This window comes from Segatella copri (genome assembly GCF_026015295.1).
Classification (GTDB): domain Bacteria; phylum Bacteroidota; class Bacteroidia; order Bacteroidales; family Bacteroidaceae; genus Prevotella; species Prevotella copri_C.
Genome location: NZ_JAPDUW010000001.1, coordinates 1,785,695 through 1,901,037 on the forward strand (window position 1 = coordinate 1,785,695; position 115,343 = coordinate 1,901,037).

The following is a 115,343-nucleotide window of genomic DNA, read 5'->3' on the forward strand; positions in this document are numbered from 1 at the left end:
ACCTCGATGGTAGGTTTCAGACCAAGTTCCAGGAATATATTGAAATCATCCCCATAGCTGCTGTCATTGAACACACTGGCAGGCACAATCGCGTCTGTAACAACTGAGCCATCCTTCTTGCGTTTTCTTGATTCTATGACGCTGAGGAAATCAGCAAAATACTCCTCTACAGGCGCAAGATTCATCTCATCAAGACAGACAAAGAAAGGAACTTTCGGATGGTGTTTTGCCTTTACCAGAAAACGCATGAAATCTGTTACATAATAGTTTCTGTTCACAGACGAACGGAATCCGGTAATATCAGTTGCATCATGCCAATTAGGCTTTACGCTGACAAGGAGATAATTACCAGGCGAAGTTTCAGAGGTGTTCAAAACGCCGTCACACGGACATGTTGCAAAGGCCAGGCTCTTGACAAGCAAACTCTTTCCCGTTCCTGAGAAACCGCCCAAGATAAGGAATGGCTTGGTCTTAATGGCAGCCATGTAGGCGTAATCTCGGGCATCAAGCTCAACGTCGTCAAATGATGGCTCTACAGAAGATGCACTCTTAGATGGTCCAGATGCCACATTCGAATCTTCTATCTGCGGCAGGTTTCTCATTTGATTTTGCAGGTCCTGTACATCCTTACCAATTAAAGCCGTAAAGTGCAATTCCTCCTGTCCTGCTATATCAATGTCATAGATAACCCAAGGTGTAGAAGATGAGATTCCTAACTTTTTCTCTGCTTCCTTAAAGAAATCTTCGTTCGATATATTTCCATATTTCAACTTTGGTGTATACTTAATCTGCAATCTGCCGCTATGAGCCTCGGCCCTATCACGTATGATTGCCAACACAAAAGATGCAGGAATCTGAATCTTGTTTATGAACACTTTGTCGAACACAGAGACCAACATCGGTTCAGATGTTGCGCCATCAAAACCGGTGTTACCATAGTAAATCTTTGATCCTTTACCAATAGGCAAGGAAAAATCATGAGTATTTATGGTAACACACTTATGCATCATACCGATAACAATGTTAGAAGCCACATCTTTTTTAATGAGATGTAACTTCTTTGTGTCCTGATTAACAATAGCAGTACCCCAAGATGGGCAGCCAGAACAATTAAAAGCTAAAGAAAAATCATCTATTCTCATAATCCAGACTATTTATCAATTAAAGATAACCATTTCTCTTTTCTCTCGGCAGAATCATGATAAGATTCACTATACTCTTTATTCACTATTACAGCTTTAAAGTGAAGTTCGTCGAGATTACATACATTCATTTCATATATGAACCAGCATGATTCCCAATTCAATCCTAATTTCTTTCTGGCAATGCGGAAGAACTCGGCATTTGACAGCTTCTCGCCATCAAAATTATACGTTATCTTATCAGAATACTTTATTGAGCGCCTTCCAGAATGACTTGCGCTTAACTCCTTTATAAGTACCATGATAAAAGGATAATCAATGCTTATTCCGTTAATATAAACCTTCCTAAACACGCCAGCAAGATGACACTCTTCAAAGTTTGAAGCAATATCTATATGTCCACCTTTACCTAAAGGCAGGCATACGTGATGAAGATTGACTGAATTATATAGCATACCAACCAATATTTCCTCACATCCTTCAACAGTAAATTTGTAGTCAGGCTTAGACTGGCCTAGTTCGGTTCCCCAAGATGGTGTTCCACCACCTTTATCTATATAGGAACCAAAGGATAAAGTACTTAAATTTAACTTCATAACTGTTTGAATATATGCGTTAACAATCTACCAACCAAATTCACGTCCCAACCATTGCCAGCACGTTTTGACAATTGGGTGTACGACTGTCCGTCAAAATTAATCTCACACTCTTTCAGGTCGCGGGAAATCCGGAATCCCATAAGCCTGAACTGTTCATGTACAGACATCTTGCGTACTATCTCCTTGCCATCTTTAGGAACCTCAACAACTCGTAAGCTGTTGTGCTCTGGCTGGGTAATCGTTATACAGTAACCATCCAGCTTGATTTTCTTATTATATACATCAAAGCATAAAGGCGCTTGAACTTTAAAGGAATCAATGTTATGTTTAACCTTAAGATGGGCAATCTGAGCGTCACTCAGGTATAGTTTTTTCTCTGGATGGATATCCAGGAAATCAGCCATTTTTTTGTCAGACTCCACCTTTTCAGGTTCCATACTGAAATTCTCTGGCAAACCACCCAATCGGGCAAACATCCAAAGTCTTTCTCTATTCTGCGGAATACCATAATCTTTAGAATTCAGAACCGCTTTTGACAAAGGATTTTCACCATATCCCATTTCTCTCAAATCCTTGACCAACTGGTCATGTATAGGCTGGAACTTACCATGTGTAAAACCTTTAACGTTTTCGAGAAACAGATATTTCGGCTTCTTCACCTTACAGATGCGGATAATATGTCCTAGCATAGCGCCACGCCCATATGGATCTTCAGTTCCCATCTGCATACCAGCAGAAGAGAAAGGCTGGCATGGGAAACCACCCATAAACATATCGAAGTCAGGTAAATCTTCAGGATTTATCTTCGTTATATCTCCCCAATTTTTTAATGGGTTCCCATTTTTGTCTTTATGGTTTGCATCAAATAAAGCAGCAGCATATTTGTCAAACTCCGAGTATCCGACTACTTCATAGTCTATATTCGGGATGTTTTCTTTCAAACGTTTCAAACCATATGATGCACCACCATATCCGGCAAAGCCTTCAAATACTCTAATCTTCATGTCTATAATATATTAAACCACATCGTGGCAAAAATGTTCGTAATGTTGAGCCAACAAGTCTCGATTAGGCAAGAATCTTCTTGGCAAAACTATCTTTTTATGATTAAACCCTAAGATGTATTCCCTAGTTTCCTCAGGAACCCCTCCAGGTCTTTCTCCGAAAAACTTATCGGATATCAATATCTCGTAATCAGGTGAAATCCCTATCAGATTTTCATCATAGGCTTTATGGAATAAAGAATTCAGACAAAGTCCGTTTTCCGGATTTGTACGATTTGCTTCATCTTGTTTCCATCCTACGATATGACTAGCCTGCAACAACAGGGGATTTTTCAAGCCTGTTATGCAGCAACTTTGATTATATGACGCCAGAACAGTTTCTCTAAAGAAATCCTGATTTATGCGTCTTTTAATTTCTTGTATTCGTTCCTCACCAGCAGGCAAGTCATGCAAATCTATTGAAAGAGATTCCTCTAGTCCTTTATTCCTAAGGGAAGCTAAAATAAGTTCAGCATCATAGGCCAATTTTTCCCAATTGCCATAATACTTCTTCCATACAACCTCATCTAACTTAGCCGTATGAGCTAGGCCTCCCACGCCTCTACTTTTCATTTTAGGGTCAAAACTGGCCAAATTACCGACTTTTCTTACTACTGCATCAGCAGTTCTTCCTATTAAGGCACCGAGTTCTTTCACAAAATCTTTTTTGGCAGAAAATTGCCCAAATGGTTTGCGGCAATATTCATAAAGTACTAACGTTATCTGCTCTTCCGTCCAATTGTTTCTTCCTGCCATAATTATCACTCATTGAAAAGTTCGTTATTATTTTGTATTTCTTCACGAGTAAACTTCTGTGAGATAACATCTATGCGCTTATTCAGCTCATTTTTAAAGAAGTCTTTATCCATAAACTCCAGTCGCTTTGTTCCGCCTATAAAGCTGAACAGTTTGCGTATGTATTGAGCTCGCATATTCATACCATCTTCCAAGAGATAAGGATGCTCTTCCAGAAATTCCAGAATACCTTTCATAGCCTCCCGATGCCTTATCAAAGATAAAGGACCAAAACTATTTGTTCTCAACTCTTGGTTTTTGAAAAGAATCTCAGTCAATTCAAAAGGATTTTCACGCTCATTATCTACGGAAAGATAAACACTCCACCATGCACTCGGCAATGCCATACGGAAAACGCTAACATCATTTTCGAACCAGTGATTAACGATATACTTTTCGGTTACATCGTCTTTCAGTACATCCGAATGTCGTTGCTGAACATATGGAAACAAATCCACATGCGCCAAATACACCCACAAATCAGGTAGAGATGCCAATAGAGGCGTAACTGTATCGTATGCCTTATACAGTTCCACTGCTGTCGTAAAATCGTCATCAGGGTCTAATCTGTCAAGCAGTCCTTCTGGCTTATACACGTTCGCTAAAGCCTTCACTTTAGAAGGGTCAAACGGGAATGTTTCTCCCTGGTAATCTGAGATTTGTATATTACGTCTCAGATCCTCCATATATGACTTTTTAAATACTTTCTGTAGTTCCATCATTAATCCTCCTGATCTTCGTTTTGAGAATTTGCTATTCTTTCCAAGCTATCCAACATTCGTTTGTATGGATCCTGTAAAAGTAAGTCGGCTGCTTTATAAGCTAGAGACATATCACTCTTCAACTCTTCCGGTAAAATATGCAGTTCCTGTAGTCTTATGATAAGACTGTCTGCCCACAATTTCCCTGAATCCTGATTCTCATACAGATTAGTCAAAGCATAGACCAATGCATTATGGACTAAAGATGAATGAATTACTTCAGGAAAGCTGTTACCAATTCGCTGATACTGAACAAACAGGTCATGAGGGAGTTCTATCAGAATTCTGTCATCAGAAAGATTGAAGGTTGTCCTTTCTGCTCCGTCAGCCGCTTCAGTAATTTGCATGAAGGAACCGGCTGCATACAGTTTATCAAACTTCACGTTAGTATTCCACCACGCCAAAGGAAATACAGCAAGCATGTCACCTACCTCCAGATCAAAAGTGAACCCATGATAATCCTCATTAAAATCACTGTTGTTATAATTAGGAATAGGCTCGCTAACAGCGATGAAGCACTGAAACTCTATACGTCCGTTCACCTCTGTTCTACCCAAACTGATTTCAAAATGGGGAGTTGAAGATTTATAACATCTGCGAAGGAAAGTACTCCTGCAAGTTACCTCACAGGCATACTCTGCCTTACCTTCAGAAACCAACTGTGTTATATCCTTATTCTGCTGATGCAAATCGATGCAAAACATATAGTCTGTGGCCGTTTTTACAGGATCAGCCATCTGTATGCAATCGTCAGTCAAAAGCGGATATACATCGTCATATATGCCGAGTACCGGATAAGGCAATGATACGTTTTTATACTTCATATAATTCCTCCGCTGCTAATTTTATAGAATGTTTCATATTGTCCGTAAAACGTACTCTCAGGCGTAATCGACCCTCTGGCAGATGTACATCACGAACTATATTGCCACTCACGTTACCAATGTTAGATTCTTCAACTTGTAATTCTTCATCACTTTCCTCTCCAACCGCATAGAAATGAAGGCGTACATTGCCAACCTCTTCTCTTGGGTGGAGAACAACATAGTGATAAATCTTGCCACCTTCCACTTGCGAGAACGTACGATAAGGAATATTTATCGGTGTGGCAAACAAGCCTTTCTCGCCCTTTTCATCCTCTGTTCTGGTTTCTGAAGCATTACCCGGTTTCTGGATACCTTGGCTGTCCGGCTTTTTCTCGGCTTCACCATGTCCGGCCAGAAGCTTACCACCTGTTTCGTTTGTTGCATTGGTACTCTTATTGATAAGTACATGTCCTGTCGAAGGCGGATTCGGCTTTGGCATAACAGTTGGATTATCCTCACTCTTTGGAATATCAGTTGTGTATGAAGACCCATCATCCTGAAGAAATCCTGTAGGTTTTCCTTCTACACTCTCAGGCATATCTTCCATCTCCAATTCGTCATCGTCAAACGAAGTTGGTATATACAGGAAATCTTCTAACCCCTTGATATCAAGAGCGATTTTATCCTTCAATGAGAAAACCTTATTCAGACATTCATTGATAAATTCATCTAATTCTCTCAAGACCTGGCGTCCCATTCCATTTTGGCGGCCTCTACTTCTCCAATTGGTGGCTTTCCACTCTGTATGTGCAGGATTCTCCATATTACGCAGCAGGTCATTTCCTTCTTCACTATCACAATAGAATACGCCATACATGCCATAATTCGTCTTATTCTTTTGTGAATAGACTAGCATTTGCGGTGCTCTCATATATGCGATTTTGTCTACTGCACCTTTGCACTTGAAAACATAAAAGCATACATGCCCAAGCAAAGGAAGTTTATCTTCTATTAACCGATATTTGGAAGATGTATTGGCAAATCGCACTGCATCAAAATATGGTCGAGGATTATAATAACCAGCCTTACGAGTGTTGTCTTCTATTCCCTCAAAATACTCTTCCATCAAGTCAGCAATCGTATTTTTGGTTATATTGACAACATCATTCACGTTGACCTCTAATTTGCCTTCATATATTGCAAACCAAAAGTTACGAAGAACAGCCTCAATCATCTCTTTGACTGCCTCGTCTTTATATTCCATTTTAAAACCAAGAATATTGATATCAGTACCTGGTTCTGCCCTACGGAAATGTGCAGGAATATCGGCTTCAATAGATATCGGCTTTCCATCCTGGTCGTCATAATAGCCAAAAGCTACTTTCTTCTTGCCCCGATAGGTATGAGTACAAAGGGAACTGGCTCCTTCAAAGAACCTATCACCATTTTTGGTACAGGTACTTACCATTATTGTACTGATAGGAGACAACAGGTAATAAGCAGCCTTACCAAAGCCGAAAGAACCACCTGCTGAAGTATCGTCTTTAGCACTTACTCCTGCGGACCGGACAAAAGCATAGAAAGGACTGTCAGTTTTGTCTTTTTCGTAAGACATTCCCTTCGTGTTATAATCACTTACCCGAATGTATCCCAAATGATCATGATGAGTGTTATCGGCAAAAAACTTCATCATAGGTTCATAAATCGCCTTTGCATTATAGTTATTCGAATAATAATCCAAACACCCCATTATATGTTCCTTCAGGCTAAAGAATTCAGGATAATCGCATCCATTCATCTCCCTGAAAGAGAAAACTACCTGTACAGGTTCCGACTTGTCGTCGACGGCATCCAAAGAGTTCTGGATGCTTTCTCTTACAAGCGCAGCATAAGGATGATTTTTAAAACTTTGTTCCATGGCATTATTTGGGCCCACTTCCTGTACGTTAGGTTGGTCCGCAAAATACCATTTACAATTCTTTTCTCTTCCAGCCATCTTAGTTCTTTGTTTTTATCAGTTTCTACGAGTATCTAGCCTCTATCAACTTTTTAGCTTATTTTAATCATTCACTTTTCTTCCTTGCTCAGTATATCCCTTTCGACTTCGGCAACAAAGTCTACGAATGAGATACCCAGAACTTGGCAAATCTGTCGAAGCTCTATAAGATCCAAGCGGCGGTCGCAAGTCTCAATCTTGCTGATAAAGTTTTGGTTAACCCCCAATTTATCAGCAAGTTGCGCTTGTGTTACACCTTTACCTTCACGCTTACTTCGCAAGCGTCCGATAACCTGATGATATAAATGTGAATGTATACTCTTGTCCATATTCGTTTTAATTTGACGCACAAATATATATTCTTTTATCGGATATACCAAAATGGTATATTTTTGGCACATGCGACAGAACCCCATAGCCAGTTCGAGGATGGAGTGAGGAGCAAAGCCTGAGGTTCGGTCGCCATACAAAGCTTTTGCCCCTACTATTATATTTGCACTTGGAAAAATAAAGAGGTGAAAATCTTTATATCTGCAAACTTTTGTTAACTTTGCAGAAAATTAGATAAGTACAATAAAAAAAGAAGAATACTCCATATCCAGCGTTAACCCTGTGCCCCTTCTAGCATAGTAAAGGCTTAGCCCTGTTTGGGGAACTGGATATTTTCTGAGCAGAAGCTTGAGAGTAAATTAGCCTGCTTGTGTAGAACAAGACAGGACTCGTAGTATAGTTGTAGCCGCTCAGAACGGAGCACCCTTCTTATTAAAAACTTTATTCAAAATGCAAATATACGGAATAGATTTGGCAAAAGAGAAATTTGACGTAAGTTTTTTCGACTTGACATCAAAAAAAGTATCAAACCAACCTTCACATAAGGTTGTAACGAACAATTTAAAGGGTATTGGAAAGTTTTTTAAAGGCCTTCCTAGCGATGCTGTATTGGTTGCTGAGCATACCGGAGTTTATGGTGATACCCTCTTGAAGTGCTGCATGGATAGCAATGTAAAGATTGCCTTTGTGGGTGGATATGTCATCCATAGATATAGAGCTACCCCTGACCGTGCCAAGACGGATGTCCTGGATTGTGCACTGCTCAGAGATTTTGGAGAGAGATATCCTGATAAGCTGAAATACAAGACGTTTCCAGAAGAGGCTCTATATGAGCTTCGTCAATTGGCACGCCACCGAGAAATGCTTGTAGAACAGCGTAAGCAGCTAATAACAGCCGACAGGAGCGAGGATTGTCGTCCTATCAGAAGTCTTGCCGTCAAGCGAAGCATGGACCGTATCAAAGAGATGTTGGACACGGAAATTGCAGAGACGGAAAAAGAAATGTTGAAAGTCATAAATGGACATGAGAGCATTCGCCACAACTATGAGCTTGTTAAAAGTGTCGATGGAGTTGGGCTGATTACCGCAGTAGAACTATTGGTAAAAACAGAGAATTTCACAAAAATAACTACAGCGCGCCAATATGCTGCTTATGCAGGAACTGCGCCATACGAAAAATCATCGGGGAAAATGGACAAGGGAGCACATATATCCAAGATTGGTAATAGATGGTCAAAGACCTTGTTGTACATCTGCGCAGAAAGCGCCAGATTGCACAACAAGGAGATTAAACTGTATTACGAGAGACGTACTTTAATAGATAAAAAGCCGCGTCATTATGTACTAAATGCCATAGCAAACAAGTTGCTAAGGATCATATTCACCCTCGTGGAAAAAGGTGAATACTATGACGCAAACTTCATCAGGCAAGACCCAAGGGTCGTTAAATATAATTAACGTTAAAAAATACGCTCAAAGCTTGCTCAATTAGAGTAAAACAGGGCGCCAGGCGTGCGGACATGAATACCCAGGGCGGATGCCCTGGGCTAGGAGCTTCTGCCCCTTCTATTATATTTGCACTTGGAAAAATAAAGAGGTGAAAATCTTTATATCTGCAAACTTTTGTTAACTTTGCAGAAAATTAGATAAGTACAATAAAAAAAGAAGAATACTCCATATCCAGCGTTAACCCTGTGCCCCTTCTAGCATAGTAAAGGCTTAGCCCTGTTTGGGGAACTGGATATTTTCTGAGCAGAAGCTTGAGAGTAAATTAGCCTGCTTGTGTAGAACAAGACAGGACTCGTAGTATAGTTGTAGCCGCTCAGAACGGAGCACCCTTCTTATTAAAAACTTTATTCAAAATGCAAATATACGGAATAGATTTGGCAAAAGAGAAATTTGACGTAAGTTTTTTCGACTTGACATCAAAAAAAGTATCAAACCAACCTTCACATAAGGTTGTAACGAACAATTTAAAGGGTATTGGAAAGTTTTTTAAAGGCCTTCCTAGCGATGCTGTATTGGTTGCTGAGCATACCGGAGTTTATGGTGATACCCTCTTGAAGTGCTGCATGGATAGCAATGTAAAGATTGCCTTTGTGGGTGGATATGTCATCCATAGATATAGAGCTACCCCTGACCGTGCCAAGACGGATGTCCTGGATTGTGCACTGCTCAGAGATTTTGGAGAGAGATATCCTGATAAGCTGAAATACAAGACGTTTCCAGAAGAGGCTCTATATGAGCTTCGTCAATTGGCACGCCACCGAGAAATGCTTGTAGAACAGCGTAAGCAGCTAATAACAGCCGACAGGAGCGAGGATTGTCGTCCTATCAGAAGTCTTGCCGTCAAGCGAAGCATGGACCGTATCAAAGAGATGTTGGACACGGAAATTGCAGAGACGGAAAAAGAAATGTTGAAAGTCATAAATGGACATGAGAGCATTCGCCACAACTATGAGCTTGTTAAAAGTGTCGATGGAGTTGGGCTGATTACCGCAGTAGAACTATTGGTAAAAACAGAGAATTTCACAAAAATAACTACAGCGCGCCAATATGCTGCTTATGCAGGAACTGCGCCATACGAAAAATCATCGGGGAAAATGGACAAGGGAGCACATATATCCAAGATTGGTAATAGATGGTCAAAGACCTTGTTGTACATCTGCGCAGAAAGCGCCAGATTGCACAACAAGGAGATTAAACTGTATTACGAGAGACGTACTTTAATAGATAAAAAGCCGCGTCATTATGTACTAAATGCCATAGCAAACAAGTTGCTAAGGATCATATTCACCCTCGTGGAAAAAGGTGAATACTATGACGCAAACTTCATCAGGCAAGACCCAAGGGTCGTTAAATATAATTAACGTTAAAAAATACGCTCAAAGCTTGCTCAATTAGAGTAAAACAGGGCGTGAGGGGAATAGCAGGGGGCGTGAGGGGAATGGCAGGGATGCGTGAAGGGAATGGCAGGGAGGCGTGAGGAAAATGGCCTTACCTTTTAAAAAAGCTCTTTTTGCGTATATTTTCCAGATATAATTTGGCGTTTTCAGAGAAAAAGTGTAATTTTGTGGGAGATATTTAATTAAAGGAGAAGATTATGGCAACATTAACAGATGTAGATACAGAAGCAATGAGACAGAGATTGGTGATGAAGGAAAGCCTGACACAGGCTTTTAAAGAACTCCGTGCGGCAGAAGCTTCAGGAGCCGAACTTCCTGATGCCCGAAAAATATTCAAATAACGGAGGATACATTTATAAGTTATGAATGTTAAGGAACATATTTTGGCTGCTATCCGTGAATGCCTGGCGAAGAACTTGCCGGCTAGCGGGAAGGCGATACTTTTTGGCTCGCAAGCCAGAGGTACCGCCAGGGAGGATAGTGACTGGGATATCCTTATCATATTGGATAAGAAGAAACTCATGGCTGCCGATTATGACAACATCACCTATCCACTGACCGAACTCGGATGGGAACTGGGCGAGGAAATCAACCCCGTGATGTATACCGCCCAGGAATGGGAAAAGTATAGGAATACCCCCTTCGTCAGGAACGTAGAAAAGGAAGGGGTCAGAATAGCATAAAATGGACTATTATGCGTTTTATTCGCATTATTTAGCCTTTAGTCTGTTAAAGATTATAAATAATTCCCCGTTTTTAGTTAAAAACCGGAAGTCATAAGTACGTCCATAGCCATTTGGTGGTATGATTTATTCATTTTACCTTTGTAGGAAATTCGTTTCAGATGAAAGGTAAAATATACATCACCACAGAAGACCTTGCCTATATAAGGACAGGGGAGACAGTAAGCTTAGGAGATTTCTTAAGCGAGCTGAAGCGTTCCAAATTGATTAGCTCTACCCACATTGAAAAGAAGTTCGGAATGGGGCATAATACATTTAATCGGTTATGCGACAAAGAAACGTCCATAACTGCTGATACGAAGGATAAGTTGGGGTTGTATATTGCTTATTATCTCAATAAATTTGAAGAAAATTATGAAGATAATCTGGAAGCTCTTGAAAAAGATGATGAGATGGATAAGACCCTGAAAAAAAAGAAGATTGAGGACCTGAAAAACAAGAAAGTGAAATGCTCAGAATCCATAGAAAATTTTAAAAAGGTTTTCGGTTCAAAAGCAGAATATTGTTTTAAAAGAGTCAGAGAAGATGATAAATTCAAGTCATAACGACAATAAACAACTAGCAGATAATGGTTAAGATGCTAACATCTGAAGCCAAGTATTAACATTAAATAATCAACAAAAAGAATGCAAACATAACCTTACCCGCCCCCACACCTTACGATAGTAGGCGCTCGGCAGTCTCCAGCGGCTTACGCTAAAAACGTTAGCGCAAACACACGTCCTCTACTAAAATGAGGCGGAAACAGTTAAAAACAATCTAAACAAAAAGCAAAATGAAAATTTTATTTTGGGGGAAGTTTCTTCGCCTCATAATCAAGCACTTCACCATCGTTATCAACAATACCATACAGATGAATGGCGGTCAGTATATCGAACACATGAACAACTATCAGGGAAAGGAGGATGAGAAATGTCTGGACAAAGAATGATCATCATGAACGCTGGTAGCTCGTACTTCGAGCATGTGGAGAATTATTATGGCAGCAATGCCTGTGAGCAAAACTCATGCAGAAATGCTGTGATGCCGGAAGAGCTGAAAACGGAAAAGGCTCAGAGGATAAAGAACAACCTGATAGAGATAGGCTTGGTAACCGAAAATTTCATGCCCTCAGGACTGTCTTCATCCGAAGCTGCCGTCCTTGCCAATCAGATAGGTACAGAGTTGAAAATCGATAATATATGGAGCGTATTCGGCAATTATTGGGGTCCTAATCCGAACTCGATGAGAGCCGCCTACAACCGAGGAATGGATCAGAAGAAAACGATTCCCTTCCTCGAAAAAGTGATGCCTGCTATCAGAGGCTAATCTGGCAGGTAGTACTAGTACGCGTACATAGTACGTACTAGGTAGAAGCGAGAAATTTGCCTTACCTTTGCCCCCGGAATTCAGAACCAATGCGGTCTGAGTTTCGGGGGCTTTTGTGTATCTGCACATCAACCGTGGTGGGAGCCTCCAATCTTCTAAATTATTTAAAATGATGGAAGTGAAAGCGTATGTGTTCAGTCCTCCTCCTTACAGACGGCTGAGAGTGGTGAAAACGGAAGAGGGGATTACCCCACAAACCAATCTTTTATTAACGAAATAACATGACAGAAACACAACATGTAATTGCACTGAACCCTTATCGCAAGGGCAATAAGGGGAAGGTATTTTCCAACAGTATGGCGGTGTATGACAAGGTGATTGCATCGCCGGAAATCAGGAAGATGATTCAGCAGATTAGGGGCGAACTGCCTATCCCGAAGGTGAATGCCAACGACGAGAAGGCGGTGAAGAAGGCGCAGGACAGGCTGAAGAGCGAACTGCCTTTCTTCTGTCCCCACTACGGCATCTTCAAGAACAATGTGCGCAGACAGGAGAATGCCCAGCCCGAGAGCTTCATGTTCCAGACTATCATCGACGTGGATGACAGGGAGTATGTAGACAAGGCTATCGAGAAGGCAAGGGAACTGAACTGCTCTGACAGCATCTGGAACGGCTCGCTGCTGCACCTCTGCTACAGTGCCCGGAAGAAGCTGCACATCGGTATCAGACTGCCGGTGGGAATGACCATCGAGGAGACGCAGAAGGCGTATTGCGAGGCGCTGGGGGTGCCGTATGACGAGAGCTGCATCACACCCGAGAGAATGATTTATCTCACCGATAAGGACTCGGAAATCTACAGGTCGAAGATGTGGTGCGCCGTACTGAGCGAGAAGGAGATTCTGATGCGAAGGCAGGCGTATCTGGACCGCGGACTGACCGTGGACGGAAGAGGGAAAGTTAATAGTCCTCATCAAGTTAATAGTTTACAGTTTAAAGTTAATAGCAATGGTAAGAATAATGAAAATAATAGACTATCGGGCAACGACGGCAATACTGCTGTTTCTGCTGGCTCTGCTGTTCAGCCTGCCCAACCTGGTGATAGCCATGGTGCTGATGCTCCTCATATCGGGGATTCTGGAGGCAATCAGGATGCTGGCAGACTGGGAGCCAGGGAGAAGAACCTGATTGCGTTTGACCTCTTTACGCAGGCTGCCGGACTCGGGGGTATGGAGATTGATACCGTGGGGTCGAGACACTCTTCGCTGCTGGCTATCATGAGCGCCGGTGCTTCGAGGGTGATGGAGGAAGAGGAACTGATGAAGGTGGTGAGGGTGAAAATGCCGAGCTACTATCAGGAGAACGACTGCCATCAGCTGATTCACGACTTCTATGCGAAATATGCTGACAATACGAAGCCGATGTCGAGGGAAGTGATGAGGGTGAATGCGCTGGCGGAGCAGAAGGCGAATGAAGTGAAGAGTGAAGAACGAAGAGTGAATAATTCGAATGCTGTGACTAATTATACTGTTCAAAGTTCAAATCTCAAAGTTCAAAGTACCGGGGAGGATTATCCTGATCCGCCGGAGATGCCGAAGAAACTGCCGAAGCTGGTGGAGCTGCTGATATCGAGGACGCCGGAAATTTATAAGCCGGCTGTGGCGCACGCTATCTTCCCGCCGCTGGCTACGCATCTCTGGAAGACGAGGTTCCGGTATATTGACAACGTGGAGCACGAGGCGAGACTGATGACGCTGCTGCTTGCGGGTACCGGAGCGGGTAAGAGCAGCGTGAACAGGCCTATCGATTTCATTATGGAGGATATCAGGCTGAGGGATGCTGAAAACCTGAAGCGCGAAAAGGCGTGGAAGGATGAGATGCTGCGCAAGGGTGCCAACAAGGATAAGCGCAAGAGACCTGAAAACCTGATTATCCAGGAGATTGATGCGGATATGACAAACCCGGCTTTCGTGATGAGAACGGCTGAAGCGCAGGAACATTTCCTCTATACTTCGCTCAATGAGCTAGACCAGTTTGATGCGCTCAAGGGTAGCGGAAGCCAGCAGTTCCGTATCATGTGTCTGGCAGCAGACCCGGGTAATAAATATGGACAAACTCGCGTAGGAACAATGAGTGTCACGGAGCGTGTTACCATCCGGTTCAACTGGAATGCATCTACCACCATCCAGAAGGGTCAGCGTTACTTCTCTAAGGTTCTTACCGATGGTCCTATCAGCCGTATCAACTTCTGTACCATCCCCGAAAGGGAAATCGGCGAAGATATGCCTGTTTACGGAACTTATGATGAATCGTACCGTGAGGCGCTGCGGCCTTACATCGAAAATCTGAACAAAGTAACGGGTCTGATTGAGTGTAAGGAGGCGTTTCAGCTTGCCCTCAAACTGAAGGATGAGAATGCTGAGTTTGCCCGGCTGTCGCAGGACAGGACGTTTGAGAATCTCTCGTTCCGTGCCAACGTCATCGCTTACCTGAAGGCGTGTGTGCTGTATGTAGCCAATGGTTGCAAGTGGGAGCCGGAGATTGACGAGTTTATCCGCTGGAGCGAGCAGTATGACCTGTACTGCAAGATGCGGTTCTTCGGCGACATGATTGCGAAGGAGAACTATACGGCGCAGAGGAGTTCGAAGCGTGGGCCTCAGAATCTTTTACAGATTCTGCCCGATAGCTTTACGGCTGCGCAGTTGCTTGCCATCCGGCTGGAGCATGGACTGGATGCGAAGGGTACCGATATGATGATCAGGCAGTGGCTGCACCGGAATTACATCAGGCGGGCGTATCAGTATACGGGCAAGCGTGACAGTTGTGACAGTTGTGACAGTTTTGAGAAGCTGAAGTACCGCCACGACGGTATGATTATTGAATCTTAAATTTATTTTTACTTATGCAGATAGTTTTAAAACGTATAGCGAAGAAGAAGACCTACACGATAGGTCGCCTTTACATCCTGAAGGATGAGGATGTGAAGAAGCGCACGATTGAGAGTGTGAACAAGTGCAGGGGGCTGAAGACGGTGTGTGAGGTGCCTGCGGAGAAGCTGAATGCGGACTCGTATTTCTGTGATACGCTGGAGCCATGCTGGCGCAACCTTCTGGGTGTGGAGCTAAGTCCTGCCGAGGAGAATGTGCGGTTGGGGCGTGTATCGGGCAAGAAGGCGCAGAAGATGAAGGGCAAGACGGCGATACCTGAGGGCACTTATCCGGTGGTGATCAGCAAGTCGCCGAGTTTTAAGATGTGGTTGCCGCTGCTGCTGGGTGTCCCCAATTTTGAGGGCATCCGCATCCATGCCGGCAATTATCCCGATGATACGCAGGGCTGCATTCTGGTGGGTGAGAACCGTGTAAAAGGCATGGTTGTGAACTCCCGCATCTGGCTCCACCGCCTCATCAATGCCATCACCGCTGCGAGAGACAGGGATGAGAGCATTTGGGGAACGATTTTGTAATGTTGAATGTTGAGTGTTGAATGTTGAATTAGGCTAGCGCCCTTGAGTCCGTTAGGCAAAAAATCAACATTCAACATTCAACACTCAACACTAATAATTCAACATTCAACACTCAACACTAATAATTCAACATTCAACATTCAACACTCAACATTCAATTTAACATTTTTATATCATGAAAAAAAATTATAAAACAAAAAAGGAAGAAATGAAGAATGAAAAGACAGCGGGGAATGCTGTCGTGTTTGAAAACCCTGAATTCGGTAAGATTCTTACTCAGACCGATGAAAACGGGGAGCCTTTGTTCTGCGCGAAAGATGTCTGCAATGCGCTGGGGTATAAGAACCTGTGGGCTGCCATTCAGCGACATGTTGATGACCCATACATCGCGAAACGCGATGTATGGGTAGTGACTGGCAAAAAGAAGGATGGAGTTGCTGCAAAACGACTACAGCAGATGACTTTCGTCAACGAGAGCGGATTCTATGCTTTGGTTCTCGGCTCCAAGCTTCCAACGGCGGTGAAGTTCAAAAACTGGGTTACTTCCGAGGTGCTGCCACAGATTCGCAAGACGGGCGGTTATATTCCGGTAAAGCAGGGCGAGAGTGATGAGGAGACGATTCGGCATGCTGAAGAGATTCTCAGAGCTACACTCAAGGAGAAGGAGAATCTGCTGAAAAACCAGCAGGTGCAGATTGATCAGCAGAAGAAACTCATCGGAGAACAGGATACGGAGATTCGCCGGCTGAACGGTGTGGTAGACAAACAGGTGGTTTGCATCGCCAAGAACGGTGAGAACATCATCCAGTTGGAGAATCAGGTGGATCATCTTCTGCCGAAGGCGCTCTACACCGACAATGTGCTCAACTCTGTTTCCTGCTATACCACCACGCAGATAGCGAAGGAGCTGGGTATCACGGCACAGGAGTTGAACCGCCAGCTCTGTGCCCTTCATATCCAGTACTACCAGAGCGGCCAGTATCTGCTCTATGCTGATTATGCCCACATGGGCCTGGCGAAGAGCCGCACCCGCTACTCTACCCTCCCCGACCCTCACTGCGATGGGGCACAGGAGAAGCTGGGCACCGCCTACACCCACACCTACCTCGTATGGACAGAAAGAGGAAGGAAGTTCATACATTTAAAGGTAAAAGGGTAAAAAAGTAAAAAGGTAAAAAGGCTGGGGACCAGCGATTCCATCGCTGGTCCTCTAAAAAAAAGGGGAGAAAAATTTGGTAATTAGTGAATAAAGCCGTAACTTTGCATGCTCTTAAGCAGAATAAAGGAAATAGATTAGTAATTAAAAGCAAATATGAATAATCATACGACATCAATAACGACGAACAAGAAACATCACTACCGGGAACTGCTGGCTATCGGCATTCCTATCATCATAGGACAGCTGGGTACCATCATCCTGGGATTTGCTGATACGCTGATGATTGGCCATCACAGTACACCCGAACTGGCGGCTGCCGGACTGGTGAACAATATCTTCGGTCTCGTTTTCGTATCCTATATGGGATTCACCTACGGACTCACTCCTATCATCGGACGGCTCTACGGCGAGGAACGGACCGACTGCATCGGACAGAAAGTGCGCAATGCCTTCTGTGCCAACATGCTGACGGGCATCATCTTCACCCTCGCACTCGTTGTGCTCTACCTGAATCTGGGGCGCATCGGACAGCCTGAAGAGCTGCTCTCGCTCATCCGTCCTTACTTTCTGGTAAACCTCGCCTCGGTGCTCTTCATGGGCATCTTCTTCACGATGAAGCAATTTCTTGACGGACTCGGACAGACCAAGGTGGCGATGTGGGCGATGATTGGCGGCAACGTAATCAATATTCTGGGCAACTGGGTACTGATTTACGGTGTGGCGGGCTTCCCGGAACTGGGTTTGCTGGGAGCCGGTATTTCGACGCTGGTGAGCCGTATTCTGATGGCGCTGGCAATGGTGGGCATGCTGATGACGGGCAAGAATTTCGGGGAATACAGACGCGATATTCTGCACAGTTCTCTGACCAAGGCAGACTTCAGGGAGATGAACCGGTTGGGCTGGCCTGTGGCGCTGCAGCTGGGCATGGAGTCGGCTGCCTTCACGCTGAGTTGTGTGATGGTGGGCTGGCTGGGAACCATTCCGCTGGCGGCTCATCAGGTGATGATTACCCTCTCGCAGCTCTTCTATCTCGTGCTTTCGGGCATGGCGGCAGCGCTGGCTATCCGCGTGAGCCATTTTATGGGTCAGAAGGACTACGGGGCAGTTCGCCGCAATGCCTACGACGGGTTCCGGCTGAACCTGCTGTTCTCGCTGTGTATGGGTTTGCCGGTGTTCCTGCTTCGCCATCAGATAGGTGGCTGGTTTAATGATAATGTGGAGGTGCAGGCGTATGTGGCTACGCTGATTATCCTGTTGATGGTATATCAGTTTGGCGACGGACTGCAGTATACCTTTGCCAATGCGCTGCGTGGCATCGCCTGTGTGAAGCCGATGGTGCTCTATGCCTTCATCGCCTATTTCGTCATCTCCCTGCCGCTGGGCTACACCCTAGGTTTCCCTTGCGGCTTGGGCATTCTGGGCATCTGGTTAGCCTTCCCCTTCGGTCTGACCATAGCGGGAGAAATGTATCGCAGAAGATTTGAGAAGGAATTGAAAAAGATTGAAAAAGAAAAGTAAAAAAAGAAAAGTATAAAAAGAAAGAAAAGAGAGAAAGAAGATTGAAAAAGAAATAAATGTACGAAAAAGGCTCCTGCAAGTGTTGCAGGAGCCTTTTTTATTGTTATATGCTAACTCTGATAAATGATTCTTATTCAGCAGTTTGCTCAGCACGATCATCTACGTTCTCACCCTCTGTAGGAGCGAGGGTAGCCTTGAAATCGGTGATGCCGTACTTAGCGAGAATGTTGTACCACTGGAGGAGCTTCTTGATATCGCTGTCGTGAACACGGTCGCGATCGTAGTTAGGAAGAACCTCAGCAAAATAAGCGTGGAGCTCAGCAACAGGCGCCTTCTTGTAGTTGAAAGTGCTAGGCTTGCCCTCTTCCTTCTTGCTTACGCTGTCGAGCACTTCCCAGAGTGGCACCTCATCAGCGTCTGTATACATAGCGATGTCACCAAGGCTTGTTACGCGGTCGGTAGCGAAAGCTGGGATACGCTTGTGAGTCTCATCGAGTGTTTCTACGATGAGGTTTCTGTTACCTCTTGATACCAATTTATAAAGGCCTGGTTTGCCTGCAATTGAAAGGATTGTTTCCATTGTCTTTTCTATTATTCTTTATTATTAATGATATCCAATAATTTCCTTACCTGTGCTTCGATATCCTGCTCGCCATCGTTCACGATTTCGAAATCGGAGCGGGCTGCAAGTTCTTCCTGCGGCATGACGGCATCTATCCACTGCTGCGCCTTCTCTGCCGGGATATGGTCGCGCTGCATGATGCGCTGGATGCGGACCGGTACGGGAGCCGTTACGCAGACCACGAAATCGAGGTGGATACGGCGGTAGAAACCGCTATCGAAGAGGATGGCACTCTCCATCCACTCATAGCTGCTCTGCTCGAAATCGCGCGCCACAGCCGGATGAACCACATCGTTGACAGCCTGCTTGTTAGCCTCGCCAGCCAGCAGAAACTGAGCCAGCACGGGCTTCTGCAAAACGCCCTCTGCGCTGTAAACCTGCTCGCCCACCAACTTCTTCAAGCTAGCCTGCAAGCGGGCATCGGTACGCATGAGCCGCTTAGCCTCAGCATCGCAGTCGTAAACCCGGATGCCCTGTTTCTCCAATATCCGGCACACATAGCTCTTTCCGCTACCTATACCGCCCGTTATCGCTATCTTCATCATAGTAGAAAACTATCAACTATAAACTATCAATTATCAACTATCATTGCTGTTCCAGCAGATAATCTACCGTTTCCAGGTCGAGATGCGCCTTGCTCACCGAGCGCGGCACGCTGCGCAACTGGAGTTTGCACTTGTCAGAAGGGTTGTTAGCCAGATCGTTATAATCTACTACCACCTTAAACTGGCTCGGCTTGATGGTTCTGAAGAGGCTGGCTCCGATGGTGAATCTTACCGCCACTTTAGAAGGGAAGGTACGGAGCACCATGTTATCAGGCATGTTGATGGCCGTAACAGGCACATCGACCGACTCTTCGGTAAGCACATCAGGATATACCGCCAGACGCACCATCTGAGGCACAATCTTCATGCCACGTATCTTCTTGATAGGTACGTTGCGATGAATGGTATCCTGCAGGTTGCGCATGTTGAACGGCTCGATTTCTACCGATTCCAACTCATCGAGCTGCTTCTTGTTGGCATAAACCGTAACCGTAGACGGCAGGAATTCGGTATGTGCCAGATAATAGCTCTTGCTGGTTGTAATCTTACCTCTGAACACCACAGGCACTCGCTTGGAAGAGCCGTAGGTGAAGAAGAAATCGTATTTTGCCGGCTTGATGGAGATCAGTTTGGTAGAGCCATAGAGCTGGGATGCCACCTGTTTCTGCACATCAGCCATCGGAATCTGTCCCGTTCCCGTTTCCTCGTCGGCATAATTGGCAAACCGGAATGTGAGCGGATGAATCTTGCCTCCGTAAGCATAGGTAACGAGTGTGAATCCCTTATCGCGCACCGTAATATGCACGGTATCAGGGAGTTCGCCGGTTATCACCGCATTGCGGGGCACGCCCGTTAACTGCACAGGAATATTGAATTCTCTCTCGGTAGTCTCATTGAGCGTCATCATCAGCCAGAAGATGCCGCTGAGAGCGAGAAAGAACAAAAAAATCAGAAACTCCTTATTCAGACCACTGAACAGGAAGTTTCTGACAGCTTTTAATATGCTCTTGATACTATGCATTAGGTGTCTGACTAGCTGCATCAGCAAACACGTAGCCCTTAGCTACAGTGATTACCACGCCACGAGCTATCTCAACATCAACGGTATTAGCCTCGAGGTCAACACGCTTAACAGTGCCATAAACACCGCCGCCTGTAACCACCTTGGTACCCTCTGCCAAAGCATTCTGGAACTTGCGGATTTCCTTCTGCTTCTTCTGCTGAGGACGGATCATAAAGAACCACATGATAGCGAAAATAGCTACCATCATGATGAGAAAAGTCATGCTGCTACCACCGGCAGCTGCTTGCAATACTAAATTTGTCATGTCGTTAAAGTATTATCTATTATTATTTTATGTTCTATTATATAAATAAGGTGTGGCCTGTAAGAAAGGCCTCCGTTATTTACTCACCCTCGCCCGGAGCGCGGTGAATGCGCGGACGACGGCCGGCTGGGTGCTGGTTGTCTGGGCGCTGTTTGCCGGCATGTTCGCCGTGCTGTGCATGCTGATGCTGCTTGCGCTCAGGCATCTCCTTCTGGATGAGGTTGCGGCTGATGAGCTCGCGGCAGATGCTGTCGAGCATACCGTTAACATAACCGCCGCTTCGAGGAGTGCTGTATGCCTTGGCAAGTTCTACATACTCGTTGATAGTGACGGTAGCCGGGATGCCAGGGAAGTTCATCACCTCGGCGATGGCAATCTGCATGATAATCACATCCATATAGGCAAGACGTGAGAAATCCCAGTTGCGCAAAGCCTCGCTCATATAGCGCTGGTAGGTATCGCAGTTGAGGATGGTAGCACGGAAGAGCTTGCGTGCAAACTCTCTGTCTTCAGCATCCTTATATTCCGGCAGCAATTCCTGCTTGGCCTTAGCTTCCGGGTCGAAACGCTTGATAGTCTTCAATACGAAAGTATCTATGATATCCTTGTCATCGTTCCAGTAGAGGCTCTTCTCCTCGAGGAATGCATCAAGATCTTCATTGTTCTGAATGAACTGCTTGTAGATACGGCGCCATACCTCACGGTCGCGGCTGTACTCGTCGAGATCGGCGAGTTCCTCATCAATAGCACCGCTGATATAATCAGCATAGAGATCACTAGACGTAATAGCAGTATACACTTTGCGCACCATTTCGATATCCTCATCCCAGTTGGAATGCTTAACATCTATCCATTCGAGCAGCATCTTGTTCTCTTCGAGCTGCAGAGCGAACTTATTGAATGCGAAACGTGGTGAAGGTTCCTGCTCCCCCTCTCTCTTGGCACGAGCTACATCTACATCGTAGCGCTTGCGTGCCTCCTGGGTGATGGCAACGATGAGCTGCAACATGTAGTTGTACAAATCGTATGACTTGGAGAGACTAAACATCAGCTCCTTCTCAGCGTTCTCCATGTTATGATCGCTGTTTTGATAGTATGCGTAGGTTAACTGCACAATCTTACGTCTTATCAAATCCCTATTAATCATTCTCTAATGTTTTTAAAAGATTCATTTATTAAATTACCTAATACGCTTGCAAAAATACACATTAAATAGGTAATAGACAAGAAAACGGGCAAAAATTTCAGTTTATTTAAGCAAAAAATTGTATTTTCAATATTTTTTCTGCATGTAGAACATGTTTTTCGGCAAAAAGTTTGCTCATTCCAAATAATTTTCGTAATTTTGCACCCGCTTTAAGCAAAGCTAATCCGTGTGATGGCGAGTTAAGGCACATTTTTTATTAATAACTTAATTTAGAGTAACACAAAATGAAAGAGATTAATGTAACAGGTCAGAAGCGTACAGACCTTGGCAAGAAAGCTTCTAAGACATTGCGTAAGGAAGGTTTGATTCCATGTAACCTTTATGGTGAGAAGAAGGGCGAGAACGGTGCTCCTGAGGCTTTGTCATTCGCAGTTCCATTCGCTGAGTTGCGTAAAATCATCTACACTCCTCATGTATACGTTATCAACCTCATCATCGACGGTGAGAGCCACACAGCTATCATGAAGGAGATCCAGTTCCACCCAACAACAGACGCTCCTCTGCACGTTGACTTCTACGAGGTTAACGACAAGAAGCCTATCACTATCGGTATTCCAGTTAAGTTGACAGGTCTTGCACAGGGTGTACGTGATGGTGGTCGTATGAACCTCTCTATCCGTAAGATCAACGTTACAGCTCCTTACCAGGTTATCCCTGAGCACCTCGATATCGACGTTACAGAGTTGAAGATCGGTAAGAGCATCAAGGTAGGTGACCTCTCATTCGAGGGTCTCGAGTTGGCTACAAGCAAGGCTGTTGTAGTTTGCTCTATCAAGATGACACGTAACGCTCAGCTCGCAGCTCAGACTGCTGAGGAAGAAGAGGCTTAATCACTGAGTCATCTAGAGATTTTACGAACCTGAGTAAAGCATTATCAAACATTGGATAAATATTTGATTTGTGGGCTTGGTAACCCTGGCGATGAATACGCCGGCACCAGGCACAACACAGGATTTATGGTATTGGACGCTTTTGCTAAAGCGTCCAATATTCATTTTGAGGATAAGCGATATGGCTTCGTAGCCGAGACTACGCTCAAGGGAAGAAAGATTTTCCTGCTCAAACCTACCACATTCATGAACCTCAGCGGTAATGCGGTAAGATATTGGCTGAATCAGGAAAAGATTGACCAGAGCCGACTGCTCGTTATCAGCGATGAGCTAGCCCTGCCTCTGGGTGCTTTCCGACTGAAGGCGAACGGCAGCAACGGTGGCCATAACGGATTGGGACATATCCAGCAGCTTATCGGTCAGAACTATGCCCGCCTGCGCATGGGCATCGGCAACGATTATCCGCGTGGCGGCCAGATAGACTGGGTGCTGGGCAAATATACTGAGGAAGACATGAAGCAGCTGCAGCCGGCCATCGACCTGGGTGTAGAGATTATCAAGAGCTTCGTATTGGCTGGTATCGACATCACCATGAACCAATACAATAAGCTAGGAAAGAAGTAATCATGAAAGAATCAGCAAGAATAGACAAGTGGCTCTGGGCTGCCCGCATTTACAAGACCCGCAGCATTGCTGCCGATGCCTGTAAGAATGGCCGCGTCATGGTGGGAGGCGTAACGAGAAAGCCTTCCTTCATCATCAAGCGTGGCGATGTGGTGAGCGTAAAGAAAGCCCCTATCACCTACTCTTTCGAGGTTCTCGACTGCATAGAGCAGCGCGTAGGCGCCAAGATGCTGTATGGTGTCTATAAAAACGTAACCGACCCTAAGCAATACGAGCTCCTGGAGATGAGCCGCATCAGCGGATTCGTAGACAGAGCAAGAGGCACTGGTCGCCCAACAAAGAAGGAACGCCGAGCCCTGGACGCCTTCGTAGATCCCGCCATGTTTGGATTTGACGAAGAAGACTGGGACGAGGATGAAGAATAAAATAAAACTCCCCCTACACTTCAAAGAGTATAGGGGGAGTTTTCTTGTGTAGTCATAATTATCTTCCTTTCTTTCTTACTTTGCAAATATACAACATTTTAAGATACGATGCAAGAAAATTGGGATAATTATTGCTAAAAATATACGAAATAGAAACTTATATGTGATATTTTGCTGCTTATTTTAAAATAAAGCTTAAAATATTTGGAGCGAATAGAGAAAAAACATACCTTTGCACCTAGTAAAAATGATGGAATCAGCATACACACTGATAACTAATCATACTCTATATGAGCATTATAAACTATTAATTTAAAATATTAGAGATTATGAAAAAATTATTCGTTATGGCAGCTATGGTGCTGTCTTCAGTAGGTGCTTTCGCACAGTACAATGCAGGTGATGTTACAATTCAGCCTAAGGTAGGTTTGAACGTTTCATCTCTTACAGAGGATGATGCAGAATACAAAGCAGGCTTCGTTGGAGGTGCAGAGTTGGAGTATCATGTATCACCAATGTTTGGTATCAGCGGTGGTCTTCTCTACTCTATGCAGGGTGCAAAGATAAAAGACACAGATGTAAAGGTAAAGATGGATTATCTTAATATCCCTATTCTTGCCAACGTTTATGTAGCTCCAGGTCTTGCTTTAAAGGCAGGTATCCAGCCAGCATTTAATCTTAGCAACAAGGTTAGTGTTGATGGCGTTACTGTAGATTACGATAAATATGCACCAGAGGGAGCAGAAGTAAAGTCTTTTGATTTCTCTGTTCCTGTAGGCATCTCTTACGAGTATATGAACGTTTGCTTAGATGCTCGTTACAATATTGGTGTAACAAAGATTGCAGACTTTGACGATGCAGGTTGCAACTCTGTATTCCAGATTACATTGGGTTACAAGTTCGCTCTCTAATCAAGAACTCTTGATAAGACAAAAATAACAATCCCCGTTCTTCATTACGAAGAGCGGGGATTTCTTTTTTTCTCGTCATATCTGTTTGAAATAAGCCTCACATAAACATGGAGTGAGGCTTACTATCGTTTAAAATGAAGCCTTTCTAGAACATTCTGCCGCCTGGACGACCACCGCCAAAACCGCCATTGAAAGGACGGCCATGGAAGTTTGGACGGCCACCAGGACCACCAGGACCTTCAGGTCCACCCCTACGGGCATCCTTGCCTCCGAAGAGATTCAGGCGGTAAATCACGTGCAGCATCGCATAGCTGTTGATGGCATTATACTCCGTATCCGTGCGGGATGTAGCAGAAATGGCACGAGAGAAAGTGCTCTGCTGGCGGAGAATATCGTAGAACTGTAGCATGATGGTAAGAGGCTTGCCCTTCAGGAAACCCTGAGAGAGCTGCGCATTCCATACAAACTCATCCGTATTCATGCTGCTGTCGCTATAACCGCGGCGGCTGCTGATAGAGAGGCTTGAGTTCAGACTGGTTCCCCAAGGCGCTGTAAGCGTCATGCTTGGTCCATAAGAGAACTGCCAGGTATTGAGGTTGCTGGTTGGCTGGAGCTTGTTCTTTGCCTTGTTATAAGTCAGCGTTCCGTCGAGCGAGAATTCAGCCCAGTCGTTACGATAGCTCAGAGAGAGATTCTGGCGCCATGTAAGGCTTCGGGTGGTATTCTTCAGTGAACTTGAATTCTGGTCAACACTCAGATAGCTCACATAATTGTTATAGTTGGCATGGGCTCCGGTATTGATATTCCAGACGCCCGCACTATCGATAGAACAGTTGAACATGAAGGCTCCCATCACATTCCAGTTGCCATTGATATTCTCTGGGGTTGTGGTGCGTCCACCCGTCTTCTCGTCATATTCTACCTTATTGCTGATACTGTTTCGGGTGGTAGAGAAGTTGACAAACGTCATGACACCCTTGTTATGATTCTGCACGAAGTTGTTGTAGAACAATCGGAAGTTCTGCGTAAACGAAGGCTTCAAGCCAGGGTTACCCTTCGAGATGTTCAGCGGGTCGCTGTCATCCACTACATTCAGCAACTGCGAGATGCTTGGCTGCGAGGTTGTACCGCGATAGTTGATGCGCAGGTTGCTCATCTTAGAGAAGCGGTAACGGAAATCGAGCGTAGGACTGAAATTAGTGACTGTGCGGACGGTATCCGTATGATTGCCCATATAATCGTAGATGAAGTTGGAGCGCTGTGGCTGAATCATCACACCGAAGTTGAGATTATACTTATTACGGATGAATCGCATCATCACCTGGATATCGTGAGTATAGTTCTTATATTCAGAATACTTGCTCAGGTCATCATCCTTGGTATCCTCCCAATTGTTTCCTACCCTGTCGAGATAGCTGCCCCAGGTGCGGTAAACAGGAGTGATGCCATCAAAGGAATAATCATCAAAACGGTAGGTGCTGCGATCACTCTTGGAATAGCTGTAAGTAAACTTATAGCTGAACTGCAGGAAGGTAGCCTTCCAGAGCGGTTCACTATAGGTAACCTGACCCGCATAGCTGTAATCCTTGGAAGGTGTCAGGTTATAACGGTTGATATCTGATGCGTTTTTGCCCTGTTCCAATTCCGCAAGATAATAGCGGGTATTCTTGAGCGAGATGCTCTTGCTGTCCTTATCTGTATACTTGGCATCGGCACGGAACGTGATATTACGGCCCTGGGAGTTCAGCTTGCGGTTATACTGCAGCATACCTTTCATATTGTTATTATCTGAATAGCTCAAGCCGCTGTTTTCCTGGCTGTTGACCAGTTTCTGGAGTTCATTCAGTTTACTCTTGCTTTCACCCGTAGAGAGGTCTTTCAGGAAAGCATCCTGAAGCGGATCATCTACATACTCGTAAGGATCGTCATTAAACTGGGCAGACAATCCGGTATTTCTGCCGTCGCTGGTATTCCAGGAGATGGAAGGACGGAAGAGGATATTGGTCATGGAATCAGGCATCCACTCCAATCGGATGTTACCATTCCAGCTGTTGCTGCGGGAGAAACTCTGGCTCAGGCTATTGCTGAAAGAGCTGCTGCTACCCATGAAGTTCTCGCTGGAACGACGGCTCCAAATATCACCATCGCTGTGATTCCAGCGAAGTGAAGTATTGAACTTGAATTTATCTTTCAGTTCATAATTATAGTTGGCAGCAATCATCTTGCTGGCATTCAAACCGTTGGCACCGCCCCAGAATCCTCTGCCAGGACCGCCTCCGAAACCACGGTCGCTGGTGTTATTGGCATTGGCAAAGAGCATGAATCGGTTGTTATCACTGAAATAACCTCCCATGCCACGCATATTGTAGCGGCTCTTGTTGCCCACACCCAGGTCGATATTGGAAATCAAACCCTTGTTCATACCCTTCTTCACACCGAAGTCGAGCACGGTCTGCTCCTCGCCATCATCAATACCGGTCACCTTAGAGAGATCACTCTTCTCATCGTATGCCTTGATTTTCTCGATGATGCTGGTAGGCAGGTTCTTCAGGGCAGTCTTGGTATCGCCCGTCATAAACTCTTTGCCATCTACGAGAATCTTCTTTACTTCCTTACCATTGATCTTGATAGTACCGTCATCGCTCACCTCTGCACCCGGCAGACGCTTTACGAGTTCCTCTACTACCGAGCCTTCCGGTGTGCGATAGGCAGAAGAATTGTACACGAAAGTATCCTCCTTCAGAGTTACCTTCTGAGCCATAGCTGTTACCACTGCACCTTTCAGCATGATAGCCTCAGCACCCAGCACAATCTTACCCATAGCCAGATCCTTGTTATCAGAAATTTGGATACGCTTCACGGTAGACTTGTATCCTACGCTCGAAATCTTGAGGAGATACTTGCCATTTGCCGGAGCGGTGACATGAAAGAGTCCATGCTCATTACTGATGGCACCAGCCACATACGTGCTGTCGCTCTTAAGCAATTGAACAGTTACCTGCTCAATGGCCTCCTTGGTATCGCGGTCGGTAATCTGACCGGATATCAGTCGCTGTTGAGCAAAGGATGCTATTGCCATCAACAGCAGCAGCATCGTCAGAATCGATTTTTTCATTCTTATTTTTAATTTGTTATTATTTCCAACTATGAGTGTTTTCACACATAATCGCTATGATATTCTATTATCATTTTTGTTACTCGATTGTTTTGACGCGTTAAATACACCAAGGTTTAATGCATTCTGAGATAAAAAACGCAAATTTAGCAACTTTTTTTTTGTATTGTCTCCATTTTAGTGTATCTTTGCACAAAAATTAATACGTTAGAATGTTATGGAACAAAGAGTAATCATATCAACCCAACTGGAAAGCGAACTGGTAAGTGCACTTTCTGAGTGTGAGCACGACAAGCTTTTTGTGCTTACAGATACTACGACATTGGAACTATGCATGCCTGTATTGCAGAATTTTTACTGCATGAAGGAAGCCCATATCATCACTATTCCGGCTACCGACAGCCATAAAGACATCGAAAGTCTGATGATGGTATGGAAAGGACTGCAGGAGGGAGGAGCTTCACGCCACTCCTGTATGATTAATCTGGGCGGCGGTATGGTAACCGACCTGGGTGGCTTTGCTGCCAGCACTTTTAAGAGAGGTATCAACTTTATCAATATCCCTACCACCCTGCTGGCTATGGTAGATGCATCGGTAGGTGGAAAGACAGGCATCAACTTCGGCGGACTGAAGAACGAAGTAGGTGTGTTCAACGATTCTAAGTTCGTTATTCTCGATACAGAATTCTTAAAGACGCTCGATGCAGAAAACATCTGTTCGGGCTATGCAGAGATGCTGAAACACGGTCTGATTTCTACAGAAGCAATGTGGGAAGAACTGGTCAGCTTTGACCTCGACAAGCCTGATCTGAAGCAGTTGCAGCGCATGGTAGGCGACAGCGTGAAGGTAAAGGAGCGCATTGTAGAGCAGGATCCTCACGAGCAGGGCATCCGCAAGGCGCTGAACCTGGGCCATACTTTCGGTCATGCGTTTGAGAGCTGGGCATTGAAGCGCAAGCCTATCCTGCATGGTTACGCTGTGGCATTCGGTCTCATCCCTGAACTCTATCTGAGTGTTGCCAAGACCGGATTCCCTACAGAGAAGATGCGCCAGACCGTAAACTTCATCAAGGAATTCTATGGTACACTGGATATTACCTGCGATGATTATGATGAGCTCATCGAACTGATGCATCATGACAAGAAGAACCAGAATGGTATCATCAACTTCACGATGCTGGGCGGCATAGGAGATATCCGTATCAACCAGACAGCTACGACAGAAGAGATCAAGGAAGCACTCGATTTCTTCAGAGAAGGATAATTCAGCTAAAGAATCTTTCTTCAGAGAATCTCTTTAAAGAAAGATAGAGCGCTTCGGCTTTCCGGTTTCGGTAAGCGGGAGTTGATTTACATGAAGGAATTCCCTTGGAATCCAATATTTATGATCAGATAAGAGGCGGCGAACAGTCGCCTCTATTTTTTTCATATCCTCATCTTCCGTTAAGAGGACAGCAATCTCTCCAAACTTCCCGTCTTTTTTCTTGGCTATCATGAAAGGTTTTTCAAGATAAGGCTTCAACAGAGCCTCAACCTCTTCTATCTGTATCTTGATGCCTCCGCTGCAAATCACATTGTCTTTTCTGCCTTTGATGCGAAAACGGAGTTTTTCCACCTTATTATATATATAGGATTCTATTTCCACTATATCGTTCGTTATCAGGAGCTCAGCACAGACCTGCGGAGCATCTATTACCAGACATCCTTCCTCGGTCTGACTGATTTTCACACTATCGAAAGGCTGGTACCATTCGCTAGCCTCATCACCGTTAATTCTTCTCAGGGCAATATGCGAGAGCGTTTCGGTCATTCCGTAGGTACTCCAGATGGCAATTATGCCGGGAAGAGCCTTCAGTTTCTGTTCGAGAGCCTCATCTATGGCTCCGCCACCGATAATAAGATGCCTGATACGGCAGAGACGAGCCCGCTCTTCAGGAACCTGCAGGGTGTTATAAACCTGCATCGGGACCATCGCAGCGAAAGTAATCTCTTCATTTACATCTTTCAAAGGATGCCCACTTGGGCAAACAGAAATAAGATGGAGATGGCGCTCTATACTCCGCACCACCACCATCTTACCTGCAATATAATCGAGCGACATACAGAGCAGGGCGCTATCACCAGGTTTCAATCCCAGGAAATCACAAGTGATGCGGGCTGAGTTGAGCATTCGCTTCTTCTCTACCATCATCGGCTTGGGCTTTCCCGTGGAGCCACTGGTATGCACCAGCACCCGGTCGCTACCGTTATTCCATTCTGAAAGGAAATCTTCTAAAGTCATTTTACTACAAACAGTTTGTCACCACGAATCTCCAAAGGCATCGGTATATTATCAGTAAAGAGCTGACCGGTACCCAAGCCTTGCGGCATCTTGACATTAGGACCATATACTTTAGCTGCATAATGAGCAATAGCATTCAGACCGATATTACTCTCAAGAGCAGAAGTAATCCAGCTGCCGATACCGCGCTGGTTAGCCAGTTCTATCCACTCGTTACATCCATAGATTCCACCATGAAGTGAAGGTTTGAGGATGATATACTGAGGACGGACGGTATCGAGCAAGGCCTGCTTCATACTCCGGACATTCACACCAATCAACTCCTCGTCTAGGGCGATAGGAAGCGGTGTTTCGCGACAAAGCTGAGCCATCTTAGGCCACTGATGCTGCTTGATAGGCTGCTCAATCGAATGAATGTCATATTTAGCCAAAGCCTCCAGCTGACTCATCGCATTCTCCGGCAAAAAGCCACCATTGGCATCTACACGCAACTCAACCTGCTCCTTGGTATACACATCACGGATGCGCTTGATGAGATCGAGTTCCTTGAAGAAATCGATGGCACCGATCTTCAGTTTCACGCAATGGAAACCCGCCTGGAGTTTCTCCTCCAATCGGGCCAGCATCTCCTCATAAGTACCCATCCACACCAGTCCGTTGATGGTGATGCCCTCTTCTCCCCTACCGAAAGGAGAGTCGAAAAGATCTGTCAGGTTCTCCATTCCGGCTGGAACAGAAACCCCTTTCTGCTTCAACATTTCTGAAGAAGAAGATGCTCCTTCAGCAGGAACAATCTCCAAAAACTTCTTCGCTGCATCGAAGAACGAAGCGAAGGCTGTTTCCAAACCGAAGGTGATGCTAGGATAAGCACGAATCATATCGTATGGAATGCGTCCCATCTGCTCCACCATCTGGCACACCTGTCTAAGGGTGACGGCATATTCCGGTTTGGCATCGCAACTGAGATCTGGGAGCGTAGCACACTCTCCCACTCCCTCTACCCCTGGCAATTCATCCGATGTAAGGGTGAGATAATAACTGTGTCTCGTGGTATAAACCCCACGAGACGTGCCTGCCGGCTGCTTGAAATGGAGCGTGCGCTCCGAGATTTCTATCTTATACACTTTATTTAAATGTTAAATGTTGAATGTTGAATGTTGAGTGTTGAATTATCCTTCCTCACTTACTTCTTCTGTTTCAATTCATACAGATCCTTGCGGCGGTCGCGAAGATTTCTTACAGCACCGTAGGTATGAAGCTCATTCAAGAGATTCAGGTCAACATCTGATACGAGAATCATCTCGGTATTAGGTGTTGCCTCTGAACGCTTGCCATCGTTAGGGAAAGCAAAGTCGCAAGGGGTGAACACGGCGCTCTGGGCATACTGGATATCCATGTTGTGAACACGTGGCAAGTTGCCCACACTACCCGCAATGGCTACATAGCACTCGTTCTCGATGGCACGCGCCTGGGCACATACTCTTACTCGGGAGTAAGCATTCTGGGTATCGGTCATGAATGGAACGAAGAGAATCTGCATGCCATCCTCAGCCATTAATCTTGACAACTCAGGGAACTCCACATCATAGCAGATGACGATACCAATCTTACCGCAATCGGTATCGAAGGTCTGGATATGGCTACCACCACTCAATCCCCAGCACTTCTGCTCATCTGGTGTAACATGAATCTTTTCATACATATCCACGCTACCATCTCTACGGCAAAGGAAGCCCACATTATAGAGGGAATCGTCCTTAAGATAAGGCATACTACCCGTGATGATATTGATGTTGTAACTGATGGCCAACTCGCGGAAACGGTCACGGATTTCTTCGGTATACTGCGCCATCTTTCGGATGCTCTGTGCCTCACCCAAATCATTGAAACGAGCCATCAAAGGCGCATTGAAATACTCAGGGAAGAGAATGAAATCGCTCTTGTAATCGCTCACAGAATCAACGAAGAATTCAACCTGTTCAAAGAGGTCATCCACCGAAGCGTATGGGCGCATCTGCCACTGTACCAATCCGATTCTTACGGTTGGCTTGCGGTCTACATAAGAATCCGTAGGTGGCTGATAATAGATATTATCCCACTGCAAGAGGGTGGCGCAGTGTTCGCTCTCCTCATCGCTAGGAAGATAGTTGCGGATTACGCGGCGCACGTGGAAATCATTGGAAAGCTGGAAGGTAAGAACCGGGTCATAGATTTCACGGTTTCTTACATGCTCGATATACTCCTTAGGGCGCATCTTATCGGCATACTTGTGATAGTTTGGTATACGACCGCCAAACATGATAGCCTTCAGGTTGAGCTTCTCGCAGAGTTCCTTGCGATACTCATACATACGGCGAGCCAGGCGCAAACCACGATAATCAGGGTGGATAAATACCTCGATGCCGTAAAGAATGTTTCCCTTAGGATCGTGGGTATTGAAGGTTTCATTACCCGTAACCTGAGCATAGGTATGATCACCCTTCACCATATTATAGTTAACGATAATAGAGAGCGCACAGCCCACAATCTTATCATCAACGATAATAACCACCTGTCCCTCAGGGAAGATAGTAATGAGTTTCTTAATCTGTTCTTTTGTCCAGAATACATCTGAGTCTGCGTAAATACGCCTAAATGACTTGGCAAGCTGATCATAATCCTCCATGCGAAGGTTGCGCATGCCTACCTTTTCGATTTTTCGAGTTGGTTCCATAACAACTGTATTTTTATTATTATCTAAATCCGGGTGCAAAGATACAGCAAATTATAGATACGACAAAGAGTTTTCGCAAATAATTGACATTTACGAAAACTCTTTTCATGTATTTTACACAAAGAGCGCGTTTACGCTTAAAATCAGATGCTAATATTTGGCATTTTCCTGTGGAATCGCTTTATCATGATCATCCAGATAAAACAACTTCACAGGATGATACTTCTCACTTGCCACAGAATATTCATCCTGGCGATAACGGGTCAGGATGCCTCCTATCCCCAACATCGTATGAAAAGCCGAAAGACTCGTCTGTACCTGTTGGGTACGATGACCAGACAAAGTTTTCAGTATTCCCGGATATTGTTTTCCATAACCATCTGATGTCCAGATGATGAAAGGAACATGCAGCTCATAATCAGATGCCTTCGGGGCGGCGTGCAGAAAGAGGCGACGGTCATCATCAAAGATATTCTCTCCATGGTCGCTGGTATAGAGCATCGCCGATGTAGGTTGGCTATATACCCCATCCGTCTTTGCCTGAGTTTTCTCCCATTTCTGCAGACGTTCTACGATACCATGCAGGATATAATCGGTATACCGGATGGTATTATCGTATGCATTCAGCAGGTCACGCCGGTTCTCCGGCTTCGCTTCGCTCTTACTGTCAGGTTTAAAGAAAGCGAAATTACGGGGATAGCGCTCCTGGTAATTAAAGTGAGAACCATAAGTATGAAGTACCACGAAGAGTTTCCGATAACGGTATTGCTTGGATGAAGAAGCATCTGCCGCAGGCAATATCCCATCCAACTTCTGCAACAAATCACTATCATAATGATTATCTTTTGCAGAAGCACCTTCCTTCAGGAAGTAATGTTCATCAGCCTGTTCGCCAAGGAAATCAATAAAAGAATGATTAGGCAGCTGATTGCTGATAAATACGGTATGAAATCCCGCCTCCCTGAAAGCAGCCAGGATACCTTTCTCATGAAAGAGACGTTCGAAATCCTCTGCTGATGCAGCCGACAGGAGCATAGGAACACTCTTATGCGTAGTATTACTCTGGGTTGTAGCATCGGGAAAAGCTATGATTCCAGGAGTCTTGGAAAGCAAAGGATTGGTATCGCGCGGATAGCCATAGAGACTGAAATTGTGGGCTCTCGCCGTCTCTCCCACCACCATCACATACACCTCGGGAGCCTCAGCATCGTGCTCGCTCCTGGCATCAAACCTGAAATTCCTGCTTGCCTCCCTGTAATTCTCTGAAGCCGCATCACGCTCGAAAGCAAGATAGAGATTATAGCAAACGTTAACAGGATAAAGCTGGTTGCGCAAGCGATAATCATCTACAGCCACATAGCAAGCCAGCAGACAGAATAAGCCGACAGCAGCTATCTCCAAAGCCCAACGACGCACTCGATGCTGGAGTTGAACCACTATCATCCCTTTCTTGCTGATATTGACAACAGCCAGAACCAGCAAAGGAAGATAAACCACAAAAACACCCACCACAGCAGGCAACAGATTACCAAGCAGTTCCTTCACCTCGCCAGGATTGGTAGTTACAAGATTCAGAAACATATCTACCGCTATCACTCCCGTCCCGAAGAGATAAAGCAATACCAGTTGGAAGGCAGCGAAAAAAACAAAAAGAAAAGCCCACCAGATCATCTTACCCGGGCATCTGGTTAACGAAAAGAACCACATGTAGAGTGCCAAAGGCAGCAACACATTGGCACCACAAGCCCAAGGAGCCAGACATTCGGTATAGCACAGAGCTATATTAGGCAACAACAATGCTACCACAGCATACCCGTAAAGGAATGCGCCCGATGACACCTTATTATATATAGGCAACACCACATTATTATATATATCCGTAAAACTGTTCATTCTACTTTTTCATTAACACTTTAAAGAGCATTATCAAACTACATAAAGAGCATTATTACTAAAACGCTTCATTGATATTGAAGAGAAAACCAGACTGCCCCGACTTACCGAATCCATAATCCAGACGTACATTCACATTCTTCTTAAATTCCCAGCGATAACCTACACCGGCATTCGGCAAAATCTGTTTAGAGCGCAATGCCGAGAATTTTGGGAAGATGGTTCCTGCTCCAACCCACACTACGATGCCATTACGCTTCCATACATGTTGGCGCAACTCAACCGTAGCTTCCAGAGAATGTTTATCGCGATAACGGCCTTCATAATAGCCACGCATGGAATGAGTACCACCCAATTCAGCCATCATTCCCCACGAAGGATTACCAAAGTTGAGGTTAGCCCCAATGTCCTCGGCAAGAACCGTTCCCTTACCCAGTCGCTGATAGGCATCAAAACGAAATGCCGTCGTACTGAAGGCATAATCATTCCCCATAAATTTTGGTCTGAACATCTGATTGATATTCAGATAGATACCACGATGTGGGTTCGTAAGATTATCTCTGTTATCATATACCAGAGAAACACCCGCTCCTACATTCCATGTATGACGGTCCATGCCCTGCAGCAATTCCGGACGTTCAATATTTCTACCTATTACATAGTCATAACTCGCCATCGGTCCGATATAGAAATTATCTGCTACACGAAACAGGAAGCTAACTTCAGCCTGAGCCTGCCAACGCTTCATGTCACTCTTATTGGCATCGTTATCGCCCATCTCATAGCCTATTCCCCAAAAATCAGAGGGAAAAGAATAGAAATAAAGGTGATAATCGATGCGATATCTTCCTTTAGGAGCAATATGGTTACCACGGACACCCAACATGTAGAAACCTACAGAACTGACATCACCATAAAGCGAGACATTAGAAGGAGGAAGAATACTGTCATTCGGATCAGTACGGTATAGTCCTGCTGCCACCAATCCCAATCCAAACTTGGTATCAGAGGCATAATGAGGGCCACCTATCACACTAAAATCGAAACGCTTATGCTTCTTGTTTTTATTGGAATCATTAAAGTAGTCAAGAATCCGGTTCACCCATGATTTCCCGGCATGTAAAGCCATCGTATCCACCTTCTCTGCAGATGAGATACTATCGGTTACAGAAGGCTCAGAGGCATAGCTGCCCAATGCCAACATCATAATAAGTATTGTCAGAATATGCTTCATTTTGTCGATTTTATTATTTTAATACACCAATGCTACATTATCAATCCACAAGGTATTGCCTGGAGTTCCGATATAGGCTCCACCATCGGATGAGGAGAACTGAAGAATCAGATGAGTAGGCTTTTCGTTAGCACTCGCCCATCCTACTTCTTTTACCGGCACACTCTTACCCTTGCTGTTACGGGCATAGTCAGTGGATCGCAGTCCCATAGTAGCAGCCTGATAACCTGCCATGTGGCGGATATCGCCATAATGGATTGTATAGGTAGCATCTTCCACCCATCTATCGGTACTCTTTCCGAATCTGACTACCATCGTACCCACACGTTTAGCTGTTATATTTCCCTTAGCATCTTCATGACGTTTCTGCAGATAGAGCACAGCTATAGCATGATCTCGACCTGCAACCGTAGAGGCTCCGCTAAATCCATTCTGCTTGATACGATTGGCTGCATTAGGAAAAGAAGTCTTATAATCAAAGCGCAAAGCCTTAGGACGTGCGGTGAATGGTATACCCCAGTTGATGGCTTTAGGACCATCCTTGGTACTTGTTATCGGTTCACGAACATCACCCAGAAAGAGAGAACCGGCAGCCAAGACCTTGATATTGATGAGTCCCAGCACTTTTACTTTCTCAATATGGGTTACCAGTTTGGCACAATATCCACTACCATGTTTATCACGAAACACAGAGTTATTCGTCTTATAGATACCCGATACATGTGCCAGGACATTAGAGGAACCCCAAGGCGAACCACCCTTATTGCTATAAGGAATATTACCATTGATAGTCATATTAGGTCCAACGGCATAAACTTTTTTCTGATTTCCTCCGATAATGCCTGATTCTTTGATATTCCTGATTACCCAGTGGTCCATATTACCATATTTAAAAGGAACCACCTTTTCCTGTCCCTTAACGGGAAGGCACGACAAGGTAGCAACCGCCATAACGATGCCTGATATTATTATTTTCTTCATATCTGTTTTTTTTATATCATTAAGGCTGCAAAGATAGAAAAATATTTTCTAGTTTTCAGTTTTCTTCGACATAAAGCATAAAAAATTAAGAAATAATAATATATTTACAGCATTTTAATTGCCATAAAACAAAAAAGTCCTGCATTTGCTGTTATAAACAAATACAGGACTCCTGATTCAATATACAAAACAGAATCTCTTGCACCGGTTACAATAGAGACATGTTCCGATTACTCCAAAAGCTATTATCGGTTTGAATACATATTGTCGTAGTACTTCTGGTAATCACCCGATGTTACATTGTCCATCCATTCCTGGTTATCGAGATACCATTTCACGGTTTCCTCGATACCCTCCTCAAACTGGAGAGATGGCTCCCAACCCAATTCCTTCTGCAGCTTTCTAGAGTCGATGGCGTAACGCATATCATGACCCTTTCTGTCTGTTACATAAGTAATCAAATCCAAGTCAGCACCCTCAGGACGACCGAGCAATCTATCAACAGTCTTGATAACCACCTTGATGATATCGATATTCTTCCACTCGTTGAAACCGCCGATGTTATAGGTCTCGGCAATCTTACCCTTGTGGAAAATCATATCGATGGCACGGGCATGATCTACTACATACAACCAGTCGCGCACGTTCTCACCCTTACCATATACTGGCAATGGCTTGCGATGACGGATATTGTTGATGAACAAAGGAATCAACTTCTCTGGGAACTGGTATGGACCATAGTTGTTTGAACAGTTGGTCACGATGGTTGGCATACCGTATGTATCGTGGAAAGCACGGACGAAGTGGTCTGAGCTTGCCTTAGATGCTGAGTATGGAGAGTGAGGATTGTACTTGGTAGTCTCTACGAAGAACTCCTCGCCGTAAGCCTCGTGGTTCTTACCGCTTGATGCCTTGGTGGTGAAAGGAGCAGGAATACCCTCAGGATGAGTCATCTTCAATGCACCGTAAACCTCATCAGTAGAGATGTGGTAGAAGCGCTTGCCCTCGTAACCCTCAGGAAGACTCTCCCAGTAAATCTTTGCAGCCTGGAGCAGAGACAGGGTACCCATCACGTTGGTATGAGCGAAAGTGAATGGATCCTTGATACTTCTATCTACGTGGCTCTCGGCAGCGAGATGGATGATGCCATCCACCTTGTAGTCCTGCATCAGTTTCAACATCAGGTCGAAATCGCAGATGTCGCCCTTAACGAAAGTATAGTTAGGCTTGTCCTCGATGTCCTTGAGGTTAGCCAGGTTGCCTGCGTATGTCAACTTGTCGAGGTTGATGATGTGATACTCAGGATATTTGTTCACGAAAAGTCTTACTACGTGTGAGCCAATGAAACCAGCACCGCCCGTGATAATGATATTCTTCATTTCAATTAATAATTTATAATTAATAATTATTTTGCTGCCGCCAATTCAGCGATGCACTTCTTCAAACTGTCAGTCCAGTATGGCACCTTGAATCCGAAAGTCTGCTTCAGCTTACTCTTGTCAAGTACAGAGAAGTGAGGACGCTTCACTGGGCTTGGGAACTCCTCGCTGTAGCAAGGCTGTATATCGCAAGTATTTCCGCTCAGTTCGCAGATAATCTTAGCGAAATCAAACCAAGAGCAGACACCCTCATTAGAGAAGTGGTAGATGCCCGTCTTATCCAACTGGTCAGTTTCGATGATATGTGAGATGACAGCAGCCAGGTCGCCAGCGTAAGTTGGAGTACCCACCTGGTCGAAGACCACCTTCAGGGTGTCGTGGCTTGCCGTGAGACTCTGCATGGTCTTCACGAAGTTCTTACCCCACTGCGAGTAGAGCCATGCTGTACGGATGATGATATGCTTGCATCCAGTAGCTTCAATACTCTTTTCGCCTGCAAGTTTCGTTTTACCATATACCCCCAAAGGATTCGTTTCCCAATCTTCACGGCAAGGTATATTCTTATCGCCCTGAAAAACATAGTCGGTAGATACATGAATCAAAGTACCATCTACCTCCTTCATAGCCTGTGCCAAATTTCCCGCAGCAGTATTGTTGAGCAGATTAGCCAGATCGTAATCTGTTTCAGCCTTATCTACGTTGGTATAAGCAGCGCAGTTAACAATTACCTGAATATCATTCTCCCTCACCTTTTCTCGGATAGAGTCAAGATTGGTGATATCCAGTTTTTCATAGCCTTCAGCCACATCGGTGAAGACAAACTTGTGATTGCTTTTTTGGGCACAGATTTGCATTTCATGTCCCAATTGACCATTAGCGCCTGTTACTAATATATTCATTGTTTTAATATTTTATTCAATATAATATTTTAAAGTCTACTAACCATTTCCCTCTACACATGAAGAAAACTGATATTTTCTTTCGAAATCTATTTCCTACTACCTATATATAAATCCATTCATCTATATATAAATATGTGGCAAAGGTAAAAAAATAATTTGAGTTGACCAAAGAAAAGAAAAAGAAAAGAGAAGAAACTAACATATATTAAACAAAGACCGCCACACTTTTTCACAAAAGCATGGCGGTTTTCCCTAAAACATAATAGATAAGCTTTGCCTTTAAGGGCAAACTTGAATCATCAAGTAGCCTAGTCTATTACCAATCCTTTTTTCCCTAATATAAACTAAACCTGTTTTCCTATTTAAATCAACATACTAAATCAACAAAAGGAATTTTCTTTATCATTAAATACTTTTAGAAGACTTGAAGTGGTAATTAAACCATTAAAACTACTGTTTTCTGATTTCGTTTGCAAAGTTATATCATTTTTTTCAAAGTTGTATACCTAAGTAGCATTTTGGTAAAAAATCAGCCTACCAAAGAAACAGATAACTCATTAAGAATCAGACGCTTTAATATATTAACTATTTTTATCTAAAGTAAATGGCATTATATGAAAGGAAATTTGTATCTTTGCACCACAAAACGGACAAAAGGACGAAAATAACATTTAAAAGACAATTTTATTATAATTATAAAGAAGCATTAAAGATGAAACTACTTATATATTTACTTCTTTTGCTTACTATGCCATTGGCTGCTCAAGGCAAAACGGACGAGAAGACTTTATTGGATCGTATTGACAAGATGATTGAAAACGACCAATATTATCAGGGAATCAAGGAAAAGGAATTGAAACATCTGAAGCGGCAAGCTTATGAAGCTGAAGACAACCAAACCCGACTACTGTTTCTTGACAGCATATATCATGCCTATAGCGCTTACCGCTACGATTCAGCATACGCATATATGAAACAGGGGCTTGAATTGGCAGAAAAATGTCATAACACCTATTATATCTTACGCAACCAGATAAACCAGGCGTCAATACTTTCGGTAAGGGGTTTTTATAGCAAAGCAGAAAACATACTCAAATCTCTCAATCCTGATGAGATGCCATACCAGTTGAAGCTATACTATTACTTCACATACGCCTGGCTCTACAGCTATTGGGAATCATACTCCAAGAACTCAGATTACGCCGAAGAATTCCGTGCCCAGAAGAAACATTATATGACCCTTCTGATACAGAGTTTCAACGAAAACAATAAGCATAACGTCTTCTATCAGTATCTCATGGGCGAATACGCCTATCTCCACAACCCTACCAGCAAGGAATCGCTCAACTATTATCTGAAGGCACTGAAGATGTCGCCAGCCAAATCCCGTATCCATGCCATGTCAGCTTATGGTATAGCCAGATATTACAAAAAAACCGGCAAATTCGACCTTTACGAGGAATTTCTCGTAGAGGCATCCGTGAGCGATGGATTGTGCCAACTCAAAGAAACTGTTGCGCTTCAAAAGCTAGCCTACTACATCTTTAAAAAGGATGCGAGCAACAGTAAGAGAGCTGCCAAATATATCCAGCACACGATGGAAGATGCACAGTTCTTCAACAACCAACTGCGCATGATGGAGATTTCCAACATCCTTCCAGTCATCGCTTCAGCCAACCAGCAGGCTGCCGAGCGCTCTCGTACCCGCTTTCTTTGGGGGTTCATTGGTGTAAGCATAGCGCTGGTCATCATCCTTATCCTCTCCTTAGTCAACAACCGACAGAAGAACAAGCTGAAGAAAAACAAGGCTGAGATTGAAGAACAGAACGAGAAGCAGAAAGAGATGAATGCACAGCTCACCGAACTGAACCAGCAGCTGGTAGAGACCAATATCAAGCGAGAGACCTACATGCGCCTCTTTATGGACATCAGTGCGGCTTATATCAGCAAGTTATCAGATTACCGCAAACTGGTAAGCCGTAAGATCAAGGCAAACCAGACCGCCGATTTACTGAAGAGTCTCAACACCCATAAATTGGAAGAAGAGGAATCACAGATGTTCTACAACCGGTTCGATAAGGCATTCATGGAGTTGTATCCGGGTTTCGTTACTGAGTTGAACAAGCTCCTGCTGCCAGAATGTCAAATGGAAGTTCCTACTACGCACGACCTGACCACTGAGATTCGCATCTTTGCCCTGATGCGACTAGGTGTAACCGACAGCCAGGAGATTGCCACCCTGCTGCATTACTCCACCCAGACCATCTACAACTACAAGTCTGGAATGCGAGCAAAGGCGATTAATCGAGATACATTCGAATCAGATATCAATCAGCTTTGCCACATCATTAATAGTTAATAATTAATAGTTTACAGTTTATAGCATAAACCGCTTTGACTATCTTGCTCAACGGCGCAGCCTCTATAAACTATTAACTATTAACTGTAAACTATTAACTAGCTTCTGTGTATCACGGTTCCATTAGCCTGATGCGTAGCAAGAACCAGCACCTCAGCTATTTGCACATGTTCTGGGGCACTTGCAGCATAGAAGGCGACATCAGCTACGTCATCGCCGTTCAGAGGCTCTATGCCGCGGTAAACGTTGTCTGCGCGGTTCTGGTCACCATGGAAACGGATGTTAGAGAAGTTTGTTTCAACCAAACCCGGTTTCACATTGGTAACACGCACTTTCGTATGTGCCACATCAATGCGCAAGCCGTCAGTAATAGCCTTTACAGCCGCTTTGGTAGCACAATATACATTACCTCCTGCATAAGCAGCATCACCCGCCACACTACCTATATTGATTACATGACCATGATTACGCTCCACCATACCAGGTACAATCAGGCGAGTCATGGTTAAGAGGCCCTTAATATTGGTATCAATCATCTGGTCCCAATCTTCAAAATCGCCCTCATATTCAGGTTCCAATCCACGTGCGAGTCCCGCATTATTGATAAGCACATCCACATTGCGCCACTCCTCAGGGATGTAATCCACCGCTTTCTTGGCAGCTTCACGGTTACGCACATCGAAAGCCAAGGCAAGCACCTCAACGCCCTCAGCCTCGAGTTCTTTCTTCAGGATTTCCAACTTTCCCGTGTTTCTACCTGTAAGAATCAGGTTATAGCCGCCACGGGCAAAACGACGTGCACAACCTTCGCCAATACCGCTTGTTGCGCCTGTAATAAGAGCAATTTTATTCATATTCTTTGATACTTTGAATTATACTTAGAACTTTTGATACTTTGAACTTTATGATTAGCGAAGCAATTGAATTCTTCACTTAAAGAATAAGGACTCTGACCTCAGCATTCGCCATTTTCTCTATCTGGTTCATCGGACGTTTATAATAAACACTCTGGATAGCCTTATTGATGATGCCATGCCCCACAGCAAGAACGGTCTGGTCAGGATAAGTAACCTTGAGCCAGGTAAGGAAATTCTGGGCTCTTGATTTCATCTTTTCCAGCGTCTCTATGTTGTCCGGCCAATCCTTTGGGTCCTTCGGCAGGTCAGGGATGAATTTACCCGTAAAATCGCCCCAATCGCGCTCTCTGAGCAAGGGAGTGGTGACAACGGGATGCGAGCCGGCGATAATTTCACAGGTCTGTATACTGCGATAGAGATCGCTCGATACGAAAACATCGATAGGTGTGTCCGCCATTTTCCTGGCCACTTCCTCAGCCTGCTCAATACCTTTCATATTGAGTTTTCCCGGTGTTTGTCCCTGCATAATTTGCGCCTTGTTATCCACCGTTTCACCATGGCGCACCAAATATAATTTTGTCATTGTCTTTACTTTTTCCGTCTATATCAAAAATGAGTTTTTACTTTTCCTAAGTCTATACTCCAGACATAGTTTTTACTTTCACTAAGTCTCTTTCCAAGACATCATGATTCTGATTTTGCTTACAAAATTACGGCTTTCTATCGAGACCAACAAATAATTTGCGTTAAATATAGCAATAATTAGCGTTAAATATAGCAATAATTTAAGTTTATATAAAAAACTTCTTGCTAGTTTCGGATTTCTTTCGTAACTTTGCCCCGAAATAACAAAATCAGTTTTAGTATGAAGGTAATACACAGTTCAATATTCCGCGCAGTATGCGCCATCATCGTAGGAGTCCTGCTCATCCAATATCGTGAGCAGACTGTCACCTGGATAACCATCGCCATCGGTGTTTTGTTTTTCCTTTCAGGTGTCATCTCCCTTGCCAGTTATTGGGCAGCCAAGCGCAATGCAGAGAAGATGCAGGGCCAGATTCTGTCTGATTCCAATGGTAAGCCTATCATGGGCATGCTGCCTAAATTCCCGCTTGTGAGCGTAGGCAGTCTTATCCTGGGATTGCTGCTTGCCCTGATGCCTCAGGTGTTTATCGCCTGGCTGATGTTCATCCTGGCGTTCATCCTGATTTTGGGCGCTCTGACCCAGTTTGTCAACCTGGCTTCAGCAGCTAAGATGGGACGCGTAGGCATTCTCTTTTGGCTCTTCCCTTCAGCCCTTCTTCTGCTGGGTCTGCTCGCCATCATCAAGCCTTCAGCCATCGCCTCTGCTCCTCTTTTCATCATCGGTTGGGGTATGCTCATCTATGGAGTAGTAGAGCTTCTCAACGCCTTTAAAGTCTCCAACAACAAGAGAATCTGGCTGAAGAACCAGCAGCAGAAACAGGATTCAAAGGAGATTTATGTGGATGTAGAGGAAGTGAAGAACGAAGAGTAAAACAACGAAATCATTATATCATCATATATGAATAAAATTAAGTCTCTCTTTGCCTGGTTATGGCAAAAGTTTCGCGTATTCTGTACCTGGTACAAAGGATTGTATCAGGGCAGAGCGTGGTATACCAAGACCCTCGTTGCCTTGGCAAGTTGTATAGTCGCCTTCATCTTGTATCTGGGCGCAGTAGATATCAACTTCTTATGGCTCTTCGGCAAGTCACCTGGCTATTTCTCAGGCATCCTGGACCCACAGACCTCAGAGGCCTCTGAAATCTATTCGGCTGATGGAAAGCTCATCGGCAAGTATTTCAACGAAAATCGTACTCCGGTAGAATATGATGAGGTAACACCTGATTTCTTCAAGGCACTGGTAGATACCGAGGATGAACGATTCTACAAGCATATCGGTATCGACCCTATCGGTGTGTTTGCTGCTGCCAAGGATGCACTCCTCCATCATAACGGGCGCGGTGCTTCTACCATCACACAGCAGCTGGCGAAGAACATGTTCCGTGTACGTTCGCAATATTCTACCGGTTTGCTGGGCAAGATTCCTGTACTCCGCCTGCTCATCATCAAGAGCAAGGAGTGGATCATCGCGGTTAAACTCGAAACGGTGTTCAGCAAGAAGGAAATCATCACCATGTATGCTAATACGGTAGATTTCGGTAGCAATTCCTATGGTATCAAAACCGCTGCGAAGACCTACTTCAACACCACCCCTAAGGAGTTGACCACCGGTCAGGCTGCCGTGCTCGTGGGCATGCTCAAAGCTACCACCTACTACAACCCACGCACCAACCCGGAGAACAGTCTTGCACGCCGCAACACCGTATTATATAATATGGTGACACATGGCGATCTCTCAAAAGACAGATACAATGAACTGAAAGATGAGCCTATCAAGCTCGATTTCAAGGTAGAAGAAAACTACGACGGACAGGCTAAATACTTCCGTGAGGCAGTAGCCAACTACCTGAAAGACTGGTGTAAAGACGAAGGTTACGACCTCTATACCAGCGGTTTGAAGATTTATACCACCATCGATACCCGCATGCAGAAGTATGCAGAAGATGCAGCCCGCAAGCAGATGAAACAGGTACAGCAGAACTTCAACAACCACTGGAGCATCCGCCGTACCCAGGCAGGCAAAGGCAACTGGATGGGTCAGGATCCTTGGCAGGATGAGAACCACAACGTGATACCAAACTTCATCCAGGGCACCGCCGAGCGCCAGCCATTCTATAAGGCATTGATAGCCCGCTTCCCTGATAATCCCGACTCAGTAAACTATTACTATAAGGAGTGGGTTCACCCGGTTAAGGTATTCGATTATGACAAGGGCAGCATCACGATGAACATGACATCAGAAGACTCCATCAAGTATATGACCACCTTTATGCACTGCGCCTTTGTAGCCATGGAGCCACAGACCGGAGCAGTAAAGGCATGGGTGGGCGATATCGACTTCGACCACTGGAAGTATGACAAGGTAACAGCCGAGCGCCAGCCTGGTTCTACCTTCAAGCTCTTTGTTTATACCGAGGCAATGAATCAGGGTTTAACCCCTTGTGACAAGCGTCGCGACGAATATATCTCTATGGAGGTATACGATAAGAAGAAGCACGAAATGACCATCTGGCGTCCATCCAATGCCAATGGTTCGTTCTCGGGCGACAGCATCCCATTGAAGAGTGCCTTTGCCAAGAGTATCAACTCTGTGGCTGTAAGATTAGGACAGGAGATGGGCATCAAGCGCATCATCGAGACAGCCAAGAAGATGGGTATCAACAGTCCGTTGGATGACACCCCTTCTCTCGCCCTCGGTTCCAGCGATGTCAACCTCCTGGAGATGGCATGCGCCTACAGCACCATTGCCAACAATGGCAAGCACCACGACCCGGTATTGGTTACCAAGATTGTAGACCACGACGGTAAGGTGGTTTACGAGGGCCCTACCGATTCAGAGCAGGTGATACCTTACAAGAGTGCCTTCCTCATGCAGCAGCTCTTACAGGGCGGTATGAAGGAGCCGGGAGGTACATCCCAGAGTCTCTGGGGCTATGTAGGCAACTACCGTGATACCGAGTTCGGTGGCAAGACTGGTACCACCAACAACCACTCCGATGCCTGGTTCATGTGTGTGAGCCCTAAGCTCGTAGTTGGTGCCTGGGTAGGAGGCGAATACCGCTGTCTCCACTTCCGCACCGGAGCATTGGGTCAGGGTTCGAGAACCGCTCTTCCTGTGTGCGGTTACTTCCTCCAGAGTGTCTTTGGCGACCCAGCCTTCCAGCAGTATCACGGCAAGTTTGACAAGCCACAGGACAGCGATATCACCCGCGATATGTACATCTGTGCAAGCTATGCACCAAAGCCAAAGGTAGATACCACCAAGGTAGACAGTACCGCCTTCCAGGAAGAGATCGTTCTCGATGACGAAGGCAACCCTATCATCCGCGAAGTTCCTGCCAAAAAGGCTGAAAGCGAATCTGCCAACGGTACAGCCACCACAGAAGAAAAGAAAGAGAAGAAGAAGGCCAAGCCAACGGAGCAGCCTGTCAACTTCGATGATCTTTAAATTTAGTTAATAATTTATAGTTTATAGCGGCTACACCGTTTAGCAAGAAGGCGATTTAATATGGCTTATGCTATAAACTATAAATTATAAACTATAAATTAAATACAATGATTGATCTCGACAACCCGGAGTTGCAGAATGCACTCCAAATCATACAGTTTACCCGTCGCTCGCTTTTCCTTACCGGAAAGGCGGGGACGGGTAAATCTACTTTTTTACGTTATATAGCCGCCAATACCAAGAAGAAACATATCATTCTTGCCCCAACAGGCATTGCGGCCATCAACGCCGGAGGAAGCACGCTCCACAGCTTTTTCAAGCTTCCTTTCCACCCGCTGCTGCCCAACGACAGCATGTATTCCGTCCGCAACATCCGCAACACCCTGAAGTATAATTCAGAGAAGATAAAGATTATACGCGAGGTAGAGCTCATCATCATCGATGAGATCAGTATGGTTCGTGCCGATATCATCGATTTCCTGGACAAGATATTGCGGGTATATTGCCGCAACATGCGAGAGCCTTTCGGGGGCAAGCAGCTGCTTCTGGTGGGCGATATCTTCCAGCTGGAGCCTGTGGTAAGAGAGGACGACCGCCGTCTGCTCAGTCCCTTCTACCGCAGCAGTTTCTTCTTCGATGCCAAGGTGTTCGAATACTTCAAGCTCGTGAGCATCGAACTCAAGAAGGTATACCGTCAGAGCGATCCCGTTTTCATCAGCATCCTCGACCATATCCGCACGTCTCAGGTGCCCATGCAGGATCTACAGCGCCTCAACCAGCGCGTGGGAGCCCAGCTCGATGAGAGCGATTCCAAACTTGCCATCACCCTCTCTACACGCCGCGATACGGTAGATTACATCAACGACAGCCAGCTCCAGTGTCTTCCGGGAGAGCCTTGCCTCTTCCGTGGCCACATACAGGGCGAGTTTCCGGAGAGCAGTCTCCCTACCCCTATCGAGCTTTACCTCAAGACGGGGGCTCAGGTTATCTTCATCAAGAATGATATCGAGCATCAGTGGGTGAATGGCACGCTGGGCACCATCATCGGTTTTGATGAGGACGAGGATGCCAAGATTTATGTGCGCACCGAGGAAGGCAAGGATGTGATGGTGGAGCCTGCGGCATGGAGCAACATGAGATACCATTTCAATGAGGTTGAGAAAAAGATTGAGGAGGAAGAGATTGGCAGATACGAGCAGTACCCCATCCGTCTGGCTTGGGCGATAACGGTTCATAAGAGCCAGGGCCTCACCTTCAACCAGGTGAAGATTGATTTCACGGGTGGTGTCTTTGCGGGCGGACAGACGTATGTTGCCTTGTCCCGCTGCACCAGTCTCGAGGGCATTAGTCTTCAGGAGCCGTTGCGTCAGAGTGATGTTTTCGTGCGCAATGATGTCAAGCAGTTTGCCCGTCATTACAACGACCAAAGCACCATCAATACAGCGCTTACCCAGAGTAAGGCCGACAAGCAGTATCATGATGCCGTCAAGGCCTTTGACAGGGGCGATATGCAGTCGGCTCTCGATAACTTCTTCCTTGCCATCCACAGTCGTTATGACATCGAGCAGCCGCTTGCCAAGCGTTTCATCCGCAAAAAGTTGAACAGGGTGAACGAGCTTCAGGCAGAGAACGAGCTGTTGCGTGAAGAAATAAGAAAGAAGGATGAAGAGAAGGAGAAGCAGCAGAAGTTCCTCAAGCGCCTTGCCACGGAGTATGTGATTATGGGGAAGGAGTGCGAAAAAGAGGGCATGAAAGAGGCTGCCATCATGAATTACCGCAAGGCCCTCACCCTTTATCCTGAGCACCCGGAGGCGAAAAAAAGGCTTTTAAAGGTAAAAAAGTAAAAGGGTAAAAAAGTAATATAGATAAAACAAAAAAACAGGCAAAATGATTTTGCCTGCTTTTTTTGTTTTATCTATAAGCTGAAAAGCTCTATTAACTATAAACTATCATCTAGTACCATTGTACAGCGTTCGAATAACCGCTGCGCTTGTCGTATTTCAGCGCATCTGTCAGGGTGGCTGCGTTACAACGGAAGGTGAAGTTGTAGCTCGTATATGGAGCGAGAACCACAGAACAGCTCATGTTAAAACAGTGAAGATCACGAGCCAGACTGGCGGTGGTCATACTGATCTTGTGGTTGTCAAAATCATAACCGGATGAGAAACTGATGTTCCAGCCATCACTGATTCTTACGTTACCACTCATGTTCAGAGTCTGGGTAAACTTGTATGCATAGCGCATCGTCTTCTCATTGAACTTCTCTCTTCGCGTATCCTCGCGCATCGTTACACCATAACCGAAGGTCAGCGACCATGGCATCTTAAACGCCATATAACCATCTGAATCCGTTTCAGCCTTGCCGCCCTTCTTGGCTGCCGTCTTACCCTTCTCCATGCTGTCGTCTACGTTGCTCTCGATGTCGGTATCCAGACCTTCATCGTCATCATCATTGCGCTGGCTGTCCTTCTTGTCGTCCTCATCATCGCCCCCGCCAAAGAGTTTCTTCAGCTTCTCCGGGTTCAGTGTGAACGAGAAGTTCTGCGACATACCCTGGAATCGTCCGAACCTGCCCTTGCCCCACTCCGTATGGGTACCCACATAAACATTGTTCTGGTCGTCCAGCTCGTAGGCATAGGTGGCAAACACAGCGTTCATGTTGAAGGTATAGTTCTTCCACCACTTCAGTCTGAGGTTGATATTCATATCGCTCCAAGGGCGAACCTTGGCTGCGGTATTGTAACTCATGTTGATGTCGAACGCATCGATGATACTGAGTTTCTTGTATCCGGTAGAGTCCTTATCGCTCTTCACCTTCATCTCGATGTTGTTGCCCAGGGTAAACGAGATATTACCGCTCTTACCCTTGCCCGGCGCACCGTAGAGGGCATTGGCATACTTCGAGTAGCTCACCAGCGATACGTTTCCGTCGGCATCGGTCTTCTGGTAGGTGTCCCAGTAGCCGTAGCGTGAAGCTCCGAAGTCTGGGGCATAACTGAAGCTCACCGTAGGCGTAAACACGTGGCGCACAGCCTGTATCTTATCTCCGAAGAGTTTGCGGTTTGGTATGTAGAAACCATAGAGTTTGGTAGAGAGACCTACGCTCATGTTCCAGTTATACACGTTGTTGAAACCGTAGATGGTATCACATTTCTCCGTTTGGCTGGCTTCATCCCATGATCTCTCCACCTTGTTGGTATACATACGGTCGGTGAAATTGAACGATGGGTTCACGTTGAGATATTTGAAGAGCGTGAATGTAGCGCTCACCGGTATCTGATGCTGCCATCCGTTGCGCCAGTCCTTGATGAGTGAACTGTGCATCAGCTTATCCTCTTTAGTATTGATGCTGTTAGAGATGTGTCCCGTATAGCTCATGGCTATCTTCTCGTACCATTTCTCATCGCCCACCATCTTCTTTCTTCTGAACGGATAGAAGCGGGAGATGCTGATGTTGAGGTCGGGCAGCGTCATGGCGATGGATGAATCGCGCATGTTCTGCGAGAGGTTGGCGGTGGAACTGAGCGTCATACCGATGCTTGAGAACGAGGTGCTCCAGTTAACAGATGAGGTTCGCGTACTCTGCGTCATCGTCTGCGGATTGTAGAGCGAATTGAGGTTGTTGCGTTCGTAGCTCGATGTGGCGAAGTTCACACTTGCCGAAAGTGAACTGTATGGGTTTGCCTTGCTGTCCTGGCGGTGGCTCCATTGCAGTTTGAAGCTCTCCTGCTCGGTAAAGTCTGGCATTCCCTTGTCGCCGTTCTTTGTATCCTGGTAACTGAAGAAGAAGGAACCCGAATATTTGTATCTCTTTCGGTAGTTGCTGGCTGCCGAGAGTCCCCACGATCCCTTGGTATAAATCTCGCCCAGCAGCTTCAAGTCCCATTTATCGTTCATGGCGAAATAATATCCGCCATCTCTGAGATAGAATCCTCGTGCCGTTTCATCACCGTAGGTTGGCATGATGAAACCGCTGCTGTAGCTCTTGGTGAACGGGAAGAAGCCGTAAGGGATGGCAAGCGGCATAGGCACATCACACACCACGAGATAGGCTGGTCCGAATACCACATCCTTGCCCGGCCTTACCTTGGCTCGGGAGAGCGAGATGTAGAAGTCGGGATGCGGATCATCGCAGGTGGTATACCTTCCGTGCTGCAGATAGATGACTCCCGATGAGTCGCGTTTCGACTTCATACCGGTCAGGAATCCGTCTTGCTGTTCTGTATATACATTATTAATAAGGGCCTTCTTGCTCTTGAAGTTGAATTTGATGGTGTCGGTATCATAGGTATCGCTACCCATCTTGAAGACAGGTTTGCCCTTGATGCCTCCCTCCGCCGTACTGTCGGGTGTACCCATCGCCTTCACGTTGCTCTTGTCCATATCCATGGAGATGCGGTCGGAACTGAGGTCCATGTTGGTATACTTCACGTTGGAGTTTCCGTAGAGATATGCCACCTTGTTCTTGGCATCGTATACGAGAGAGTCGTCCGCCTGATAGTTAACCGGTGCGTCTACTCCACCCTGTTTCTTTCTGGCGATACTGTCGAGGCGGATACTGTCATCCACCACTTTATTATGTTTCCATATAGCTTTCTGCAGCGAGTCCATCTGCGTGGTGTCGTCAGCCTGTTTCAGCTTGGGCTTTATTTCGTTGCCCAGCGAGTCTACGAACACACTGTCACCCACGCTGTCCACGGTTTCCGTCTTCTCCTTCTTCTTTTTCTTTTTCGAATCGGGCATACCCGGATTAGCCACCATCATACACGAGATGGCAGCGAGCAGCAGCATAGCTATCGTCGATTGTTTTCTCATTCAATAAATTAGAATTCTATTCAAACATGCGTTCCCATTGCTGGAAGCGTTTTACTCCTTCCTCTCCGAACTTCATGAGACTTTTTTCTGCTTTCTCAATTGTTTTTTCCCGGTCGAGGTGAGTTTTGCTGAAGAATTTATCAGCGTAGCAAATCACCTTCTCCTCCATGGTTTCCGGCAGGAAATCCTGATGTGGCAGGGGCAGGTTCTGTGCTATGATCTGTGCCTCTGTGATGCCTGCACCGGTATGGCGCTCACATACGCGGGCATGTCGCTCATATCCTTCCTTGCGCAGGATTTCTGCTCCCAGTCGTCCATGGCAGATGTAGGGCTGCGAGCCGAAACACTGTATGCCTGGGGCATCAGTCATGAAGATGCCGAGGTCGTGGAGCATAGCTGCTTCTTCGATAAACTGGGCATCGAGTTGCAATTCGGGATGATACGAAACAATCTGTAGCGCTTTTCGCGCTACAGATTGGCTATGTGTGATGAGGATATGCCGAAGCTCATTATCCTCAGGATAATACTTATCAATAATAGCTTGATAATTCATTTCTATTATATTTACTCAGCATCGCGCTCGATGTAAGCGATAACATCGCCCTTGCGCACCTTGCTGCCCTGCTTGGCATTGATTTCTACGAGCTTGCCGCCCAATGCAGCTGGGATGGTTTCAAACTCGCCCCAAGGAGCCTGGATATAGCAGAAGGCATCACCTTCTTTATATTCCTTGCCGATGTATGGCTCTACAGCTGGCTGGCACTCGCCCTCGCCCTGGAATTCCCAGAAGAGCTGGCCGGCTACTGGTGCTACGATGGCATCTGCCTTGGCGTGCTTGAACTCTGCAAGCTGTGCAGGAGTAAGGGTTGTACCGAGCTTGGCATCCTTTGCCTTCTGAAGGTCGGCCAGGAAGTTCTTCTTTGCCTGTCCGCTCTTGTAGTTGCGATACTGCTCTGGGTGCATAGCGAGCTCGAAGAGTTCCTCGTCGTCCTGACCGTAATCCCAACCGTTCTCGTCCATCTCCTTCTTGAAGTCGTCGAGGGCGTTGGTGAGCAATGTGTGTGCATCAACATCTGTAAACTCGCGGCCCTGCTTCTTGGCGAGCTCTACGAGTTCTGGGTCGATAGTTCCAGGAATCTTACCGCTCTTACCGAGAATCATACCCCACATAGAGTCGTCCATCATTACGAAGCGACCCTTGCCCTGCTCCATGGTGAGGAGGTTCATCAGTGAGATGTTCTTTACATACTGGCTGAATGGGGTTACCAATGGAGGATAACCTACGCGTGGCCATACATACTCTACCTCGTCGAAGAGCTTGATGAGCAGGTCGTCCATAGACAACTCTTCCTCACCCTTCTTCTTGCGGATGTTGTTGATGGTCTGGCGCATACCGCCGAGGTCTGCCATCATACTTCCCATCATACCGCCAGGGAGACCGCAACCGAGCAACAATGAAGACATGATCTTGTTACCTGGGTTGATGAAGTAGCCGAGCCACTCGTCGATGAACTCCTGAGTCATAGCACGAGCCTTCATATAAGCGCTCATGTTGATTTCAGGCACCTCGAAGCCCTCGTTCTTCAGCATGCTGATAACTGAGATTACGTCTGGGTGAACCTTACCCCATGACAATGGCTCGATGGCTGTATCGATGATGTCGGCACCATTGTTGCAGACCTCGAGGATAGAAGCCATAGAGAGACCAGGACCTGAGTGGCCGTGATACTGGATGATGATCTGTGGATACTTGTCCTTAATCATCTTGGTGAGCTTGCCGAGGAATGCTGGCTGGCCGATACCTGCCATATCCTTCAAACAGATTTCCTCTGCACCGGCAGCGATGAGCTGGTCGGCGATGTTCATGTAATATTCCAGGGTATGAACAGGAGAGTTGGTGATACAGAGTGCACACTGTGGAGTCATGCCACCCTCCTTAGCCCACTTGATAGAAGGAATGATGTTGCGCACATCGTTCAGTCCGTCGAAAATACGTGTGATGTTGGTACCCTGCTTAGCCTTTACCTTATACATAAGGGCGCGCACGTCGTCAGGCACAGGATACATACGAAGAGCGTTCAATCCGCGGTCGAGCATGTGAGTCTTGATACCCACCTCGTTGAAAGGTTTGCAGAATGCGCGTACGGCATCGTTAGGGTTTTCACCTGCCAGGAGGTTAACCTGTTCGAAGGCACCGCCGTTAGTCTCTACACGGCTAAAGCATCCCATTTCGATGATAACTGGGGCAATTTTAGCCAACTGATCCTTGCGTGGCTGGAACTTACCAGAGCTCTGCCACATGTCTCGATAAACGAGACTGAACTGAATTTTCTTCTTCATTATTCTTGTTCTTTTTCTTTATATTCGATGTATGAATTAAATTCCAAGGTGCAAAATTAGACAAAAAAATTGAGAAATCGTCCTATTCGCCTCTTTTTTTATATTTATTATGTAATTTACTTCAATATTTCCTTCTTCATCTTGCTGTTCAGCTTCTCGGCTGCAGCATGGGCCTTGGCGTTGGCCTTCATCGCATTGAGCGAACGGTGGAAACCCTGGATGCGGCCCTCACGATCAGAGAGAGCCAGACTGTCGCCCTTCATATATACAAAGGTGAAGGTATCGCGCTTCGTCTTCTCATTGAGCACCACGCCATCCAGCTCGCGGTGGCCCTGCACCAGAATCAGCTTACCATTATAGGCATGCCATTCCGTATACTGAGGCACGGCAGGATATTCTACCGGGCTATCGTCGTCCACATCTTTGTTTATCATCACCCTGCCCACGGCCATCGCCTCGCTCATGCGCTTCAGGGTGAAGCCATACTGGCGCGGCACCATATAGGTTTCTACGATGCTGTCGGGCATATTGGCAAGGATTCTCGCCTGCTGGCGCTTGCTCAGATGCGATACATCGCGCAGCTTCGGCATCACCGGATAGGTCCAGGTGGCCTTCAGTTGATCCAGGTCTATCACCATGTCGGCACGGTTCTTCTCATCCTTCTCCTCGCATGGCATCACGCAAACCCAGTCGCCCACCTCTATATCTCCAAACACCTGATGGTTGCGAGTGGCATCCAGAATGTTGTATCTTACGGGGTCGCCGCCTCCGTTGGGCAGCAGCACCAGCGCGGTATCCGAGCAGCCCAGGCAGGCAAGTCCGTAGATAGCCCTGTCGCCCTTTGCCGGTTTCGAGAGGCTGATGGCGAGTTTCGAATTGTCCATACGTGGTGGTTTCTTTCCCCTGTGACATGCTGCGAGGGTTGTGGCGGCTAGCGCCAGTGTGAGTATTGTCTTGACTTTCATCTTTCTATTCATTATTTCAGATGCAAAACTACAACTATTTTTTGGAAGCACCAAATATTGAATCGTAAAATAATTAAAAAAATAGGTGATATATTTTGTAGTGTCTCGATTTTGCATTACCTTTGCAACCGTTTTTTGGGATCAACATCCCCCTCGTCCTGCCACACACGCCGGATGATGAAAAGAATAGGACCAACTCAAGAATTATATGCAACAAGAGAATATGACAGACAAGACAAATACACACGCTCTCCCGGCATGGACCGAGGTAGAGTATACCGCATTATGCAAAAACCCGTACCTGTTAACCCCATTCTTCATCCCTAAGGAGGCGAAGTGCTTCACGTGCCGCGAAGATGGCACGAGGGAAGAAGAAAGAATGGTTTTCCTCGTTTTCAAATCTACTGCAGCCCCTGCTGATGCCGAATGGGAAGATGATCCTGTTCCGGGCGAGATGTGGGTGCGCGCGCTGGGCGATGACGATGAGGAGATTGAGCCTGCCAAGGTGATTTACCTGGGTCAGGACATCGAGGATTTCATCCGTGTAGCCGCTGAGGACGACCAGACCATCACCTTCGATTTCTGGTGGCGCCACGGCGAGGTGAAGGTGGAGAAGGCTGAGAAGACGGATGACGGATTCGTATGCCGCAAGGATGATTTCGGCGATGACGGACTGGCTGTTACCCTGATTCCTGAGGACGGCGGCAATCCGGTTGTCCTCCGTCTTCAGATTCCTTACATCGGTTTCTCGCTCTACGATGCCGAGGGCAACAAGGTGCATGGCGAGCTGAGCATTCCGCAGGATAAGGTAGATGACTACACCTACGAATTTGTGGGCGATGACAACAACGACCGTTTCACCCTTCAGCTCGACAGCAACAGGCTGGTTTACATGTGTGTATTGCGCCATGAGGACCATCAGCTGGTGGTTCGCAACCAGCGCGACCGTCTTTCGGTAGTAGATCAGATTCCTACCGAGGGCAAGCTTTCAGAGTTGCTGATGAACACGAATTCTGCGCTCATCAAGAACAGGAATCACCGTTGGCGCATTCAGATTGAGGGCACCACGCTGTCTCACGAGGTTGAGTTGAATGTAGATGCGGCATCTCTGGTAGCTTTTGCTGAGGAGCAGATGCAGAAGGGCATGGAGATTGACGAGCTGGGGCAGCATCTGATGGCACTGGAGCAGAAGTATCATTTCCAGTGGTTCTGGCTGAGTGAGGACGACTGGAGTCATGACAATCCGGTGTTCGACATGTTCATGAAGCAGCTTTGTGCCTTTTCGTATGTCAGTCAGAATCCTGTTCAGGCAGATGCGTTGATGGCAAGGAACTACAAGCGTAAGATTCGCCGTTACAGCAGTATGCTGAAGGCTCACAAGCGTGGCGAGTTGAATCTTTTTGAGGAGAGTGATGAGGTGCGAGCCGAGTATCTCCGCATCTTCCAGGGTTTCCACCAGCCTTTCGTAGAGGCCTTTGAGAAGGAGGAAGAGGAATAATTTTTTATTAGATATGTAATCGGAACGTGCATGCCATTCTTTATGGTGTGCACGTTTTTTAGTGCTAAGAAATAACAGCCCCATAAAACACTCGGACGGACCTCTTCTTACGAAGAAGCCCGCCCTATTCTATTCCTAAAAATCTTTATTTTGCAATAGAAATGCAATGCTTGAGCAAAAATATTTTTATTTCTCTATCAGTCCCTCTACATACTTGCAGAGGATACCGATGCCCTTGAGGTTTTCGCCACCCTGCGGAATGATGATGTCAGCATAGCGCTTGGTGGGTTCGATAAACTGCTCGTGCATCGGCTTCAGGACCTTGAGGTATCGGTCTACCACCATCGATACGGTGCGACCCCTGTCGATGGTATCACGCTGAATGTTGCGTATCAGGCGCTCATCAGCATCGGTATCCACGAACACCTTCAGGTCCATCAGGTCTCTCAACTTCTTGTCCACCAGCGTCATGATGCCTTCGATGATCACAACCGGTTTGGGGTCAACGTGAACCGTTTCCGGTTCACGGTTGCATTTGATATAACTATAGGTGGGTTGCTCTATCGCCTTGCCAGCACGCAGATCAGCGAGCTGCTGGTGCAAAAGCTTCCAATCGAATGCCGACGGGTGGTCGAAGTTGATCTGATGACGTTCTTCCTCGGTCATCTGCGAGGTATCGTTATAATATGAATCGAGGGGCACCACAGCCACATAATGAGGCGGCAGCACTTCTACGAGTTTCTTCACCACAGTAGTCTTGCCGGAGCCTGTACCTCCCGCAATGCCAATAACGGTCACTTTATCTTTCATATTCTTTCTTCTTTTCTATAAGATTTCATCAAACATCTTGCGGTAAAATTCAGCCTTCTTCTCCACTGCCATAGGATAGGCACGGGAACTGGAGGGCATGCGGTACAGACGGAGTCTGCGGCCCTCGAACTGGAATTCTGCATAACCTCCCATCTCAGGCTTTTCCTTGATGCCGAAGTGTTCTGAAAATACCTTCGTGGCAAGCTGGCCGGCTGTGAGCACCGCCCTGCAATGGGGCAGCTGGCGGAGCATGCCGTCGAGATCGGCGGGCTGCACGATCTGCAGGTCCTTATCGGATGCCGTATTCTTGGTGCGTATCACCTGCTGTGCGGTATCATAGATGGCGACGCCCTTCTCCCTGAGAAATTCCTTAATAGCATCGAGGCGGTAGGTCTTCTTCTCTACATCCACGAAATGGAACTTATCCTGGAAGTAGATAATCCCGAATATCCTCCACATATCATTCTGGAAGTTAGGATAATACCAGGGCATGCACCACCGCTTTTCTGCAGGCGGAAACGTGCCGAGCATCAGCAGCCGCGCATTATCGGGCAGCCACGGCTCAAAAGGATGATTCTCTACCATTTTCTACTTCTTTTCCTTCACCAGGTACATCACTACCGGCAGGTGATCGCTGTAGCCGTTAAGCCATCTGCCACCTGCCTTGGTACGCAAAGGAGCACCCTTGTACTGACCTTCCTGCTGGATGAGGTAATCGCGGCGGAAGATGTGGTTCTTCCAGAACTTCAGAGAACTGTAGTCCTTGTTCTTACTATCCCTGTTCAGGAGATTAGGCGTGATGACAATCTGGTCGAAGAGATTCCATGAACCGCTGTAGAACAGGGTTCCCTTGCCCTCCTTAGCCAGGATGTTGTACCATGGATTGTACATATCATCGGCACCTACCTCGCTGATTTCAGCTTTCGCCTTCAGCACCTTGTGCATGCTGGCGTCGGTAGGATCATCGTTCATATCGCCCATCACGAACACCTTCATCGTCGGGTTCAACTTCAGCAAACTGTCTTTTACAGCCTTAGTCTGGCGTGCTCCGCTCTCGCGATAGAACGAAACGGAGAAACGGCTTGGCCAGTGGCATACGATAACCGCCACATCCTCGCCCGCCAGCTCACCACGTACGGTGAGGAAACCACGGGTCTTGTAGGCTGAATCCTTGGCGAGTTCCTGTACGTAAGGCACCAATCGGGTGTTCTTCACCGTGAAGAGTGCCGGATTATAGAGCAGCGCACAATCGATGCCTCGCTTATCGGGACCCTCGATATGGCAGAACTGCATGTTACGTGCCTTGAGAGGCGGCTGCGCGGTGAGATCTTTCAGCACGTTGGCATTCTCAACCTCAGCCAGACCGATGAAGGCACAGCCCACGTTAGGCAGCACATCGGTACCCATATCGGCAAGTGCGCGCGACATATTCTTGAGTTTATTGGTATATTTCATACCATTCCATCCCTTAGCAGGGAGATACTCGTAATCATTCTTACCGGCATCATGGCAGGTATCGAAGAGGTTCTCCTGATTGTAGAAACCTACAGCATACACTTGAAACTGCCTGTTGCCTGAAGTCTGCGACTTCTTTTTCTGTGCCGTAGCGCCCAGCCCAATCATGAGGAGGGCAGCCAACAAGAGCAAATGTTTCCTCATACTAATAGTAATTATTAATGTTTACCTTATTATATATAATATATATGTTCACCTTAACGCGGTGAGGTAATAGGCAGCAAAGATACCTAAAAAAAACGGAAATATCCCCATAAAAACGAATATTTTTTCAGTTTTCATGCATTTTTAACATAAATAAATTCATTTTTCAAAAAACTTTTTGTTACTTTGCAGCATTAAACACATTGAATCGGAACAGAAGACACAAGACCAGGGACCACGGTAAGTCCCCTTATCGCCTAAACAAGACCTAGCGGGACATATATCATCACTGCTCAAAGAGACTGCTGTTGCCGGTTTATTAATACTTAATACATATAAACTATGCAGAAGAAAGTAAACTTAGCAATGTTAGCGCTCTTCTCGTGTTCATTGGCTATGGCTCAGAACGAAAAGACTGACCAGAACGTAGCACAGGGACTTGACGAGAATGCTTTCACCTTCTCCGAGGCACAGTTGGGCGAGGACGATGACATGTCATCCAATGTCACCATTCTCAATTCTACCAGCAACGTATACGCGAGCCAGGCAGGTTACCTGTTCTCGCCAGCACGTTTCCGCTACCGTGCCTTCAACCAGAAGTACAACGATGTCTATATCAACGGTGCTTCCATGAACGATATGGAGACCGGACAGTTCCGTTTCTCCAACATCGGCGGTTTGAACCGATTCTCCAGAAACGTAGACTTCGCCCTGCCTTTCGAAGCCAACGGCTATTCGATGACGGGCATGGCAGGCTCCAACAACTATGATTTCCGTGCCGGAAGCATGCAGGAAGGACAGTATGCAAGCGTAGGTGTTGCCAACCGCAACTATACCCTGCGCGGACTCTACTCCTACTCCAGCGGATTCAACGAAAAGGGATGGGCCATTACAGCCGGTCTCACCTACCGTTGGGCTAACCAGGGATACGTAGAGGGAACCATCTACAACGCCCTCTCCTATTTCTTCGGTGTACAGAAGAAGTGGATGAACGGCCACTCGCTGAGCTTCTCCACATGGGGTAACCCGACAGAAAGAAGCACCCAGGGAGCATCTACCGACGAGGCTTACTGGCTGGCAAACGACTACCAGTATAACCCATACTGGGGATACCAGAACGGACACAAGAGAAACTCACGCGTAGTGAACGACTTTGCCCCTTCGGCTATCGCTACATGGGACTGGGAAATCAACGACCAGATGAAGCTCACCACATCGGTGTTCGGAAAATACTCTATGTACAAGAGCACCAAGCTCAACTACAACAACGCAGAGAATCCACAGCCAGACTACTGGAAGAACATGCCATCAGCCAACTACTATGTATGGGGCGACTACAAGAACGGCAACAACATGTATACCTGGGAAAACTGGAACAACGCCGTAAACTACTGGCAGGCAAGCAAGCAGAACCGACAGATCAACTGGGACCGCCTGTACTATGCCAACCAGCAGGCTGCCAAGAACGGACAGGATCTGCTCTACTATGTTCAGGCTAAGCACAACGACAACCTGACCCTGACCCTCTCGTCCGTTCTGAACACCAAGCTGACCAAGAAATCGAACCTGGCTACGGGTATCATGCTCGGAAAGAGCACCAACCAGCACTATCAGACACTGGAAGACATGCTGGGCGGTGCCATCTTCCACAACATCAACACCTATGCCCTGGGCGATTATCCTAAGACCGACCCACGTGTACAGTACGACCTGAACACAGCCGGCCCTAACAACACAGGCAAGCTGGTTTACGAGGGCGACAAGTTCGGTTACGACTATCGCATCGACGTAAACAAGGCAAATGCATGGAGCACCTATACAGCCGAATTCTACAACATGAAGGCGATGCTGAGCGGACGTATCGGATATACCGGCATGAACCGCCGCGGCTACATGCGCAACGGTATGGCACCGAACAACAGTCAGGGCAAGAGCGGCACAGCCAACTTCCTGGACGGTGGCGTAAAGGGAAGTCTGAACGTGGATATGGGCAGAGGTCATGCCTTCAGCATCGGAGCCGGATATGAGCTGCGTGCGCCGATGGCAAGCACAGCCTTCATCTCGCCTGAAATCAGCAACGACTTCGTGACCAACCTCAAGAACGAGCGCATCTTCAGCTCAGAATTCAGCTACCTGTATCGCAACGCATGGCTGAGTGCCAACGTGAGCGGTTACTACAGCCGACTGGAGAACGTTACGGAATGGCAGAACTTCTACAACGATGATGAGAATTCATTCACCTACGTGAGCATGACCGGACTGAAGAAGGAATACTATGGTGTAGAGGTGGGCGCTAAGTTCAAGCTCACTTCATGGCTCGACCTGAAGACTCTGGGCGCTATGAGCGAGGCGAAGAACATCAACAATGTAAACGCCGTATACATGCTCTCAAAGAGTGCTGAGGTTTACCAGGACAAGGCTTACGTGATGAATATGCGCGAGAGTGGCACACCGCTCACAGTGGGAAGCATCGGTCTCGATGCCCACGTAAACGGATGGTTCGTCAACCTCAATGCCAACTACTACGACCGCATCTACCTCTCTTATTCTCCAAGCTACAGATATGAGAAGGTGCTGACCAACCGCCAGGCTGCCTACAAGGCATTCCCTGAAATCTTTGCTCCTACTACACTCGACGGTATGAGCTGGACTGAGGATGCTGTAGCCCAGGAGAAAGGTCACGGAGGATGGATGGTTGACCTGAGCATAGGCAAGAGCGTGAGACTGAAGAAGGGTTCTCTCAACTTCAACCTCATGATTACCAACCTGCTGAACAACCAGACTATCGTAACAGGCGGATATGAGCAGAACTCACGTTCAAGCTATACACTGGATGCTAACGGCAACGTGAAGAATCCACGCCTCTACCAGTTCTCTAAGAATCCTAAGAAGTATTACACCTGGGGTACCAACGGCATGTTCCAGGTATCTTACAGATTCTAAAGAGCAGTTTCTCTTTAACATAAAGAACAGGGAGCAATCCCGTTTCTCTATAACAATAAAAAGAAAGAACAATGAAAAAGATAAAATTCATAGCATTGGCATTCCTGGCACTGACTCTGGGGTCGTGTATGGGCGACGGTTATGCTGACCCAGACCTGACCGAGAAGGTGCCTGCATCTCCATGGGGCAACAACAGCCTGAGGGAGAAGAATGTGATCAGCATAGCAGATTTGAAGACCCAGTTTGCTACGATTATCAACAGCGACAATGGCTACAAGCAGATTGAGAAAGATATGATGATCAAGGCGGTAGTGACGGGCAATGATGTCAGTGGCAATATCTACAACCAGGTGAGCGTACAGGATGCATCCGGCGCTATCATCATTGCCATCAACGGAAGTGGCCTGTCGGGTTATCTTCCTGTTGGTCAGGAGATTCTCGTAAACCTGAAGGGTCTCTATATCGGAAGTTACAAGAAGTTGCCTCAGATTGGCGGTGTGAATACCAAGCTCTCAGACGGAAGTCTGGGTATGGGCAAGATAGAGCGTGCCGTATGGAACCAGCACTTCAAGATTCTGAACCCTGGCGAGGCTGATGCAACCACGGTAGTGCCAGAGGAGTTTGACCTGACAAAGCTTACTGATGCAGCCTATATGGATGCTAACGTGGGCAAGCTGATGACCCTGAAGAAGGTGAAGTTTGCCTCTGCCAACGGTACTAACGTATGGGCGCCAGATGATACCAATACGAGTCTGGAACTGATTGATGCCGAAACGGGCAAGAAGATCAGCAGCAGCAATCTGGTAGTGCGCAACTCGGGTTATTCTAAGTTTGCCAACGAGGTGGTTCCAAAGGGTGTATTCGATATCACCGGTATCTTCACCCGTTACAATAACACCTGGCAGATTGTGCTTCGCAGCACGGATGACCTGAAGGCATCAGAAACAGGCGGTACATTGGAGAAGCCTTACACTGTGGCTCAGGCACTGGAGAAGATCAATGCCGGTACAGCAGGCGATGCTAAGGTTTATGCTACCGGTATCATCGTAAAGGTGAAAGATGTAGATACAGGCACGTATGGTAACGGTACATTCGTTATCTCTGACGACGGTAAGGATACAGAAGGCAAGACTCTCGAGGTATTCCGTTGCTTCAACATCGATGGTGCAAAGTGGACAGAGGAAACCAAGAAAATCCTTGTACCGGGCAAGAAGGTTGTTGTATCAGGCACCCTGCTTGATTATAACGGCACCAAGGAGATTAAGGGTGGCAATCTCATCTCTATCAAGTAATTACTGATTATCAAAATAGTAACAATATTTAAAAAGACAATAATATGAAAAAGTATATATTTTCAGTTTTGATGGCGGCTATGGCTGCCTTCACATTCAGCAGCTGCGAGGATGTGCCAGAACCTTATACACAGCCTACTCAGCCTGCTGGTCCAGGAACCACAGCAGAGGCTAAGGGTACAGGTACTGCTGCAGACCCATTCAACATTGCCGGTATCATTAAGTATATCGAAGATGGCGGTAGCGCAGATCAGGAAGTTTACACCAAGGGTAAGGTGGTATCAGTTAAGGCAGGCAGCTTTGATGCCAGTTTTGGTAGTTTGAAGTATTATATTTCTGATGATGGTACTACGGCTAACCAATTCTATGTTTACAATGGCTATGCTGGTCCAAATCGCACAAAGTTTTCAGGCGAAGATGCTCTGAAGCCAGGCGATGAGGTTGTTATCTGCGGTAAGGCTAAGAACTACAACGGAACCAACGAATATGATACAGGTAACTATCTTGTATCTCTCAATGGTAAACCAACAAGTGGGTCTACAACCCCTGATACTCCAGCTGACGGTTACATCAACGAAACCTTCAGCAAGAGCTTCGGTTCTTTCACAGCCAAGACCATCAAGGGTACAGCATGGGTCATCGACTCTTACGGCTACGCAAAGGCTACAGGTTACGATTATACCTCTAAGACAACAACTCCATCTGAAAGCTACATTGTTTCTAAGGCTATCGACCTCTCTGCATCCAAAAGCGCGACATTGGAGTTCTCTTACATTCTCCGCTATGTTACAAAAAATGGTGCAGCCGTTGAGGGAGTAAAGAATCAGGTTCTCATCACAGACAATTACACCGGTGACCCAGCTACAACCAAATGGGAAGACATTACAGGCACAATGAAAGAAGGCACAGACTGGGTGACCTGGGAAACCTACAAGCACGATCTCTCAGCCTTCAAGGGCAAGAAGAATGTTGTTATCGCTCTCCACTATGCCTGCGCAGCTTCATCTGGAACATGGGAAGTAAAGAATCTCTCAGTGAAAGAGGCTACAGGAGGAACTCCAGACACTCCATCAAAGCCTGATACTCCTGCTACAAAAGACGGCATTACCATCAACGGCCTGACCGTAACGTTGGCTAATAGCGGTGTAACAGCCGGCGAAAGCCTTAAGATTGATGACGTCAGCGCATTGAAACCTGATGCTACTCCTACAGAGATCAAATTGTCTGACGGCACAGTTATCGCATTTGACAAGAACAGTGGTACAAACGCTCCTGCTTACAACTCAAAGTTTAATGAGTTGCGTATCTATGCAAACAACAAGATGACTTTCACAGCCAGCAAGCCTATCGCAAAGATTATCTTTACATGCACATACGATACAAACAAGAACTGGAATGCTGTAGGTAACGAAACTGCTACTGTAGTATTCTCAGGAAATACAGCAACCTATACAAATACATTCAGCGGTACAGGCGGTGGCGTTCAGCTCCGTATTGCCAAGATGGAAATCGTATACGCAAAGTAATTCCCCTAGTAGATATTATGTATTAGAAAAAATACTGATCCCCATCGTCCTCTACACAAACAGAGGCGATGGGGATATTTCTTTTTCTTATCCCTCGAAAACATAGTTGGCAGGAGGAAACGCGAACCTACGTATTATGCTCATTTCTAAAATATTTCTTAAAAAGAAGAAGAAATATTTGGTGGTTTCAGGAAAAAAGCGTAACTTTGCAGCCTGAAATTGATAACAGGCTATAATGGGCATGCCCCGATAAGGGACACGAAATGATGCAACAAGCATCCCCATGACGTCTAATTTTAATAACCCAATAAAAATAAAAAAGAAAAATGAAAAAAGGTATTCATCCAGAGAATTATCGTCCTGTAGTATTCAAGGATATGTCTAACGGCGATATGTTCCTCTCTCAGTCTACATGCAAGACTAATGACACTGTTGAGTTCGAAGGCGAGACTTATCCAGTTGTTAAGATTGAAATCTCTAGCACATCTCACCCATTCTACACAGGTAAGAGCAAGCTCGTTGATACAGCGGGTCGCGTAGACCGCTTCATGAACCGTTACGGCAAATTGAAGAAGTAATAATATACCTTTTTTATAAGGATATATTTATTATCGCAAAGATACTGAGTGCATTCCAGCGTAGTTGCATATACGTAGGAATGCACTTTTTTTCTCTCACTACAAATCCTCATGCAATCGATTTCTACATACATTTTTATATAGAAAGTACTTAATCTTTAACTTCAAAACATTATCGAGAATTATGAAGCATACTAAGTTTTTTATCTTCGCGCTCGTTGCTGCGATGACGTTCTCTGCCTGCGGCACAGACGATACCCTACAGTTCTATTATCCTGAAAATGGCGGTAATACGGGTGGTGGAAGCACAGGTGGCAATACCAGTGGTGAATCAACCGATAAGAACAACACAAACAAGAATGTGGCTACTGCCAACATGCCACAAGTGGTAAGAAACGCTATCGGCGGTCTGGAGTTTCCAAAGCTCAAGAATAATGGTACCAGCTATGCCATCGTTCACATGGATAATACAACAGGTATGTTGAACTATTCTACAGAATGGGATGACAACATGAAGAGCCAGAGATGGAGCTGCTACACTTTCCACACAGGAAACACGGCTTCTAACGTTGACAGATGGAAACCTGGTCAGGGCGAGCGCAAGTATCCATGGGATACGGATCTGAAAGAACAATGGGGAATCACAGATTTCACAGAAGACCCTACTCCTACAACTCAAGGCTTTGACCATGGTCATATCTGCCCTTCTGCTGACCGCAAACTCAATCTGACACAGCAGAAACAGACTTTTTTCATGACCAATATGCAGCCTCAATATGCCAATTTCAACGAGCGTGGTACCTGGTTTTACATGGAGAATGAGCTGCGCAAGCTGGCTCCAAAGATTGACTCAGATACCCTCTTCATCGTGAAGGGCGGTACCATTGACCCAGTGGGCAGCGAGAGTAATCTCCTGGGTTGGAAGAAGAATGGTGCTTCTAGCGAAAACCAGAAGCCAGGCTATATCCCAATACCAAAGTATTTCTTTGTAGCTGTACTGAAAAAGGAGTTTAATAAGAGCCAAAAACAGTATACCTATAATGCCTTCGGCTATTGGTTCCCTCACGAGGACAAGGCATTTGAAAAGGGCGATATGCTCGGCAACTATGTCGTAAACATCAAGACGCTGGAAGACAAAACCGGCATCGACTTCTTCTGTAATCTCCCTGATGAAACCGAGAAGGAAGTGGAAAACGTAGATGCAGAAGTCATCAAGAAACTCTGGGGCTTTAAATAAATCAGGCTATATACAAACAAAAAGAATGAGGGTGTGTCGTAAGTCTGGATAATAGTTGGTGTATAACAGTTGACTACCGCATGCACAACAGGTGTTGTGCATGCGCATATCAGCTGTTATGCAAGCGCACAACAGCTGTTGTGCGACCGAAGATACTGACTGTCTCAACAACATATCCTATCTCTTCCAACAACATATCCTATCTCTTCCAGCAACATATCCTATCTCTTTCGGCAACATATCCTATCTCTTTCAACAAATAGAAGAGGGTGAATCATAAACTTATGACACACCCTCTTTCTTTTGTTTATATCATCATCTTCTTGGCAACTTCTTGATTGCATGTGGCATGAATGCCCTACCGGTAGCCTTACCGAAGCTAGGAGCTACGGAATCGGTTGAAGCAGAACGGGTCTTCTTACGGGCTCCACTCGGATCGTAACGCTCCAGATCGATTTGCATCACATCACCCTTAGCCTTACCTGTTCCTATCATATAACCATAGAACGTATCGACAATCTTTCCATCTTCCTGCCCCAGATGGAAACCATACTGCTTAGCACCTGCATCCATCACATAGGTAGCACCCGTATCATTATAACGGATATAAATATCACCATTATTATCGATATACCAGGTAAACTTCAGAGTCTGGGATTCATTGCTTCCATCATCGGCATAATCCACTTCTACACCATTACCACTGAGCGAGTTAACCTTATCACCCGCCTGATAGAACGTCATCTCGGCATTGAAACTATAGTTATTGCGAGACTGACCGTCCTCAGCAAGTTCTGAGAGCATCACAGAGCCTCTCCAGTCGCCTGTAAGAGTCTGAGCCTCCAACAGCAGGTCATCATCCTGAGAGCCGTTAGAACCGTTGTTCCAGTCGCCCTGATTCCATCCCCATCCACCATGATTATAGTCATCATACCAATAATAATCATCATACCAGTAATCGTCATCATCACACGAGGTGAATGAGAAAGATGCTGCAGCTATCGCCATCCACATCCATATCCGATTAAACTTTTTCATATCTTGTTTCCTTTCTTCAAACTAAATTCCTTATTGCCTTACTTCACTACAAAGCGGCGAACAGGCTTCTGATTATCATCTGCCACCTTAACATACTCTACAGAATCCTTAGCTCCGCGAGAAACAATCTGAGTGTTCTCTAAGCCCGAATGCTGCTTGCTGTAGCCCCAGCCATCATCGTAACCCCAGTCATAATCATCGCGCCAGTTGTAAGAATCGCGACTAAGCTCGAAATAAGCACGATTTCCGTTATCAGCATCTACATATCCAGAGAACTTGCGGTCGCCCAGAGCATAATCGTAAATCACAACATCGCTACCCTCATCGAGAAGAGTGATATAGATGTTTCTGTTGCGTACCGTCCAACGAATATGGTTTGCGATATAATTGTTGCCATGCCAGTAATTTTCTCGATAATAATCGATCCAATAGCCTGTACCGGAATAGATGCCATCATTCTGGTCGAAACGGATTACAGAGTAAGTAGCTTTGTTATTACCATATTTTACAAACATATTACCCGTCCATGTACCATCGAGGGTGTATGCGATATCAGAATCATCATCACATGAGGTGAATGAGATGCTCATCAAAGCGATGAAAGCCATTGTGAGAAGAGTAGTAAACTTTTTCATATCAATTTATCAGTTAAGTTATTTATATTCTTATATCTTCTATACTTTTGAGTTCTCGAAGAACAGCATTCTTTCTTGAACACGATGCAAAGGTAATGGTTTTTCAGGCTACCACAAAGGGGAAAAGGATACAAACTGAGGGGGAAATCCCTATTCTTTAGAAAAACATGAAGAAAATTCAGAAATAACCAATAGCGAAACAACATACGCTAAACAAAAGAAAAGCAGGGAGATAACAACCAAATATTACACCTATTCTATGAAAAGTGGAAGATTTTAAGGCGCAAACATAAAAAAATACACCTGATAAATACGTATTCTCAATAATTTTCACTACCTTTGTTGCGATTAATAAACGTATACGAATAAAAATGATGAAAAGAAAATTATATATCACCCTATTAGGACTGCTCTCTACCATCATGATGGCAGCTGTACCCTACTGCGATGTGAGAAAATTCTCTATCACAGACGGACTCGCTGCCAATACCATCTCAGACCTCAAACAAGGTAAAGACAACCTCATGTGGTTCAGTACATGGAACGGACTGTCGTTCTATGACGGCTACAAGTTTCATACTTTCAGAGACAACCCGGATGATATTGACGTTCTGTCAACCAACCGTATACTGAAAATAGAACCATCCTATAACAACAACGTGTGGTGTATCACATACGACCACAAACTCTACGTATACGATACCCACTTCTGCCGGTTCTTTGCCGTAGGACAGAAATTCAACGAACTGTTCAACATCGACCTGCGCGTGAGCCAGGTATACCCATTGAAAAACGGAGCTACATGGTTTACTTCAGAAGATGGAAAATACATCATCCGATCAATAGGAAAAACCTTTGATGAGCGGAACATAGAACTCATCAAAGTAGGAGAAAAGGGACTCAGAAGCGGAAATGTATGGTACATCCATCAAGATATACACGGAAGAGAATGGGTGCTTACCGACAAAGGCGCATACATATATCATTCGAAAATTCCAAGCAAACTGCCTTTCAAATGGCTCAGAGGGGTGGGAGAAGATGAGTTCCTGGCAACTGAAGACGGTAAACTGGCAAAATATGACCTGCAGAACCGACTCACCATGATACCAATGCCAGAAGGCGTAACCCGTATCAACGGACTGAAAAATACAGGTTACCAGCTTCTGATGGCAACCAACCTGGGTGTAGTAATCTACAACCCGCGCACCTTCAAGTTTGATATCATCAACGTACAGAGCCCGAGTCAGCCTCTGGCAGAGGTAAAGAAGATTTATATCGATGATTTCGGTATGGTATGGGCATTTACAGACGGTATAGGAGTAACCCTTGTCAATCCGAAGACCGGACAGACACAGTGGCTCTTTGCCGACCAGGACGACCCGATGGACCGCACAACCTGCGAAAGCAATTTCATCACACAAGATGAACACAAGACCCTCTGGGTAGTACCAAGAGGAGGAACCTTCAGTTATTTTGACCGCAAGGCAGGAAAACTGGTGCCTTATCTGCTGAGAAGCAATTCATCGGGCAACTACCGCATACCGAAGATTACGAAATATGTACTCTCAGACCAGGGAATCCTCTGGCTGACAGGCTCTCACGACCTGACACAGGTAGTCTTCAAATATCACCCTTACATTATCAACAAGCTGGATGTGGGCGAAGACGAAGTGTTCTCGGTGAATGCATCGCCAGACGGACATATCTGGGCTGGTTATTACAATGGTATAATCCAGGTGCTCAACGCATCCTACCAAAGCATCGGATACCTGTCGCCAAGCGGACAGATTGTGCCACAGCAAGTAAACTTCGCCGAGAAGAGCATCATGTCTATCCACTTCGATATCAAGGGAAGAGCATGGATAGGAACCAACGGAAATGGTGTCTATCTGATAGATAAAATGCAGGTAAGACACTTTGTTTATGATGCCAACAACCCGTCATCGCTGCCGTTCGACAAGATACAAGACATTGTAGCCGACCGCACCGGACGCATCTGGATAGGTACCTACGGAGGTGGGCTGGCACTTGTTAACGAGGCGGCAGACGGCAGTATCAGCTTCATCAGTAAACGAAACGGACTGCCTTGGGAGAAACAGCACTACGACCGCATACGCCGCATCTGCTGCACCACTACGGGAACCATTCTCGTAGGAACTACAGATGGTCTCATCACCTTCAGTGATGCCTTTACAAACGCAAGAAAGATCAATTACCACAAGACCTACTACATACCGAACGATACAACTAGTCTGGCTGCAAACGATATGAACAATATCATGGAGCACACCAGCGGCAAGATGTATATCTCGCAACAGGGCGGTTTGATGGAAGAGATTGTGAGCAAATCGCTCCTGCAAGACAACCTGAAGATGAAATACTTCCATGCCATCGATGTTAACGAAGGCATCGTACAGGGCATGGTAGAAGACAACCAGGGAAGAATCTGGGTAATCAGAGAATCGAGTATCGACTGCGTAAACCCGAAAACGGGCCAGTGCAATGTGTTCGGACCTAACGACTTCGACTTCAACATGTCGTTCTCGCAAAGCCGTCCTTACCACGATCCGGCAAGCAACAACATCTCGGTAGGTACCCCGATGGGACTGATTACCTTCAATCCGGCTACGCTGAAGAAGAGCAACTACCAGCCTAAAGTCATCTTCTGTTCCCTCCATTATAGCGGAGAGAAGGAGTCGGAACCTATCCTGCACAAGGATAAAGTGGTAATTCCTGCCAACAAGCGAAATCTGACCATCAACTTCGCATCGCTCGACTATCAGCGTAAGTATCAGACCAGATATCTCTATCGCATAGATGGTTTTACAGCTCCAGGCGTGTGGATATCAAACGGAAGCAGCAATATCATCGGCTTCAACCGTATCAGTCATGGCGATTACGTACTCAAGGTGAGAGCCACCAACTCTCACGGTGTATGGAGCAAGTATGTGGCAGAACTGCCTATCGAAGTGCGCCCTACCTTCTGGGAGAGCATCTGGGGCAAATTTCTGATGCTGCTTCTGCTCTTCGGTATCGTAGGCGCAATCTTCTATACCTACAACCAGCGCCAGCGCGAGAACGTAACCCACGAGATGAGCGTGATGAAGAACGAGTTCTACAACGATGCTGCCAACCGTCTGAGAACCCCTCTAACGCTCATCGGAGCCCCGGTAAAAACCGTTTTGGATACCGAACCGGGTATCACCCGAAAGGGCAAGGAACTGCTGAGAATGGTAATAGACAATGCCAACGAAATGCTGGTAATGCTGGACAAGGCTCAGAGATACGGCAACAAGGCAGACTTCCGTACGAACAGCGGTCTGAGCGAGGAAGATTACGACCTGACAGAAAGGGAGAAAGAGAACGGACAGATTGACGACCGCAATGCATCCGACTATCTGGAAGAAGTAAATAAACAGAAAGAAGAAAAGGATGAAGAGACTGAACGCCTGGAAGAAATGGGCAAGGAACAGAAAGAAGCACAGGAAGAAACGAAACTCAAAGACCAGACGGTACTGGTAGTTGAAGACAATGCCGACCTGCGCAAGTTCCTCTACAGTATCCTCTCGCCTACCTATAACGTGCTGCTCTCAGAGAACGGAAAGGCCGGTTTAGTGATGGCGCGCAAGGAGATACCAGACTTTATCCTCACGGACGTTACCATGCCTGTGATGGATGGTTTGTCGATGATTCACGAGATCAAGCAGGATACCACCCTCAACAACATCCCAGTGATGATTCTCTCAGCCAAGGCAAGCGTAGAAGACCAGCAGCGAGGTTTTGATGAAGGTGTTGATGCCTATATCACCAAGCCATTCTCTACCCCTTATCTGCTCGGCCGAATAGAGGCTATCCTCACCCAGCGCCGCAACATTCAGATGGATGTCATCAGAAAACTGAAGGAAACTGGCGATAAAGATGCCATAGCAGCCCTGCGAATACTGCCTGCAGCAGCTCCTCTGCCTGCTCTTAACCAGGCTGAAACTAGTACCGAGAACGAAGCGGACGATCCAAACAGCGAGCTGGCATTGATAGCGGCACAGATGCAGGACAGAACCATGATGCGTGCCTTCAGGTTTATTGTTGAAAATGCAGGCAACCCGGAACTCAAGATTGATGACATCTCGAACGAAATCGGTATGAGCCGAAGCGTACTATATAATAAGGTGAAAGCAATAACCGGAATGACACCGGTAGACTTCGTTCGCCATATACGTATCAAGAAGGCATGCGAGATGTTACGCAAGACAGACAATACACTGAGCAGCATCGCCTTCGCAGTAGGTTTCACCGACCCTAAGTATTTCTCGAAGGTATTCAAGAAAGGAACGGGTATCGTGCCTACTGAATACCGAAACAGAACGCAGGGATAGCCCGCATCATTACAGATGAAAGCAGTCATCATTACTGATGGCTGCTTTCATCTGTATTGACAAAAAGTAATACATATTACAGGACATATCTTCAGTTGTTGTCGGGCACAGCCTTCTTCGTTATCGTACACAGCAAAACGTTCAAGCAAGGAAAAAAGCAGAATAGTCATAAAATTGAGCCGTTTTGCTTAGTTTTTTGACCGAATATTGCAAAAAAGTATAAAAATGGGGGGGTATTTGATTAATTTTCCCTTTTTACTGAAAAAAAACTGAGAAAAAGTTTGGTGTTACAAGAAAATGTAGTATCTTTGCAACAAGTTCTTAGAAAAGTTAAATGATAGATTAATCGTAAACCTCTTTTTCTTTGTTTTTTTGAGGAAAAAGAGGTAAAGAAAAAGGAATGCAGGGTTTGTGAAAATCCTGCATTTTTTATTTTTACAACTTTCATGCAGGCCGTTATGTAGTCTTATAATCTACATACCTTTCTATTCACAAACCCAATTATCTACGGAATCTATATACTCTTAACTGCGATACTATCTACATTATATATATTACGCTCATTCCTTCATCTATGATTTTGTTCGATTTTTAGAATTTTTAAAAAAACTATTGAAGTATTCTAAGAGAAAAGTAGTATCTTTGCACTCTAGATCATATAAGTTGAGATCGGAAATATAGATAACACATACATAAAGATAAAAAAAATGAGAACTGTTTACGAATTTTCTGTTAAAGACAGAAAGGGAAAGGATGTTTCCCTCAAGGAGTATGCCAACGAAGTGCTGCTCATCGTTAACACCGCCACAAAGTGTGGTTTCACCCCTCAGTATGAGGAACTGGAGAAACTTTATGAGACCTATCATTCTCAAGGTTTCGAAATACTTGATTTTCCTTGCAACCAGTTTGGTCAGCAAGCCCCTGGTACAGATGAAAGCATTCATCAGTTCTGCAAGCTTACATACGGCACAGAGTTCCAGCGCTACAAGAAGATCAAGGTAAACGGAGACGATGCTGCCCCTCTCTTCAAATTTCTGAAAGAATGTAAGGGCTTTGCTGGTTGGGACGAGAGCCACCCTCTCTACCCTGTTCTCGACAAGATGTTGAGCGAGGCTGATCCTAACTACAAGGAGAGTGCCGATATCAAGTGGAACTTCACTAAGTTCCTCGTTAACAAGAAGGGTCAGGTTGTAGCCCGCTTCGAGCCTACCACAAGCTTCGATGTCATCGCTAAGGCTATCGAAGAGTGGTTGAACTTCTAATGAAAGATAGAAGTCTCGAACTGAGAATAGAATTTCTAAAATAAAAGAGAATAGAATCTCTAAATAAAAGAGAATAGAATCTCTAAATAAAAGAGAATAGAATCTCTAAATAAAAAGCCAGGTTGCTTTTCGCAGCCTGGCTTCTTTTATAATGTGATATTGTTATTTCAATATATCTCAAAGAATAATTGTCAACTGTTTGCTATAAACTATAAACTATTAACTGTTAACTGAAAATTAGTCAACCTTTGGCACATCCTTGAGGAACTGCTGGATTTCTTCATCACTCACAGAATAATCGTGCAAATCGCCATTGATAAAGCTATCGTAAGACGGCATATCGATAAGACCATGACCTGAGAGACAGAACAGGATAACCTTCTCCTTGCCCTCTTCCTTAGCCTTCAGAGCCTCACGTATAGTGGCTGCAATCGCATGACAGCTCTCTGGAGCAGGAATGATACCCTCGGTCTGAGCGAAGAGCATACCAGACTTGAATGACTCCAGCTGAGGGATATCTACACCATGCAGATAACCATCCTTCAGAAGCTGGGAGATAATCATACCAGCACCATGATAACGGAGACCACCGGCATGAATGTTGGCAGGCTTGAAATCATGACCCAGAGTAAACATTGGCAGCAATGGAGTATAACCTGCCTCATCACCGAAATCATACTCAAACTTACCGCGAGTCAGTTTAGGACAGCTCTCTGGCTCTGCAGCAATAAACTCAGTATGGCGCTCGCCTGTAAAGTTGTGACGGAGGAATGGGAAGGCAATACCACCAAAGTTACTACCACCACCGAAACAAGCAATCACCTGATCAGGATACTCACCTGCCATCGCCATCTGCTTCTCTGCCTCTAGACCGATGATGGTCTGGTGAAGTGCCACATGATTGAGCACAGAACCCAGCGTATACTTACAGCCCGGTGTGGTTGTAGCCAGCTCAACAGCCTCACTGATGGCAGTACCGAGCGAACCAGGATGATGAGGATCACGTGTGATAATGTTCTTACCTGCGCGTGTACTCATGGAAGGAGAACCCTCTACAGTGGCTCCAAACGTACGCATGATGCTGGAACGGTATGGTTTCTGCTGCATGGTAATCTTTACCTGATAAACTGCTGCCTCCAGGCCGTAGAGTTTTGCTGCATAAGAGAGGGCTGCACCCCACTGTCCTGCACCAGTCTCTGTAGTGACATTGGTATCCCCCTCCTGCTTACAGTAGTAGCACTGAGGAATGGCTGAATTGATTTTATGAGAGCCTAACGGATTGATACTCTCATTCTTGAAATAGATATGCGCCGGAGTACCGAGTGCCTCCTCAAGGGCGTAAGCACGTACAAGAGGGGTTGAACGGTAGAAGGTGTACTTCTCCAGCACATCTTCCGGAATATCAATCCAAGCGTGCTCTGTATCAAGTTCCTGCTTTGAGCACTCCTTATTAAATACGTGTGACAAATCATCAGCATTCATTGGCTGGTGTGTCTGAGGGTTCAACGGTGGCAATGGCTTGTTAGGCATATCTGCCTGAATGTTGTACCACTGAGTAGGAAGTTCCTGCTCGCTTAAGATGTACTTTTTCTGTCTCATATTTATATATATGTTTAAAATTGTTGTATGCCAGAACAAAGGTACAAATAAAAAATGAAATAAAGAACTTTTTTATGTGTTTTTCCACTATTTTTTTATTCTTATCCAATAAAATAGTTCATTCTACAGGTATTATTTATTATATAAGTGTATTTTCAGTGTCATTTTTATAAATTCAATCAAATATTACCCCATAAAATACCAAATATTACCCCCTATATTATAATAAAAAATAGTATCTTTGCAACAGAAAAATTCAAAATGCGTTGTGAAACGCTTATCATCATCTTTTACTTATACAAAAAAATAAAACATTGGAGTTCAATAGTGATATTGAGATTCCAATGTTTTTTTATACACTAAACTGAAACATATTATCATGTAAAGTTGACATATCATCATGTAACGTTGTCAGATTTCTAACCTTTCAGTATAAATCAACAGTCTGTTTTATTGTCTACTTCCACAATTGATACAGGATTTTACCCATAGACTGCAGACACAGATTATTTTTTCTCATTACCTAAATCTATCTGCGATATCTGATTCAACAGATTTACAGCCTGTCCTACAGTCTTCACATCATTGATGCGAAGCATTCGCTTGTTGAATTTTTCCTTCAGAACACAATCTTGAATATGACTGGTAACGTAAGCGAGTATGCGGTTAAACATCTGACTTCTGTAGAACGGACTGTTTACATTGCTCACAAACTGCATCTGCATATAGCCTTGCTTGAGAATAATCTTCTCGCAACCTAGCTTCTTGCCTACCCTACGCAGACCTACCACATGCATCAGTTCGTCTGCTTCATGAGGCACAGGACCAAAACGGTCTATCATACGCTTGCGGTAAGCCTCTACTTCCTCATCGCTCTCCAAACGGTCCAGTTCACGATAAAGGAGCATGCGCTCACTGTCACCCGGTACATAAGTCTGAGGAAAATACATCTCCAGATCGCTCTCAATGCCACAATCGTCAACGAAATCATCACCCGTAAGCTGGGCACCTTCATCCATCTTCTCCTGATAAAGATCACAGAACTCCTCGTTCTTCAACTCTGTGACAGCCTGAGAGAGAATCTTCTGGTAGGTTTCATAACCCAGATCTTCCATAAAACCGCTCTGCTCAGAGCCCAGCAGATTACCCGCACCGCGGATATCCAGATCCTGCATGGCGAGATTGAAGCCGCTACCCAGTTCGCTGAACGTCTCCAGAGCCTCCAGACGGCGACGCGCCTCAGGAGTAAGTGCACTCTTAGGTGGCGCCATCAGGTAGCAGAAAGCCTTCTTGTTGCTTCTTCCTACGCGTCCACGCATCTGATGCAGGTCACTCAATCCGAAGTGATGAGCATCGCTCACGATAATCGTATTGGCATTGGAAATGTCGATACCGTTCTCTACAATAGTGGTAGAAAGCAGTACATCATAATCGTAATTGATAAAGCCCATGATGATTTTCTCCAAATCCTCAGGCTTCATCTGTCCGTGACCGATTGCTACCCTACAGTCTGGGATATGCTTCTCGATGAGCATCTTGAGCTCCGGAAGCTTGGATATTCTGTCGCATACGAAATAAACCTGTCCGTTTCGGCTCATCTCAAAATTGATGGCATCGCAGATAACTTCACTACTAAACGTTACCAGTTCGGTATGAATCGGATAACGGTTAGGTGGCGGAGTGCGCATGATACTCATATCCCGGGCGCCCATCAGAGAGAACTGGAGGGTTCGCGGAATCGGAGTGGCACTCATCGTGAGTGTATCGACATTTACCTTGAGCTGACGGAGTTTCTCTTTGGTAGACACACCGAACTTCTGCTCTTCATCGATGACGAGCAGTCCCAGGTCATGCCATTTCACGGTCTTTGATATCAGCTTATGCGTACCTATGAGGATATCAATCTTACCCTCTTTCAGGGCGTCAAGCACCTCTCTGGTTTCCTTCGTTGTACGGGCTCTACTGAGATAGTCTACCCTTACAGGCATGCCTTCCAGACGCTTTTTGAAAGTCTGATAGTGCTGGAAAGCCAGAACGGTAGTAGGCACCAGCACCGCAACCTGCTTGCTGTCGCACGCAGCCTTGAAGGCTGCACGGATGGCAACCTCAGTCTTGCCGAAGCCCACATCGCCACAAACCAGACGGTCCATCGGTCTGCCGCTCTCCATATCCTTCTTCACCTCCTGAGTAGCCTTATTCTGGTCTGGCGTATCTTCATACAGGAAGGAAGCCTCCAGCGTATGCTGCAGATAATTGTCGGCACTGAAGGCGAATCCCTTCTCCCGTCGGCGCTGGGCATAGAGTTTGATCAGGTCGCGCGCAATGTCCTTGATTCGCTTCTTAGCTTTGTCCTTGAGTTTATCCCAGGCACCTGTACCCAGTGTAGACAGGCGAGGCGGAGTACCGGTATCGCTGCGGCGATATTTGCTGATTTTATAAAGCGAGTGGATAGAAACATCCACCTTGTCATTGTTCGTATAGACGATGCGGATCATTTCCTGATAGCTGTTGCCCGTAGGAATCCTAACCAGACCGCCGAACTTGCCGATACCGAAGTCTACATGCACGATAAAATCTCCCACTTCCATCTCCTGCAGTTCCTTCATGGTGAGTGCCATCTTGCCGGCTCTCGCTTTATCTGAGCGCAGGTTATATTTATGAAAACGGTCAAAAATCTGATGATCGGTAAAGAAACAGCACTTCTTGTCATGGTCAGTAAAGCCTTCATGAAGCGTCTTGTCTACCGGTGTAAAACGGATGGCGTAGCGCTTCAGCTCTTCGCTTTCAAAGATATCCTTCAGGCGCTGTTGCTGCTTCTGGCTATCTGCCAATATATATAAGGTGTAACCCTGGAGCAGGAAATCCTCCAGAGTCTGGCAAAGCAAATTGAAATTCTTATGGAAAAGAGGCTGTGGAGCAATATTGAAAGGTATCACAGCCGAACTCTCTGGCGGAGCGACCTTGCCGAACTCGATACGGAGATGAGCCGCTACTGCCTTCTTGAAATCGAGCGGAGAAACGAGGTTGAGCTCGGTCTTCATCTCATGTCTGATGCGCTCTGCCTCCACCTCAGTGGCTCCCTCCAGCTGCTCGGTAAGGCTCTGCGATGAGAAGCCTTCGGTATAGATCTGACCGATGCGGTCGCAAACGAAAGAAAGGTCTTTCGCCACGACTGGCGTACTTTCGGAGAGGAAATTGAGGAAACACTGCTTGTTGCTCTCGATATGGGCGAGTTCGGGCACGATTTCTATCTCTGTGCGCTTCGCCTGCGAGAGCTGGGTCTCAACATCAAAGGTACGGATGGTATCAATTTCATCGCCGAAGAAGTCGATACGGAACGGATATTCGCAGCTGTAGGAATAGACATCGAGGATGCTTCCACGCACGGCAAACTGACCCGGTTCATAAACATAATCGGTTTCTTTGAGTTCGAAATCGCGCAGAGTATGAACCACATCGGTCTGAGCAATCTGCTGGCCTACAGTCAGTTTCAGAATCCGTTCATCCAGATTCTGCTTAGCCACAACGAGTTCAGCCAGTGCATCGGGATAAGTGACTACCAGGAAATGTCCTCCCGAAGAGAGGCGCGCCAGCACCTCTGTACGTAGGATTTCGTTCGCTGCATCACGCTGCCCGTATTTCACGGCACGCCGATAGCTGGAAGGAAAGAAGAAGACCTTCTCCTGCCCCATCATCTGAGTGAGATCGTGATAAAAATAGCCTGCTTCATCGGCATCATCCAGTACAAAGAGTACCGAACGTCTCATCTTCCCCTGCAGAGAAGCAAAGAACATCGGAGCCGAAGAGCACAGCAAACCCTGGAGAAAAATGGAATGAACCGACTTCTTCCCCATCAAATCAAAGAGGGCATCCGCCTGTGGCGAACGCCCGTATGTTTTTTCTATCTTTTGGATTTCCATCCAAGTACTGATTAGTGATTACTGATTACTGAGTAGTGATTACTGAGTATTAATCCTTCTTCGGATATTTCTTGAACCAGCCATCCAGGCGCAGTCGCATCACGCCAAAGAAAGCCTCACCAAAGATGCCACCACTCATCTTGCTCACACCTTCACGACGGTTAACAAAGATGACAGGCACCTCCTTGATCTTGAAACCTATTCGATGAGCCGTATATTTCATCTCTATCTGGAAAGCATAGCCTTTGAAGCGGATAGCATCCAAATCTATGGTTTCCAATACCTTACGTCGGTAGCAGACGAAACCAGCTGTGGTATCATTCACCTTAAATCCTGTTACGATACGTACGTATTTAGAAGCGAAATAGCTCATCAATACGCGTCCGATAGGCCAGTTGACCACGTTCACACCCGAAATATATCTTGAGCCTACAGCCACATCATACCCCTCATCGTGAGTTGCCGCATAGAGACGAGGCAAATCATTAGGATCATGACTGAAGTCGGCATCCATCTCAAAGATGAAGTCATAGCCCTGCTTCAATGACCATTTGAAGCCCATGATATAGGCTGTACCCAAACCGAGTTTACCCGAACGCTCCAGGATATGCAGACGACCGGCAAACTCATTAGCCATCAAGCCCTTAACAATGGCAGCAGTACCGTCAGGACTTCCGTCATCGATAACGAGGATATCAAACTGCTTTTCGAGACCGAAGACAGCACGGATGATTTTCTCGATGTTTTCCTTCTCATTATATGTAGGAATGATTACTATGCTATCACTCATAACTTCTTATAATTTTAATGATTCTGATTCTATATAATGTAATACAGATGCAAAATTACAACTTATTTTTGAAATAACAAGCGAAAATCCGAAATTATTGGTCCGGATTCTCTACAAAACCCTGATATTTCTTGTCAAGTCCGTTCATGATCGCCTCATAGCTCTTGTTCATCTGGTTCTTGATATTGTCAGCTCCCTTGCCTATCGGCTCGATAGGCTCATGAATGGTGAGCTTCAGAGGATGCCAGAAAGCCCAGTAGATGTCCTTCATGCGAGGCTTCACATCAAAACTGCCATTGATGGTAAGCGGACATACCGGCAACTGCAGTTCATCGGCAAGCATGAAAGCACCACGACGGAACACGCCCATGTGACCCGTAAACGTGCGGGCACCTTCAGGGAATACCACCAGCGACATGCCCTCTTTAAGCACCTCGCGAGCACGGTCATAAGAAGCACGGATCTTAGAAGGTCCGCTCTTGTCTACAAAGATGTGGTGCGCATACTCACAGGCGATACCGATGAGAGGCACTTTGCGCAAGCCCTTCTTCATCATCCACTTGAAGTTTCTGCCCAGAAAACCGTATATCAGGAAGATATCGAAAGCGCCCTGATGATTGGCCACGAAAACATAACTCTGGTTCTTCTTGAGATGCTCACGTCCCTCCACTTTTACAGGCAGAAGGAGGATGCGGACCCAAAGCCAAGCCCAATACTTGCCGGGATAATAGCCCCAGAAATGGCCATTGCCCAGCATACATCCCAAAACAGTAGTTAAACTGGTTAAAACGCTAGCTACCAACAGGATAGGCAAGCATATTACAAGTTGATACAGACGATATAAGTACTTCATTTTTTATTTAAGAATGAATAATTTAACACTCAACATTTAACATTCAACACTCAACACTCCTCATTTTCTTTTGAGTGTGATGACCACGATTTCTGCCGTAGCCCCTATGCGGATTGGAACGGTACCGCCCAGACCCGATGTGGTATAGAGCTGGCAACCCTCCTCCTCGAAGAGGCCGTAATCATAAGGAGTAAACATCGACGGACGCAAGCCCAGGATACTGATCTGCCCCGCATGCGTATGACCGCTCAGCGTAAGCTGCGGTGCTACGACCAGCGAATCCTTCCTGTCAGGTCCAATCACATCGCCATCCTTCTCCTTATTAATAGTAGAAGGCCAGGTCTCGCGCCACTGCTTCGGAATATGCTGCAGCATCAGCACGAAAGAGCCCGGTCTGATGCCATACAGCGCCTTCCTTACGTTGGTGCGCTTTGGCTTGTCATAGTTCTCTGTACCAGCTACATAGATGCTGTCAGCGCCTCTATGCACCGCCACATGCTCATTCATCAGCAGGCGCCATCCGCAACTCCGCTGGAAGTCCTGCATCCGCTTCTCGAGCGCAGCTATCTCCTGCTCGTCATCTACATCCATATAATAGGTGTAATCGTGATTGCCCAGCACACTCATCACGCCATCTCTGGCTTTCAGACTGCTGAGCAGCGCCTGATACTCAGGCAGTTCATCGGGCGTAACATTCTGTAAATCACCCGTAAAGCAAATCAGATCAGGTTTTTCGGCATTGATGCTGTCGATATCGCGCTGAGGCAGATGACCACGCCAGCCATAGTATGACCCGAGATGGATGTCGCTGAACTGAACGATGCGATAGCCCTCGAAAGACTTCGGCAGATTGGGTACATAGACGGTGATTCGCTTGACCTGCATCTTAGGAAAACCTTCGGTAAATCCGTAGATAAAGCAGAAGAACGCCACCACTCCCACTACCAGTCCGAGGAGCTTGCCCCAGTTGCGATGTCCGTGAAGGAGCCGCATACAGCACCAACCGAAGAGACTGAACAGGCTGAAGACAAACTGCGGAACTGCACATACTGCCATCATCACAAACCAGATGTCGATGAGCACCGGATTGCGTGGCAGGAAGTTGGGCAGTATCGTGATATACGCGCTGTAGGCGATAACCACGAAAGCCGGCAACCAGAAGAGCACCCGCTGCCAGAGACTCTTCAGCCGTAACTTGCCATACCTTTTATATATCCACAGATACGGCAACAGGGTGAATACCACTACGGGTATCAATATTCTTGCTATCATTTCTTGATCAAACTTGATTGAAGATACGTTTTCATTGCCTGCACGGGCACTCCTCTGCGCTGTGCATAGTCGCGAAGCTGGTCGTCTCCTATCCGTCCCAGTTCGAAATACCGCGACTTGGGATGTGCAAACATCAGCCCCGAGACACTGGCATGAGGCGTCATCATTCCGCTTGTGGTGAGCCGGATGCCCACCTGACTCATATCAATGAGCTGGTCGATGATGAAGTTGGCACTGGTATCGGGCAGCGAAGGATATCCTATAGCCGGACGGATGCCCTGATAGCGCTCCTGATGCTGGTCTTCGATGCTCAGCTGCTCGTCGGGAGCATAGCCCCAGATGCTGCGTCTCACCTCTTCGTGCAACTTCTCTGCCGTGGCTTCAGCCAACCGGTCGCAGAGTGTCTGTGCCATCATATTGAGGTAGTCGTCCGAGCGATATTTCTTCTCCAGACCGCCATCTACCGTCGTGCAGAAGATACCCAGCCGGTCTGTTATTCCGCTGCCCAGAGGACGGATGAAATCAGCCAGACAGAGATTGGGTTCTCCCTGAGCCGCCGGATGCTGCTGTCGGAGCATCGGGAAGCGGACTTTCTGCCCTTCCAGCCAGATATCATCCCCCTCGCTGTTCGCCTCGAAGAGTCCGAAGACGGCATAGGTATGATATTCGCCTTCCCATGAATGGAGCATATCGAGCGCCTCAGCCTTCATTTTTTCCTTTTCCTCTCGAGGTTTGCCGCTCAATCCCCAGGCATGATAGAAATATAGCCAGTTGATATATGGCTCAATTTCGCTTATATTGTATACTATTTTTCGCATCCGATACGATATTTTATTTTACAATCCCCGTAAGATTTTCCTTTTTCAGGAATTGCTTCTGAACTCCAGTTCCTCTCCTCTGCAAGCGGCATCAAACACGCCTTTGTTATAGATAAGATGACCGTTACAGAAAGTCTGTTCCACTTTCCATGCAAACTCGTCACCCTCTACAGGGCTCCATTTACACTTGCTCTGAATCACCTCTTCGGTCACCTTCCAAGGCTCTCCCTTGCGCACCACAACGACATCTGCCTTATAACCCGGACGCAGGAAGCCGCGCTGACTGATATGGAACAGACGGGCTGGATTATGGCACATCAGTTCAACCAGACGCTCGATACTGATTACCTTTTCGTCAACAAGTTTCAGCATGCTTACCAGCGAGAACTGTACCATCGGCATACCTGATGCAGCCTTGGCACAACCGCCCTGCTTATCCTTCAACTGATGAGGAGCATGATCAGTACCTACTACAGTTATCTTACCATTACTCAGCGCCTTACGCAAAGCCTCGCGGTCAGCAGCGGTCTTTACTGCAGGGTTGCATTTGATGCGTGCGCCCTTCACAGCGTAATCTTTATCCGAGAACATGAGATGAGCCACAACAGCCTCGCCTGTAATATTTTCATCCTTACCGAAGAACTCCAGTTCCTTAGCCGTAGTAACGTGAGCGATATGTAGATGCGCACCGCTTTCCTTAGCCAGCTGCACCGCCAGACGGCTGCTTTCATAGCAAGCCTCCTCGCTGCGTATTTCCGGATGATGTTCTACGGCAGGGTCCTCACCCCATTTCTGCTTAGCCAGCTGCATGTTACGGTTAATGATTTCGGTATCCTCACAGTGGGTCATCACCGGCAAATCCAGCTCTTTCGCCTTCTTGAAGATAGCCTGCAGTGCCTCATATTTATCCACCAGCATATTGCCCGTACTGGAGCCCATAAAGAGCTTGATTCCCGGCACACGATGCGTATCGAGCTGCTCAAAATCATTTACATTATCATTGGTAGCACCAAAGAAGAAACTGTAGTTCACATGACTCTTCTCAGCGCCCAGCTGCCGCTTTGCCTGCCAGGCCTCCAGAGTGGTAGTCTGAGGTACCGTGTTAGGCATCTCAAAATAACTGGTCACACCACCAAAGGCAGCAGCGCGGCTTTCGCTCTCGATGTCAGCCTTCTGCGTAAGTCCCGGCTCACGGAAGTGAACATGATCATCAATCACACCCGGCAAAACAAAACACCCCGAGGCATCGATGACTTCATCGTAATTGCCACGGGGTGCCTCGCCTTCATATATCTCCTTGATAAATTCACCATCCAACAAGAGGTCGCCCACAAAAGAGCGACCCTCATTTATAATGGTTCCATTCTTGATTAATTTCATATTACTAAACTTATAAAATGAAGAGTTTTACAAGATGTTAATGCCCAAGACCTTGAAAGAGCCCTGTTTCTACTCCTGACCTTCCTGTTTTTCAGGAATCGTAGGCGCAGCCAGTTCGTTAGCTGTAGGTGCCGGAGCCGCATCAGGATTTACCTGTGGAGCCGCTTCCATCTCTGGCTGCATGCCGCTCTGCGCATCTCGGGTACCATTCATAATCTCCTGATTTTCTTGAGCTTTCTTATAATAGTCCTTTACATAAGGATCATTCTTGAAATAGTCGGTAGCCTTGCTCATGATATCCTCAATCCAAGGAGAGAGCATCGGATACTGGTTGCCCATTGTAACGAGGAAGAAGACGCCCGGTCCCAGCACATTGTTGAAGTTGTCGGTAACAAACGAAGTGATGAGCTTGTCTTCCTGCTCAGAGAGGCGGATGGATTCCTCGTTCAGATGCTTGTTGACAGCCACCATATCGCTACCGTTCATGATAGCCTGGTCGTGCTTGTGTACCAGTTCGCGCAACTGATTCTGAATCTGCTGGTATTTCTTGAAGAATCCGAAGAGTTTATCGTTCATAGGAGTACCGCTTACCACCTGCTGTGTATCATCGAGCTTCACCGTAATGCTTCCACTCTCCAGCACCAGCGGCAGCACAGGGTCATCATCCATGAAGATATTCGCCATCTTCATAGAGTCGACAGAACCCTGAAAATGGAACTGTCCGTGCACTACATCGCAAGAATCCACGTTCTTGAAATCGTTGTTTTCCAGTATCTTAAGGTACAGCATGCGTCCGTCCAGAGTACTTACGTTAGAAGTACCCGAGATATCGTAACTGTTGGCACAAGATGCAAGTGCCATCAAGGCAATGAATGCGTAAAATATTCTATTCATAAGCTATCTATATCACTTTCGGTGAACAAAAGTACAATCTTAATTTGAACTGACGAAATAAATTGCAGCAATTTAATTCATTCTTACAAGATTTATGTTTTGTTTGCACTCCTATTGCCCACCGAAAGCTTTTTTCTCGTCCTTTCTATATTACTGATTGTTTTCCTTCTTCAGTTCATGAGAGATGCGATGCGTGGTATACAGTTCCAGCAGGGCTGCGATGAGAAGGAAGACTACCCACTTATTATAGAAATAGGTGATATAGGTCTCATAATTCTCAAACCAGCGGCGCAGGAAAGCATACACCGTATCTACCATCGAGATGCCTGAGAGCACGAAGAAGATGTCTGCTACATACTGCATGCGCTTCAGGCGGTGGATTACCAGCGAAGATCCCTCATAGAACTGCATCGCCTGCATTACACTGAAGAGTATGGTGCCCAGCAGGAACCCCCAGCTCGTTACCTGCACCAGCTGCGGATGTGAAAAACCAAATGCGAAGCAAGCCGCACCGACAACCATCAGCACGCCGCCCAGCAAGAAAATAGCACTTTCCAGTTTACTCAATTGTTTCATTTTCGTCTTGTTCGTTAGTTTTTTCCGGAATATCCGAACTCAATACAAAGATGTCTTCATCATCAGCCTTCATGAAATAACGCTGGCGGGCTATCTTCTCAAATGCCCGCGCACCATGCTGCATATCACGCAGGGTATGCTTGTCGTTTTCATACTGCTCACGATATTTTTCTATCTCCGAACGGAGCGTAGCTATCTCTATCTGGTACTTAATGTGCTGTCTTACACTATTGTCGTCAACTACACCAACTACCAGAACACCCGCTACAATCACTATAAGATACTTATAATGAGCGAGATAATTCCATATAATACCAAGTTTTTTACTCATTTCTTCCGAATTTGTTTGCAAAGATAATATTTTTTTGTTATCTTTGCATCATCAATTAAGAAAAAATAATGGAAGAGTATATAGTTTCTGCAAGAAAGTACCGTCCGATGACCTTCGATTCGGTTGTCGGACAGAGTGCATTGACCACCACTTTGAAGAATGCAGTGAAGAGCGGCAAGCTGGCGCACGCCTATCTTTTCTGCGGTCCGAGAGGTGTGGGCAAAACCACTTGTGCCCGCATTTTTGCGAAGGCAATCAACTGCGAGCATCCTCGTGAAGACGGCGAGGCATGCAACGAATGTGAGAGCTGCCGTGCCTTCAATGAGCAGCGTTCCTACAACATCTTCGAGCTGGATGCCGCCAGCAACAACGGTGTTGACCAGATTAAGGTTCTGATGGAGCAGACCCGCATTCCGCCTCAGGTGGGCAAGTATAAGGTGTTTATCATCGATGAGGTCCACATGCTCTCTACAGCTGCCTTCAACGCCTTTCTCAAGACGCTGGAAGAGCCACCTCAGCATGTCATCTTCATCCTCGCCACTACCGAGAAGCATAAGATTCTGCCTACCATCCTGAGCCGATGCCAGATTTACGACTTCGAGCGAATGACGGTAGCCAATACCATCAACCACCTGAAGATGGTGGCTGAGAAGGAAGGCATACAATATGAAGAGCAGGCGCTCGCCGTGATAGCCGAAAAGGCTGACGGAGGTATGCGCGATGCCCTCTCTATCTTCGACCAGGCTGCCAGCTTCTGCATGGGCAACATCACTTACCAGAAGGTAATCGAGGACCTGAACGTGCTCGACAGCGACAACTATTTCCGTCTGGTAGACCTGGCTCTGGAGAATAAGGTGGCCGAGATGATGGTTACACTCGACGGCATTCTGAGCCGCGGTTTCGATGGCGGCAACATGATACAGGGGCTTGCCCAGCACGTGCGCAATGTGATGATGGCGAAGGATCCTCAGACCCTGCCTCTGCTCGAAACCAGCGACGACCAGAAAGCCAAGTTCCAGGCTCAGGCCCAGAAGGCACCTACACCTTTCTTATATAAGGCGCTGGAACTGATGAACCAGTGCGATATCCATTACCGCGCCAGCAGCAACAAGCGATTACTGGTAGAGCTCACCCTGATACAGATAGGCCAGATTACGCAGCCCGAGGATCAGGATGTGCCTAGTGCGGGGCGTACGCCCAATAGATTAAAATCCCTGTTTCAGAAACTCCTGGCTCAGTCTAAGCTTGCCTCTCAGGGTGCAGGTTCTGAGCCTTCAGGCAGCAGCGAAAACCGGTCATCACAGCCGGGAGCGTCTGCTGCTACAGCTACTGCTGTGCCTTCGTCAGGGGCACCGACAGCCGCTTCTGCAGCCTCCAATGCTGCATCTTATCCTGCATCTTATTCTGCATCTGCCACCGCAGCCGCATCTGCCTCTCCAGAAGGCTCAGCCGCTGCCGGAGCTGCTACTGATGCTGCATCGCCTCACAAGCCACGACTCAAGAATATCAAGCTGGGCGGCATAGGCATGACTTTCTCTAACCTGAAGAAGAGGGAGGAGAACCAGCGCCGTCTGCACAGTCCGTATGATGATACCAATGAGGAAAAAGCGACCATCACGGGCGACCAGAACGAGTTCACCCAGGAGCAGGTGGAAGCAACATGGTTCAGTATGTGCATGAGAATGCAGAACAAGCTGGATTTCATAGGCTTAGCCAACCGCATGAAGAGTATTGTACCGAAGATAACCAACTATCCGCAGATAGAGGTTATCATCAACAACCAGCTCTTGCTAGACGACGTTTTGAACATCAAAAACCGCATTCTCAAGACTTTCGTCTTAGGTCTTCACAACAGCGAACTGAGCATCACCTACCGCCTTGCCGACCAGGAAGAGGTAGGCAAGGTTCTTACCAAGAATGAAGTTCTGGAACTTCTTATGGAGAAGAACCCGGCGATGAAAAAACTCACAAAGGACCTGGATCTGGTTATGACGTAAAAGACACTTCACACGATACGAAATTCTCCACTCCATGTAGGACAACCTATACGGAGTGGAGAAACTAGTACTATCTTCCCCCAAATGCTGCCATTATACCCGGGCGTATGATGCCCAAGAGGTTATTCAGTATTCAGTATTCAGTTTTTTTCGCGATAGTTACCTTTTATATGGTTACAAATTGTAAGTAATTATTTTATATTATATATATATATTATTATATATATATAATATACTATCTATACAGAGAGTGGTAACAACAGCGAAAAAAACTGAATACTGAATACTGAATACGTTCCACGTAATCGGTTATTACTTTGTAATATACTGGTTTATAGCGCAAAACATAGTTTTCTACACCTCAAAACATAGAGATGCGTCCCATGAAACATAGAGTTATTTCTCTTTACTAAGTTTCAAATCGTAAGCTGCTGAAAATCGCTCCTTATCACACGCCTAAATTTGTTAGATACCAGAAATCTTCGTATCTTTGCACCGGCAATCGAAAGAACAGTCTTTAGTGCCTCGCTCGAGTCTTCTATTAAGACCAACACGGGTTATAAATGATGGCAGACGCCGGTCATCAATGAAGCCCCCGAAAACGGCAGAAACGGGGCGTTCTGGGGAATTTGAACCAACTAGGTTAGTGTCATACCGACACACAACAAAAAAAAGCCCCCGATGCAGAAAAGCACCGGGAGCCTTCGTAAGCAAATTATTATTATCTTAAAAAGATCAACTGAATATGCAGCACATCACAGTATACACCATGAAGCACCGACAGAAAGGCTTAAATGAGGTTCATGCCCGCTTCCTCAGCCTCCTTGCGCATCTCCTCAGGCCAGATGCTAGCCTGGATCTCACCAATGTGAGCCTTATGAAGCAATACCATGCACAGACGGCTCTGACCGATACCGCCACCAATGCTCAGAGGCAACTTGTCGTTCAGGAGCTGCTGATGGAAATAAAGCTTCTCTCTATCCTCCTTGCCCTCCAGCTTAAGCTGACGCAGCAGACTCTCCTTATCGACACGGATACCCATAGAACTGAGCTCGAAACTGCGACCCAGAACAGGATACCAGATGAGGATATCACCATTCAGTCCCATCTTGCCGTTCTCAGCCACGGTGCTCCAGTCATCATAGTCAGGAGCTCGGCCATCATGCTTCTTGCCATCGCTCAACTTGCCTCCGATGCCCTCTACAAATACAGCGCCATACTTCTTGCAGATTTCATCCTCACGCTCCTTAGGAGAAAGGTCTGGATACATATCGAGCAAATCCTGCGCATGAATGAAATGAATTTCCTTAGGCAGGAAAGGCTTCAGCTGAGGATAATGCTCGCAAGCCAGGAACTCGGTACGCAAGATGGCACCATAGATGCGGCGCACGATATTCTCGAGGAAGGCGATGGTACGGTCTTCCTTGGTAATCACAGCCTCCCAGTCCCACTGGTCAACATAGAGCGAATGAAGATTATCCAGCTCCTCGTCAGCACGGATGGCGTTCATATCTGTATATACGCCATAAGCAGGCTCAATCTCATACTCGGCAAGCGTCAGTCGCTTCCACTTGGCAAGAGAATGAACCACCTCAGCCTGGGCTTCGCCCAAATCCTTGATAGGGAAACTTACAGGGCGCTCTACGCCGTTCAGGTCATCATTGATACCAAGACCCTTCAATACGAAGAGCGGAGCGGTAACACGACGCAGACGGAGCTCGGTGCTCAGGTTTTGCTGGAAGAATTCTTTTATCATTTTAATACCCATTTCGGTCTGGCGCATATCCAGCAGCGCCTTGTACCCTTCAGGTTTTATCAAATTGCTCATTTTTATTTCATATTTAGTATTTGCGCTGCAAAGGTACAAAATAATAATTAATCTGCAAGCATTTTTCCGTATTTTTTCGCAAAATGATAGCATTTTTAAGTTTTTTAGTAGCATTTTGTAGAACAATTTGCAAATACACATTATATATATGAAAAAATCTGCCCCAAATATTTGGTTATTTCAAATAAAAGCAGTAATTTTGCAGTCGACTTCCGTTTCGATGTCATACAACCGGAGAAACGGGCGGCAGAAAAGAGGGTCTCGTAGCTTAGCTGAATAGAGCGTCAGATTCCGGTTCTGAAGGTCGTGGGTTTGAATCCCACCGAGATCACCCGAAACAACAGAAATGATTAATAATTGAAAACATGGATTTAGTAGAACGATTTATAAACTATACGAAATTCGACACACAGTCGAGCGAAGAATCGACCAGCGTGCCTAGTACGGCAAAACAGCTCGAATTTGCCAAGTACCTGAAGAAGGAACTTGAGGACGAAGGACTGAGCGATGTCGAAATGGATGACATGGGCTATATCTATGCCACTCTGAAGAGCAATACCAAGAAAAAGACTCCTACCATCGGATTTATTTCACACATGGATACATCGCCTGATGCCAGCGGAAAGGATGTAAAGGCGCGCGTCATCAAGAACTATGACGGCAACGACATCGAGCTGAGCCCGGGCATCATTTCAAGCGTTGAGACTTTCCCAGAACTGAAGGCTCACAAGGGAGAGGATATCATCGTGACAGACGGTACTACCCTGCTGGGTGCTGACGACAAGGCGGGCATCGCTGAAATCGTACAGGCTATGTGCTATCTGCGCGACCACGACGAAATCAAGCACGGAGATATCCGAGTAGGTTTCAATCCTGACGAGGAAATCGGTATGGGTGCGCATCATTTCGATGTAGAGAAGTTTGGCTGCGACTGGGCGTACACCGTAGATGGCGGCGACCTGGGCGACCTGGAATATGAGAACTTCAATGCTGCCGGAGCTAAGATCGTCATCAAGGGCGTGAGCGTTCATACAGGCTATGCCAAGGGAAAGATGGTGAATGCAAGCCGACTGGCTGTGGAATTTCAGAACATGATTCCTGAGAACGAGACTCCTGAGCAGACTGAAGGCTACCAGGGTTTCTACCACCTCATCGGCATCGAGAGCCGCTGCGAGGAGGCAAAACTCAGCTACATCATCCGAGATCACGACCGCAACAAGTTTGAAAGCCGCAAGGATTTCATCGAGGACTGCGTGAACAAGATGAACGAGAAGTATGGCGACGGAACCGTAAAGGCGGTTATCTACGACCAGTACTATAACATGAAGGAGAAGATTGATCCTAACATGCACGTCATTGACATCGTGCTCAGAGCGATGCAGGAGAGCGGCGTTCCACCTCGCGTAGAACCTATCCGCGGCGGTACCGACGGAGCCCAGCTGAGCTTCAAGGGTCTGCCTTGTCCTAACATCTTCGCCGGCGGTGTCAACTTCCACGGCCCTCATGAGTTTGTGAGCATCCAGGTAATGGAGAAGGTAGTGAAGACCATCGTGAAAATAGCGGAAATCACAGAAGAATTTAATGACTAATACAGATATGGGGAATTTAGACACATCTAAATTCCCCTTTTTCATAAACAGAAAAATATGGCTGAAATTCCATTTTTAGTAAAAGACCTCGCCCTTATCCTGATGGTAGCAGGCATCGTAACCCTCATCTTCAAGAGGCTCAAGCAGCCGCTGGTGCTGGGATACATCATGGCGGGATTCCTGGTTTCGCCACACATGTCCTACACCATGTCGGTAGTCGACGAGACGGATATCCAGACCTGGGCCGACATCGGTGTCATCTTCACCCTCTTCTCGCTCGGTCTCGACTTCTCGTTCAAGAAAATCGTGAAGATGGGTGCCTCTCCCATCATCGCCACCGTGGTCATCGTGTTCTGCATGATGATGCTGGGCATCAGCGTAGGCCACAGTTTCGGCTGGGGCAGGATGGACTGCATCTTCCTGGGCGGTATGCTCGCCATGAGCTCCACCACTATTATATATAAGGCATTCGATGATATGCGGCTGCGCACCCAGAAGTTTGCCTCGATGGTGATGAGCGTGCTGATACTGGAAGATATCCTGGCTATCGTGATGATGGTGATGCTGTCGGCGATAGCGAGCGGGAGCAGTCCCGACGGCGGGCAGATGCTTGCCTCTATCGTGAAGATAGGCTTCTTCCTGGGCGTGTGGTTTATCGTGGGTATCTTCGCCATTCCGTGGTTCCTGCGTTCGGTGAGGAAACTTATCAATGCCGAAACCCTGCTCATCGTTTCGCTGGGTCTGTGCTGCGGCATGGCGGTACTGAGCACCAAGGTGGGGTTCAGCAGCGCCTTCGGAGCCTTCGTCATGGGCAGCATACTGGCAGAAACCATTGAGGCAGAAAAGATTATCAAACTCGTAGAACCGGTAAAGAATCTCTTCGGAGCCATCTTCTTCGTATCGGTAGGTATGCTGGTAGACCCGAAGATTCTGGTAGAATATGCCGTTCCTATCCTCGCCCTGGTGGGCACCATCCTGGTAGGTCAGGCGATATTCGGCACCTTCGGATTCATGCTCGGAGGCGAGTCGCTGAAGTCGGCGATGCGCTGCGGTTTCTCGATGGCTCAGATTGGTGAGTTCTCTTTCATCATCGCCTCGCTGGGTCTGTCGCTCGGCGTCATCAGCAAGTTCCTCTATCCGGTAGTGGTAGCAGTGAGCGTCATCACCACCTTCCTTACACCTTATATGATCCGTCTTGCCACACCTACCTATCAGGTGATGGAGAAACATCTGCCCGACAAACTCATCCATATTCTGAACCATTTTGCGATGAGTCATCCCCAGACGCAGCAGCAGAGCAAGTGGAAATCGCTGATCCGCCAGATGCTGGTCAACACCACCGCCTACTCTATCCTCTCGGCAGCCGTCATCGCCCTGATGTTCACCTTCGTGCTGCCGCTGATGCGCAATCTGCTGCCCGGCTGGCATCTCCACTGGTATGCCAACGCCATCACCGGTCTGCTTACCGTACTATTCATCTCACCATTCCTACGCGCCATCGTGATGAAGAAGAACCACAGTGCCGAGTGGAAACGCCTCTGGGTGGAGAGCAGCATCAACCGCGTGCCGCTGCTCTTTACGGTGTTCGTGCGCTTTATGATAGCACTGGCTTTCATCTTCTACATCATCAATTTCCTCTCGCGCTTTACCAATGCGCTGATTGTCTGCATCGGTGCAGCAGTAGTAATGCTGATGATAACCTCCCGCCACATCAAGAAGCGTAGCATCGTGATGGAGCGCGTCTTCGTTCACAACCTCCGCTCGCGCGATATTGCGGCTCAGGTGAATGGCGAAAAGCGGCCGCTCTACGAGGGCAGACTGCTAGACCGGGATATCCACATCAGCGAATTTGAAGTGCCAGAGGACAGCAGTTGGACGGGCAAATCGCTGCGAGAGCTGCATCTGCGCCAGCGGTTCGGTGTAGACCTGAGCAGCATTCACCGCGGCTCTCACCGGCTGAACATCCCGAACGGCGACATGATCATCTTCCCGGGCGACAAACTGCAGGTAATCGGCAACGACGACCAGCTGCAGAAATTCAACACCGCCCTGCAGAGCGACCTGCTGCCTGAGGAGGCTGAAATAGAAAAGCGCGAGATGAAGCTCAGCCAGCTCATCATCAGCGGCGGCAGCGAATTCCTGGGAAAGACGCTGATAGAAAGCGGAATAAGAGATAAATACAACTGTATGGTGGTAGGACTGGAAGAGGGCCGGGAAAATCTGACGCACGTATCCCCTACCCGAGTCTTCAAGAAGGGAGACATCATCTGGATAGTGGGAGAAGAAGCTGATTTGAAGAGAATCAAGAATTAAATAAAAAAACTTTCGTAAGTAAGCTTCTGCCCTTTCAGGGCGTGCCGGGAACAACCAGATTACTTCACGGTGATATGGAAGCAACCCTGCTTCACCTCATATTTAATATAGCAGCGGTTCTTGTTGCGGAAATCGCGGAGCACCTCGGAGAACACCCATTTCAGGGTATCATTCTGCACCTGGCGGCGAGGCTGTTCACGGGTCTGAATCTGCTTGTAGCGGTTGTAGCAGATATCGAAGGTAGTACCATAGAGATGACACGAATTCTCGGTAGCATTACCGTTTCGGGTACGCAGTTTCGCCACATCATCCTTGGTGCGCAGAATGCTCGTCACGATAATCTTATGCAGCGGAATGCCCTTGATCTGCAGCGAATCAAAATAGGCACGGCCGATATCCTGGAGCAGCACAGAGGCACGAGGCACCAGGTAAGGAATACTGTTGTTCAGCTTGTCGACATAAAAGAAAGGATTGCTGCCCACATACACCAGCTTGCCCTTGCTGTTCTCCGCCTCCAGACGGTTCTGTACCGGTTTCACACCATGCTTAGTAGCCGCCAGAATCTGCACATCCTGCTGGTCGGGGAAAGTATTGCCGAAATGAGGCACCGAGAAGATACGATGCTTCACCTCCCTGCCATCCTTATCGAAGAAGATTGATGGCTTGCCGCCCTGTTCCGTATCAGGCATAACAGAGAGTTCATCCTTCTTCAGGTTCTCAGCCACATTCCCTTCAGTATCAGCCGATGCATCAGAAATCTCAGCAGAAGAAGCATCAGAAGCAGCCGAATCCTTCGCTGCCACGAGCGTAGAATCAGCCGCACCAGCAGCCGCAACCTTCGGTTTTGCTACTCCCGGGAAGATGACTCTTACCAGCGCCAGAAGCAAAACCACAATACCAAAACCCTGTAAATATCTGTTCTTACTAATCTTCATAATTATCTTATTTTCACGAAATAATATTCTATATTCTTCAGGCAAAACGGGAACCGCATCGCCAAATTTAGCTGCAAAGGTAACAAAATCTCTCGAAAAAATAGCTTTTTTAATATTTAAAGAATGTTTTATTCGCCGAAATTTGCTCATTTCATGGAAAAGTAGTAATTTTGCAGCGTTATATAACAAAATATTAGATAGGATAGTTTAAACTTTATAGAATTAAGACATTTTGATAGAGAAACATATTGTACTCGAAGATATCGATCCAGTGATGTTCTACGGTGTGAACAACGCCCACCTGCAGATGATTAAATCGCTGTATCCTAAGTTGCGTATCGTAGCACGCGACAACGTGATTCGTGTGCTCGGCGACGAAGAGGAAATGGCAAAGGTGGAAGAGGATATTGAGCAGATGCGCAAGCACTTGCTTAAATACAACATGCTCAATGATGAAGACATCCTGGACATCGTGAAAGGAAAACAGACCAAGGCGGACAGCGTGAAAGGCGTGCTGGTATACAGCATCAGCGGCCGACCTATCAAGAGCCGCAGCGAAAACCAGCAGCAGCTGATAGATGCTTACGAGAAGAACGACATGGTATTTGCCGTGGGACCAGCCGGTACCGGCAAGACCTATCTCAGCATCGCCCTTGCCGTAAAGGCCCTCAAGGAGAAAGCCGTCAAGAAAATCATCCTCTCGCGACCAGCCGTAGAAGCCGGCGAAAAACTCGGTTTCCTGCCTGGCGATATGAAAGACAAAATTGACCCATACCTCCAGCCGCTCTACGATGCGCTGGAAGACATGATACCTGCCGTAAAGCTGCAGGATATGATGGAAAAGCACATTATCCAGATTGCTCCGCTCGCCTTTATGCGCGGACGCACACTCAGCGATGCCGTCGTCATCCTCGACGAGGCGCAAAACACTACCTCCCAACAGATTCGCATGTTCCTAACCCGTATGGGCATGAACACCAAGATGATTATCACCGGCGACCTGACACAGATTGACCTTCCACGCGAACAGCGAAGCGGACTGAAGGAGGCGCTCAAGATTCTGGACGGCGTGGAAGGCATCGGAGTGGTGAAGCTGGGACAGAAGGATATCGTGCGCCACAAACTCGTAACCCGCATCGTCAACGCTTACGACAAGTATGACAAGGAGAGAGCGGAAGCACGGGAAGCTCAGAAAGCAGAAAAAGATAATTCAAAATAATCAGAATGAAGAATGAACTGAATGATTCTTTAAAAATAGATTTCATCAAGAATGCAGATCATAAATAAAGCATATCATAAAGTTCAAAGTTCAAAATTCAAAGTTCAAAGTAAAATGAAAGCATTAACAAAGACAGATTTCCATTTTGATGGACAGAAGAGTGTTTACCACGGTAAAGTACGTGATGTGTATGACATTAACGACGACCTCCTCGTGATGGTCGCTACCGACAGAATCTCAGCGTTCGACGTTGTTCTGCCTAAGGGTATCCCTTTCAAAGGACAGGTGCTCAATCAGATTGCAGCTAAGTTCCTGGACACAACTACAGACATCTGTCCAAACTGGAAGTTGGCTACTCCAGACCCAATGGTTACCGTAGGTTTGAAGTGCAAAGGTTTCCGCGTGGAGATGATCATCCGTTCTATCCTCACCGGTAGTGCATGGCGCGAGTATCAGAAGGGCTGCCGCGAGATCTGCGGTGTGAAGTTGCCAGACGGTATGCGCGAGAACCAGCGTTTCCCAGAGCCTATCATCACCCCTACTACAAAGGCTGACGAGGGTCACGACATGAATATCTCTAAGGAAGAGATTATCGCCCAGGGTATTGTTAGTGCAGAGGATTACGCTGTGATGGAGGACTACACACGCCGCATCTTCGCCCGCGGTCAGGAAATCGCTGCCAAGCAGGGCTTGATCCTCGTAGATACTAAGTACGAGTTCGGCAAGCGCGACGGCAAGGTTTATCTCATCGATGAGATCCACACTCCCGACTCTAGCCGCTACTTCTATGCTGACGGTTACGAGGAGAAGTTTGAGAAGGGTGAACCACAGCGCCAGCTCTCTAAGGAGTTCGTTCGCCAGTGGCTCATCGAGCACAACTTCATGAACGAGCCAGGCCAGACCATGCCAGAGATTACCGACGAGTATGCAGAGAGCGTATCCGACCGCTACATCGAACTCTACGAGCACATCACCGGCGAGAAGTTTGACAAGGCTGCAGAGGAAGGCGACATCGCTGCCCGCATCGAGAAGAACGTAAGCGAGTGGCTTGCTGCACACAAGTAAACTATATATAAATGTATAAGCAAGAACAGATTAAGCCCTACGAGGGCACAGGAGACAAGGGCAAGCTGGTAGAGGAGATGTTCGACAACATCGCCCCTACCTACGATACCCTGAACCACCGTCTCTCGTGGGATATCGATAAGGGATGGCGCAAGAAGGCAATCAGGCGTCTTGCGCCCTTCTCTCCTAAAAAGATGCTCGACATCGCTACCGGTACCGGCGATTTCGCCATCCTTGCCGCACAGATGCTACATCCCGACCAGCTGATCGGAGCAGACATCTCGGACGGCATGATGGAGATAGGCAGACAGAAGGTAAAGCAGCTGGGACTGGAAAACACCATCTCCTTTGCCAAGGAAGACTGCCTCAACCTCTCGTTCCAGGACGAGAGCTTCGACGCTGTAACCGCAGCCTTCGGTATCAGAAACTTCCAGAACCTGGATCAGGGACTGAAGGAAATGTGCCGGGTACTGAAAAAGGGCGGACATCTCTGCATCGTAGAACTCACCACGCCGGTCAGTTTCCCGATGAAGCAGCTGTTCAGCATCTACAGCAACACTGTCTTGCCGATGTATGGCAAACTCATCAGCAAAGACCAGAGCGCCTACAGTTATCTCAACAAGACCATCGAGGCATTCCCTCAGGGCGAGGTTATGATGGAGGTGTTCAAAAAGGCAGGATTCGCAAAGGCAGAGTTCAAGCGACTCACCTTCGGCATCTGCACACTCTATTTCGCAACCAAATAAAACAAAAATATTATGGACAAGTATGGACTCATAGGTTACCCTCTGGGGCATTCGTTCTCAAAAAACTATTTCAACGAAAAGTTTGAGAACGAGGGCATCGATGCCCAATACATCAACTTCGAGATACCTTCTATCGAAAATCTTACCGAGATTCTCGACTCAAATCCAGAACTAAAGGGTCTCAATGTCACCATTCCTTACAAGGAGAAAGTGATCAGCTATCTCGACGTGGTAAGCCCTGAGGCGAATGCTATCGGAGCCGTCAACGTGATCAAGGTGGAGCACAGAGGTGAAGATGTTTATCTGAAAGGATATAACAGCGATGTAATCGGTTTTACCAAGAGCATCGAACCTTATATCGAGCCTTATCACAAGAAGGCTCTCATCCTGGGTACAGGCGGAGCTTCAAAGGCTATCAACTTCGGTCTGAAATCGCTCGGACTGGAAACTGCCTTCGTGAGTCGATACGAGCGTCCGGGTACTATCCAGTACGAAAAAATCACCCCTGAGGTTATCAAGGAGTATAACGTCATCGTAAACTGTACCCCAGTGGGCATGTACCCACACGTAGACGAGTGTCCTGCGCTGCCTTACGAGGCAATGGACAGCCACACCCTGCTCTACGACCTCATCTACAATCCCGACGAAACCCTCTTCATGAAGAAGGGCAAAGAACATGGAGCCACAGTAAAGAATGGCTTGGAAATGCTCTTGTTGCAAGCCTTTGCATCATGGGATTTCTGGCACCAGGAAAAATAAGCATATCATAAAGTTCAAAGATCAAAATTCAAAGTAAGAATATGAGTAACAATAGATATATGATGCGCGGTGTTAGCGCAGCAAAGGAAGATGTTCACAACGCTATCAAGAACATCGACAAGGGTATCTTCCCACAGGCTTTCTGCAAGATCATACCTGATATCTTGGGCGGCGACCCAGAGTATTGTAACATTATGCATGCCGACGGTGCAGGTACCAAGTCGAGCTTGGCCTACATGTACTGGAAGGAGACGGGCGACCTCTCTGTATGGAAAGGTATCGCTCAAGATGCTATCGTGATGAATACCGACGACCTGCTCTGCGTGGGCGCCGTAGATAACATCCTCGTAAGCTCTACCATCGGACGCAACAAGATGCTCATCCCAGGCGAGGTAATCTCAGCTATCATCAACGGTACTGACGACCTGCTCCACGAGATGCGTGAGATGGGTATCGGCATCTATCCTACCGGCGGTGAGACTGCTGACGTAGGCGACCTGGTTCGTACCATCATCGTTGACTCTACCGTTACCTGCCGCATGAAGCGCAGCGACGTCATCAACAATGCCAACATCCGTCCAGGCGATGTCATCGTAGGTCTTTCTTCTACAGGTCAGGCTACTTACGAGAAGAAGTACAACGGCGGTATGGGCAGCAACGGACTTACTTCTGCCCGCCACGATGTATTCGCCAAGTATCTCGCAGAGAACTATCCTGAGAGCTACGACCACGCCGTGCCAGACGAGTTGGTTTACAGTGGTAAGTATAAGTTGACAGATGAGGTAGAGGGTTCACCTATCAATGCCGGAGAGTTGGTTCTCTCTCCTACCCGTACCTACGCTCCTGTCATCAAGAAGATTCTCGACGAGCTCCGCCCTGAAGTTCACGGTATGGTTCACTGCACCGGTGGTGCCCAGACCAAGGTTCTGCACTTCGTAGGCGAGAACTGCAAGGTAGTGAAGGACAACATGTTCCCAGTACCTCCACTCTTCAAGGCTATCCACGACTGCTCAGAGACCGACTGGAAGGAGATGTATCAGGTATTCAACATGGGTCACCGCATGGAGATCTACGTACGTCCTGAGGTTGCCGAGAAGGTTATCGCCATCAGCAAGAGCTTCAACATCGATGCCCAGATTGTAGGTCACATCGAAGAAGGCAAGCGCAGCCTGACCATCAAGAGCGAATTCGGAACATTCGAATACTAAAAATAGAATTAAAATTAATGGATAATAACAACATATTACAGAAGCTAGAAGGCTTAGAGAGCCGATACGAGGAAGTAAGCACCCTCATTACCGACCCAGATGTCATCGCCGACCAGCCACGCTACGTGAAGCTCACCAAGGAATGGAAAGACCTGGGTGACATCATGGACGCACGCAAGCGATACATCAACTGTCTGAATAGCATCAAGGAGGCAAAAGATATCCTTGCCAACGAGAGCGATCCGGAAATGAAGGAGATGGCTCGCGAAGAACTCAACGAGAACGAGGCGCTGCAGCCTAAACTCGAAGAAGAAATCAAGATTGCGCTGGTACCTAAGGACCCAGAAGACGCCAAGAACGTACAGATGGAAATCCGAGGCGGTGCCGGAGGCGACGAGGCTGCCCTCTTTGCAGGCGACCTATTTAATATGTATAAGAAATACTGCGAATCTAAGGGATGGACCGTCAGCGTGACTTCTGTTTCTGAAGGCGCAGTAGGTGGATATAAGGAAATCGACTTCGCTGTAAGCGGTACTGACGTTTACGGTACATTGAAGTACGAATCAGGTGTTCACCGTGTTCAGCGTGTGCCTGCTACTGAAACACAGGGCCGTATGCACACTTCAGCTGCTACCGTGGCCGTATTGCCAGAGGCAGACAAGTTTGAGGTGAACATCAACGAAGGAGACATCAAGTGGGATACCTTCCGAAGTTCAGGTGCCGGTGGTCAGAACGTGAACAAGGTGGAGTCTGGTGTACGTCTCCGCTACCCTTGGAAGAACCCTAACACAGGCGAGGTTGAGGAAATCCTCATTGAGTGTACCGAAACCCGTGACCAGCCAAAGAACAAGGAGCGTGCCTTGAGCCGCCTCTATACATTCATCCACGACCGTGAGCACCAGAAGTATGTTGACGATATCGCCAGCCGCCGCAAGAGCCTCGTTTCTACCGGCGACCGCAGTGCGAAGATCCGTACCTACAACTTCCCGCAGGGCCGTGTTACCGACCACCGTATCGGTTACACCACTCACGATCTCAACGGTTTCCTGGCAGGTGATATTCAGGACATGATTGATGCCCTGACCGTAGCCGAGAACGCAGAGAAGCTGAAAGAAACAGAATTGTAAAACCCCGATTCATCGTTCCGTGCTTCGGGGCGATGAATCATCATATCAATCCATTATGAACAGAAAAGAACTCGTAGAGCAGATTTTCGCCAAGAAGAGTTTCTTGTGCGTAGGTCTTGACACAGATATCAACAAGTTGCCTAAGTGCATCACCGAGAGTGAAGACATCCAGGGCGCAGAAGCCGAAATGATATTCAGATTCAACAAGGCTATCATCGACGCAACAGCCCCATACTGTGTGGCTTACAAGCCAAACCTGGCTTTCTATGAGAGCCGCGGAATCGATGGCATGATTGCCTTCGAAAACACCATCAAGTATCTCCACAACCACTATCCAAACCACTTCATCATCGCAGATGCCAAGCGCGGCGATATCGGCAACACCAGCAAGATGTATGCCCAGACATTCTTCGAGGAGTACAATATCGACTCTGTAACCGTAGCTCCTTATATGGGTGAGGATTCAGTCAAGCCATTCCTCGAGTATGACGGCAAGTGGGTTATCCTCCTGGCACTTACAAGCAACAAGGGTAGCCACGACTTCCAGCTCACCGAGGATAAGGAGGGCGAGCGCCTCTTCGAGAAGGTTCTCAAGAAGAGCCAGGAATGGGGCAACGATGAGAACATGATGTATGTAGTAGGCGCTACACAGGGCAAGATGTTCGAAGACATCCGCAAGGTGGCTCCTAACCACTTCCTCCTCGTACCGGGCGTAGGTGCACAGGGTGGCAGCCTGCAGGAGGTTTGCAAGTATGGCATCATCAAGGACTGCGGCTTGCTCGTCAACTCTTCCCGCGGCATCATCTATGCCAGCAACGGCGATGACTTTGCTGAGGTAGCAGGTCAGAAAGCTAAGGAGTTGCAGGCTGAAATGGCAGCAGAACTTGCTAAGTTATAAAAACTCGATTTAGGCGCAAAGTATCTTGAAAAAGAGGCTTTGCGCCTAAAAAATACCCTTTTATGGGGCGAAAAAGCAAAATATTACAAAATAAAGTCGAGAATCTAAATCTTTTTTGCTATTTTTGCAAACAAATTGCGGTTACCTAAAGGTAATGATGCCTTGGGAACCTAAATAAAACAAACTAGAAGTCAGATAAATTATGGAATTTACCGCTCAACAAATAGCCCAGTTCGTTCAGGGCCGTGTGGAAGGTGATGAGAACGCAACAGTCAACACCTTCGCAAAAATCGAAGAAGGTAAGGAAGGTGCTATCTCGTTCCTTTCTAACCCTAAATACACTCATTATGTTTACGAAACCAAGTCAAGCATCGTACTCATTGATGAGAACGTAGAATTGGAACACCCTGTCAGCACAACCCTCATCCGTGTGAAGAATGCATACGAGTGTGTGGCTAAGCTCCTGCAGATGTACGAATCCATGAAGCCTAAGAAGACCGGCATCGATCCGCTGGCTTTCGTATCTCCAAAGGCTAAGGTGGCTGAAGGTGTATATGTAGGTGCTTTCGCATATATCAGCGATGGTGCAGAGGTAGGCGAAGGTAGCCAGATTTATCCTCATGCCTACATCGGAGAGGGTGTGAAGATTGGCAAGAATGCACTCATCTATCCGAACGTTACCGTATATCACGGCTGTAAATTAGGCAATAACGTTACGCTTCATGCAGGTTGTGTAATCGGTGCCGACGGATTCGGATTCGCTCCAGGTCCTGAAGGTTACGACAAGATTCCTCAGATTGGTATCGTTACCATCGAAGACGATGTAGAGATTGGTGCCAACACTTGTGTAGACCGTTCTACAATGGGTTCTACTTATGTTCGCAAGGGCGTAAAGCTCGATAACCTCGTACAGATTGCCCACAATACCGACATCGGCGCCAATACCGTGATGTCTTCTCAGGTAGGTGTAGCAGGCAGTACGAAGGTAGGCGAATGGTGTATGTTTGGCGGACAGGTGGGTATTGCCGGTCACATCACTATCGGCGATAAGGTGTTCCTCGGTGCCCAGAGCGGTGTTCCAGGCAGCCTCAAGAGCGGCCAGCAGCTCATCGGAACTCCTCCTATGGAGCAGCGCGCTTACTTCAAGTCACAGGCTATCTTCCGTCGTTTGCCTGACATGTACAAGGAACTCAACGACCTGAAGAAGCAGATTGAAGAATTAAAGAAAAACAATTAAAAATAATAAGGCACGGATGACACGGATGACGCGGAGGCTAACGCCACTAAGGAATCCGAAGAAAACGCAGAGAAAAAAATCCGTGTAATCCGTGCCTAAAAAATGAATATAATTATGTCAAAACAGAAGACACTGAAAGGTAGTTTCTCTCTTTGCGGAAAGGGTTTGCATACAGGCTTGAGCCTCACCGTAACTTTCAATCCTGCACCAGAGAACACCGGTTATAAAATACAGCGCATCGACCTCGAAGGCGAGCCTGTTATCCAGGCTGTAGCTGAGAACGTTGTTGAAACACAGCGCGGTACCGTACTCGGTAAGGGCGATATCCGCGTTTCTACCATCGAGCATGGTATGTCAGCACTCTATGCCCTCGGCATCGACAACTGTCTCATCCAGGTAAACGGTCCTGAGTTCCCTATCCTCGACGGTTCTGCTGCTCCGTATGTAGAGAAGATCCAGAGCATAGGCATCCAGGAGCAGAATGCTGAAAAAGACTACTACATCATCCGTCATAAGATTGAGGTGAAAGATGATAACGGGTCTGTCATCACCATCCTTCCTGACGAGGACTTCAGCATCACAGCCATGTGTTCTTTCGAGAGCAAATTCATCAACAGCCAGTTTGCTACCCTCGAAAAGATGGAGACATACGCAGAGGAGATTGCATCAGCCCGTACCTTCGTTTTCGTACGCGACATCATGCCTCTGCTCCAGGCTAACCTCATTAAGGGTGGTGACCTGGACAATGCCATCGTTATCTACGAGCGCCAGGTAGAACAGGCTCAGCTCGACCAGCTCGCCGACCATCTCAAGGTGCCTCACATGGATGCCAACAAATTGGGTTACATCCAGCACCGTCCATTGCAGTGGGAGAACGAATGTACACGTCATAAACTGCTCGATATCATCGGCGATATGGCACTCATCGGCAAGCCTATCAAGGGCCGCATCATCGCTACGCGTCCAGGCCATACCGTAAACAACAAGTTCGCCCGCCTCATGCGCAAGGAGATTCGCAAGCACGAGATTCAGGCTCCTATCTACAATCCTAACGAGGAGCCAATCATGGATAATATCCGCATCCGTCAGCTCCTGCCTCACCGCTACCCTATGCAGCTGGTCGATAAGGTCATTGCTATGGGTCCTAACAGCATCGTAGGCGTAAAGAATGTAACCAGCAACGAGCCTTTCTTCACCGGTCACTTCCCTGAAGAGCCAGTGATGCCAGGCGTTCTCCAGGTAGAGGCGATGGCACAGTGTGGCGGTCTGCTCGTATTGAACCAGCTGGAAGAGCCTGAGCGCTGGAGTACTTACTTCATGAAGCTCGATGATGTGAAGTTCCGCAAGAAGGTGGTTCCAGGCGATACCCTCCTCTTCCGTGTAGAACTCCTCGCACCTGTACGTCATGGCATCAGCTCTATGAAGGGCTACATGTTCGTAGGCGACCAGGTGGTAGCAGAGGCTACTTTCACAGCACAGATTGTTAAGAACAAGTAATAATAAAATAGAAATATGAATCAGATTAGTCCATTAGCGTTTGTTCATCCAGAGGCAAAACTCGGTGACAACAACATTATCGGTCCTTTCTGCTATATCGACAAGGACACCGTTTTGGGCGATAACAACGTATTGCAGAACAGCGTTACCATTCACGTGGGCGCTCGCATCGGCAACAATAATGAATTTTTCCCAGGCGCCAGCATCTCTACCAAGCCTCAGGACTTGAAGTTCAAGGGCGAGCAGACAACCTGCGAGGTTGGCGATAACAACAGCATCCGTGAGAACGTTACTATCTCTCGTGGTACAGCCTCTAAGGGCAAGACCGTAGTAGGCAGCAACAACCTCCTGATGGAGACCGTTCACGTGGCTCACGACTGCGTGCTCGGCAGCGGCTTGATTATCGGCAACTCTACCAAGTTTGCCGGTGAGGTGGTAGTAGATGACAACGCCATCGTCAGCGCCAACGTTCTCGTTCACCAGTTCTGCCATATCGCAGGTTACGTGATGATCCAGGGCGGTTGCCGTTTCTCGCAGGATATTCCTCCATACATCATTGCCGGCAAGGAGCCAACCCGCTACTGCAGCATCAACCTCATCGGTCTGCGCCGTCGCGGTTTCAGCAATGAGACCATCCAGAACATCCACGAGGCTTACCGCCTGCTCTACAGCAAGGGTATATTGAAGGAAGGTATCGAGGAAATCAAGAAGAATCTTGAGGTTACCAAGGAGATTCAGTACATTATCGACTTCGTAGAGAGTTCTCAGCGAGGCATTATCCGATAAAAGTAAAAGGGTAAAAAAGTAAAAAGGTAAAAAGAGCATCCTTGCATAGGTTTATGAAACGAGCAAGGATGCTTTTTTCTTGAATATAAAGAATGATATATGAAAACATTGATTGTGGTTTTAGGTCCTACCGGTGTAGGTAAAACGGAGCTTTGCCTTTCACTGGCAGAGCATCTCGCTATACCTATCATCAATGCCGACTCCCGCCAGATCTTCGCCGAACTCCCTATCGGAACCGCAGCCCCTACTGCCGAACAGCAGCAGCGGGTAAAGCATTATTTCGTAGGAAATCACCACATCGAAGACTATTACAGCGCTGCCCAATACGAGGCTGATGTGATGAATCTCCTGCAGGAAGACATCTTCAAGAATCACGATGTGGCGCTGCTTACAGGCGGCAGCATGATGTATATCGATGCTGTATGCAAAGGAATCGACGACATCCCTACTGTTCGTGACGACATACGCACTTGGATGAAACAGCGTCTGGAAGAGGAAGGGCTGGAGGCACTGGTAGAAGAACTCCACAAGATGGATCCGGAGCACTGGGCGATAGTAGACAGGAAGAATCCACGCCGCGTGGTTCATGCCCTGGAAATCTGCCATCAGACTGGCAAGACTTATACTTCTTTCCGCACAGCCGAAAAGAAGCAGCGCCCTTTCCGCATCATCAAGATAGGTCTGAACCGCGACAGAACTGAACTCTACGACCGCATCAACCAGCGTGTACTGATGATGATGGACGAAGGTCTGGAGGCAGAAGCACGCAGCGTATACCCACAGAAGGGACTCACCTCGTTGAGAACCGTAGGCTACAAAGAAATGTTCTCCTACTTTGACGGCGAAATAGACCGCGATGAAGCTATCAGACAAATCCAGTCGCACAGCCGTGAATACATGCGCAAGCAGCTTACCTGGTTTAAGCGGGATACCACTATCCAATGGTTCCATCCAGAACAGCAAGAAGAAATCATCCGATTTATTGATGAAGAGATATAGACATAATCGCCCGATAGCATATTCATTTTTGTTGTTAGAAATATAGTTGAGATTCCATAATATTACATGGAATTCTCTGGAATCAGATTTGAATTCTGGTGCTTTATAGCCCATGAACTTTTCAAAATGCTCGTGTTCTTTGATGATTTTCTTCATACCTTATAAAATCAGCGTCTTGTTTGATGCAGAATTCTAAATAATTGGAGGTAAAAATGAAATAAGCTTCATGTGCTATCGAAACAGGCTTCATGTGCGATTGAAACAGGCTTCATTCGCCATTGAAGCCTATTTCATTTGGAACAGAAGAAAGCCAACTCAGTAGTCTATGTTATTTCTGTCAATATTTATAACCAAATTTTGCATACTGGTAAACTTGGAATCTAGCAACGAAAATAGGGAGTTTTGGGCATCTCGAATTCTCTATTTTTTGTTTCTAATTAAGCGAATACCCTATAGTTGTACAACTATAAAGTTGTAGTCGTACGACTATATAGGCTATAGTCGTACAACTGTAGAGTTATAGTTGTACAACTATAGGGGTTATAGTCGTACAACTATAGAATTCCTATTTTAGCGCTATTAACCAACAAATCCATAATTCCTTGATTATTAACATATTACCATTTTCTTCCATATTTTCAATATTCACAAAGAAATAAGAATCGTTTGAAAATACGAGAATCTCAACAAGGGAAATGTATAAAAAATAAAACGACCCGCACATTTGAGCATCGTTGAGAGGCTTGGCGGGTACTGGTTCTGCAAAGGTACGAAGATTCTTCGAAACCAGCAAATTTTTGGGGAGAAATTTTAATTTCGCATGCAAAAAAGTATAAAGCATTTACAAATTAAGCAACTCCGCCCCCATGCGGTAATTCTTTGGCGATAATCCGGTATGCTTCTTGAAGAAGGTGCCGAAGGATGAGGCATTCGGCACAGTCCATTCGTTGAGACTTTGGTATCACTGAAAGATGAAGAAGGAGAAGAATAAAAGTATTATATGAGTATTTTATAAGGGTTTTTAAGACCCTTATAAAATATCGAGTTATAAGATATCGAGAAGTTCCTCGAATCTTGAAATACGACGGAGCTTGGGATGTTCAAATTCCTCTGTCTTTTCATGCGCCCATGTGGTATGAAAAGGGATATGGACAGCCGAAGCTCCGATTTTTAATGCCGGAGCAATATCACTCTTGAAACTGTTACCCACCATCACCAGCTCGTCGGGAGTTACATCCAGTTCCCTGCAGAGACGATGATAAGCCTTGGGCGTCTTGTCGCTCACGATAGTCACCACATCAAAATACCGCTGCAGACCCGAACGCCATAATTTATTCTCCTGATCCATCAACTCACCCTTGGTGAAGACTGCAAGCTTATATTTCTTCATCTCACGGAAACAAGCCAAGGTTTTCTCTACCCCTTCCAAAGGCTTGGCATCAAGATGCAGGAGACTCTTACCCAAGTCCACAATTTGGGCGATGACATTCGCCTCCACCTTACCATGACTCACCTTCACCGCATTCTCTACCAGGGATATGGTGAAAGCCTTGCAACCATAACCCAAATCAGCCATATTTTTACTCTCCGTCTCGAAGAGAGCAGCAGAAATATCCTTTTCCTTTCCATATTCCGCAAGCAGCTCGCAATACTCATGCTCCACGTCCTCGAAATAGTTTTGTAATGCCCAGAGCGTATCATCGGCATCGAAGGCTATCGCCTTGATATTCTTCAGCTTTTCCATACTTTTCATTTTTTTAGTTGCAAAGTTAATGTTTTTATCCGAAAAGGAAAACAAATTATTCTGCTTTCTTTTGCATATACCAATATTTTCCGTAACTTTGCCAAAAATTCAAATAAAGCAACAATATGAAATACCCTGTAAACTACTCTTTTAGATATATAATAAAAATCGTTGGAGTATTTAGGATATGTCTTCAGAGAATATAGGTTCGTCAGTCGCATATCAACTGATGTGCACATGTCACTCAGCTTATATGCGGCTTTCTTGCATGGATACTCTTTCTTATAAGATATAAAGATGATACCACCAAGGAACAGAGAAGAAAACATCCTCGCCATCTTGCAGGCGGCGACAAGGATTATAGACAAAGAAACGAGGCATGAAATACAACTCCAATCCCGAATGATGATTCTCTTCTATTGAATATGTCATTACTTCTCATCTTTTTTATAATCTTCAAACGACATTTCCTTGACGAGTTTTCCATCCAAATCATAAACAGACACTACAGAATACCTACCAAACCTAGTATCAGAATAATGACGACAAGACTGGCAGATTGGTAATCCATCTTCAGATGTAAAGCCTACGCAGCCACGATTTGATGGTAACAATATCGCCTTTCCCGCATCCTTATCTACTATAAAAGTATAAATTGTATTCATCTTGTCTGTTGTTCCATTTACAACTACCACATCAGGATTTAGAGGGACAAGCATGGCTTCACTTGCCACAAAAACTGAATCTAGCCCTATCGTTACACCATGTTTTTTATCAGGATTATACCATAACAAATCTGCCATAGGATGCGCCGTAACTATTTCTTGAATATCATTCTGCTTCTTATAATACTTCCAAAAGCTAACTACGTCACCGCCACAAATGCCATCTCCCCCATCAACGCTTCTCAACAAGATTGCATCAACATCCTCATCTGTTACAACAGTATTATTTGGCAAATGAAAATGTTTGATGATTTGTGCTATCATCGCTTGCGAATACTTTCCATCTTCATCATTTTCAAATTTCAAAATGGCATGACCTTGAGCAGGAGCAACTTGTTTTGCCCCCTTTTCTCCACAGCTGATAGAAAGAAAGCACAGCTGTAGCAGTACAACTATCCAATATTTACACTCTTTCATTTTCTAACTTACAAGAGTTTAAATGATACAAAAGAACTTCCTTTATATCATCGGCAACATTATTAGCCAACCTTTCAAAGACCTTTGGCCCAGAACCATTAGGCAAGCTATCTATTTCATTGACTTCTATAAGATTATAATGAGGAATTTCGGGATGGCTATAGTCATAGCGATATCCTCCAAATGTCAGAAACTCTGCATTCGGAATACCAATATCCTTCATACGATTGATTACATTAGTGCCAGCCCCACCGACACCGATGCACAATATCTTTATATTTTCTGTATCATTTCCCATATTATAGTTGCATTATTAATATCGATTGCAAAATTAAACAAAAAATCGATAAGTTGTATCAGCAAGCCTTGTTTTTTCATTCGCAAGGCTTGCGAACGACTTTATCCCTTATTCCTCTTCTTCATCTTCATATACACTGTCTCCTATCAATATGATGAACAACAGGAAAAATGAGACTGCCGAAAATAATAATGCAATTAAGAGTACTACAGCAAAAGAAGAAAAAGGATCGATCTTTGTCATTAAATTGACAGCAAAAAGGAATGGGGCTACCGCATAAAACAATTTCTTTAGACATTGCTTAGTACTTAATCCCGCATCATGAAATCTACGTATCATAGAAGAAAGGTTAGCAGGAATAGAGGCTATAGTAATTCCTAAAAACACTCCAGACAGTACATCAAACTTTTCGGAATTCCAAGTCCCCAATGCTATAAAAGTAATAGGGACCTGAACCAGCCAGAACCACCAATACTCACTCTTTGAAGCTCTTCCCTTAAAATCAAAAGACTTCATGTAACACATTTTAATTGAATTGAAAAATGTCATAACCGTATATTTTATTCTGTTTGCTTATTTTGTGATTTAATTATCTTAGCTACTGCATTATCAAGAACTTCTTGGATATATGAAGAAGAAATATCAATTGACACTTGTTTTTTAGACAAGTTACCAACATAGCAAATTCTAAATGACATACCCAAAGGAGCAAGAAGGGAAGCTAACTTTATCAAATCACCCTTGACCATAAACTCATTTTTGAGTTCTACCCTCATAGACTCTTTACTTTTTTCAAACCCTGAAATATCAAGCTTATTCTCATCTATGGTATAGACAACAACACAAATTTGTCCTTGTATCCTTGCATGAGCAGACAGCAGCCCATCTTCAAGATCAACAAGGATATTCTTATTAAGTTCATTCAAATACAAATCCAGTTCTTCTCTTGGCGTTGGCTTTGGTTGATTTTGAGCATTTTTTACTTCCTTTGGTGTAAGAATAAACTTTATTTCTCGATGAGATTGCATTCCCTTTACCAACATTGCTACAGAATATCCTTTGTTGGCAATATCCACATAGCTGCAAGACTTAAAAGGAGAACTCTTTGCTACGTTTGCCATCATAATTCGCTTCTTCTGTTCTTTATTCTGCAAAAAGTCCTCAAAAGGATATTTCGTTTCGTCAATTTCCAAAGTACTAACGACTGTAGAGTCTTTCAAATCCACACTTCTAAGAGTCATACCATCCGTTAGTTTCAAAGGCATCTGCTCATTAATTTCTTCTACCGCAAGCACAACCTCAGGATCATCAGGAGGAAGAAGACTACGTCTATAAGACTCCATACCAAAAGACAATAACATTTGAACTAAACCAAAAACTCCAATACCTACTCCGAGAATACTCAACTTTACTTTTCTTGTTACATTATGGGAATTAAGTAACCAAATACACAATAATACCAACATAATTGTAACCACTATCGAAACAGCGCCAAAATATGCAGGAGAATTATCCTCCGCATAAGCAGTACGTATGGAAACCATTAAAAATGTAAACATTAAAAACTGTCTCATAACTTTTACATATTTTAGTCATCAATAAATCTCACTTTATCCCATAAACTTTCCCAATAGACATCACCAAAAGTTGTATGTTTCTTTACTGGTACAAAAAGAATGGAAGACACTATTGCCAAAAAGACACCATAAATAACGACAGCACGAATTACCAAGTTATGTACCTTAGCACAAGTATCATATTTTTTCGAAGCTAATAGAGTACCTCCAAGTTCTTTCTGTACCAACATTATATCACGCTTTGTTCTTTCATCAGAATACAGATACTCAGAGTCATTTGATGCACGATAAGCATCAAACTCTCTATCATATTCTGGTTTTAGCCGATTGGTTGAACTTAGCACACGATAAGCTTCCTGAATATTATGTTTATAAGTTTCACCATACAAACTATAATCTATACCGGAATTATATTTAGTCATAGCTTTATTAAATGCCTTATCTATGTCCTCCTCAGAGGCAGATCTGTCAATATTCAACAACAAATAATAATCCTTGAATATACCCAAGCCATCCCCTTTCAACTCATTTCCATCTTTATGTATATCTCCATGACTCCAATTAGAGAAATTGCGTATTTCCATCAACAACAAAGTTATTAACGAAACAGGTAATATATAAATGAGTACACCTATGCCTAATGGTGAACTACCCAACACAAAAAGTGGATATACCAAAAAGACTACAATGCTTTTATATTCTGCATCTGTAACATGTCTATTATACAAATATTTCTTTACACTTTTCGGTACCAAATAATCAAATGTGTTTTCTGCTCTACTCTTACCGTATATTATAGTAAAAACACTTGTGATAGTTGCGCCCAAGAATAGACAGAACATACACCACCAATAAAAATCTTGCATAAACACGCCTATACATATACCATAAATCTCAGTAAAGACACATAGCATATCCAATATGCCCAATACCAACATACAACGGCACAAGATGCTTTTTTGCCTTGACAATATTGTATTAGTTCTTAACAAATGCCTTGGCATAAGCAGACAAATAAGAATAAAAACTAAAAAGATAAAAGCACTTAAAACAAACAACAAGAGTTTGCCATTCACACTATCATTAAAATCTCCGAGATAAAACGTGGTAAAACCTTTCATTATCCACTGAGACTTTTCTTCCAACTGATGTTCACTACGGACTTCAAGCATATAAGCTTTTCTATTAGCAAAAAATATGCTTCTCAAAACAGGTTTACCTTCTTGATCTTTAGTCGAATAAGCAATAGCTTTTCTGTTAGTTGGCAAAATCTTACCATAAAAAGTAGCCCAATAATTATCATAGACAATTTTTCTCTGCGCTGGTGAAAACATATAGTGCTTATATACTTCCAGCTCTTTTGCAAATAGAAGAGTTTGCTTTTCATAAACAGAATCTGTTGCATTAGCCGAAATTAATTCTGACATGTCAAAAGTAACTAAAGAGTAAGAATATTCAAATGGGATTTTCTTGACCTTATAATCCCAATATGGTTCTTTTACATATTTTGTTCTCTTTTCTTCATCGTACTCTATATTACCAAAATAATCTCTTCTTGGGATATTTACGGTATAATAAACCAATCTGTCTCTATATGCCACATAATTTTGCCAATATTCATATTTTCCTTCACCTACCTCAGAAAAAGAAGACAAAAACTTACCATTAGGAATAGGACCTATCTCACGCAAGAAATCAGAATTGTCCTTGGTTGCTCTATTTTTGAAAAGACTTCGTGTTTTCAATGCAGATATTTGCTCTTTTTCCAAGTTGTCAAAAAACTTAATATTATGTTTTTTGAGATCCATTTGTTCTTTCAAACTAACAGAAGTTATTGCTATATACACTATAGCAATAACAGATATTACCAATAATACGACTACTATGAAAATTCCAGAAAAAGCCCTCTTTCCATTTTTTTTTCTTTCAGAGGATTGAATATTCCCTTTTAGTATATTAAGCATCACCAATAGCTCCTTATTCCCTTTTCAGTCCTATAAGGTCTTTTTGTTAAACAGAGAAGCGTGAACTGCAATGCCCACATCTCAATACCGGAGGCCCTAGGAAAGCCCATACTCATAGATGCAACAATAGCAGCCCACGCTATGCGTGAGAACCACTATGCTATCTTAGAGTATGTCGGGAAATTTCCTAGGTTTCCAGTACTTCGATAAGCATAACGCTTCTTAAATCTCAAAAATCAGTGGAAAGGGAATACACCCTATCCGAATGCAAAGATATAAAATACTTCCGTAACTTCCAAACATTTTCGCACTTTTCTTTGTTTTCGGTGGCAACTTTCTTATTCAATCGCCAGCACAACAATATCTTAACAATATTGTAACACCTGTTTAAATCACCTGTAACATCGTACTCGTACCTTTGCACCCGGAAAAGCAAGGGGAGAAATGTATCTAGCTATGTTGAGACAAGCCCCTATATAATAAGGTATATAAACATTAATAAAATATATGGGTACAATTTATTTATGTATTGTGATCTTCCTGCTCTGTTTAGCAGTGTTCGATCTCTTCGTAGGAGTCAGCAACGATGCTGTCAACTTCCTGCAATCTGCCATCGGAGCTAAGGTGGCTAAGTTTCGCACGGTGCTGATTATCGCATCCTGCGGTGTGGTTCTCGGAGCCATCATGTCATCGGGAATGATGGATATCGCCCGCCATGGTATCATGAGTCCTGACCACTTTACATTCGAAGAGGTAATGACGCTCTTCCTAGCCGTGATGGTGACGGATGTCATCATTTTGGATGTGTTTAACACGCTGGGTATGCCGACATCAACCACCGTTTCGCTGGTGTTCGAGCTGCTGGGTGGTGCTTTCATCCTCGCAACATTGAAGATGTATGGCGACGACAGCCTCAACTATGGCGTATTGCTCAACAGCAACAAGGCGTTGGAGGTAATCATGGGTATCTTCTCATCTGTCATCATCGCCTTCGTGTTTGGTGCCTTTGTGATGTGGCTTTCCCGTATAATCTTCACCTTCAACTACCGCAAGCACAGCCGCTACAGCATCGCCATCTTCGGCGGTATCGCCTTTACAGCCCTCTCTTACTTCATCTTCATGAAGGGTTTGGGCAAGAGTCCTTACCTGCCTGCTGAGGTGCGCGATTACATCGATCAGAATCTCGGTTTCCTCATCTGCATCACCTTCGTGGTATCTGCTGTCGTGATGGAATTCCTGCACCTCTGCCGTGTCAACATCTTCAAATTTACGGTGCTGATGGGTACTTTCGCCCTGGCTATGGCTTTCGCTGGTAACGACCTGGTAAACTTCATCGGTGTGCCTCTGGCTGGTCTCTCTTCTTATCAGGACTATATGGCAAATGCCAACGGTGCAGCGCCAAACCAGTTTATGATGACTTCATTGATGGAGAGTGCCAAGACTACTCCAGGCTTCCTGCTTGCTGCCGGTGCCGTGATGATTATCGCCATGGCGACATCCAAGAAGGCACAGAACGTAATCAAGACTTCTGTTGACTTGAGCCGTCAGGACGAGGGCGATGAGATGTTCGGCAGTTCTTCTGCAGCCCGCGTGATTGTACGCAACTGCCAGGCTACAGATTCATGGTTGAAGCAGTTTATGCCAAAGGCACTGATGAACTGGATCAACAGCCGTTTCGACAAGAATAATGTTGAACTCGAGGAGAGTGCTGCTTTCGACGTGGTTCGTGCAGCCGTAAACCTGGTACTTGCTTCCATGCTGATCACCATCGGTACCAACCTGAAGTTGCCTCTCTCTACCACCTACGTTACCTTCATGGTAGCTATGGGTTCTTCACTTGCTGATAGAGCATGGAGCCGCGAGAGTGCCGTATTCCGTGTAACAGGTGTATTGAGTGTAATCGGTGGTTGGTTCATCACAGCCGGTGTAGCTTTCGCAGCCTGCGCCATTGTTTGTATCATCATGCACTTCGGTGGTGTGGGCATCCAGGCTTGCTTCATGGGCTTGGTTATCTACCTGCTCATCCGCAGCAACATCCAGTATAACAAGAAGGCTAAGGAAGAGGGCAAGAGCAGTACCTTCCAACTGATGATGCGTTCTCGCGACCCAGAGATTGTATGGGATTTGCTTCGCCGTCAGGTTTCAC

The 115,343-nt window shown here is 46.0% G+C and carries 95 protein-coding genes and 1 tRNA gene (2 of these 96 running past the window's edge); 44 read left to right on the top strand and 52 right to left on the bottom strand.

Features of this window, described 5'->3' with window-relative positions:
- The 8 genes from ONT18_RS07690 to ONT18_RS07725 form a co-directional block, all read right to left on the bottom strand.
- Positions 1 to 1,034 carry the 5' portion of an McrB family protein gene (locus ONT18_RS07690; RefSeq protein ID WP_264904781.1) on the bottom strand. Its footprint begins 733 nt before the window's first position, so only the first 1,034 of its 1,767 coding nucleotides appear in the window; its start codon is at positions 1,032 to 1,034; its stop codon lies beyond the left edge, outside the window.
- A 116-nt stretch (positions 1,035 to 1,150) separates the two neighbouring features.
- Positions 1,151 to 1,738 carry a hypothetical protein gene (locus tag ONT18_RS07695; protein WP_153087878.1) on the bottom strand — a complete coding sequence of 196 codons (588 nt, stop codon included), beginning with the start codon at positions 1,736 to 1,738 and terminating at the stop codon, positions 1,151 to 1,153.
- Positions 1,735 to 2,745: a DNA (cytosine-5-)-methyltransferase gene (gene dcm / locus ONT18_RS07700; RefSeq protein ID WP_153087880.1), complete on the bottom strand. Its 1,011-nt coding sequence runs from the start codon at positions 2,743 to 2,745 to the stop codon at positions 1,735 to 1,737. Before dcm ends, ONT18_RS07695 begins: the two co-directional genes overlap by 4 nt.
- Positions 2,746 to 2,757: 12 nt before the next feature.
- On the bottom strand, positions 2,758 to 3,540 hold the full coding sequence (locus tag ONT18_RS07705) for an HNH endonuclease (protein ID WP_264904782.1): 783 nt from the start codon (positions 3,538 to 3,540) through the stop codon (positions 2,758 to 2,760).
- A 5-nt stretch (positions 3,541 to 3,545) separates the two neighbouring features.
- Positions 3,546 to 4,301, bottom strand: coding sequence for a DUF6339 family protein (locus ONT18_RS07710; protein ID WP_218459273.1), 756 nt, complete (start codon positions 4,299 to 4,301; stop codon positions 3,546 to 3,548).
- On the bottom strand, positions 4,301 to 5,164 hold the full coding sequence (locus ONT18_RS07715; protein WP_264904783.1) for a hypothetical protein: 864 nt from the start codon (positions 5,162 to 5,164) through the stop codon (positions 4,301 to 4,303). Before ONT18_RS07715 ends, ONT18_RS07710 begins: the two co-directional genes overlap by 1 nt.
- Positions 5,154 to 7,142: a hypothetical protein gene (locus tag ONT18_RS07720; protein WP_264904784.1), complete on the bottom strand. Its 1,989-nt coding sequence runs from the start codon at positions 7,140 to 7,142 to the stop codon at positions 5,154 to 5,156. Before ONT18_RS07720 ends, ONT18_RS07715 begins: the two co-directional genes overlap by 11 nt.
- 71 nt (positions 7,143 to 7,213) lie before the next feature.
- The gene (locus ONT18_RS07725) at positions 7,214 to 7,471 is read right to left on the bottom strand and encodes a helix-turn-helix domain-containing protein (protein ID WP_119238061.1); all 258 of its coding nucleotides are present in this window, start codon (positions 7,469 to 7,471) and stop codon (positions 7,214 to 7,216) included.
- A gap of 472 nt (positions 7,472 to 7,943) precedes the next feature.
- Here ONT18_RS07725 and ONT18_RS07730 point away from each other — a divergent pair, with 472 nt between their 5' ends.
- From ONT18_RS07730 to ONT18_RS07780, 11 genes are all read left to right on the top strand, one after another.
- Positions 7,944 to 8,930: an IS110 family transposase gene (locus ONT18_RS07730; RefSeq protein ID WP_264904785.1), complete on the top strand. Its 987-nt coding sequence runs from the start codon at positions 7,944 to 7,946 to the stop codon at positions 8,928 to 8,930.
- Positions 8,931 to 9,355: 425 nt separating this feature from the next.
- Positions 9,356 to 10,342 carry an IS110 family transposase gene (locus ONT18_RS07735; RefSeq protein WP_264904785.1) on the top strand — a complete coding sequence of 329 codons (987 nt, stop codon included), beginning with the start codon at positions 9,356 to 9,358 and terminating at the stop codon, positions 10,340 to 10,342.
- Between the two features lie 233 nt (positions 10,343 to 10,575).
- The gene (locus tag ONT18_RS07740) at positions 10,576 to 10,719 is read left to right on the top strand and encodes a hypothetical protein (RefSeq protein WP_264904786.1); all 144 of its coding nucleotides are present in this window, start codon (positions 10,576 to 10,578) and stop codon (positions 10,717 to 10,719) included.
- Between the two features lie 21 nt (positions 10,720 to 10,740).
- On the top strand, positions 10,741 to 11,061 hold the full coding sequence (locus ONT18_RS07745) for a nucleotidyltransferase domain-containing protein (RefSeq protein WP_264904787.1): 321 nt from the start codon (positions 10,741 to 10,743) through the stop codon (positions 11,059 to 11,061).
- A 161-nt stretch (positions 11,062 to 11,222) separates the two neighbouring features.
- Entirely contained in the window at positions 11,223 to 11,666 is a 444-nt protein-coding gene (locus ONT18_RS07750; RefSeq protein WP_217756435.1) for a hypothetical protein, read from the top strand.
- 230 nt (positions 11,667 to 11,896) lie between these two features.
- Positions 11,897 to 12,052: a hypothetical protein gene (locus ONT18_RS07755; protein WP_264904788.1), complete on the top strand. Its 156-nt coding sequence runs from the start codon at positions 11,897 to 11,899 to the stop codon at positions 12,050 to 12,052.
- Positions 12,034 to 12,429, top strand: coding sequence for a hypothetical protein (locus ONT18_RS07760; RefSeq protein ID WP_264904789.1), 396 nt, complete (start codon positions 12,034 to 12,036; stop codon positions 12,427 to 12,429). The genes ONT18_RS07755 and ONT18_RS07760 overlap by 19 nt, the downstream gene beginning before the upstream one ends.
- Positions 12,430 to 12,710: 281 nt before the next feature.
- Positions 12,711 to 15,314, top strand: a complete 2,604-nt coding sequence (locus tag ONT18_RS07765; RefSeq protein ID WP_264904790.1) for a hypothetical protein — start codon at positions 12,711 to 12,713, stop codon at positions 15,312 to 15,314.
- A 14-nt stretch (positions 15,315 to 15,328) separates the two neighbouring features.
- Complete coding sequence (locus ONT18_RS07770) at positions 15,329 to 15,889, top strand: DUF5675 family protein (RefSeq protein ID WP_119238049.1); 561 nt, start codon at positions 15,329 to 15,331, stop codon at positions 15,887 to 15,889.
- 208 nt (positions 15,890 to 16,097) lie between these two features.
- Positions 16,098 to 17,048 carry a phage antirepressor gene (locus ONT18_RS07775; protein WP_264904791.1) on the top strand — a complete coding sequence of 317 codons (951 nt, stop codon included), beginning with the start codon at positions 16,098 to 16,100 and terminating at the stop codon, positions 17,046 to 17,048.
- 153 nt (positions 17,049 to 17,201) lie between these two features.
- Entirely contained in the window at positions 17,202 to 18,566 is a 1,365-nt protein-coding gene (locus ONT18_RS07780) for an MATE family efflux transporter (RefSeq protein WP_264904792.1), read from the top strand.
- Between the two features lie 130 nt (positions 18,567 to 18,696).
- On the opposite strand, the gene ONT18_RS07785 is transcribed toward ONT18_RS07780, so the two are convergent.
- The 5 genes from ONT18_RS07785 to nusB all read right to left on the bottom strand — a co-directional run bounded on the left by ONT18_RS07785 (position 18,697) and on the right by nusB (position 22,208).
- Positions 18,697 to 19,146: a DUF5606 family protein gene (locus ONT18_RS07785; protein ID WP_117692165.1), complete on the bottom strand. Its 450-nt coding sequence runs from the start codon at positions 19,144 to 19,146 to the stop codon at positions 18,697 to 18,699.
- 11 nt (positions 19,147 to 19,157) lie between these two features.
- Positions 19,158 to 19,730 carry a dephospho-CoA kinase gene (coaE, locus tag ONT18_RS07790; protein WP_264906828.1) on the bottom strand — a complete coding sequence of 191 codons (573 nt, stop codon included), beginning with the start codon at positions 19,728 to 19,730 and terminating at the stop codon, positions 19,158 to 19,160.
- A 43-nt stretch (positions 19,731 to 19,773) separates the two neighbouring features.
- A complete protein-coding gene (locus ONT18_RS07795) occupies positions 19,774 to 20,754 on the bottom strand; it encodes a CdaR family protein (protein WP_118139033.1) in 981 nt (326 codons plus the stop codon).
- Entirely contained in the window at positions 20,747 to 21,061 is a 315-nt protein-coding gene (yajC, locus tag ONT18_RS07800; RefSeq protein ID WP_264904793.1) for a preprotein translocase subunit YajC, read from the bottom strand. Before yajC ends, ONT18_RS07795 begins: the two co-directional genes overlap by 8 nt.
- 79 nt (positions 21,062 to 21,140) lie before the next feature.
- Entirely contained in the window at positions 21,141 to 22,208 is a 1,068-nt protein-coding gene (gene nusB, locus ONT18_RS07805) for a transcription antitermination factor NusB (protein ID WP_153113046.1), read from the bottom strand.
- 284 nt (positions 22,209 to 22,492) lie between these two features.
- Here nusB and ONT18_RS07810 point away from each other — a divergent pair, with 284 nt between their 5' ends.
- The 4 genes from ONT18_RS07810 to ONT18_RS07825 all read left to right on the top strand — a co-directional run bounded on the left by ONT18_RS07810 (position 22,493) and on the right by ONT18_RS07825 (position 25,058).
- Entirely contained in the window at positions 22,493 to 23,098 is a 606-nt protein-coding gene (locus ONT18_RS07810) for a 50S ribosomal protein L25/general stress protein Ctc (protein WP_264904794.1), read from the top strand.
- 51 nt (positions 23,099 to 23,149) lie between these two features.
- Positions 23,150 to 23,722, top strand: a complete 573-nt coding sequence (gene pth / locus ONT18_RS07815) for an aminoacyl-tRNA hydrolase (protein WP_006847297.1) — start codon at positions 23,150 to 23,152, stop codon at positions 23,720 to 23,722.
- Between the two features lie 2 nt (positions 23,723 to 23,724).
- Positions 23,725 to 24,147 carry an RNA-binding S4 domain-containing protein gene (locus tag ONT18_RS07820; protein ID WP_022121567.1) on the top strand — a complete coding sequence of 141 codons (423 nt, stop codon included), beginning with the start codon at positions 23,725 to 23,727 and terminating at the stop codon, positions 24,145 to 24,147.
- A 329-nt stretch (positions 24,148 to 24,476) separates the two neighbouring features.
- Complete coding sequence (locus tag ONT18_RS07825) at positions 24,477 to 25,058, top strand: porin family protein (protein ID WP_264904795.1); 582 nt, start codon at positions 24,477 to 24,479, stop codon at positions 25,056 to 25,058.
- A 145-nt stretch (positions 25,059 to 25,203) separates the two neighbouring features.
- Here the strand turns inward: ONT18_RS07825 and ONT18_RS07830 are convergent, their stop codons facing one another.
- Complete coding sequence (locus tag ONT18_RS07830; RefSeq protein WP_264904796.1) at positions 25,204 to 28,173, bottom strand: TonB-dependent receptor; 2,970 nt, start codon at positions 28,171 to 28,173, stop codon at positions 25,204 to 25,206.
- Between the two features lie 217 nt (positions 28,174 to 28,390).
- Here ONT18_RS07830 and aroB point away from each other — a divergent pair, with 217 nt between their 5' ends.
- Positions 28,391 to 29,437 (top strand): 3-dehydroquinate synthase, encoded by a 1,047-nt coding sequence (aroB, locus tag ONT18_RS07835; protein ID WP_006847291.1) that lies wholly within the window; start codon positions 28,391 to 28,393, stop codon positions 29,435 to 29,437.
- A gap of 33 nt (positions 29,438 to 29,470) precedes the next feature.
- Here aroB and ONT18_RS07840 read toward each other — a convergent pair whose 3' ends face one another.
- From ONT18_RS07840 to rfbD, 8 genes are all read right to left on the bottom strand, one after another.
- A complete protein-coding gene (locus ONT18_RS07840) occupies positions 29,471 to 30,454 on the bottom strand; it encodes an AMP-binding protein (protein ID WP_264904797.1) in 984 nt (327 codons plus the stop codon).
- Positions 30,451 to 31,578 carry an o-succinylbenzoate synthase gene (locus ONT18_RS07845; protein ID WP_264904798.1) on the bottom strand — a complete coding sequence of 376 codons (1,128 nt, stop codon included), beginning with the start codon at positions 31,576 to 31,578 and terminating at the stop codon, positions 30,451 to 30,453. The genes ONT18_RS07840 and ONT18_RS07845 overlap by 4 nt, the downstream gene beginning before the upstream one ends.
- 59 nt (positions 31,579 to 31,637) lie before the next feature.
- Positions 31,638 to 33,167, bottom strand: a complete 1,530-nt coding sequence (locus ONT18_RS07850; protein ID WP_118155096.1) for a carbon-nitrogen hydrolase family protein — start codon at positions 33,165 to 33,167, stop codon at positions 31,638 to 31,640.
- A gap of 150 nt (positions 33,168 to 33,317) precedes the next feature.
- Positions 33,318 to 35,060 (bottom strand): phosphoethanolamine transferase, encoded by a 1,743-nt coding sequence (locus ONT18_RS07855; RefSeq protein ID WP_264904799.1) that lies wholly within the window; start codon positions 35,058 to 35,060, stop codon positions 33,318 to 33,320.
- A 58-nt stretch (positions 35,061 to 35,118) separates the two neighbouring features.
- Positions 35,119 to 36,294, bottom strand: a complete 1,176-nt coding sequence (locus ONT18_RS07860) for a BamA/TamA family outer membrane protein (RefSeq protein WP_437183711.1) — start codon at positions 36,292 to 36,294, stop codon at positions 35,119 to 35,121.
- An 18-nt stretch (positions 36,295 to 36,312) separates the two neighbouring features.
- On the bottom strand, positions 36,313 to 37,275 hold the full coding sequence (locus ONT18_RS07865) for a PCMD domain-containing protein (protein ID WP_218459291.1): 963 nt from the start codon (positions 37,273 to 37,275) through the stop codon (positions 36,313 to 36,315).
- Positions 37,276 to 37,520: 245 nt separating this feature from the next.
- On the bottom strand, positions 37,521 to 38,654 hold the full coding sequence (locus ONT18_RS07870; protein ID WP_264904800.1) for a dTDP-glucose 4,6-dehydratase: 1,134 nt from the start codon (positions 38,652 to 38,654) through the stop codon (positions 37,521 to 37,523).
- A 26-nt stretch (positions 38,655 to 38,680) separates the two neighbouring features.
- Positions 38,681 to 39,553 (bottom strand): dTDP-4-dehydrorhamnose reductase, encoded by an 873-nt coding sequence (gene rfbD, locus ONT18_RS07875; RefSeq protein ID WP_264904801.1) that lies wholly within the window; start codon positions 39,551 to 39,553, stop codon positions 38,681 to 38,683.
- Between the two features lie 715 nt (positions 39,554 to 40,268).
- Between rfbD and ONT18_RS07880 the strand changes: the two genes are divergently transcribed.
- Positions 40,269 to 41,915: a DUF6377 domain-containing protein gene (locus tag ONT18_RS07880; protein ID WP_264904802.1), complete on the top strand. Its 1,647-nt coding sequence runs from the start codon at positions 40,269 to 40,271 to the stop codon at positions 41,913 to 41,915.
- Between the two features lie 98 nt (positions 41,916 to 42,013).
- Here the strand turns inward: ONT18_RS07880 and ONT18_RS07885 are convergent, their stop codons facing one another.
- Together ONT18_RS07885 and ONT18_RS07890 are read right to left on the bottom strand one after the other, a co-directional pair.
- A complete protein-coding gene (locus tag ONT18_RS07885; RefSeq protein ID WP_117587184.1) occupies positions 42,014 to 42,769 on the bottom strand; it encodes an SDR family oxidoreductase in 756 nt (251 codons plus the stop codon).
- A gap of 79 nt (positions 42,770 to 42,848) precedes the next feature.
- Positions 42,849 to 43,355, bottom strand: a complete 507-nt coding sequence (locus ONT18_RS07890) for a histidine phosphatase family protein (protein ID WP_117587185.1) — start codon at positions 43,353 to 43,355, stop codon at positions 42,849 to 42,851.
- A gap of 282 nt (positions 43,356 to 43,637) precedes the next feature.
- On the opposite strand from ONT18_RS07890, the gene ONT18_RS07895 reads away from it, so the two are divergent.
- The 3 genes from ONT18_RS07895 to ONT18_RS07905 all read left to right on the top strand — a co-directional run bounded on the left by ONT18_RS07895 (position 43,638) and on the right by ONT18_RS07905 (position 48,709).
- Positions 43,638 to 44,288 (top strand): DUF308 domain-containing protein, encoded by a 651-nt coding sequence (locus ONT18_RS07895; RefSeq protein ID WP_118064608.1) that lies wholly within the window; start codon positions 43,638 to 43,640, stop codon positions 44,286 to 44,288.
- A gap of 27 nt (positions 44,289 to 44,315) precedes the next feature.
- Complete coding sequence (locus ONT18_RS07900) at positions 44,316 to 46,865, top strand: transglycosylase domain-containing protein (RefSeq protein WP_264904803.1); 2,550 nt, start codon at positions 44,316 to 44,318, stop codon at positions 46,863 to 46,865.
- 107 nt (positions 46,866 to 46,972) lie between these two features.
- Positions 46,973 to 48,709 (top strand): AAA family ATPase, encoded by a 1,737-nt coding sequence (locus ONT18_RS07905; RefSeq protein WP_264904804.1) that lies wholly within the window; start codon positions 46,973 to 46,975, stop codon positions 48,707 to 48,709.
- Between the two features lie 109 nt (positions 48,710 to 48,818).
- On the opposite strand, the gene ONT18_RS07910 is transcribed toward ONT18_RS07905, so the two are convergent.
- From ONT18_RS07910 to ONT18_RS07925, 4 genes are all read right to left on the bottom strand, one after another.
- Entirely contained in the window at positions 48,819 to 51,680 is a 2,862-nt protein-coding gene (locus ONT18_RS07910) for a putative LPS assembly protein LptD (RefSeq protein WP_264904805.1), read from the bottom strand.
- 16 nt (positions 51,681 to 51,696) lie between these two features.
- On the bottom strand, positions 51,697 to 52,233 hold the full coding sequence (locus ONT18_RS07915; protein WP_006847274.1) for an HDIG domain-containing metalloprotein: 537 nt from the start codon (positions 52,231 to 52,233) through the stop codon (positions 51,697 to 51,699).
- Positions 52,234 to 52,244: 11 nt separating this feature from the next.
- Positions 52,245 to 54,020 carry a biotin/lipoyl-binding protein gene (locus ONT18_RS07920; protein ID WP_118253979.1) on the bottom strand — a complete coding sequence of 592 codons (1,776 nt, stop codon included), beginning with the start codon at positions 54,018 to 54,020 and terminating at the stop codon, positions 52,245 to 52,247.
- Between the two features lie 116 nt (positions 54,021 to 54,136).
- Positions 54,137 to 54,985 (bottom strand): hypothetical protein, encoded by an 849-nt coding sequence (locus ONT18_RS07925; protein WP_259299639.1) that lies wholly within the window; start codon positions 54,983 to 54,985, stop codon positions 54,137 to 54,139.
- Between the two features lie 223 nt (positions 54,986 to 55,208).
- Here ONT18_RS07925 and ONT18_RS07930 point away from each other — a divergent pair, with 223 nt between their 5' ends.
- Complete coding sequence (locus ONT18_RS07930) at positions 55,209 to 56,483, top strand: hypothetical protein (protein ID WP_118253976.1); 1,275 nt, start codon at positions 55,209 to 55,211, stop codon at positions 56,481 to 56,483.
- 186 nt (positions 56,484 to 56,669) lie between these two features.
- Here the strand turns inward: ONT18_RS07930 and udk are convergent, their stop codons facing one another.
- From udk to ONT18_RS07945, 3 genes are read right to left on the bottom strand one after another with little or no spacing between them, the layout of a single operon-like run.
- Entirely contained in the window at positions 56,670 to 57,293 is a 624-nt protein-coding gene (gene udk, locus ONT18_RS07935) for a uridine kinase (protein WP_117691549.1), read from the bottom strand.
- A gap of 15 nt (positions 57,294 to 57,308) precedes the next feature.
- Positions 57,309 to 57,878 (bottom strand): uracil-DNA glycosylase family protein, encoded by a 570-nt coding sequence (locus tag ONT18_RS07940; RefSeq protein ID WP_119229566.1) that lies wholly within the window; start codon positions 57,876 to 57,878, stop codon positions 57,309 to 57,311.
- Positions 57,879 to 57,881: 3 nt separating this feature from the next.
- Positions 57,882 to 58,952, bottom strand: coding sequence for an endonuclease/exonuclease/phosphatase family protein (locus ONT18_RS07945; protein ID WP_264904806.1), 1,071 nt, complete (start codon positions 58,950 to 58,952; stop codon positions 57,882 to 57,884).
- A gap of 342 nt (positions 58,953 to 59,294) precedes the next feature.
- Here ONT18_RS07945 and ONT18_RS07950 point away from each other — a divergent pair, with 342 nt between their 5' ends.
- From ONT18_RS07950 to ONT18_RS07970, 5 genes are all read left to right on the top strand, one after another.
- On the top strand, positions 59,295 to 61,895 hold the full coding sequence (locus ONT18_RS07950) for a TonB-dependent receptor (RefSeq protein ID WP_200758338.1): 2,601 nt from the start codon (positions 59,295 to 59,297) through the stop codon (positions 61,893 to 61,895).
- A 71-nt stretch (positions 61,896 to 61,966) separates the two neighbouring features.
- Entirely contained in the window at positions 61,967 to 63,187 is a 1,221-nt protein-coding gene (locus ONT18_RS07955) for a DUF5689 domain-containing protein (protein WP_264904808.1), read from the top strand.
- Between the two features lie 44 nt (positions 63,188 to 63,231).
- Positions 63,232 to 64,713, top strand: coding sequence for a hypothetical protein (locus tag ONT18_RS07960; protein WP_151201792.1), 1,482 nt, complete (start codon positions 63,232 to 63,234; stop codon positions 64,711 to 64,713).
- A 326-nt stretch (positions 64,714 to 65,039) separates the two neighbouring features.
- Positions 65,040 to 65,291, top strand: a complete 252-nt coding sequence (locus tag ONT18_RS07965; protein WP_006847266.1) for a type B 50S ribosomal protein L31 — start codon at positions 65,040 to 65,042, stop codon at positions 65,289 to 65,291.
- A gap of 184 nt (positions 65,292 to 65,475) precedes the next feature.
- Positions 65,476 to 66,528 (top strand): DNA/RNA non-specific endonuclease, encoded by a 1,053-nt coding sequence (locus ONT18_RS07970; protein ID WP_264904811.1) that lies wholly within the window; start codon positions 65,476 to 65,478, stop codon positions 66,526 to 66,528.
- A gap of 315 nt (positions 66,529 to 66,843) precedes the next feature.
- On the opposite strand, the gene ONT18_RS07975 is transcribed toward ONT18_RS07970, so the two are convergent.
- Together ONT18_RS07975 and ONT18_RS07980 are read right to left on the bottom strand one after the other, a co-directional pair.
- On the bottom strand, positions 66,844 to 67,566 hold the full coding sequence (locus ONT18_RS07975; protein WP_264904813.1) for a hypothetical protein: 723 nt from the start codon (positions 67,564 to 67,566) through the stop codon (positions 66,844 to 66,846).
- Positions 67,567 to 67,604: 38 nt separating this feature from the next.
- The gene (locus tag ONT18_RS07980; RefSeq protein WP_153086367.1) at positions 67,605 to 68,201 is read right to left on the bottom strand and encodes a hepatitis A virus cellular receptor 1; all 597 of its coding nucleotides are present in this window, start codon (positions 68,199 to 68,201) and stop codon (positions 67,605 to 67,607) included.
- Between the two features lie 374 nt (positions 68,202 to 68,575).
- On the opposite strand from ONT18_RS07980, the gene ONT18_RS07985 reads away from it, so the two are divergent.
- Both ONT18_RS07985 and ONT18_RS07990 read left to right on the top strand, forming a co-directional pair.
- Positions 68,576 to 72,574 (top strand): helix-turn-helix domain-containing protein, encoded by a 3,999-nt coding sequence (locus ONT18_RS07985; RefSeq protein ID WP_264904815.1) that lies wholly within the window; start codon positions 68,576 to 68,578, stop codon positions 72,572 to 72,574.
- A 707-nt stretch (positions 72,575 to 73,281) separates the two neighbouring features.
- Complete coding sequence (locus ONT18_RS07990; protein WP_006847257.1) at positions 73,282 to 73,836, top strand: glutathione peroxidase; 555 nt, start codon at positions 73,282 to 73,284, stop codon at positions 73,834 to 73,836.
- Positions 73,837 to 74,073: 237 nt separating this feature from the next.
- Here the strand turns inward: ONT18_RS07990 and ONT18_RS07995 are convergent, their stop codons facing one another.
- The 10 genes from ONT18_RS07995 to ONT18_RS08040 form a co-directional block, all read right to left on the bottom strand.
- Positions 74,074 to 75,435, bottom strand: coding sequence for a TrpB-like pyridoxal phosphate-dependent enzyme (locus ONT18_RS07995; protein ID WP_006847255.1), 1,362 nt, complete (start codon positions 75,433 to 75,435; stop codon positions 74,074 to 74,076).
- Positions 75,436 to 75,941: 506 nt separating this feature from the next.
- Positions 75,942 to 79,355 (bottom strand): transcription-repair coupling factor, encoded by a 3,414-nt coding sequence (gene mfd / locus ONT18_RS08000; protein WP_264904818.1) that lies wholly within the window; start codon positions 79,353 to 79,355, stop codon positions 75,942 to 75,944.
- A 49-nt stretch (positions 79,356 to 79,404) separates the two neighbouring features.
- On the bottom strand, positions 79,405 to 80,145 hold the full coding sequence (locus tag ONT18_RS08005; protein ID WP_006847253.1) for a polyprenol monophosphomannose synthase: 741 nt from the start codon (positions 80,143 to 80,145) through the stop codon (positions 79,405 to 79,407).
- Between the two features lie 94 nt (positions 80,146 to 80,239).
- A complete protein-coding gene (locus ONT18_RS08010; protein ID WP_264904820.1) occupies positions 80,240 to 80,998 on the bottom strand; it encodes a lysophospholipid acyltransferase family protein in 759 nt (252 codons plus the stop codon).
- Positions 80,999 to 81,058: 60 nt separating this feature from the next.
- On the bottom strand, positions 81,059 to 82,270 hold the full coding sequence (locus ONT18_RS08015; RefSeq protein ID WP_264904822.1) for a metallophosphoesterase: 1,212 nt from the start codon (positions 82,268 to 82,270) through the stop codon (positions 81,059 to 81,061).
- Positions 82,267 to 83,088 (bottom strand): vitamin B12 dependent-methionine synthase activation domain-containing protein, encoded by an 822-nt coding sequence (locus tag ONT18_RS08020; RefSeq protein ID WP_118140176.1) that lies wholly within the window; start codon positions 83,086 to 83,088, stop codon positions 82,267 to 82,269. The genes ONT18_RS08015 and ONT18_RS08020 overlap by 4 nt, the downstream gene beginning before the upstream one ends.
- 45 nt (positions 83,089 to 83,133) lie before the next feature.
- The gene (locus ONT18_RS08025) at positions 83,134 to 84,468 is read right to left on the bottom strand and encodes a dihydroorotase (RefSeq protein ID WP_264904825.1); all 1,335 of its coding nucleotides are present in this window, start codon (positions 84,466 to 84,468) and stop codon (positions 83,134 to 83,136) included.
- A 69-nt stretch (positions 84,469 to 84,537) separates the two neighbouring features.
- The gene (locus ONT18_RS08030; protein WP_022120844.1) at positions 84,538 to 85,362 is read right to left on the bottom strand and encodes a DUF4369 domain-containing protein; all 825 of its coding nucleotides are present in this window, start codon (positions 85,360 to 85,362) and stop codon (positions 84,538 to 84,540) included.
- A gap of 150 nt (positions 85,363 to 85,512) precedes the next feature.
- Positions 85,513 to 85,938, bottom strand: coding sequence for a hypothetical protein (locus ONT18_RS08035; RefSeq protein WP_022120845.1), 426 nt, complete (start codon positions 85,936 to 85,938; stop codon positions 85,513 to 85,515).
- Positions 85,922 to 86,269, bottom strand: coding sequence for an FtsB family cell division protein (locus ONT18_RS08040; RefSeq protein WP_117587884.1), 348 nt, complete (start codon positions 86,267 to 86,269; stop codon positions 85,922 to 85,924). The genes ONT18_RS08035 and ONT18_RS08040 overlap by 17 nt, the downstream gene beginning before the upstream one ends.
- 68 nt (positions 86,270 to 86,337) lie before the next feature.
- Between ONT18_RS08040 and ONT18_RS08045 the strand changes: the two genes are divergently transcribed.
- Positions 86,338 to 88,266 (top strand): DNA polymerase III subunit gamma/tau, encoded by a 1,929-nt coding sequence (locus tag ONT18_RS08045; RefSeq protein WP_264904828.1) that lies wholly within the window; start codon positions 86,338 to 86,340, stop codon positions 88,264 to 88,266.
- 790 nt (positions 88,267 to 89,056) lie between these two features.
- On the opposite strand, the gene asnA is transcribed toward ONT18_RS08045, so the two are convergent.
- Positions 89,057 to 90,094 carry an aspartate--ammonia ligase gene (gene asnA / locus ONT18_RS08050; RefSeq protein WP_217326770.1) on the bottom strand — a complete coding sequence of 346 codons (1,038 nt, stop codon included), beginning with the start codon at positions 90,092 to 90,094 and terminating at the stop codon, positions 89,057 to 89,059.
- Positions 90,095 to 90,351: 257 nt separating this feature from the next.
- Between asnA and ONT18_RS08055 the strand changes: the two genes are divergently transcribed.
- From ONT18_RS08055 to ONT18_RS08065, 3 genes are all read left to right on the top strand, one after another.
- Positions 90,352 to 90,425, top strand: a tRNA-Arg gene (locus tag ONT18_RS08055).
- Between the two features lie 34 nt (positions 90,426 to 90,459).
- Positions 90,460 to 91,683 carry a peptidase T gene (gene pepT / locus ONT18_RS08060; RefSeq protein ID WP_153086377.1) on the top strand — a complete coding sequence of 408 codons (1,224 nt, stop codon included), beginning with the start codon at positions 90,460 to 90,462 and terminating at the stop codon, positions 91,681 to 91,683.
- Between the two features lie 57 nt (positions 91,684 to 91,740).
- On the top strand, positions 91,741 to 93,996 hold the full coding sequence (locus ONT18_RS08065; RefSeq protein WP_264904829.1) for a cation:proton antiporter: 2,256 nt from the start codon (positions 91,741 to 91,743) through the stop codon (positions 93,994 to 93,996).
- Between the two features lie 59 nt (positions 93,997 to 94,055).
- Here the strand turns inward: ONT18_RS08065 and ONT18_RS08070 are convergent, their stop codons facing one another.
- Positions 94,056 to 94,931 carry a DUF5715 family protein gene (locus ONT18_RS08070; protein ID WP_264904831.1) on the bottom strand — a complete coding sequence of 292 codons (876 nt, stop codon included), beginning with the start codon at positions 94,929 to 94,931 and terminating at the stop codon, positions 94,056 to 94,058.
- 232 nt (positions 94,932 to 95,163) lie between these two features.
- Between ONT18_RS08070 and ONT18_RS08075 the strand changes: the two genes are divergently transcribed.
- The 11 genes from ONT18_RS08075 (at position 95,164) to miaA (ending at position 106,472) form a co-directional block, all read left to right on the top strand.
- Complete coding sequence (locus ONT18_RS08075; protein WP_264904833.1) at positions 95,164 to 96,150, top strand: PhoH family protein; 987 nt, start codon at positions 95,164 to 95,166, stop codon at positions 96,148 to 96,150.
- A gap of 114 nt (positions 96,151 to 96,264) precedes the next feature.
- Complete coding sequence (locus tag ONT18_RS08080) at positions 96,265 to 97,215, top strand: phosphoribosylaminoimidazolesuccinocarboxamide synthase (protein ID WP_264904835.1); 951 nt, start codon at positions 96,265 to 96,267, stop codon at positions 97,213 to 97,215.
- Between the two features lie 11 nt (positions 97,216 to 97,226).
- Positions 97,227 to 97,961, top strand: a complete 735-nt coding sequence (gene ubiE, locus ONT18_RS08085) for a bifunctional demethylmenaquinone methyltransferase/2-methoxy-6-polyprenyl-1,4-benzoquinol methylase UbiE (protein ID WP_118085484.1) — start codon at positions 97,227 to 97,229, stop codon at positions 97,959 to 97,961.
- Between the two features lie 12 nt (positions 97,962 to 97,973).
- Positions 97,974 to 98,720 carry a shikimate dehydrogenase family protein gene (locus ONT18_RS08090; RefSeq protein WP_006847236.1) on the top strand — a complete coding sequence of 249 codons (747 nt, stop codon included), beginning with the start codon at positions 97,974 to 97,976 and terminating at the stop codon, positions 98,718 to 98,720.
- A gap of 59 nt (positions 98,721 to 98,779) precedes the next feature.
- Positions 98,780 to 99,928 carry an AIR synthase-related protein gene (locus ONT18_RS08095; protein WP_006847235.1) on the top strand — a complete coding sequence of 383 codons (1,149 nt, stop codon included), beginning with the start codon at positions 98,780 to 98,782 and terminating at the stop codon, positions 99,926 to 99,928.
- A 17-nt stretch (positions 99,929 to 99,945) separates the two neighbouring features.
- Complete coding sequence (prfA, locus tag ONT18_RS08100) at positions 99,946 to 101,055, top strand: peptide chain release factor 1 (RefSeq protein WP_006847233.1); 1,110 nt, start codon at positions 99,946 to 99,948, stop codon at positions 101,053 to 101,055.
- Positions 101,056 to 101,110: 55 nt separating this feature from the next.
- The gene (gene pyrF, locus ONT18_RS08105) at positions 101,111 to 101,953 is read left to right on the top strand and encodes an orotidine-5'-phosphate decarboxylase (protein ID WP_264904837.1); all 843 of its coding nucleotides are present in this window, start codon (positions 101,111 to 101,113) and stop codon (positions 101,951 to 101,953) included.
- Between the two features lie 202 nt (positions 101,954 to 102,155).
- Complete coding sequence (gene lpxD, locus ONT18_RS08110; RefSeq protein WP_117727580.1) at positions 102,156 to 103,190, top strand: UDP-3-O-(3-hydroxymyristoyl)glucosamine N-acyltransferase; 1,035 nt, start codon at positions 102,156 to 102,158, stop codon at positions 103,188 to 103,190.
- Between the two features lie 114 nt (positions 103,191 to 103,304).
- Positions 103,305 to 104,687, top strand: a complete 1,383-nt coding sequence (locus ONT18_RS08115; RefSeq protein ID WP_301331972.1) for a bifunctional UDP-3-O-[3-hydroxymyristoyl] N-acetylglucosamine deacetylase/3-hydroxyacyl-ACP dehydratase — start codon at positions 103,305 to 103,307, stop codon at positions 104,685 to 104,687.
- A 15-nt stretch (positions 104,688 to 104,702) separates the two neighbouring features.
- Positions 104,703 to 105,473: an acyl-ACP--UDP-N-acetylglucosamine O-acyltransferase gene (gene lpxA, locus ONT18_RS08120; RefSeq protein WP_022120462.1), complete on the top strand. Its 771-nt coding sequence runs from the start codon at positions 104,703 to 104,705 to the stop codon at positions 105,471 to 105,473.
- A gap of 99 nt (positions 105,474 to 105,572) precedes the next feature.
- Positions 105,573 to 106,472 (top strand): tRNA (adenosine(37)-N6)-dimethylallyltransferase MiaA, encoded by a 900-nt coding sequence (gene miaA, locus ONT18_RS08125; protein ID WP_264904841.1) that lies wholly within the window; start codon positions 105,573 to 105,575, stop codon positions 106,470 to 106,472.
- 1,045 nt (positions 106,473 to 107,517) lie between these two features.
- On the opposite strand, the gene ONT18_RS08130 is transcribed toward miaA, so the two are convergent.
- The 7 genes from ONT18_RS08130 to ONT18_RS08160 all read right to left on the bottom strand — a co-directional run bounded on the left by ONT18_RS08130 (position 107,518) and on the right by ONT18_RS08160 (position 113,197).
- Entirely contained in the window at positions 107,518 to 108,216 is a 699-nt protein-coding gene (locus ONT18_RS08130) for an HAD family hydrolase (protein ID WP_118415608.1), read from the bottom strand.
- Between the two features lie 282 nt (positions 108,217 to 108,498).
- Entirely contained in the window at positions 108,499 to 108,648 is a 150-nt protein-coding gene (locus ONT18_RS08135) for a hypothetical protein (protein WP_022120450.1), read from the bottom strand.
- Complete coding sequence (locus tag ONT18_RS08140) at positions 108,648 to 109,358, bottom strand: hypothetical protein (protein WP_264904844.1); 711 nt, start codon at positions 109,356 to 109,358, stop codon at positions 108,648 to 108,650. Before ONT18_RS08140 ends, ONT18_RS08135 begins: the two co-directional genes overlap by 1 nt.
- Positions 109,345 to 109,656, bottom strand: a complete 312-nt coding sequence (locus ONT18_RS08145) for a hypothetical protein (protein WP_264904846.1) — start codon at positions 109,654 to 109,656, stop codon at positions 109,345 to 109,347. Before ONT18_RS08145 ends, ONT18_RS08140 begins: the two co-directional genes overlap by 14 nt.
- 108 nt (positions 109,657 to 109,764) lie before the next feature.
- Complete coding sequence (locus tag ONT18_RS08150) at positions 109,765 to 110,172, bottom strand: DUF805 domain-containing protein (protein ID WP_217326600.1); 408 nt, start codon at positions 110,170 to 110,172, stop codon at positions 109,765 to 109,767.
- 44 nt (positions 110,173 to 110,216) lie between these two features.
- Entirely contained in the window at positions 110,217 to 111,230 is a 1,014-nt protein-coding gene (locus ONT18_RS08155; protein ID WP_153072725.1) for a hypothetical protein, read from the bottom strand.
- Positions 111,231 to 111,244: 14 nt separating this feature from the next.
- Complete coding sequence (locus ONT18_RS08160) at positions 111,245 to 113,197, bottom strand: hypothetical protein (RefSeq protein WP_153072724.1); 1,953 nt, start codon at positions 113,195 to 113,197, stop codon at positions 111,245 to 111,247.
- A gap of 507 nt (positions 113,198 to 113,704) precedes the next feature.
- Between ONT18_RS08160 and ONT18_RS08165 the strand changes: the two genes are divergently transcribed.
- On the top strand, positions 113,705 to 115,343 hold the 5' portion of the coding sequence (locus ONT18_RS08165; RefSeq protein WP_264904850.1) for an inorganic phosphate transporter. Its footprint extends 608 nt past the window's final position; the window shows 1,639 of its 2,247 coding nt (coding positions 1-1,639); the start codon lies at positions 113,705 to 113,707; its stop codon lies off the right edge, out of view.

Coding starts and splice junctions, on each gene's coding strand:
- ONT18_RS07850 (WP_118155096.1), bottom strand. CDS start 33,167: ATGGAACCAACTCGAAAAATCGAAAAGGTAGGCATGCGCAACCTTCGC.
- ONT18_RS08065 (WP_264904829.1), top strand. CDS start 91,741: ATGGCTGAAATTCCATTTTTAGTAAAAGACCTCGCCCTTATCCTGATG.
- ONT18_RS07945 (WP_264904806.1), bottom strand. CDS start 58,952: ATGAGGAAACATTTGCTCTTGTTGGCTGCCCTCCTCATGATTGGGCTG.
- ONT18_RS07885 (WP_117587184.1), bottom strand. CDS start 42,769: ATGAATAAAATTGCTCTTATTACAGGCGCAACAAGCGGTATTGGCGAA.
- ONT18_RS07795 (WP_118139033.1), bottom strand. CDS start 20,754: ATGCATAGTATCAAGAGCATATTAAAAGCTGTCAGAAACTTCCTGTTC.
- ONT18_RS08090 (WP_006847236.1), top strand. CDS start 97,974: ATGGACAAGTATGGACTCATAGGTTACCCTCTGGGGCATTCGTTCTCA.
- mfd (WP_264904818.1), bottom strand. CDS start 79,355: ATGGAAATCCAAAAGATAGAAAAAACATACGGGCGTTCGCCACAGGCG.
- ONT18_RS07995 (WP_006847255.1), bottom strand. CDS start 75,435: ATGAGACAGAAAAAGTACATCTTAAGCGAGCAGGAACTTCCTACTCAG.
- ONT18_RS07910 (WP_264904805.1), bottom strand. CDS start 51,680: ATGAGAAAACAATCGACGATAGCTATGCTGCTGCTCGCTGCCATCTCG.
- ONT18_RS08015 (WP_264904822.1), bottom strand. CDS start 82,270: ATGATAGCAAGAATATTGATACCCGTAGTGGTATTCACCCTGTTGCCG.
- ONT18_RS08045 (WP_264904828.1), top strand. CDS start 86,338: ATGGAAGAGTATATAGTTTCTGCAAGAAAGTACCGTCCGATGACCTTC.
- ONT18_RS07715 (WP_264904783.1), bottom strand. CDS start 5,164: ATGAAGTATAAAAACGTATCATTGCCTTATCCGGTACTCGGCATATAT.
- ONT18_RS07985 (WP_264904815.1), top strand. CDS start 68,576: ATGAAAAGAAAATTATATATCACCCTATTAGGACTGCTCTCTACCATC.
- ONT18_RS07925 (WP_259299639.1), bottom strand. CDS start 54,985: ATGAAAGTCAAGACAATACTCACACTGGCGCTAGCCGCCACAACCCTC.
- ONT18_RS07695 (WP_153087878.1), bottom strand. CDS start 1,738: ATGAAGTTAAATTTAAGTACTTTATCCTTTGGTTCCTATATAGATAAA.
- miaA (WP_264904841.1), top strand. CDS start 105,573: ATGAAAACATTGATTGTGGTTTTAGGTCCTACCGGTGTAGGTAAAACG.
- ONT18_RS08010 (WP_264904820.1), bottom strand. CDS start 80,998: ATGAAGTACTTATATCGTCTGTATCAACTTGTAATATGCTTGCCTATC.
- asnA (WP_217326770.1), bottom strand. CDS start 90,094: ATGAGCAATTTGATAAAACCTGAAGGGTACAAGGCGCTGCTGGATATG.
- ONT18_RS08160 (WP_153072724.1), bottom strand. CDS start 113,197: ATGCTTAATATACTAAAAGGGAATATTCAATCCTCTGAAAGAAAAAAA.
- ONT18_RS07780 (WP_264904792.1), top strand. CDS start 17,202: ATGAATAATCATACGACATCAATAACGACGAACAAGAAACATCACTAC.
- ONT18_RS08155 (WP_153072725.1), bottom strand. CDS start 111,230: ATGAGACAGTTTTTAATGTTTACATTTTTAATGGTTTCCATACGTACT.
- ONT18_RS07785 (WP_117692165.1), bottom strand. CDS start 19,146: ATGGAAACAATCCTTTCAATTGCAGGCAAACCAGGCCTTTATAAATTG.
- ONT18_RS08020 (WP_118140176.1), bottom strand. CDS start 83,088: ATGCGAAAAATAGTATACAATATAAGCGAAATTGAGCCATATATCAAC.
- ONT18_RS08115 (WP_301331972.1), top strand. CDS start 103,305: ATGTCAAAACAGAAGACACTGAAAGGTAGTTTCTCTCTTTGCGGAAAG.
- ONT18_RS07770 (WP_119238049.1), top strand. CDS start 15,329: ATGCAGATAGTTTTAAAACGTATAGCGAAGAAGAAGACCTACACGATA.
- ONT18_RS07880 (WP_264904802.1), top strand. CDS start 40,269: ATGAAACTACTTATATATTTACTTCTTTTGCTTACTATGCCATTGGCT.
- ONT18_RS07860 (WP_437183711.1), bottom strand. CDS start 36,294: ATGAAGCATATTCTGACAATACTTATTATGATGTTGGCATTGGGCAGC.
- ONT18_RS07840 (WP_264904797.1), bottom strand. CDS start 30,454: ATGACTTTAGAAGATTTCCTTTCAGAATGGAATAACGGTAGCGACCGG.
- ONT18_RS08135 (WP_022120450.1), bottom strand. CDS start 108,648: ATGACATATTCAATAGAAGAGAATCATCATTCGGGATTGGAGTTGTAT.
- ONT18_RS08070 (WP_264904831.1), bottom strand. CDS start 94,931: ATGAAGATTAGTAAGAACAGATATTTACAGGGTTTTGGTATTGTGGTT.
- ONT18_RS07765 (WP_264904790.1), top strand. CDS start 12,711: ATGACAGAAACACAACATGTAATTGCACTGAACCCTTATCGCAAGGGC.
- ONT18_RS07895 (WP_118064608.1), top strand. CDS start 43,638: ATGAAGGTAATACACAGTTCAATATTCCGCGCAGTATGCGCCATCATC.
- lpxA (WP_022120462.1), top strand. CDS start 104,703: ATGAATCAGATTAGTCCATTAGCGTTTGTTCATCCAGAGGCAAAACTC.
- ONT18_RS07950 (WP_200758338.1), top strand. CDS start 59,295: ATGCAGAAGAAAGTAAACTTAGCAATGTTAGCGCTCTTCTCGTGTTCA.
- ONT18_RS07720 (WP_264904784.1), bottom strand. CDS start 7,142: ATGGCTGGAAGAGAAAAGAATTGTAAATGGTATTTTGCGGACCAACCT.
- ONT18_RS07915 (WP_006847274.1), bottom strand. CDS start 52,233: ATGAATTATCAAGCTATTATTGATAAGTATTATCCTGAGGATAATGAG.
- ONT18_RS07955 (WP_264904808.1), top strand. CDS start 61,967: ATGAAAAAGATAAAATTCATAGCATTGGCATTCCTGGCACTGACTCTG.
- ONT18_RS08005 (WP_006847253.1), bottom strand. CDS start 80,145: ATGAGTGATAGCATAGTAATCATTCCTACATATAATGAGAAGGAAAAC.
- ubiE (WP_118085484.1), top strand. CDS start 97,227: ATGTATAAGCAAGAACAGATTAAGCCCTACGAGGGCACAGGAGACAAG.
- ONT18_RS07890 (WP_117587185.1), bottom strand. CDS start 43,355: ATGACAAAATTATATTTGGTGCGCCATGGTGAAACGGTGGATAACAAG.
- pyrF (WP_264904837.1), top strand. CDS start 101,111: ATGAACAGAAAAGAACTCGTAGAGCAGATTTTCGCCAAGAAGAGTTTC.
- ONT18_RS07905 (WP_264904804.1), top strand. CDS start 46,973: ATGATTGATCTCGACAACCCGGAGTTGCAGAATGCACTCCAAATCATA.
- ONT18_RS07745 (WP_264904787.1), top strand. CDS start 10,741: ATGAATGTTAAGGAACATATTTTGGCTGCTATCCGTGAATGCCTGGCG.
- ONT18_RS07750 (WP_217756435.1), top strand. CDS start 11,223: ATGAAAGGTAAAATATACATCACCACAGAAGACCTTGCCTATATAAGG.
- ONT18_RS07865 (WP_218459291.1), bottom strand. CDS start 37,275: ATGAAGAAAATAATAATATCAGGCATCGTTATGGCGGTTGCTACCTTG.
- ONT18_RS07740 (WP_264904786.1), top strand. CDS start 10,576: ATGGCAACATTAACAGATGTAGATACAGAAGCAATGAGACAGAGATTG.
- ONT18_RS07710 (WP_218459273.1), bottom strand. CDS start 4,301: ATGATGGAACTACAGAAAGTATTTAAAAAGTCATATATGGAGGATCTG.
- prfA (WP_006847233.1), top strand. CDS start 99,946: ATGGATAATAACAACATATTACAGAAGCTAGAAGGCTTAGAGAGCCGA.
- ONT18_RS07825 (WP_264904795.1), top strand. CDS start 24,477: ATGAAAAAATTATTCGTTATGGCAGCTATGGTGCTGTCTTCAGTAGGT.
- ONT18_RS07930 (WP_118253976.1), top strand. CDS start 55,209: ATGACAGACAAGACAAATACACACGCTCTCCCGGCATGGACCGAGGTA.
- ONT18_RS07975 (WP_264904813.1), bottom strand. CDS start 67,566: ATGAAAAAGTTTAATCGGATATGGATGTGGATGGCGATAGCTGCAGCA.
- pepT (WP_153086377.1), top strand. CDS start 90,460: ATGGATTTAGTAGAACGATTTATAAACTATACGAAATTCGACACACAG.
- ONT18_RS07900 (WP_264904803.1), top strand. CDS start 44,316: ATGAATAAAATTAAGTCTCTCTTTGCCTGGTTATGGCAAAAGTTTCGC.
- ONT18_RS08150 (WP_217326600.1), bottom strand. CDS start 110,172: ATGAAGTCTTTTGATTTTAAGGGAAGAGCTTCAAAGAGTGAGTATTGG.
- ONT18_RS08145 (WP_264904846.1), bottom strand. CDS start 109,656: ATGGGAAATGATACAGAAAATATAAAGATATTGTGCATCGGTGTCGGT.
- ONT18_RS07990 (WP_006847257.1), top strand. CDS start 73,282: ATGAGAACTGTTTACGAATTTTCTGTTAAAGACAGAAAGGGAAAGGAT.
- ONT18_RS07810 (WP_264904794.1), top strand. CDS start 22,493: ATGAAAGAGATTAATGTAACAGGTCAGAAGCGTACAGACCTTGGCAAG.
- ONT18_RS07980 (WP_153086367.1), bottom strand. CDS start 68,201: ATGAAAAAGTTTACTACTCTTCTCACAATGGCTTTCATCGCTTTGATG.
- ONT18_RS07755 (WP_264904788.1), top strand. CDS start 11,897: ATGAAAATTTTATTTTGGGGGAAGTTTCTTCGCCTCATAATCAAGCAC.
- udk (WP_117691549.1), bottom strand. CDS start 57,293: ATGAAAGATAAAGTGACCGTTATTGGCATTGCGGGAGGTACAGGCTCC.
- ONT18_RS08130 (WP_118415608.1), bottom strand. CDS start 108,216: ATGGAAAAGCTGAAGAATATCAAGGCGATAGCCTTCGATGCCGATGAT.
- ONT18_RS08140 (WP_264904844.1), bottom strand. CDS start 109,358: ATGAAAGAGTGTAAATATTGGATAGTTGTACTGCTACAGCTGTGCTTT.
- ONT18_RS07820 (WP_022121567.1), top strand. CDS start 23,725: ATGAAAGAATCAGCAAGAATAGACAAGTGGCTCTGGGCTGCCCGCATT.
- ONT18_RS07940 (WP_119229566.1), bottom strand. CDS start 57,878: ATGGTAGAGAATCATCCTTTTGAGCCGTGGCTGCCCGATAATGCGCGG.
- ONT18_RS08095 (WP_006847235.1), top strand. CDS start 98,780: ATGATGCGCGGTGTTAGCGCAGCAAAGGAAGATGTTCACAACGCTATC.
- ONT18_RS07970 (WP_264904811.1), top strand. CDS start 65,476: ATGAAGCATACTAAGTTTTTTATCTTCGCGCTCGTTGCTGCGATGACG.
- ONT18_RS08040 (WP_117587884.1), bottom strand. CDS start 86,269: ATGAGTAAAAAACTTGGTATTATATGGAATTATCTCGCTCATTATAAG.
- ONT18_RS07870 (WP_264904800.1), bottom strand. CDS start 38,654: ATGAAGAATATCATTATCACGGGCGGTGCTGGTTTCATTGGCTCACAC.
- ONT18_RS08025 (WP_264904825.1), bottom strand. CDS start 84,468: ATGAAATTAATCAAGAATGGAACCATTATAAATGAGGGTCGCTCTTTT.
- ONT18_RS07855 (WP_264904799.1), bottom strand. CDS start 35,060: ATGAACAGTTTTACGGATATATATAATAATGTGGTGTTGCCTATATAT.
- rfbD (WP_264904801.1), bottom strand. CDS start 39,553: ATGAATATATTAGTAACAGGCGCTAATGGTCAATTGGGACATGAAATG.
- nusB (WP_153113046.1), bottom strand. CDS start 22,208: ATGATTAATAGGGATTTGATAAGACGTAAGATTGTGCAGTTAACCTAC.
- ONT18_RS08035 (WP_022120845.1), bottom strand. CDS start 85,938: ATGAAACAATTGAGTAAACTGGAAAGTGCTATTTTCTTGCTGGGCGGC.
- ONT18_RS07960 (WP_151201792.1), top strand. CDS start 63,232: ATGAAAAAGTATATATTTTCAGTTTTGATGGCGGCTATGGCTGCCTTC.
- yajC (WP_264904793.1), bottom strand. CDS start 21,061: ATGACAAATTTAGTATTGCAAGCAGCTGCCGGTGGTAGCAGCATGACT.
- coaE (WP_264906828.1), bottom strand. CDS start 19,730: ATGAAGATAGCGATAACGGGCGGTATAGGTAGCGGAAAGAGCTATGTG.
- ONT18_RS07920 (WP_118253979.1), bottom strand. CDS start 54,020: ATGAAGAAGAAAATTCAGTTCAGTCTCGTTTATCGAGACATGTGGCAG.
- lpxD (WP_117727580.1), top strand. CDS start 102,156: ATGGAATTTACCGCTCAACAAATAGCCCAGTTCGTTCAGGGCCGTGTG.
- ONT18_RS07705 (WP_264904782.1), bottom strand. CDS start 3,540: ATGGCAGGAAGAAACAATTGGACGGAAGAGCAGATAACGTTAGTACTT.
- aroB (WP_006847291.1), top strand. CDS start 28,391: ATGGAACAAAGAGTAATCATATCAACCCAACTGGAAAGCGAACTGGTA.
- dcm (WP_153087880.1), bottom strand. CDS start 2,745: ATGAAGATTAGAGTATTTGAAGGCTTTGCCGGATATGGTGGTGCATCA.
- ONT18_RS07775 (WP_264904791.1), top strand. CDS start 16,098: ATGAAGAATGAAAAGACAGCGGGGAATGCTGTCGTGTTTGAAAACCCT.
- ONT18_RS08030 (WP_022120844.1), bottom strand. CDS start 85,362: ATGAATAGAATATTTTACGCATTCATTGCCTTGATGGCACTTGCATCT.
- ONT18_RS07760 (WP_264904789.1), top strand. CDS start 12,034: ATGTCTGGACAAAGAATGATCATCATGAACGCTGGTAGCTCGTACTTC.
- ONT18_RS07725 (WP_119238061.1), bottom strand. CDS start 7,471: ATGGACAAGAGTATACATTCACATTTATATCATCAGGTTATCGGACGC.
- ONT18_RS08080 (WP_264904835.1), top strand. CDS start 96,265: ATGAAAGCATTAACAAAGACAGATTTCCATTTTGATGGACAGAAGAGT.
- ONT18_RS07830 (WP_264904796.1), bottom strand. CDS start 28,173: ATGAAAAAATCGATTCTGACGATGCTGCTGCTGTTGATGGCAATAGCA.
- ONT18_RS07965 (WP_006847266.1), top strand. CDS start 65,040: ATGAAAAAAGGTATTCATCCAGAGAATTATCGTCCTGTAGTATTCAAG.